Origin of the sequence: Nonomuraea roseola (assembly GCF_039535395.1) — a bacterium.
In the GTDB taxonomy this organism is placed as follows: domain Bacteria; phylum Actinomycetota; class Actinomycetes; order Streptosporangiales; family Streptosporangiaceae; genus Nonomuraea; species Nonomuraea roseola.
In genome coordinates this window covers 1,181,889-1,294,028 of record NZ_BAAAXC010000015.1, presented here as the reverse complement: position 1 = coordinate 1,294,028, position 112,140 = coordinate 1,181,889, and the positions used below count along the sequence as shown (strand labels likewise).

Sequence of the window (112,140 nt, the reverse complement as noted above, 5' to 3'; positions counted from 1 at the left end):
CCAGCTCATGGTGGTCAGCGTGTTCGTGCTCGGCATCGTCGCCGTGGCCACCAGCGTGGTGAAGGCCGAGCGCGGGGACCGATGGGCGCTGGCGATCCTGCTGGGCGTGCTGTGCGCCTTCACCCTGGTCATCCTGGTCTCGGCGATGCACCGCCTCGACCTCTACACCGACGCCTACGGCCTGTCGCGCCTGCGCGCCTCGGTCGCCGCGACCGTCTGGTGGCTCGGCGCGGTGTTCGCCACGGTCCTGGTGGCGGGCGCCGTACGGCTGGCGGGGTTCGGCTCGGCCTGGCTGCCGAGGACGGTCGTCCTGCTGACGGGCGCGGGCCTGCTGTCGTTCGCCGTGTGGAACCCCGACCTCCAGGTCGCGAGAACGCAGGTCGACATCAGGGGTGTGGAGCGCATCGACCAGGACTACGTCGGCGACCTCGGCGCGGAGGCCGTTCCCGAGCTGGACAGGCTGCCCGAGCCGCTGCGCAGCTGCGTCCTGGCCGACGTGGTCAAGAACAACGGCCTGGCCGAGGCCGACTCGTGGAACGGCTGGAACCTGGCCAGGGCGCAGGCCCGCGACCTGCTCGCCCTGCACCCCGTCGTGCCGCAGCCGGCCTGCGAGGGGCGCTCCAGGCAGGAGTGAGCGCCTACGGCACCCAGTGGTCGGCGAGAGCGGCGACGGCGAAGGGCGCGACGAAGGCCGGCCCGCGCCGGGGGCGGCGTCGGCGGAGCGCACCAGTGGTTGAATCTTCGTGTGACGTTCGACGTGGTCATCAGTGGCGGGCGGGTGCTCGACGGCACCGGGGCTCCGGCGTTCAGGGCGGACATCGGGATCACCGGGGAGCGGATCACCGCGGTCGGGCGGCTCGAGGGGGCCGACGCGGCGCAGGTGATCGACGCGTCGGGGCGCTTCGTCGCGCCGGGATTCATCGACTGCCACGCCCACGGCGACGCCCTGGTCTTCGACCCCGAGGTGCAGCTGGCGGCGCTGCGCCAGGGGGTGACCACGTTCGTCCTCGGTCAGGACGGCCTGTCCTACGCGCCGGGCTCGGCGGCCACCGTGAACTACGCCACCCGCTACTTCGCCGCGGTCAACGGCGTGCACCCCCTTCTCGACGGGGCGGCGAGCGTCGCCGACCTGCTGGCCGGATACGACAGGGCGACCGCGCTCAACACCGCCTACCTGCTCCCGCACGGCACCATCCGCTACGACGTGATGGGCGCCTCGCCCGACGCCGCCTCGGCGAGCGAGCTGACCCAGATGCTCGCCCACGTGGAGAAGGGCCTGGCCGACGGCGCGGTCGGGCTGTCGAGCGGGCTGGAGTACCTCCCGGGGCGCAACGCCTCCTCCGCCGAGCTCGCGGCGCTGTGCCGGCCGCTGGGCGCGCTGCCGTACGTCACGCACATGCGCGCCTACGGCACCGGCGCGGGGGTCGGGATGGCCGAGGTGGTGGAGATCGCCAGGTCGTCGGGGGCCGCGATGCACGTCTCCCACCTGCACGGGCCCGCGGACGTCCTGCTCCCGCTGGTGGAGTCGGCGCTCGCCCACGGCGTCGACCTGAGCTTCGACACCTATCCCTACCTGCGCGGCAGCACCATCCTCGCGATGATCGTGCTGCCGCCGCAGGTGCCCGCCGCCGAGGTCGACAGGGCGCTCGACGTCCTCGAGTCCTCCTCCCTGGCCGACTGGTGGCCCACGCTGGACGGCCTGTGGCCCCGCCTGACCGTCTCGCACGCGCCAGGCGAGGAGTGGGCCGAGGGGCTGACCATCGTGGAGGCCGCGGGGCGCAAGGGCGTCTCGCCGTCGGAGTTCTGCCGCAGGCTGCTGGTGGACACCAGGCTGGAGGCCGGCTGCGTGGTCGGCCGTCCTGACGAGGGGCCCGAGGGCGAGGAGTCGGTGCGGCGCGTGCTGCGCCACCCCGCGCACACCGGCGGCTCCGACGGCATCTACGTGGGCGGGCACCCGCACCCCCGCGGCTGGGGCGCCTTCGCCAGGTTCCTCGGCACCCACGTGCGCGAGCTGGGGGACTGGACCTGGGAGGAGGCGGTCGTACATCTCGCCTCGCACCCGGCCAGGCGCTTCGGGCTGGGCGACCGCGGCCTCCTGCGCCAGGGGCTCGCCGCGGACGTGGTCGTGATCGACCCCGTGAAGGTGGCCGACCTGGCCACCTACGCCGCGCCGCGCACCCCCGCGACCGGGATCTCCGAGGTGCTGGTGTCGGGGGTGCGCGTGCTGTCGGACGGCGCGCTGACCGGCCGTACGCCAGGGCGAGCCCTGCGCCCCACCTCCTGAGCGCGCGCCCGGTAGGGTCGGTGCGGTGAAAGGGATTCGGTCAGGGGCGAAAGTCCTCGGACAGCACGTGTTCGGCGGGGCGTTCAGCTTCCCGTTGATGGTCGTGAAGCGCGACGCGCTCGAGCACAACATCGCCACGATGGCCGCCTTCACCCGCGACCACGGCATGCTCTTCGCGCCCCACGCCAAGACCCACATGTCCCCCGAGATCGCCGGAATGCAGCTCGACGCGGGCGCATGGGGGATGACGGTCGCCACGCCGAGCCAGGCGATGATCGTGCGCGGCTTCGGGGTCTCCAGGATCATCGTCGCCAACCAGGTCGTCGACCCCGCCGGCCTCGACTGGGCCGCGGCGGAGCTGGCGGCCGACCCCTCCTTCGAGTTCCTCAGCTTCGTCGACTCGCGCGCGGGCGTGGACCTGCTCGCGAAGCACGCGGGCGCGCGGCCCTTCAGGGTGCTGGTGGAGATGGGTCACGAAGGCGGCAGGGCCGGGTGCAGGACCTTCCAGGACCTGCTCGACCTGGCCGACCACGTGCGGCAGGTCGAGGGCGTCGAGCCTGCCGGGGTGGCGGGCTACGAGGGCTCGCTGAAGACGGCCCAGGACGTCAGGAAGTACCTGGCGATCCTGCAGAACGCGGCCGAGCACCTGCGCGCCCCCATCCTGAGCGTCGGCGGCAGCCAGTGGTTCGACGTGATCGGCCGTGAGCTGGTCACCACCCAGGCCCAGGTCATCCTGCGCAGCGGCGCCTACGTCTCCCACGACGACGGCTACTACCGCGAGCGCACGCCCTTCAACCGCATCCAGGGCTCGCTCGAGCCCGCCTTCGAGATCTGGGCGCACGTGCTGTCGACGCCCGAGCCTGGGCTGGCGATCGTCGGCATGGGCAAGCGCGACGCCCCCTTCGACGAGGGCCTGCCGATCCCCAGGCGCGAGGGTCTGACGGTGGTGAGGATGCAGGACCAGCACACGATCGTGCGCGGCTCGCTCGAGGTGGGCGAGCTGGTCGCCTTCGGCATCTCGCACCCGTGCACCGCCTTCGACAAGTGGCGCGTGCTGCCGCTGGTCGACGCTGACTACACCGTTGTCGGAACGATCAACACCCACTTCTAGGAGATCCGGTGAAGAAGGAACTCAGGACCACCGAAGGCGCCGCTCCCGTCGGCGCCTACTCGCAGGGCCTCGTGGTCGGCGACTTCGTCTACACCTCGGGCATGGGGCCGCTCGACCCCGAGACCGGCGAGATCGTCGGCGACGACATCGAGACCCAGACCCACCAGGTCATGCGCAACCTCGGCGCGATCCTGGCCGCCCACGGGCTCGGCTTCGACGACGTGGTCAAGTCGACCGTCCACCTGCAGCACCTCAAGCGCGACTTCCCGGCCTACAACGAGGTCTACAAGTCGTACTTCAGCCAGCCGTACCCCGTCAGGACCACGGTCGGCTCCGAGCTGATGAACATCCTCGTGGAGATCGACTTCGTGGCTCACAAGAGCGTCTAGGGTTCCGTTGTGGACAGCTCCGTGTACGTCTTCGCCGAGGATCTCCGCAGCGAGGGCAGGGAAAAGGTACTCGACAGGCTTCGCGGCTACGGCGTGGGCGGCGTGACCGTCGGCGTCGTGCACCACCGCACCCGCGACGTCACCCCCCACGGGCTGTCCAGGCTCACCCTGAGGCACGACGGAGCGCACTTCCCCCTGCCCGAGGACCTGTTCGGCGAGCTGCGCCTGCAGCCCGCCCCCGGCTACCTCGACGTGCTCGACGGCATGCGCGAGGCCTGCTCCTCGCGCGGCATGAAGTTCCACGGCTGGACGGTGTTCCTGCGCAACGAGGCGATCGGCGTCGCCCATCCCGACGTGACCGTGCGCAACTGCTTCGGCGACAGGGGCTACCCCACCGACCTGTGCCCCGCCCACCCCGACGTACGGCTCTACGCCGTCGCGCTGGCCAGGGCGGTGGCCAGGCTGGGCGTCGACAGCGTCGTGGCCGAGTCGCTGCACTACCGCCCGCTCAAGGCCGAGCGCTCGTTCGTCCCGCTCGGCCCCATGGACGCCTACCTCATGGCGCTGTGCTTCTGCGACTACTGCATGCGCAGGGCCGACGACCTGGGCGTCAACGCCGAGGTGGCCCGCGACGAGTGCTCGCGCATTGTCGGGGCCGTGCTCGACGGCGAGCAGCCCGCCCAGGGCGAGGTCACCAGGGCGGCGCTGACCGCCTACGCGGGCCCCGACGTCGTCAACTACGCCCGCGCCCGCTCCGAGACCGTCACCTCGCTGGTCTCGGAGGTGTCGGCCGCGGTCGCGGCCGAGGGCTCGCAGCTCACCTTCATCGACGCCACCGGCGCGGTCAAGGGCTACAAGCACGGCCTGCCCTCTCCGGGGCTGGCCGCGCACGACGCCTGGCAGCTCGGCGTCGACCTGGTCGCGCTGGGCGACCTCGTGCCCTCCTTCGGCGTCCTCGCCTACGCCCGCGACGCGGCGAGGGTCGCCGACGACGTGGCCGCCTACCTGCGCTCGGTCGGCAAGGACCGCGAGGTGCGGGCCGTCGTGCGGCCAGGCCACCCCGACAGCGACACCGCCGACAGGCTCATCGCGAAGGTCCGCGGCGCCAAGGCCGCCGGTGCCGCCGCCGTCGACTTCTACGCCTACGGCCTGGTGCCGTACCTGACGCTGGACCGCATCCCCTCCGCGCTCAGCTGAGGCTCCCGAGCAGCATCGGCAGCGCGCGCTCCAGCTCCCTCGTCCAGTACGGCCAGCGGTGCGTGCCAGGTCCGTAGAGGTTCGCGGTGACCTTCACCCCCGCCGCCTCGGCGGCCCTGACGAACGCGCGGTTCTCGGCCTCGATGAACGCCTCGCCGCCGTCCCTGGGAGTGTTCCTGGCGTCGAGCGGGCCTGGCTCGCCGTTGCCGCACGAGACGTGGACGGGGATGTCCCTGAGCTGTCGCACCAGCGCGGTGGGGTTGTGCTCGGCGATGCGGTCGCCCCAGAGTTTCCGGGGGTCGTCGCCCGACTGGTCAGTGAGGTACTCGACGTCCTCCCTGCTCACGTTGACCAGGCCGGAGAAGGAGGCGGCGGCCCTGAACATGCCGGGGTGGCGCGCGGCGTAGGAGAGCGCGCCGAACCCGCCCATCGACAGGCCCGCGATGGCCCGCCTGCCGGTGCCGCCGTAGCGCCGCTCGACGAGATGGCGCAGCTCGGTCAGGTGAAAGGTCTCCCACTGCGGGCCGTCCAGCCAGTCGCTGTAGAAGCCCGCGTATCCCGCCTCCGGCATGACGACGATGGCCTGGGCGTCCCTGGTGACCTCGTCGGCTCGGCCGTCGCTCACCCAGGCGGGGCCCCCGCGCCTGCAGCAGCCGTCCAGGAGGTAGAGGACGGGCCAGCGGGTGCCGGGCCGCCAGGCGGTGGGCAGCAGGAGCTCGACCTTGGCGGCGGCCTTGAGCGCGGGGGAGTCGACGGTCAGCCTGACCAGCCGCCCTGCCCGTTCCTCGTCGAGGACGGCGAGCCCTCCTGGCTGTGTGCTAGCAACCCCGGCGCTCGGCTCGGCGGCGGTCGCGGTCGCGTCCGGCCGTTGCGACTGGGACTGGGCGGTCGCCGTCGGCCGCTCCGACTGCGGCTGGGCGCTCGCCGTCGTCTGTTGCGACCGCGGCTGGGCGGTCGCCGTCGGCCGCTCCGACTGCGCCTGGGTGGTCGCGCAGGAGGTGGCGGTGAGTGCGGCCAGGAGCAGGGCGGCGAGCAGACTACGGGTCACCGCGCCAGGGTGTCACCCCTCTCCTCCGCTGCCCACCCCTCCTACGCCGCGTCTCCGCCTTCGCTGCCCACCCCGTCGAGGACGGCGGAGACGGCCCGCCTGGCGAAGCCCGCCTCCACCGGCAGCCCCCTGAAGATCGCCCGTACCCACACCGCCCCCGCCAGCAGGTCGAGCACCATCAGGGGGTCGGCCGTCGCGGCTGGCTCGCCCCTCACCCGCGCCCGCTCGAAGATCTCCTGCTCGCGCGCGAACCTGTCGGCGAAGAAGGCGCCGATGTTCAGCTCGGGATGGTGGACCGCGGCGCCCAGCGCGGCCACCGCGATGTCACTGGACGGCGGGCTGGTCAGCAGCGCGATCACCCCCTCCACCAGCGCCTCGAGGTCGCCACGCAGCGTGCCGGTGTCGGGCGGGTCGAAGGCCAGCGCGTCGGCCTCCATCAGGGCGGCCGCCAGCAGCGCGGGCTTGGAAGGCCACCAGCGGTAGATGGTGGTCTTGTTGACGCCGGAGAGTTCGGCGACCCCCTCGATGGTCAGGCTCTCGTAGCCGCGCCGAGCCAGCAGGGCGAGGGTGGCGTCGAAGATCTCCTGCTGCTTGCGAGGTGCCATGCGGGCGATGCTAGCAACGCACCGTTGCGTGGCACCCGTACGGTCAGACGGCGCGGCGCCCGGTGAAGGCGGTGGCGATGCCGAGCCCGATGTAGACGATCCCGCTGAAGTAGCGCAACTGCTTGGCGCGCTTGGCCAGCCGTCCGCTCAGCGCTCCCGCCGTGAACGCGTACACGATGTCCGACAGCAGCCCCAGCACCAGCAGCGTCGCGCCGAACAGCACGATCTGCGTCGTGGGCGAGCCCGCCTTCGGATCGACGAACTGCGGCAGCAGCGCGAGGAAGAACAGGATGACCTTCGGGTTCAGCACGTTCACCAGCACGCCTTCGAGGAAGACCTTCCCCAGCGGCTGCGGCACGGCCGTACGGGTGGTGAGCTCGTCCTTGCTGGTCAGCGTGCGCACCCCGAGATACACCAGGTACGCCACCCCCGCCCACTTCACCACCCCGAACAGCGTGGCCGACTGGGCGATCAGGAACGACAGCCCGCCCGCCGCCGCGACGATGTGCACGAGGGTCCCCGCCTCCACCCCGAACGCGCTGGCCAGCCCCGCTGCCCTGCCCTGGGCCAGCCCGCGCGCGGCGATGTAGAGGTGGTTGGGCCCCGGGATGAGGACCAGCGTGAGCGTGGCGGCGAGGAAGAGGAGCATGGGGGCAACGGTAGGCAGGGTTTGGTCCTGGTATGGAGTCCAATGCGTGGCGACTTTCCCGGTCCAATCGGAATGTCGCCCGGTCATGGCATAGTGGCCGACGTGAACGGGCTACTGATCGGGAGATCCGCTGAGCTGGGCGGCCTCGTTCGCGTGCTAGAAAGCGCCACCGAGGGAAGGGCGGGCGTGGCGCTCGTCGGCGGCGACGCGGGCATCGGCAAGACCCGCCTGGCCACCGAGCTGCTCGCGGAGGCGAGGAAGCGCGGCTTCCAGGTCATGGTCGGGCAGTGCGCCGAGCTCGGCGACGCCCTGCCGTACCTTCCGCTGGCCGACGCGCTGCGCGACTCCGAGCTCGCCGCCGCCGTCGCGGCGCGGCCGATCCTCGGCAGCCTGCTCGGCGACGGCAGCGCCGCGGCGACGTCCTCGGGGCTGACCCAGCAGCGACTGTTCGGGTCGCTGCTCGGCCTGCTGGCCGACATCCAGCCCGTGGTCTTCGTGATCGAGGATCTCCACTGGGCCGACCGCTCCACCCGCGACCTGCTCGTCTTCCTCAGCCGCATGCTGCAGTCCGAGCGGGTCTGCGTCGTGGGCACCTACCGCACCGACGACCTCCACCGCCGCCATCCCCTCCGTCCCGTGCTGGCCGAGCTCAAGCGCCTGCCCGTGGTCACCTCGGTGGAGTTGCGTCCGCTCAGCCCGCACGAGATGTCCGACTACGTCGCCTCACTCGGCGACACCGACGCCCGCGAGCTGGGCGAGATCGTCACCCGCGCCGACGGCAACCCCTTCTACGCCGAGGAGCTCTTCGCCGCCGTGGCCGAGGGCGACACCCTGCCCGACGGCCTGGCCAGCCTGCTGATGTCCCGCGTAGAGGTGCTCTCGGAGCCTGGCCAGCGCGTGCTGCGCGCCGCGGCCGTGGCGGGGCGCCGCGTCGAGGACTCCCTGCTGCGCGAGGTCTCCGGCCTGCCCGTGGGCGAGTTCGAGGAGGCCGTCCGCGAGATCGTCTCCCGCGGCCTGCTCCTCGTCGACGGCTACGGCTACGCCTTCCGCCACGCGCTCCTGCAGGAGGCCGTCTACACCGACCTGCTGCCGGGCGAGCGCACCCGCCTCCACGCCGCCTTCGCCGCCAGGCTCACCTCACCCGCCGAGCTCGCCCACCACCACCTCGCAGGCCACGACCTCGTGGGAGCCCTCACCGCCTCTGCCGAGGCGGGCAGGATCGCCGAGCGCCTGGGCGCGCCCGCCGAGGCGCACCGCCACTACGACCAGGTCCTCGAGCTGTGGGAGCGGGTCGACGACGCCGAGCGCCTCGCGGGCGAGACCCGCGTCGCCATCGCCATGCGCAGCGCCCTCACCGCCGCCGACAGTGGCGACAACCACGGCGCCATCGTCCGCCTGCGCGCCGTCCCGCCCTCCGCCGAGGCCTACGAGCGCCTGGCCAACTACCTGTGGGAGATGTACCAGCCCGACGAGGCGATCGCCACCGCCGAGTCGGCCGTCTCCATGGCCACCGAGCCCGCCGTCCTGGCCCGCGCCCTGGCCACCCTCGCCCGCTGCCTGGCCTGGACCCACCGCCACGCCGAGGTCGAGCCCATGGGCCTGCGCGCCCTGGAGGCCGCCCGCTCCGCCGGGGCGGTCGACGCCGAGGCCAGCGCCCTGGTCACCCTCGCCTCCGCCGCCGAGCTGCGCGGCGACTGGTCGCGCGCCGAAGAGCTGTTCGCCACGGCCGCCGCCCGCCCCTCGGGCCATCTCGCGATCGACCTGCGCGCCCAGTTCAACCTCACTCGCGTCCACTACGACCTCGGCCGCCTCGAAGAAGCCGCCGAAGTCGCCGACCGCGGCATCGCCCTGGCCGCCGAGACGGGCCTCAGCTGGAGCACCTACGGCACCGACCTGCGATTCATGCGCTTCCTCATCCACTACGTCTCAGGCGAATGGGACGCCGCCGAGGCCATGGCGGCCCGCTTCCCCATCCGCGTCGGCACCATCCCCGAGTCCGTCCTCTCGTCCTTCGCCCTGTTCATCGAGGTCGCCCGCGGACGGCCCGGCGTGGGCGAGCGGCTGACCTGGCTCCAGCCGTTCTGGAGCGACGCCCTCGTCACCTACATGTCACGCGGCCTGGCCGCCGAGCACGCCCTGTGGAACGGCGACCCCGCCACCGCCCTCGAACACGTCGAGGCCGTCCTCGACATGCTCGAGCCCAACGACGCCGGCACCCTGCGCATCGCAGGAACAGGGCTGTGGGCCATGGCCGAACTCGGCGTCACCGACGGCGCCGACGACCTGATCGCCAGGGCCCGCTACGCCGCGGTCCACGGACCCGACGGCGAACGCGGTGAGATGGGCCTCGAAGGCAGGGCCTGGCGCCTGCGCGCCGAGGCCGAATGGGCACGCGCGCACGGGCGGTCCGACCCTGGCCAGTGGAGGGAGGTCGTCTCGGCCTTCTCCTACGGGTTCGTCTACGAGGTGGCCAGGTCGCGGTGGCGGCTGTCGGAGGCGCTGCTGGCGGCCGGTGACCGTACCGGCGCGCAGGAGGAGTGGACGCTGGCCAAGGAGAGCGCGGAGCAACTGGGCGCCACGCCGTTCATCGCGGCGCTGGCGGAGTTCGGACGCAGGGCGCGCTTCACCGGCGCCGCGTCCACCGGCGGGCTGACCGCCCGCGAGGTCGAGGTTCTGGCACTGGTGGCGGAGGGGCTGGGCAACCGCGAGATCGGCGAGCGGCTGTTCATCGCGCAGAAGACGGTGAGCGTGCACGTCTCCAACATCCTGGGCAAGCTCGACGCCTCCACCCGCACGCAGGCAGCCGCCATCGCCCGCCGTAGGGGTCTGCTTCCCTGACGCCTGTCTCAGGCCCTGGCCGTCGCGGCCAGTTCCCGCACCACCTGGATGAGCTCGGCGGGATCGAACGGCTTGGTGAGGTAGGCGTCCACACCGATGCCGAACCCGCGCCGCTTGTCGTCCTCCTGCGCCCTTGCGGTGATCAGGACCACCTTGATGTGCGTGGTCCCCTCCTCGGTGCGCAGCCTCGACGCGGTCTCCCAGCCGTCGAGCCTCGGCATCATCACGTCGAGGGTGATGACGTCGGGCCGCACGTCCAGAACCCGGTCGAGACAGTCCTGCCCATCGGTCGCCGTCGCCACCTCGAACCCCTCCAGGGTGAGATTGACCGCGATGAGCTGCCGAATGACCTCGTCGTCGTCTACTACCAGTACCCTGCCCAGATCCTCGCCCACGGCCGCAAAGCTAACCCTTGGAAGGGGGGTCACGTGCGGTTTTCGATGGATGTGTGCCAGGAGGTTTATCGTGGTGACGAGTGGTGGCCGGATACTGGTAACGTTGTCACTCGTTGAGCCCCCTTAGCTCAGGGGATAGAGCACCGGCCTCCGGAGCCGGGTGCGTAGGTTCGAATCCTACAGGGGGCACACCCGATCTACCTTGTGAAGTGCGCGCTGACCTGCAGAGATGCAGGTCTTTTGCGTTTCTGGGGTGTGCCACTGGATGCGGCCGATGGCAAGCGTATGCCCATGATCACGCACCAGCCGCTTATCGATCTTGGCCGCGATTTGGTGGCCGTAGAGCAGCACGTGCCTCAGCGGTGCCGTGCTCGGCGTGGAGCCAGCGCAGATGGGTGCGGCTCCCATTGAGGGACTGGATTGATCAAGCGGCCGGTGCGTCTTGTGGGTGAGATCGGATAGCCTGACCGGCGCATATCTCCGGAAAGGCTGCATGGTGGACGACTGGACTCTCTTCGAAGGCCCGTTTGACAGCGATGAGGCGTCCGATGCCATCGCCGATCTCGAAGAGCAGGAGGATGTCGCTGCCGCGATGGCGGAGGCACTTACCGAGTTCCTAAAAGACAGCCAGGAGTACGCAGAGGAAGGCTACGTCGAATCGTCGTTGGCGATCAGTTGCCTGATCGCTGCTCGGATCTCGGGCATCGCGCCGGACGAGGTCGCCCATCACTGGCTCGACCGTAACCGGTTCACCGTCGATGACGATCTGCGCGATCTGGCTGCTGCCGCGTTCGCCCTGGCCACCCGGTCCCAGAAGAACTACCTCGCCGAATGTTACGACCCCGAGCCCTGGAGAGAGTTCATCGCTCACCTCGAGCCCTACCGCAAGGCTCTGCACAGCGAGCGCCAAGACCTGCCGGAGCCTTTCGTCCCGGACTACTCCGACCCACAGCGACCATGGCTGCAGGTCTACTGGAGCCATGAACGCGGCAGCCTGCCCCGCGATAGCGCCTACCAGCGCAGATCAGACCACCTTGCCCAGGCCGTCAACGAATCCCGCCAATGGCGGGCCTGGTGGCAGCGCTCGGGCCTGCAAGAACTGATCCTCTTTGGACATCTCGGGCCGGGTCCGCGCACCGAGCAAACTTCCCGAGGACGAACGACAGCCGAGGCCTGGTTCGGTTTCGACCACACCCACGATCTCGGCGACGCCACACCAGAGCAGGTCGTGTCCGACCTGCGCACCGGCCTGTCCCGCAGCGCCGATTACCTTCGGCTTGGTCCGCTACCCGAGCTCAGCGACCTCGAGGTCTAGCACCTGACGAAAGAATCGGCCGATAGGGTGCCGGCTCCTGGTTCGGGTCTGTCCAGTTCTTCTTACAGCCCCTGGCTCGGTGTGGTCGCGCGGCGTCCCACCATGATCGCCGGTAGGCGGGGCGAATGCGGGCCTATGGCATGATCGCCTCCCATGAGCTGGATAGTGACGATGGCGGGTGTGGTAGGGCTGGCGGCCGTGCCAGCTTCTGCCCAGGCCGCGGCGGCCGTCGATGTGGTCGCGGCGGTGCAGCGGCTGCAGGCCCAGAGTCAGTCGGTGAAGGTCGTGCAGCACACCGCGGCTGACTGGCCGTACGATCCCCGGTTCGGCGAGATGCCGCGCGGCGCGTGCCGTGGCGGCAGCAGTGACCCCCGGCTGACGGGGGTGGTGCGGCTGGGCCAGGGCGGGGTGGTCACCGCCGACGTGACGCGGTCGATGCCACTCGGCAAGTGCCACCTGCAGTTCCTGCGGGAGGACGCCGCGGGTGGTGACCGCCGGGCGGCCGACCTCGCTAAAGTCGGCTCGGCGGCCCACAAGGTACGCGGCGTCGGCGGCGTGCTGTACGGCGCGGGGCCAGCCTACGGAGGGAAGTCGTGGGTGCGGCTCGGCAGCGCCCCCGGTGGCGCGGCACTGTACGGCGACCAGATCATCGACGTCTTCGACCTCGGCACGCTCAAAGCTTTGGTCGCCTCGGCGTCCAGCAGCAAGCCGGGCCCGAGCATCCACGACGCCGACAACCGTGCCGTCAAGACCTGGGGTTACCGCGGCACGACCACGTTCGGGCAGCTGTTCAAGGTGTCGAAGCCGTTCAAGCAGATGCTTGGCGGGCGGCTGAACCCCAAGTACAGCCGGATCACCCTCCACTGGGGGATCTCGACCGACCTGTCCGGCAGGCCCGTCATCGTGCAGGCGATCTGGCGGCCGGGCGAGGGTTATCCGATGCAGTCGGTGGCGGTGGCCACCCGGTTCAGCTGGAACGTCAAGGCCACCGACATCAAGGCTCCGCGTGCCGGTGGGACGGCGCGGGACCCGTACGGGGACGACGTCATCGACGTCTTCAGGACCTGACCGGCGGACCCCTCAGGAGCGATCGCAATCCGAGCGGGTCAGAAGGGCGAGGAGGTGGGTCCGTTGGCGGCCAGGGCCTCATGCCGCTCTCCTGCCGGTCGATGATGTACAAGGCGTGGCCGATCCGGGCGCTCAGCTCCCGCAACTGACCGGTGGGTTCACCTCGGCGCCCTCGGCCAGCCGGGCGGTAGCGTAGGATTTCGCCGCCTCGTGGACGAACGCGCACGGCAGCCCGGTGTGCCAGCCCAGCGCCGTGACCACCGCGATGTCGCCCATCTCCAGGCCGACCAGCACCTCGGTCCCATCGGGGACTACAGAGGTTGAAAGGTTCAGGCGCCGCGGCGTGCCGTGCCTTTCTCCTGATCGGTGACTATGCCGGTGGGACGCGGTATCCGGATGGTCTGTAGCGACACGACCCACGTCATGCAGCCCGACCCTCTCTCACAGCTGTCCGCGCCAGAAAGTGAGTGACAGCGTCCGATGAGAACTCTTTCCGCGTCTGATGTGCGCGTGCCGCCTACGACGTCTTGCACACATAGGGTGGTCGCTGGCGGAGCTATGGCTCGCCGGCCGTCGTGGGCTAACGCCACCCACACGCTGGGCAGCGCGCCAGGCAAGCCTGTGACTTACTCAATAACACGGATCAGCTTCGTATGCGGCGGTACGGAAACCAGCCTATGAGGCAGATCACGAAGCATCTCGACCAGAGTGGCTTCTTCTTCACTCGTCGCGAAGATGATTTGTGCACCCGCAACTCCGTCGACTGAGGCACGCGTAAGCAGAGCAGCAAAGCTGACTCTGTTCGTTTCCTGCTGGCGAGGCTCGTCAAATATCAACAAACGAGGGTGGCTCGTGTCATATCTTAAACTTGTCTCCAAAAGGGCGATCAGATACGCCCAGATCACCCGAATCATGTCACTAGCCGACAAATCGAACCCCAAGTCGAAGCCCTCATGTACTGGCCGATATGTATCTCTCGCTATCTCAATCGAGTCAGGCGAGACGGAATTGAAGCCGTACTTCTGCAGTTGATCCACCAGGACGGACTCAAGAAAAGTCACCTTTTCGGCATCCAACGGCGATGATGCTCTTTCTGCAACGGCTCGCAGGCTTTGCCTATTGGCCCGCCATGCAGTAGCCCGAAGTTCTAGCTCGGAAGCTGTGTGGAAAAGTTCCTCCTCGGCGCGTCGGAGGCTCTCTATCCTTTCTGATATCTGAAGCCTTTCCGCGACTACTGCCACCGAAGGCGTCGCGTCAGGAGATGTAAGGCTGTCCTTTATCGCTCGAATGCGGCGGCGAAGTTCTGTGCTTTCAGATCGTGATCGGCGGAGCTTGGCCTGTTGCACTTCCAAAATACGCTGCTGATCTTCAGAAATGGCTCGAAAGGTTCGGAGTTGTTGCTCAATATGCGCAATGTTCTCATCCGGAGTCATGGGATGGACGGTCACTTCAAAACCGTCCGGCAGATGTTGTTGGCAAGTTGGGCAATTGGAGTCGCCACTAATCAGTTCCGCATGCCGCGACCCGAGGCTACGAAGTACCACAGCGTCTTTGTGTCTCTGGAGACTGTGGCCAAGTCCGATAAAAGGGGCAAGTGGAGCGATGCAGACCTTCATAACAACGGCATCGGTCGAACACTTGGACTGCGTTTCGTGGACTCCGGGGGCGCTGACAAGCCCTGGGGCCCCTATGATATGGGTCGGTATGTCGCTAGGTATCAGGGCACGACAAAGGAGTTGACATGGGTGTGTACGGACGGCAAAAAAGTACGGCACTGTTGAGGAAATAGCATCGGGGCGCGGGCGGTTAAACTGCCTGCGCCCGTATCTCGACGTGAGATTTTTTCATCTGCGCTGAGAAACACTGGAGTTCATGTAGGTATGCTCAACACTTGCAAATCCGCCAAGCTAAGGCGATGGACTGCAATATTCCTGGCTGCACTCATCGGTGCGTGCAGCTCATGTGGGCGTGCGGATACTTCATTGCCCAGCGACACTCAATGGTTGCTCGCCGTACAGGACCAGTCTCTCGTGTACGGCGGCGGCTCCTATTTGTTGTCTAGTGATGGGTCCGCCCGAGAGGAGCTAGATGACTGCGGCGTGGATTCCGGGTCTGCGGAACCGCTTCTCAGTGGCGAAGGGCGGGCCCTATTGCTTCTCGGGTGTAGCAATACCGACGGCTATGGAGAGTTTGTCACCAAGGCTTTTGTGAATAGCAGGACAGTGACGACTGATATTGATGTATCTCACGCCACATGGATAGATCAAGAGCGCGTACTTTTTGCCGATGAGCGCGGAATTCTCCGGATTGTCAATTTCTCAAACGAAAAACCAAGTGCCTTCGTGATTGGCGACCTCGGGCGCCCTGTCAAGGCGATCGACTTCGATGCAGGCGAGAGTCGACTTGCTATCCTGCAAAGCAATGACGACAAGGCTGCATCTAGTACGATCAAACTAGTGGACTTGAAGGGTAAAGTTCTCAAGGAAATAAATATTTCGGAGAACGTGTCCACAATATTCTGGCACGGCAATAGCTGGATTGAGGCGGAAGTGCAGCACGAGTGGCTGACTGTGGACGTGGGATCGGGAAAAGTCGCAAACCGGCGCGACAGGCGGGGATGCAGCATGGTTGCTGCGACAGCAGACAGCTATGTCTCCTGGTGTCCGCAGAACGGAGAATTGGTTCAGCACAGGGATGGCGGCACAAAGAAGAAGATCACTACAATTCCCGGCGATAATCTCGATAACTATTTTATCAGCGTCGCCGAAGCTGTCCTCGGCCGCTCATAGGCGGAGCCTCAGCGGGCGCGAGAGGACACCGGGAACAGAGGATGGCCGCACGACCCGCTAATCGGCTCGAGCCGAAGGTCGGGCAGCTCGGCGTGGGGCCCGTCTCGGCCTCGCTCCGGGCGGCGCCCCGCGCTCAGTCTCGACCCCTGCCGGTGTTCTACTCGGGCCGCTTTCTGGCGAACTTGAATCAGTTGGTCGCACTCCTGCTCCTGCTCGTAGTCGGCGGCGGACGACGGCGAGCTCACCCCGCCATGCGGAAGATGCCAAACATATGCGACTGGCGCAGGCAGGTCTTCGGTATGAGGCGTTGCGGCCAGTCATCAGCCGTGAAGACGCGAACGGCGTGAGGGATGGAGCATGATCACGTACTGTCTCCGTACCAATAGCAGTTCGTACAGCTAGTTTCGCCTGGTCGACGCCATGATTGTGGCCGGTCTCCGGAGCCGGGTGCGTAGGTTCGAATCCTACAGGGGGCACCCTCGACCAGCCAGGCCAGACATCGTCTGACCTGGCTTCTTGCTTCTCTCGGCGAGTATGCGATCTTGCCGTCTGATGACAGCTCAAGACGCCCGATGTCATTCGCTGCGGGCAGGACGCGGGCAGAGATCATCAATGCGCCCATGTCATCCTGGCGAGCCAGTCCCGGCTGCATACTCAACGCCGAATATTCTCCTTCGGCCGATACTCCCGCGAGACGGGCGCTCGCGCTCATGCCGATAAGGCAGGCTCTCGGCAGCTGTCAGCGAGTGATCCCTGCTGAAATCCTTCGATCATTGGTGTCCGCTCGTGAAAGTGAGCCGCTGGAGGTCGACGGCCCCGATGGTCAGCCAAGATTTCAGCTCGGAAGGAGTTACCGATCCGCTATGGAGATCCTCCATGATTGCCCTGCTTCACGGATGGTCGATCAGCAGCGGGGGCTAGAAGGTGATGAGGCGGCGTTCAACGATACTTCTGGCTTCTCTGGCGCTAGCGTCGCTGACGCTGGCCGGCGACGCTGAACGACAGGGCATGAACTGCACGATGGAGCCTCTCAGTGACGCACAGATCGCTGCCATAGAGCAGGACTTACTCGACTCATGGAACGAGAAGTACCCTTCAGCGCGGCCAGAGCCAACCCCCACGTTGATCCCTAACGGCGGTTACAGCGCTGATATCAAAACTGGTCTAAGAGCTCCGATCGGCATCGAGCGCGTAGAGCCGCCAGGCTGTCCCGAGCTCAACGGTCAGTGATCCACTGCCATGCCGTGGCAGGCGAACCAGCCTGCCTGGTGATATGGGAAGCGCCCGCTCTCCTTTGGGGAGGGCGGGCGCTCTTTTCATGTCTGAGGTCAGCAGTTCTTGTAGTCGGCCCGCCAGAAGGTCAACATATAGGGTTGGATCTTGTGCAAGCCCTCACACCGGGAGATCCCGGACAACTTGGCGAGTATCGGTTGACGGGTGTGCTGGGCCGGGGTGGCCAGGGCACTGTCTATCTCGGACAGGGGCCTACTGGGCAGCAGGTGGCGGTTAAGGCCTTACATATTGAGGCGCTGGCTGATGACAACGCGCGCCAGCGGTTTCTGCAGGAGGCCGAGTCGGCGCGACGGGTGGCTCCGTTCTGTACGGCGCGGGTGTTGGATGTCGGGATCGCGGATGAGCGGCCGTACATCGTCAGTGAGCACATTCCGGGGCCTTCGCTGGATGAGCTGGTCCGGAAGGAGGGGCCGCGGTCGGGGAGTGGGTTGGAGCGGCTTGCCGTGACGACGTTGACCGCGTTGGCGGCGATTCATCGGGCTGGGATCGTGCATCGGGACTTCAAGCCGAGCAATGTGATCTTGGGTCCCGAGGGGCCGGTGGTGATCGATTTCGGGATCGCTCGGGCGTTGGATCGTAGTGCCACGCACAGCGTTATGGGGACTCCTGCGTTCATGGCGCCGGAGCAGTTCGAGGGGAGTTCGCCCACTTCGGCGATGGACATGTTCAGCTGGGCCACGACGATGATCTACGCGGCCAGTGGGCAACAGGCGTTTCGTGGGGATACTTTTCCGGCGGTTATGCATGCGATTATGACTCGGGAGCCGGATCTGTCCGCTGTGCCCGATGAACTGCGGCCGATGCTGGCTGCCTGTCTGGCCAAGAACCCCGCGTCCCGACCTAGTGCCGCTAACCTGCTGCGGCGGACTACCGGGGAGGAGCTTCCGGCTGCGTTGGCCGAACAGCCCACCCTGGTGTCAGGGCCACCGCCCGCGACCCTGCTTCTGCCCGACTCCGACCAGCACACCGTTCGTCCCGCCGTGGCCGTGCATGGGGTCGGGGCCCACTGGGGTCCGCCTGGCCATTCCGGGGGGCAGCAGCCAGGCTGGGGTTCTGGTGGGCAGCAGGCCGGCTGGGGTCAGCCCATGCCTGGAGCCCAGCAGCCGGGTTGGGGGGCACCGCCTATGCACCCGCACGCTCGCCCAGCCAAGCCGAAGACGGGAGTGCCACAGGCGACCACCGCGCTAGTCCTGACCATCTTGTCCGGTTTCTTCATCCTGATCCTGACCATCATCGTCCTCATCTGGGGCAGGAAGGAGCTGCGGGAGATCATGCAGGCGGTGTGGGTGGTCAGCGACGTCACTCTGGTAGCAGCATTGGTCGCCCTCGCCGTCGCCCTCCGGCGAACAAGCCTCGCCGCCACCATCACCATCCTGCCGACAGCTCTCGTGAGCGTGACGGTGTCGATCACCATGGTGGCTGGATTCAACCAGCAGGCAGTGATCGCCGTCTCCGCAGTCCAGGGGCTGCTGGTCGTGCTCACGGCATTGCTGGCCTGGCGAGCGGGCTGGGTCCCCGCGGTGCTGGGCACCTTGACCGGGCTAGTCTCAACGGCGACGTATGTGCTCTGGTTCGCGATAGAAAACCGCGGTGTCAGCTGGACCGACATTACCCATTGGGACGCCATCAGCGCACTGGGCTACGCGCTGTGGCACGTCGCCCTCGCAGTGAGCTTGCTCGTGCGTGCCGTACGGGCTAGGAAAGGACCTTCACCGGCAGGCGGCGCTGCCTGATCGCGGTGCGGACCGCGCTCGCAAGCTGCGCATGCCCGCCCAACATCGTCGTGTCGCACGTCATTCCAACTGCCGCCACAAAATCTCGACAGAATCCGGGTCAAACCGTCGACCCCGCCCAACCGGATGCACCACCACGGCAGAAATCGACTCCCGAACCAATGCCCGTTTACGCTCAATCGGCAGCGTCTCCCATTCCTCCACCACCTCCACGCTCATCTCCTCCCGCTTCACCACCTGAGCAGAATGGCGACGCCGATCAGCCATCAACACGTCGCGTTCCTCCTCCAACGGCCCCAGCAGCGCAATCAGCGATCTCGGCGAGATCTCGTTGTTCCTCCGCGCCTGCATGTAGGTAGCGATCTCCTCATCGATCTCCGCCAGACGCGCTTCCCCCCGTCCACGCGGACGCAACGTTCTGGAACGCACCACCAAGATGCCGTCGATGCTCGGCGAGGAGCGCGGCTGTCACCATCTCATCGATCAACGGCCCCACCCGCGCCACCCCGCCGCAGCCCCCCGAAGTCCTGATGTATTGGTAGCGGCACCGGTCAAACGAGCAATGATCGAAACCTGTGGATCTGACGGGAAGGGGTGTCATTCCCGAATCTGATCAAGGTTTCGAGACAAGGCCGACGCGGCAACGTCGGTCGGAAGGCACACCCGTGTCGCTCACCGTAGTACCCGAGCTGCCCGCTGACGACAACGCCTCGGGGTCATCCTCGTCGCTGATCGACCAGATCGTCCGTGAGGGCGCCCGCAAGATGCTCGCCGCCGCCCTGCAGGCCGAGGTGGACGCCTACATCGTCGCCTTCGCCGGCGAGCGCGACGAGGCCGGTCGCCGCCTGGTCGTACGCAACGGCTACCACCAGCCGCGCGAGATCCTCACCGCGGCTGGCGCTATCCCGGCAGTCTCACGCCGACCACTCCTCACGCCATCCGGGCCTGCCGGTAGGAGGGACGATCCGCAGCGTCCGGAACGGGTAGCGGTCGCCGCCGCACTCACGGCACTGACGCGGAAGGCGACCGGACGGTGCGTTCGGTATGGCGGGCGGCCCCTACCTCGTACCCCCACCGGGCCGCGATCGGGTGACAGGTAGCCGCTACCCGGACGCTACTACCTCGCCGGCCGTGACCTGAGGAGGGTTCGGAAGCAGGGAGGCAAGATTCTCCCGCACGAAGTCCGCAGCTCTTTTGGTGGATTCTTCGGCCCCAGCTTGATCTTCGAAGACGCTGGTGGAAACCATCACCCCATCCCCGGCATCGACCCAGTAGTAAGCCACGAACCCGGGTACCTGGCCGAGGAGCGGCACGAACCCCTCACCCACTCGGCGCGCCGCCTCGGCGGGATCGGTTACCCCTTCGTATCGCCGTACCGTTGCGTACATTGCTGATCCCCCTCCCTGGGCCCAAGAGGCCCATGTGGGGCGACATACCCCCGCCATTCGTCCTCAGAGACCAAGGGTCTGCAAACGCATGCTCGGGATCACATGGCTGTGGGCGTGACGTGGTTACACTCCGGGTGCCAGCCGCGGCGGCGGAGGCGGGCTCGCGCTTTACGCCTCGAGCGCGGGGATGACCACGACGACCGTGTTGATGCCAGTGGCCGGGGCGAACGAGCCAGCGGGAAGCGGCTCGAACTCGCCGCCGTGTTACTCGCACCTGGCATGTGCCCGAGAAGGCGCAGGGTCCCGAGGCGATGCTGCGGGAAGTGGTCACCTACCACCCGACCCGCTTCCGACTGGTCAACCGCTCGCCGGTCGAGATGTTGTTCGATGACGGGTGCCGGCGCCTCGGCGAGGTGGATGCCGAGCAACTCGGGCCGTACGGGTGGGAGGTGCACGCCTAACGCGGCCGCGATGGTGGCCAGCTCGTCACGGAGGATGACCGTGTCGGCGGTCTCCAGGGCCAGGTCAGACCCGGCCCTGCCCATGGCGATGCCGGTGTGGGCGGCGGCCAGCGCGGGGGCGTCGTTGACGCCGTCGCCTACCACCGGCACCCGACGTCCGGCCTGCTCCACTTCCCGCACGGCCGCCACCTTGTCCTGCGGGAGCAGGCCGGCGCGCACGGCGAGGATGCCGACCTGGTCGGCCAGGCGCGCGCACGGGTTGTCCCCGGTCAGCAGCACGGGGGCGCTGCTGCTCAGGGCGGTGAGGGAGGTGATGGTGGCGGCGGCGTCCGGGCGCAGCCGGTCGGCGATGGCCTGGAGTAGAGGCGAAACCCTCTGCGGCGGCCAGGCTCAGGCCGCGTTCGCGAGCGGCATCGACGGTGGCTCTGGCCAGAGGGTGTTCGCTGGGGTGCTCGGCGGCTGCGGCCAAGACCAGCAGGGCGACCTCGTCCAGATCTGAGCAGGCCAAGGGGTGGATGTCGGTCAGCCGCGGAGTGCCCTCGGCCAGGGTGCCGGTCTTGTCCAGGGCGACCGCGTCGACCTGCCCGAGGCGTTCCATCACCACGGCGGACTTGACCAGCACGCCGTGGCGTCCGGCGTTGGCCATCGCCGACAGCAGCGGCGGCATGGTGGCCAGCACCATCGCGCACGGCGAGGCGACGATCATGATGCGCGCCCGTCGGCTTGTCCCCGTGCGATCGAAGAGCTTGATCCTCGCATGGCCAAGTGGGGCGCTATGCCTGATCAACTTCCCGGCAAGTCGGGATGAACTGGCGTTTTGTAGCGGCCGAGCATTCGCAAGGGATGTTACGTTCTGCAACTGATCATGTTCCCTGTGTGTGCTGCCTGGCTGTTGCCACGTCGGTTGACGTGGCTCGTACTGCTGCTCGGATTCCTGTTCGTGGCGCATCTCTGGGCGCACGCCGTGGCCTCGCAACATGAGGTGGCCGGTTCGATCGCGGCATCTACCTGGTGCGAGCAGGTCTCCGAGCACCATGATCACCATCACGATCACGAACAGATCCACGGAGACACGTTCGCCCTGCCCTCGCTTGATTGTCAGGCGGTCAAGTCGCCGGTCCAACGAGTGATCGCGTACGCCGATCTCAGCGCACCGGTGATCCGGCCACCGCCCAGGCCACCTGAACACCTCTATGGCAGCGATCACCAGAGCCGGTCCGTCCGGACGCACTCGCTCGAAGTCCGCCGACCCTGACGCACGCCTGTTTCAGGCGTCCATGTCGGTAGATCCGCAAGAGAGTGTGTCTCATCATGTCTTCGTTTTCCATGCTCGCCTGCTTGGTGGGCAGCACCCCCGTGTGCTGGGTCGGGGAACCGTTCGTTTCCGGAGGTCAAGGCTTCTGGGCGAAGCTGGAGGGAGCCAATCCGGGAGGGATGAAGGACCGGGCGGCCCTCCACATCGTGCAGCAGGCCAGAAACCGGGGTGACCTTGTCGATGGGGCGAGGCTCATCGAATCCACGTCTGGAACCTTCGGCCTCGGGTTGGCGCTGGCCGGGATCGTCTACGACCATCCGGTCACGGTAGTGACCGATCCAGGCATGGAGAAGCTCGTCCATCGGCTGCTCGTCGCCTATGGCGCACAGATCGAGATCGTCACCCACCCTCACACGTCGGGTGGCTGGCAGCGCGCGCGGCTCGATCGCGTCACCGAGCTGCTGACGCGCGAACCGAACGCGTACTGCCCGGAGCAGTACGACAATCCCGACAACGTCGACGCCTACGCGAGTCTCGGCCGGGAGCTGGTCGAGCAACTCGCGATCGTCGACGTGCTGGTCTGTAGCGTGGGAACCGGCGGCCACTCGGCAGGAGTCGCCAGAGAGGTACGCCGCCACAACCCGGCGATGCGCCTGATCGGCGTGGACGCCGTCGGCTCCACGATCTTCGGCCAACCGGCGCGGCCACGACTCATGCGCGGACTCGGCAGCAGCATCCGCCCTCGCAATGTGGCCTACGAGGAGTTCGACGAGGTGCACTGGGTGGCGCCGCACGAGGCCGTCTGGGCCTGCAGGACCCTGGCCGCCACCCACTACGTGACCGGGGGATGGAGCGTCGGAGCCGTCACCGTCGTGGCCTCGTGGCTTGCCCGCACGCTCCCGCCAGGGACGCAGATCGCCGCGGTCTTTCCCGACGGGCCCGCTCGTTACCACACCACGATCTACGACGACTCGTACTGCCTCGAACACGACCTGCTCGGCCGTCCGCCCGCGTCCGAGCCGGAGGAGATCAAGCATCCCGACGAGGGCGAGGCCCTGTGCTGGACCCGCATGGTGATGCGCTGATGTGGCGGCGACTGCGCAGTTTCGACCGCAGCGTGCAGCTGCTCATGGCGAACCAGCTGGCCATCAACACCGGCTTCTACATGCTCATGCCGTACCTGGCAGGTCATCTGTCCGGCGGGCTCGGCATGGCGGCCTGGACGGTCGGGCTCGTGCTCGGCGTGCGCAACCTCAGCCAACAGGGACTCTTCCTGCTGGGTGGCACGCTCGCCGATCGGCTCGGGTACCGGCAGGTCATCATCGCCGGTTGCCTGCTGCGGACAGCCGGCTTCGCCCTGCTCGGGTTCGTCGACGCGTTGCCCGCGCTCATCGTGGCGTCTGCCATGACGGGCTTCGCCGGAGCGTTGTTCAATCCCGCGGTGCGCGCCTACGTGGCGCATGACGCGGGGGAGCGGCGGGTGGAGGCGTTCGCGCTGTTCAACGTCTTCTATCAGGCGGGCATCCTGCTCGGTCCACTGATCGGGCTGGCACTCGTGGCCGTCGACTTCCGACTGGTGTGCGCGGTCGCCGCGGCGGTGTTCGCGATGCTCACGGTGCTGCAGCTCTTCGCGCTGCCCCCGTGCCGGGTCGAGACCAGCACGTCCGGGATCCTTGCCGACTGGCGGTCCGTCGTCACGAACCGGCCGTTCGTGCTGTTCGCCTTCGCGATGGCGGGGTCCTACGTGCTGTCCTTCCAGGTCTACCTCGCCCTGCCTCTGGAGCTGGGCAGTGCGGGCGGGGTCGGGCTGATCTTCATGGTGTCTGCTCTCGTCGCCATCGCGGGCCAGTTGCGCATCACCGACTGGGCGCGCCGTCGCTGGACCGGCGAACAGGCGATCACGCGAGGGCTCGCGCTCATGGGGCTCGCGTTCGTTCCCTTGCTCGTGTACGGCTCGGCGGCGCCGAGCACACGCCTGGCCGCGGTGCTGGTGTGCACGGCGCTGCTGGCACTGGGGACGGCGCTGACATACCCGTTCGAGATGGACACCGTGGTCACCCTGTCGGACGATCGCCTGGTCGCCACCCACTACGGGCTCTACAACACGATCGCGGGCATCGCGATAGCCGTCGGAAACGTGGTGATCGGGCGGTTGCTCGATGTCGGCTGGGCGGTCCCTTGGCTGGTCCTGACGGTGGTCGGGTTGGCGAGCGCCCTGGCCGTACGGCTTGTGTCGGTCAGCAGGTCCCGGCCTGCGGAACGTCCTGCCCGTACTCCGTCAGCACGCACAGAGTCTTGAACGACATCTTCCAGACGTCGTCCTGAAGGACCACTGTTCCGCGACCACGGGGCAGCACCGTGGTGCTGTTGCGGAACAGCGAGAACGTGACCTTGGCATCGGTCGCGGACGTGAAGGTCACGTCCGCGACCCGGCTGATCACCCTGCCGGTGCGCTCGTCTTCGGCGAAGGCGCGCACCATGAGCTCGTTCAGCTCTCCGTCCTGGACGAGCTTCACCTTGTCCTGCACCTTGAGGTCCTGGCTGAAGAACCGCTGCCAGTTCTCCTTGATCTCCTTCTCCGCCTGGGCGGGGTCGGCGGGCGCCGGCTTGCAGGCGTGGGCGTAGTGGGAGCCGTGGTCGAGGCGGTCACGGATGCCGTGGGGCTCGGGGAGGGGGTGGTTGTGGCAGTGACGTCGGGAGCCTGGCCGGCTTGTGGCTGGGGGTCGGCCGTACAGGCCGCGCAGAGCAGGACGAGTGTGCTCGCCACCAGCAGGGGGATCCGGGATGCCACGCGCTCACCTCCCAGGAACCTGTACCTCAGCCTATCGACGGCACAGGGACGTGCACAGACCGAGCGCAGCGCACAGGGCCAGGATGCGCGGCATGGGCCGGCGCAGCACAAAGGTCATGACGAGCGCGATCACGGTGATCCCGAGCGCGACCAGATTGACCGAGTGCAGCACCGGGAGCTGCACGGCGAAGGGGCCGGCCTCTCCGCGGAGACGGTGCTGAACAGCGTGTGTTCGGCGAAGTAGAGCGCCAGGTTGGCGATGACGCCGACCACCGCGGCGGTGATGTCTGTGAGCGCGGCGCTGATCGCCGCGTTGTGCCGCAGCCGTTCGACGTACGGCGCGCCGAGGAGGATGAACAGGAAGCACGGCACGAAGGTGACCCATGTGGTCAGCAGGGCCCCGAGCAGCGCGCCCGCCCACGGCGTGAGGACGCCGGGGTCACGGTAGGCGCCGAGGAAGGCGACGAACTGGACACCATGATCAGCGGTCCTGGGGTGCTCTCCGCCAGGGCGAGCCCGCGGACCATCTCGGTCGGTGACAGCCAGGCGTAGGTCTCCACCGCACGTTGGGCGACGAAGGCGAGCACGGCGTAGGCGCCACCGAAGGTGATGAGCGCGGTGCCAGAGAAGAACAGACCGGTGAGCATGGCGACGGCGGCCACCGGCAGCCACCAGACGGCCACCGCGTCCAGGTCCATGGGCAGCGGAGCGTGTACGGCAGGAGGGCACGCTCCGCTGCCAACTACAGCGACGCTCACGCCTCGGTCACCACGACGTCCTCGCTCTTGACGAACATGACGCGGTGGCCGAACTGGATCTGGTGGTACTTCTGGGTTCCGCGGACCACGCGATGCAGCGTGGTGTCGAAGGTCGTCGCCTTGTAGAACTCGCCGGTCGTGGTCAGGCCGACCGTATACGACTGTCCGGCAGGGAACGTGTACTGCAGCGGGATCAGCGGCTGCACCTCCACGTCCGCCGGGTACGCCGCCGGTTCCGGGTACGCGCGGCCGTACACGGGAACCGACGTCAGGCCCGGCCGGGGCGTCGCGATCAGGGTACGGCTGGGTACGGCCACGGGATCGGAACCCGGGTTGTGGAACCATGCCTTCTGGCCCAGGTACCAGATGGCCGTCCAGTCGCCCCGTCGCTCGGCGACAACGTAGCGCTGGCCGGTGACGGCGCGGGCGGAGTGATCGTACACGCTGAAGGTGGACTCACCCGTCGGGTGCTTGCCGATGTCCTTCACGAGGGGCGACTCCTCGCGCGGCTCGGTGTGCAGCCAGACCGAGGCCGACCCGTGCGGTGGGCAGGTGGCGTCAGGGTGGTCTTCGTCGCAGCCGATGTAGTGCGGACGGTTGCGGTCGTAGTCGGGCAGGATCATGACCGTGGCCGTGCCGGAATCGCCGTCGGGGCGCAGGGGGGCACCCATCAGGTCGAAGAAGTGGGCCCAGTCCCAGTACGGGCCCGGGTCCTCGTGCATCTTCTCCACCTTGGCCGGCACCAAGCCGGGCACGTTGTCATGGCCGATGACATGGGCGCGGTCCAGCGGGACGCCGAACCTGTCGGCCAGGTAACGCACCAGCTTGGCGGACGTGCGGTACATCGCCTCGGTGTACCAGGTGCCGCCGGCGGCGAGGAAGCCCTCGTGCTCCAGGCCGATCGCCTTGGTGTTGACGTACCAGTTGCCGGCGTGCCAGGCCACGTCCTTGGTGAGCACATGCTGGGCGAGGTGACCGTCGCGCGAGCGCAGCGTGTAGTGCCAGCTCATCTCCGACGGGTCCTGTACGAGGTCGAGCGTCTTGTCGTACAGCTCCTCGGTGTCGTGGATGACGATGTACTGGATCGTCTGGGTGGTGGGGCGGTCGGCGACGTCGTGGTTGCCGTACTTGCCCTCTGGCAGTCTCCTGTAGAGCGCCGGGATCCATTCGCAGCAGATCGAGTCGGGGCACTCCACGGCGTCGGCGCCAGCCAGGTGGGGCAGGTCCAGCCGGGTCAGCCAGGAGCGGGACGGGTGCACCTCGGGAGAAGGCGACAGGGTCACCTCCACACCGGTGTCGGTCATTCGGGTGGCGCCCTCGTGGATGACGTCGTACACCATGTCGGCGAAGTCCGCCGCGATCTCCTCGGCCGAAGCGCCCGAGTAGCGCGCCACCGCGCCGTACCAGTCGGCGGGGTCGGCGCTCGGCGGGGCGCCCAGGGCCTGCTGGTAGTCGGCGAGCAGCGCCGCGCCGCCGTCGATGTTGGCCGCCGGGTCCTTACGCAGGCGCTCGAGGCTCTCCCCGGTCAGTTCGGCGGCACGCTCCAGGGTGTGCAGGGACGCGGGAAAGCGGTTTTGCCACTCCGTCGGCTCGGTGGGATGCAGCGGGGGGCGGGAGTCGTCGCCGCGCGGGTCCTCGCCCTCGTCGATGTGGTGGTGCCGCGACTTGCTCAGCGCGACGCCGTCGGTCAGGTGCATGGGGCCGAATCCGGCGGCCGTGCTGGGCCTGCCACCGTTGCAGTCCCAGCGCGACTCCATGTAGGACACGGCGAGCAGGATGCTCTCGGGTACGCCGTGTCTCTTCGCGGCCTGCGCGAACGCTTTCGGCATCGTGGTCATCACAACCACCTCCACCTGCACCGTCGCATGGACGCCTTCTCCACCGGAGGCGAAATGGCATGATTTTCCGCTCTCTTGTGGCAACGCGAAGAGATCCTTCGCGGATGCGATTGCGCGCCTGTCGCCGGGAGTCACACATGCGATTCCAGACGGCCGCGACGAGCGCGCCGTCCCCTCACGTACGTGGTAAATCGCTCAGGGGCCAACTGTTGCCGGAGGCTTTTCACGGGCGCAGGTTTCAAGCCTTGCGAGCCCGTTGCGGGCCAGGCCCCAGGCTTGCAATCTTGATCGTGGAGAGGCCTCCGGAGCCGGGCGCGCAGGTTCGAATCCTGCAGGGGGTATATTCGCAGGTCAGAGGCATCTGACCTGGCTTTTTGTTTGATCGAATGCCCGCGCGATCTTCCCATTCAGGACACGTGGAGACGCCATACGACGGGATGTGCGATCCGTTCGCAGTTCATGATCGTCTGATCTTTTGACGGGCGTGATCCATGCGGTCGATCCATACGTCGTCGTAGCCGAACATGCATCGGTGGTGGATCCGTCGCACGACTTCGACGCTGTGCCCAGCCCGCTCGGCGACTGTGCCGCCGGGACACCGGCGCCCCGTGACGCCCGCGTGACGCAGGTCGTAGTGCCTGACCATCAGGGGCGAGGCCGGCTGCTCGGGAGTGAGTGCGAGCGCTCGTGTCTTGGCCCACAGGCGGGAGTAGGCGGACTTGGGGACGGGCTTGCCGCTTTTCGGAGCGAAACAGGCGGCCGTCGAGGTGGTGCCCCGATCCCTCTAGATATTTTTTAGACATCTAGAGGGATCCACTCTTCTATGCGGTGATAGCCGTCTCGCTACTAGTGGGCCTATTTGAACGACTATGTCGCTCCGTCAGCTGGAGAAAGCGCATAGGACGCTGAACTCCACATCGAAAGCCAGGTTGCTGTCGTTCGCGAATCCGAAGCTCCAACTTGTAGGGGTTTCCCGGCGAGAAGAGAATATTCTGGCTTGCGGGGAGTTCGTCACGAGCCAACTGCCCGAGACCGCCACCTTGCCGGCCGGGCACTGGACGGTGAAGCCTCTGATGGCTCCCGCCGGGATCGACTCTGTCTGCCTGGGAGTGACTTCCAAACCGGATAGGCCCGCCGGGCCTCTGGGGCCCGGCGCCCCTGGCGTTCCCGGGGCCCCTGGCGTTCCCGGCGTTCCTGGCGTTCCTCTATCCCCCTGAGGGCCTCTGTCGCCCTTGTCGCCCTTGTCGCCCTTCGGTCCTCGCGCGCCCGGCGGGCAGTGGGTGCAGCCATGGTGGTGGCGGCGGTGCCTACTGCAGCAGGGCCCTCCGCGAAGGAGGAGCTGTTCGTGCAGCCCGGCTGCTTGTGTCCGTCCTGCGGCGACGTCGGCTGACGCCTGGTGCGATGAGGCCAGAACGAGCCCCGCCATGGAGGTGATAACCGCCAGCACCAGGGTTAGCGTTCGAGCGAAGGGCCTATATATGCCCCTTTGAGAAGCCATCGAATTGTCCTACATTCTCTCTGTGAATACCGCGATAGTGCGGCATGCGACAGATACCCATAGCGCAGTTTTAGGATGTTGATCTCCTAGTAAACAAACGTTATGGAGTTGAGCGTCATGCTCGACATCGCTCACAGAACGGCTTCGGCCGTTGGGTGGAGAGGTCGCCAGCCGACGGGGTGGCCGCAGTCGGTCCTGGCCTCCGGAGCACCAGATGCGTGAACACCAGCTACAGCATCGCCGCCCGGGCCTCGGTCCCCAGCCCTCTGCCCTGGTGCCGACGGGTGATCCACGATTCGGTCTCGACCGTCCGTACGGTCGCGAAGTCAGCCGCCCACATGTTCTGCAGGCCAAGGTACGTGCCACCAGACGCCGGCTCGTGATGGCCGGCGCTTCCTGAAGGCCTTGTGCTCCGAAATCAGTGCCAGGGGTACACACCGGGGCGACACACTTGTCAGCGTGACCGAACCGGAGATGACCGCAGACGATGTCCAGGGGCTGCTGGCCCTGATGGACAGCTTGGGCGTCCGCGCATGGCTGGACGGCGGTTGGGCGGTGGACGCGTGTCTCGGTTCCCAGACACGGCCGCATGCCGATCTGGACGTCGTCGTACAGGAGCACGATGTGCCGGCGGTCACCGTCGCTCTGCGAGAGCGCGGATACCGGCCGGTTCCCCGTGACGACACCAGAGCGTGGAACTTCGTGTTCGGCGATGACGAGGGGCACCAGATCGACTTCCACGTCATCGCCCTCGACGAGGACGGCCATGGTGTCTATGGCCCGCCCGAGAACGGCGAGAGCTATCCGGCGCCGGCCCTGGCCGGCGTCGGCCGGATCGGCGGCCGCGATGTGGCCTGCATCAGTCCGGAATGGCTGGTCAGGTTCCATACGGGTTATGCCGTCGACGCCGAGGACTGGGCCGATGTCTCAGCACTGTGCGAGAGGTTCGGCATTCCCATCCCTGACGACTATCAGCGGTTCCGGTAGCGGCGCGGGGCGTGGCCGAGTGCGCCTACTCGACCCGGGTTCGGCCTGGCCCTGACTCGCCCAAGACCGGCGGGCCACTGCGCCGCGCCTTCCTGGGGAAGGTGGCGCCAGGCGCGTCTGCGGGCGTAGAGCGCGATTCCCGCCAGAACCAGGGGCCTCCGTGATGAGCGGAGCAACTGCACTGAGATCGGCTCGCTGTTGAGCGCGCGGAGAAGATGGGCTCTGGCTCACTTTCGATGATCTCGGTGACAGAGCGTGGTTCCGTTAGATGTAGCGCAGGACGCGAGCCCGGAGAAGGTCGAAGTCGGCGCGGAGCGACGAACTATGTAGTTGACCATTACGGAGGCCGTAAATGACACCCTTTGTCGTGGAACCGCCGTTGGCCCGCCCGAACCGATCCGGGCGGCTGAAGGGCCTCGGGCTGGTCGTTCTTGGCATCGCGTTGGGTGTGGCGCTGTCCGTCGCGGCGCAGTGGCCGCAGCCCGAGGTGGTATACCGCAGCGATCAGCCAGCCACGGTGGCGTACGTCGACGATTCCAAGCATCTGCTGGCCTTGGTTCGCCAGAGTGCCCTTCTCGGGGAGTCACACCAGATCGTCGTCGGCCGGGATCCCAGCTCTTCCTACGGCCACCGGGTGGACATCGAAACGTCCGCCGACTCTGTGAAGACGACCGAGTGGACGACCGCCGGGGTGCGGGTGCTTTTCGACACCGGGCACGAGCTGTTCATCCCTGCCAGGTACTTCATCGGCGGCCGGTGACCTGGGCTGGGCGAACGCTCAGCGATGCGTGACACCTGCGACCAGGTCGAAGCTGCGTTCCCACATGCGGTCGACTGAGATCCCTCTGCCACGCGAGGCGCGGAGGCCGGCCGGGGCCCTCGCCAACGAGGTGGGCCGAGCCGTCAAAGGGCGCCGGGACCAGGTGGTGCCGGCGACGAAGTTCGGCGGCACCTCCTCCACCGGCCGTGGAGGGCAGCTGGACAGCAGCCGCATCGCCGTCACCCCTGGTATGCGCCGCCGGCAGGGCCGAGTTGCCTGAAGGCGTTGCTGCAGTACACCGAGGAGGACGGCGCCGAAGCTCACTGTCAGTCAGGCGGGCACTGGCTGGGCCACGTACCTGCCTCACTTGTCATGGGCAATCAGCGCAACACGGTCGCGCGAGCCAGGCGGCACAGGTCGGCCGGGCGTAGGCCGTCGGAGCGGCGCCAGAGCACGGGGGCGATGCTGTCAGCCTGCCGTACGTGCTCGGTCGCCCTGAGGCCGTGCTGAACGAGGAGGGCGGACAGGTCGTCTGGGGCGAGAAAGGTCAGCCAGGGCTCGCCGCGCTCAGCGGCGGCGGGGAGGGCGAAGTCCGCGAACGCGGCGCCCCGCTCGTCGCGGAACGCGGACGGCAGGGCGTACTCCATCACCAGCTCCGTGCCTGGGGCGAAGCGACCTACGGTGGACAGGGTGGCGGCGACCGCGTCCCGTGTGAGGTACATGGAGACGCCGAGCCAGCTCACCAGGGCCGGTTTGGACGGATCGAACCCGGCGGCGCGCAGGCTGGCCATCAGGTCGTCGGTCTCGAGGTCCACGGGGGCGAAGGCCAGGCCGCGCGAGGGCGTGACGCCTGCGGCCGCGAACAGGTCGCGCTTCCACCGCTGGGTGGCGGGATGGTCGACCTCGAAGATCTTGACCTGCGGGCCGGGACGGCAGGCGAAGGTGTCGAGTCCCGCGCCGAGCACCACGTACTGTTCCAGCCCGTCGCGGGCCAGCTCGGCGAGGCGGCGCTCGGTGTAGTGACTGCGGGCCGTCACCTGGGCTCGGGTGCCCGACAGGACGACGTGGTCGCCGTGGGACCGGTGGTAGCCGATGAACTGCTCGGCGAGCTCGCCGAGCAGAGAGGCGGCCACGGTGTCACGGAAGATGAAGGGCTCTTGGTCCACCACGAGGTGGGCCGCACGGGAGGCTGCCGTGATGAGCGCGGTCTGGCTGGGCTGCGCTGCGTGCATATGTCGCCGTTCCTTTTTCTGGTGCTTGGAACGACGATGCTAAATGCCTATTCATAATGCCCGCGCTTATCATAGCGTATGAAGATTAATTTCGAGTCACTCGCTAATAAATGCACTATTACAGTCGGCTTAATCGACCGGAGACGTCGCGTCCGGGACGAGGTCGGGCTGAGCGTGCTGCACGTTGTGGTCCGGCGTGGCCGCGATCGCCGGCCGCCCGCGCCTCTGGTCGGTACGGAAGCGCCGGCCGTGCCGGCTGGTGCCGGACCGTGCGATGTTCGCCGATCCGCTTGTCGTCCGTTCGGCCCGCGCCTCGGGCCCCTGCGGCTTCGATGGGACGCCATCAGGCATGATGACTGCAAGTCAGGATTCGCGTGCGAAGAGTGAGGCGTTTCGATGGGCGATGAGGTGCAGGCCAGGTCCGTGATGCTCACCAGCGACTGGATGGCCGTGATCAGGTCCAGGGAGCGCGCTCAGGCGGACGCCTACCTGGACGATCCCTGCGCCGCCGCCTTCGTCACCTCGGAGTCCGAGGCGAGCTATGACGAGATCCGCAGCAAGGGGCTGCCGTCGGAGGTGGTGCCGATCAGAGGGCGGCTCGGCGATCTGACGCTGCTCGACTCAGGCGTACGGCAGGCCGTGTGCCTGGGCTCGGGCACCGATTCCCGCGCCTACCGGCTGCCACTCGACCAGGGCTTCAGCTACTACGAAGTCGACCTGCCAGGCCAGCTCGCCGGCAAGGCGGAGCTGCTCGGCGCGGCCGGGTTCACCGCCAGATGCCGGGTCGAGGTCGTGGAGGCGGACCTGCGCGAGGACGGCTGGACGGTCGCGCTGCTCGCCGCGGGCTTCGACCCCGAGCAGCCGGTGCACTGGATCGCGGAGGGTCTGTTCTACTACCTCACGAAGCCGCAGGGGCGGGCGCTGGCCGAGGCCATGACCGTGCTGTCGGCGCCGGGCTCGTGGCTGACGTTCGACGGGCCGCACGACCGGTTCCTCACCGATCCCGCCCGGCAGGACTTCCTGCGGGAGATGAGCGAGCGCGGCTCGCCGTTCGTCGGCTCGTTCCGCGATCCGGTGGAGTGGCTGGGGCCGTACGGCTGGTCGGCGCAGGCGGCGCTGCACGGCGACATCGCCGAGGGCCGCTGCGACTGGCTGCCGCCGCTGCCCGAGCGTTTGGTGACCACCATCCAGGACGTCTGGTTCGTCCGCGCCCGCCAGGCCTGACGGTATTCGTGTCGGGACCAGGTCGCCCCCTGAGCTACTTCTTGCGCCCGCGTAGACCTGGCTCGCTGGCGGCGGCGTGATCGTGTGCTTCATCGGGAACGGACGGGACAAGATGTCGCCCATTCGCGAGGCCGGCGCGAGTGTTCTGAGCTTCCTGCGCAGGCAGAGCGTCCTGCTGACCGGGTCGCCGCTCTGGTGTCGTCGTTACGGCAGCGACGTCGCCGTCTCGAGGTGCCGAGCCACTGTGAGCAGATCCCGAGTGCGGAAGTAGTCCGTGCTGTTGTCGTTCCACCGCACAGGCTTCAGACGGGTCGCGAGTTGGTCGATGCAGCTGATCAGGAGCCGGCGTTGGACGAGTGTCAGATGACCGTCCGCGTCGAGACAGGCCTGCACGCACTCCGCCAGACTCTGCGAAGTCGGGTCATCGTCATCGATCAGGGCGGCGAGTCGTCGTCGGTGCCAAAAGCGTACGGCGTGGAGCGCCGCCTGCCGGCGGGCACCGTACCAGTGTGCGGGAGTGTTCGGATTGGCGTCGGTGGGGTGCGGGGATCGCCGGCCCCGTTTCTTCGCGTGTCTGCGGGCGGCTGCGTACGTGCGAAGTTCTGCTTGCCAGGCGGCGCGGCTGGCCTCGAGCGTGCTGAGGGCCCGCAGCAGGGCGGCCTCATCCGTTCGGAACCGCCCGGCCTCAGCCTCCAGGAAGCTCAGCGTCGCCTTGAAACCGATCGGCCGGTAGAGCTGTACGCATGAGCGAAGCGAGGATACCCGATGCCGGTACGGCAAGGTCGTGTCGCGCACCTTACGGGCGAAGTTGCCAAAACTCATCTGGCAGTCCGGCGCTGAACATGCACCTCACCCGCCGGGTGGCCTCCGCCGAGCCGCTCCCTCGGATGATGATCAGGCTGCAGGACGGCGTCCAGTGGCGGACCATGATCGGGCGCTCGTCCCTCCTCGATCTGGCCTTCCTGGCCTCCTGCACCACCCTGCACCGGGCGGGCGACCGGCACCGGGTGACCGCTCAGCCCATCCAGGCCGGAAGGACTGAACCCGGGCCGGCCGGCCGGGCTGGGCTTCGGCGTGGGCAGGATGCTCGTGCGGCTCCCTTGCCGCGCGGCCCCGCCCAGCGACCGGTATTCGTGTCGTGACACGGCCGCCCCCGGCTACTTCTTGCCCGCGTAGACCTGGCTCGCTGGCGGAGGCGTGATCGTGTAGCGGCCGCCCCAACCCTTGTAGGCGGTCTCGTTGTGGATCTCGTCGCCCGCCGTGCCCCTCCCGGGCCAATGTCCGTCCGTCAGGTAGGTCGTCACCAGCTTCCTGGGCAGGTTGTCGGGGCCCAGCGTGAGCGTGTAGTGGATGAGCTCGTCGTTCTCCTTGCGCACCAGGCTCGCCCGTGCCCAAGGGGAGATCTTCCAGAGCTGCCTGAAGGTGACGTTCCCCGTGTACGTCCGGCCCGACCGCTTCCCTGCGGATGTCAGCGCCTTGAGCGTTTCGGGCTCGGTGGCGTTGACGGGCTGGCTGAACGCGCCGCTCAACCCGACCGGCAGCCACTTGTCGATCCTGACCCAGGGCTTGCCCTTGGGCCCCCTCTGGGCGAACAGTCCGCCCTTCCTGTAGGAGACCTTTCCCACGGTGATGACGTGTTCGTCGACGAAGACGTCGGACCTCCCGTTCCCGCTGGCGGCCTTGACGGAGACGTCGGAGGCGGTGATCCCCGACTTGCCGTACTGGAGCGTTCCCCTGCGGCTCATGACCCTGGTCCTGCCCGAAAGCTCCACGTAGGAGGTGACGTCGGCGAACGTCACGCCCTTGCCTGCGGTCATCCGGCTCTTCAGCGCCGAGACCGGGTCGGAGGGGGTGACGGCGGCCTGGACGGGGGTGGCGATGGAGACGCCGGCCAGGAGCACGGCGACAACCTGCTTCATCAAGGGATCCTTCGATCGGCGGCAGTGCCAGTCGATTCTGCCGAGCAGTGATCACGATGCCGTCTCGGCGGCGCGCAGCGGGAGGCCGCCACAGCCTTGATCACGACAGCGTCCTGGGCGGACCGGGACTGGTGTCATCCGATCCTGACGATGCTCTTGCCGCGGGTCGCTCCGCCGGCGAGGTCGGCGATGGCGCTCTCGACGTCGGCCGGCTCGTGTTCGGCGGCGATGTCGATGCCGATCTTGCCGTCCGCGACCAGTTCCAGCGCGCGGCGTGCGCTGTCGGCGAGCCGCTCGGGATGGGTCTGGCTGAGCAGGCTGCTGTTGTAGGTCAGCATCGACGTGCCCGCATCAGTAGATCAGGGCACCGCACGACCGCGCGGCGGGATTTCGTTGTGCGGACGCGCAAGACCCCCTGGGCGTGCGTTCGGATAGGCCCCGCGTATGCGATCAGCGCATATTCCCCATGCGGAAAGCCCAGGGAGTGTGAATGGCAGGATACCGACGGTCAATGGCGCTGTTCATTCTTGGCCGGGCCGCGATACATGGCGACAATCGCTGCTACGCGCACGGACAGAAAAGGGGAGGCATGAGCCTGTTCACCACCATGTCCAGGATCGCCCTGGCCACCGCGGCCGTGGGAAGCATCGCCGTGGCCGCACCCGCCGCGCAGGCGTCCAACGGCCACGCTCCACGCACCGCCTCCAATGGCGTCAGTGTTTTCGAGGCCCCTGTGGGCGTGCGGTGTGGCGCCTATCGCGTCAGTACCGCCTGGAATGCGGACCTCCGTTACTGGCACTGCGGAAGCAGTAAGGTCGAGGTCGAAGTCGACTACCGTAATTGGCCCAACAACTACGCCTGTATGCAGCCATGGCAGGACAGAGTCCTCGAGACCTTTGATCGGGCCTCCCATGCCTGGTACACGGGTTACTTGTGCTAGCGAATTGTCCGGACACATGTGGTCCTCTATTTCCTGTAGAGGCCGACCGACCAGCGCACCGGCCGGTTCGTGTGCTCCCCCCGCAGGTCGAGCGAGATCGTGATGGTGACGCCCCGGCCCGCGGGGGCCTCGATCTCGTTCATCGCTGAGGGGAACTCGTCGTCCTCCCAGACTCCGCAGCTGCTGGATCCCGTGTCCTCACCGTTCACCTTGAGGTTGAACCACAGCCGCCTGGCCAGGTCGCCGGTGCAGATCTGATCTACGCCCAGCTTGCCGCCGTCGCCTGTGACGTCGAAGGTGACCGAGTCACCGTCCTCCGGCCAGCTGCCGGATCTGGTCTCCTCCAGCTTCCAGCCGTCGAGTCTGGACGGCAGGTCGCGCGGCCGGTCGGGAACGACAGGCTGGGGTGGCGGCGTCCATTCGTAGACCGCCAGCGACCATTCGGCGGGCTTGTCCTGCTGCGGCACGCACGCGGCGTGCGCGTTGCTCCTCGTGCAGGCCGTGCCGGAGGTTCTGGCATCGAAGACGACCTCCACCGGGGAGCCGCTTGCGGGCACGTGGAGGGGCTGCAGTTGCCTCTGCCGCGAGCAGCGGCTGAAGAACCCGGCCTGCTTCGGACCACCGGCGACGTAGAACCGGGGCGCGTGGTTGCCTTCTCCTGCGCAAACGCCCGCAACGTCGAGAGGCCTGCCCGTGTACGGGACCTTGATCGTGATTCTCTCCTTGCCGGAGGCGCGCATGCTGGTCGCGCCCACTCGGCGGTAGGCGGTGCCGTCCGGCGCGGTGAAGCTCTCCGGCAGCGAAGGCGGCGGCTGGACGGCGACCGCGGTGTGGTCGGGCGGTCGCTGGGCCGTACCGGGGAAGAGGACGGATCCGGCGGACGCCAGCGCCGCGACCGCGACGCCCGCCACCGCGCTCCTGCGCAGCCGCCGGCGGCGGATGCGGGCCCGCACCTGCGCCGGGCGGGCCGGGTTGGCCGGAGGCACGGACTCGGCCCGCCCGCGCAGCACGTCACGCAACTCCTGCACGGTCATCGGTGCAGCTCCTTCACGATCGACTCGTCCACCCGCAACTTGGCCAGCGCCTTGGCCGTCTGGCTCTTGACCGTGCCTGGATCACAGCCCAGTACGGCCGCCGCCTCGGCGACCGACAGATCCTCATAGAAGCGCAGCACGATCACCGCCCGCTGCCTCGCGGGCAGCTGCCCCACCACCCGCCACAGCGAGTCGCGAGCGTCGAACCCGCGCGTGGCGTCGCAGGCCGCCGGTTCGGGCAGCTCGTCGCTCGGCAGTTCACGCCGCCATCGGCGCCGCCACCAGGAGGTGTACGTGGTCACGATGACCTTGCGCAGGTACGGCTCGGGGTCGTCCACCCTGGACCAGGCGAACCAGGCTTTGGCCAGGGCTTCCTGGAGGAGGTCCTCGGCCGTGGCCCAGTTGTGCGTCAACAGGTAGGCCGTTCGTAACAGCCGGTCGGAGCGTGTCGCCACGAACTCCGGAAATATCGATCTGTCCGCCACCTGCGGGCCTCCCGTTGTCGCCTGTCGACGGTACTGACGCATCGAGTGGCGGGACGGGTTGCCCCGGTACGTGACGGTCTTCACCGCCGTTTCCTGACGGGGGAGCGGATCCTCGGAAGGGGAGACGAGATCGGCAAAGGGGCCGAAGCCGGGCGGCTCCTACCCGAGCGAGGAGCCGGAAGGGCCGGAGCGGTTCACGATGTCCAGGCCGGATCCCGGCCGATGACGCCGAGCAGGCGGTGGAACTCCGGGGCGTCGTCCGGCACCGCCACCTGTGGCCCGAAGACGCCGCGCTGCCTGCCCGTCCCCGCCATCTGCTCGGAGAAGGCCAGCGCGCGCGAGACGGCCTCGGGCTCCGGCTCGTACGGCTGACCGGTGGCTCTGGCCAGGTCCCAGCCGTGCACGACCAGGTCGACGAGGTACATGTGGGCCAGCGCGGTCATCGGCAGGCCCATGACGGGGTCGGTCCCGTCCCATGCCTCGCGCTGTGACCAGGAGGAGAGCGTGCGCTCCGCTCGCTCGGGGAAGTCGCCCGCGTAAGGTCCCTGCTCGACGTAGGGTCCCCTGCGGCCCAGCGACTCGAACAGCTCCGCCACCCACTCCATGTGGGTGATCAGGTCTTTGACGTCGAACTGCGCGCAGGGCGTAGGCGACCCGAACTGCTCCTGCGGCACCGCGCGCACCAATCCCGAGGTCCGTTCCGTGGCGCGCGTCAGCAGCGGCATCATGTCGTCCATGGCAGCCATGGTGCCTCGCCCGTCTCGCAGGCGGCTTGTAGAAACGCGACAGCGCGGCTGGGTCGACCCGCGGGCGGGGCTCAACGCCTTCGATTTCGCCCGATACGCGCCGTCGCCGGAGATGTCGGCGTATGTGGAGCACTTCTGGGTCGTCACCTGGGCCGACCTCGCCGAGCCGTACGAACAGCGCATAGTCTCCCACCCCACGGTGAACATGATCATCGCTCAGGACTTCGACCGGATCGCGGGAGTGATCAAGGGCGGGTTCTCCCACACGATGCGGGACAGCGGCCGCGTGCTCGGTACACGCTTCCGTCCCGGCGGCTTCCGGCCGTTCCTCGGCGGCCCGGTCTCCGAGCTGACCGGCCGCTTCGTGGAGATCGGCGAGATGTACGGCGCAGCGGGCGCGACCCTGGTCGAGCAGGTCCTGGCCGAACCCGACCCCCTGGCCGCCGTCGCGCTCACCGAGACGTTCCTGCTGGGTCTGGGTCCTGAGGAGGATCCGGTGGCCGGGGAGGTGGCGGCGCTGGTCGCGATGGTGGAGGGCGACGTGTCGATGACCAGGGTCGACGAGTTGGCGGCCCGATCGGGGCGGTCGGTGCGCTCGCTGCAGCGGCTGTTCCACGACTATGTCGGCATCGGACCCAAGTGGGTGATCCGCCGCTTCCGGCTGCACGAGGCCGCGGAGCGGGTCTGCCAGGGCCTCGACCTCGCCACGCTGGCCGCCGAACTCGGCTACACCGACCAGGCCCACCTGACCCGCGACTTCACCGCCGCGGTGGGCATGCCGCCCGCGGCCTACGCCCGGCTCAGCGGCCGGCCCTGATCCTCAGCGAGGCGGCCGGCGGTCGCTACCGGCCTGGCCGCGCTGGTCGCCGGATCATCAGCCGCGCGACGCCGTCTCGCCGCACATCCGGTGCTCGGGGGGACAGGGTCGTTCGTCATCCTGATGGAGGAGGAAAGGGCGGCCGTGGGGGCGCTGGTCCTGATCCGGTGCCATCCGGGCGGAGGATGAAACGGGCCGACCCCAAACCTAGATTCAAGGCATGACGCAGGGAAATGCGCGGCCAGGCGGATGGCTGCGGCGGCTGTTGCGGCGGGTCGCCGTCTGGGGCGCGGGCCTGCTCGTGCTGGCGGCGGGCGCCGGGTTCGGCTACGAGACGATCGCCCGGCAGAGCGACCCCGAACACCACAAGGCACCTGGGCGGCTGGTCGATGTGGGCGGTCACCGCCTGCACCTGCACTGCACCGGGGCCGGCGCCCCCACGGTCGTGCTGGAAGCGGGGCTGGCGGAATCGAGCGCGAGCTGGGAGGTGATCCAGTGGCGGCTCTCCGCGGGCAACCGGGTGTGCTCCTACGACCGGGCCGGATACGCCTGGAGCGATGACGGCCCCTCGCAGGGTACGGCGGAGCGCGCCGCGGGCGAACTGCGCACGATGCTGGCCGCCGCAGGGGAGGCGGGGCCGTACGTCCTCGTCGGGCACTCCTACGGCGGCAACGCCATACGCGTGTTCGCCGATCGCTGGCGGGACCTGACCGCCGGACTGGTGCTGATCGACGTGACCGACGAGACGGCAGTCGAGGCGCTTCAGATCTCCCGGCCACTGATGGCCGTTCATTTCACCGCCTACCAGGTCGCCGCCCGCCTCGGCCTTCTCCGGCTGATGGGCGACGCCTTCGTGCCTGCCGAGGCCACCGCGGCGGCTCGCCGCCATGCCGTCGTCGTCTACGGGTCCGGCAGCATGGCGGCCGCACGGGCCGAGGCCTGGGCAGGAGTGGACAGCGCCGCCCAGGTCCGCGCGACGGTCCGACCGCGAGCGTGGGGTGACCTGCCTGTCGTGGTGATCTCCGCTGCCGGCCAGCCTGCGGCCGTCACGGAGCAGGCCAGGACTCTGGCCGCGCTGTCGACCCGCGGTCGCCTGGTGGTCGCGACCACGACGGACCACTACGTGCAGCACGGTCAGCCCGACCTCGTCCTCGACGCGATCCAGGAGGTCGCTTCCGCGCACGGACGGCGGTGACCGTGCGCGGCGATCGCGCCGCGCGGGCATGACGCCGAGCGACAGACTTGGCGCAACGGTGAGCCGCTGGCCGCTCCGGTACGTCAGAGAGACATGAAGATCTGGCGAATCGTGCTCCTACCGGCACTGCTCCTGACTCTGGGCGCGGGCGTCGCGCCGCCGGCCCAGGCGTTCACCGCGAAGACGACGCTGGTCGCGCTCCACAAGCAGGGCGGGTTCGCGGGCCTCGCCGATCGCGTGATCGTGTACACCGACGGGTGCGCGCGGCTGAGCCGCAGGACGGGGCCGACCGTGGACAAGTGCCTGACCAAGAAGGAGATGCGGACGCTGCGCGGACACCTGAAGCTCCTGCGCCTCGGGCGCTCCGAGGCCCAGCCCCAGGGGGCCGACTTCATCAAGTACACGATCACCTACCGGGGTCACCGCATCAGCCGCTACACGCTGCCCGCCTCCTGGAGCCCGGTGGTGCGGGACCTGGAGAAGACCCTGGAGAAGTACTGGGCACCGGACTGACCCCTTCAAACGAACGCAGCCGACGGGAGCGCCGCGCCGCGACGGTGCGGGCTCCTGGACGCGCGAGACGTGCCAGAGCGCCTCGATCGACGGCGGCTCTGAGGGGCGGGGATGTCTGAGGGGCGGGGATGTTCGAGTATCACGGGTGGGTGACCATCCGCGAGACGGCCGGCGTCGAGGACGACCGTGGTGGCCGGCTGGAGCGGCAGGTGGAGGAGGTCCGCGCCTGCCTGGCCGAACTCCGCGGCTACGGCCTGGTCGACCTGCGGTGGATGAACGGCACACCCTTCATCCATCTGGCCGGTCAGCCCAACCGCGACGGCGGATGGGGCGAGGCTCTCATCGCGCTGTTCGAGCGGGTCGGGCGGATCGCGCCAGGCTCCTACGGGCTGCTCCACGTATGGGATGACGAGGGCTCCCACCCGAACGAGTTCCGGGTGTTCCGGCTGGTGCGCGGCGAGGTGAGCGAGCACGCCGACCCGCTGCTGTCCCCGGTGATCCCCACGGTGGAGGACCTCTCGCCGGAGCGCTAGCCCCTCTGGCACGGCCACCTGCTGAGGTCCCGCTACCGTCACCCCGCTTTACGTACAGACATGTACGTAGGTTAGGTTGCGGGAGACGCCATGATCGGCGCCTTCACCGAACATGAGGAGGAGTCTGATGCGCCTGACGAAGAGGGTCGGACCGATGGCTGGTGCCGTCGCACTGGTCGGAGCGGTCGTCCTCGGCGTGGCACCCGCTCATGCCGACTCGAACACCGGGCCGGTCAAGGGCCCGTCCTGCGGTGCGGGGTACTACCTGCAGGAGTCCCACGCGATCCGGGGCAAGGCGGGCTTGGTGGCCGGAGTCGTCTACCTCTACTACAACAGGTCGACCGGCAATAACTGCGCGATCACCCGTCGTGACAGGAGTTTCACGACGACCCGCATCGCCGCGGGGGTTCAGCGGAAGGGTGACGACAAGCTCTCCCAGGACAAGGGCGCGTATCACAGCTACGCGGGTCCCACCTATCTCTACGCCAAGGGCCAGTGCGTCAGGTTCGGCGGTCAGCTGGTCGGTCGTTTCTCCACGACCACGGAGACCGCCGAATGGATCAGTGACTGGGGTCATTGCGGCTGACCCGCGCCCCGCGAGGTGGCCCCGCAGGAAACACCGGCGGTTCGCCTCGGCAGCCTTCATCAGCTGAAAGGAATCAAGGAATGAACGTCGAACCAGGACGTCTCCACGTGGTTCGGTCCGAGAACGCGTCCACGCTGACCGTCTTCCAGCAGCACGACGTCCCCGAGGAGGTTCGCGCGCTCAGCACGCTCGCCGACCCCGACTACGTCGACCTCTTCACGATCGTGACAGGTGCCGCCGCACCCAGGTCGCCCGAGCAGTGGGCCCGTGCGGCGTTCGAAGACGTCGCGGGCCTGAAGGGACAGTTCATCTGGCGGGTGCTGCTCGGCCTGCGTCTCCAGCGGCGCACGTCCCCCACCTGCGTGGCGGGATGGAAGATCGCTGAGCGTGGTGACCGCTGGCTCAGGCTCGAGGCCCGCTCCTGGATGCTCACCGGGCATCTCGTCATCATCGTCGAGGACGAGGAGGTGTCGTTGGGCACGTTCCTGCGCTACGACCGGCCGATGGCGAGACGCGTCTGGACACCGCTGTCCGCCGTCCACCGGCATGAGGCGCCGGGCCTGCTACGCGAAGCCTACGAGGTGCAGCATGAGGGACCCCGCTGACCGTTCCCACGCGACTGGACGAACGGCTCGGCGGAAATGGTGCGGGCGGACGAAGCCCACCGCTCCCGCCGTCAGCAGGATGAACGAATGGCTGACCTCAACCCCCTGCAGAGCCTGCTCGACAGCGAGGCGAAGTCCCTCCACGTCCCCGGCGCCGCCGTCGGCGTGCTGATCGACGGCGTGGAGCACGTCCTCACCACCGGCGTCACCAGCGTCGACGCGCCGGTTCCCGTGACGGGCGACACGCTGTTCCAGATCGGGTCGACCACCAAGACGGTCACCGCGACAGCGGTCATGCACCTCGTCGAGCGTGGCCGGCTCGACCTGGACGGGCGGGTGCGCCAGTACCTGCCCGGCTTCCGGCTCGCCGACGAACGGGCCGCGGACGAGCTGACCATCCGGCACCTGCTCACCCACACCGGCGGGTTCCTCGGCGACATCGACGACGGCGAGAGCTGGGACGGCACGGCGCTGGCCGACTCCATCGGCACCTACGACCAGCTGCCCCAGCTCTTCCCGCCCGGAGCGCTCGCCTCCTACAACAACGCCGGCTTCCGGCTGCTCGGCAGGGTCATCGAGGTCGTGTGCGGCGAGCCGTACGAGGACGTGGTCAGGCGCGTCGTGCTCGAGCCCCTGGGCATGAGCTCCAGCTTCTTCTTCCCCTGGGAGGCCGCGACGCGATCGCACGCCGTCGGGCACGCCGTACGAGAGGACGGCCCGCGGGTCGCGCACACGTGGGGGCTGTTCCGCGACTGCATGGCCGAGGGCGGGCTGGTGTCGTCGGTGCGCGACCAGCTTCGCTACGCCGCCTTCCACCTGGGCGCGAGCGGCGAGGAACCGGTCGGAGCGGCCACCAGGGAGCTGATGCAGGCCGAGCACGTCCGGATCGGGGTGCCGTGGACCGGCATCGGACTGCCCTGGCTGCTGGAGGAGGAGGCGGGCGTGCGGCTGGTCACGCATGGCGGCAACGTCGGCAACCTGCAGCTGTCCACGTTCGTGCTGGCGCCCGAGCGCGGCTTCGCCGTCACCACGCTCACCAACTCCGCCCCCGGCAAGGCGCTGGGCAAGCTCGTGACCGACTGGTGCCTGGAGCACCTGCTCGACGCCGAACCGCAGGCCGTACGGCTGGCGCTGCGCGAACCCTCGCCGGAGTACGCGGGCAGCTACGACGCGGGGCAGTGGACCTTCGAGGTCGACGAGGGTCTGACAGCGCGATTCGTCCTGCGACCCGAACTGACGGCCGCAGGGGTGGAGGGCATGCCCGATATGCCGCTCGCGCTGGTCGAGGGCAATGACGACGTGACGATCGCCGCCGACCCGCAGCGCGCCGTCGGCCGCTTCCTGCGAGACGATGCGGGTGAGGTCGCATTCCTGCACCTGGGCGGCAGGGCGGCCAGGCGGATCCGCTGACCGTCGGTGCGCTCTGGTCGTGAGGGGGGCGGCCTGACCGCTCACCGATCACGCACGTGACCCGGGCGCCGCGTCGACGGCCGTGACAGGCCGAAAGGGGCCGGGCGGACGTGTGTCCGCTCGGCCCCTCAGGGTTCATCGCGACGCTCTCACTTGGCGGCGGCTGCTCCTGAACTTCCTCCGGCGGCGGCTTCCACCTGCCGGTGCTCTTCCAGCCTTGACAGTGGGGCAGACCATCAAAAACAGGCTGGACGCTGATCAGAAGGTCAGCCCCCGCTGTCGCACAGCAGGTGGCTACCTTGTCGCCGGTTTCGGATCAGGACCAGGCTGCCTCGCCGGCGCGCTCGGCCTCGAGCTTCTGCCTGAGCTCGGCCTCGAGCTTCTGCCTGAGCTCGGCCTCGAGCTTGTTGCGCATCTCCTGCTCGTACTTGTTCTTGAGCTCGGACTCGACCTGCTTCCTGGCCTCGCCGTTCGCCGAGTTGCCCTTGTCGGCCGCGCCGTCGTGCATGCTCACGTTCGCCCAGTCGTGCGTGTCGTTCTTGACGTGGTGGTGCTTGCCGTTCGCGTCCTCCCAGCGGTGGTCGGTCTTGGCGTGGTGCTTGCCGTCCGCGTGGTTGTGCATGTCGGCGTCGGCGTGCTGCTTCGACGCGGCGTCGGCGCGGTTGCGGGCGTCGGCGTCGGCGCGCTGCCTGGCGTCGGCGTCCGCGCGGTTGCGAGCGTCCGCGTCCGCGCGGTTTCGGGCTTCCGCGTCCGCGTCCGCGCGGTTGCGGGCGTCGGCGTCGGCCTCGTTGCGGTTACGGGCGTCGGCGTCGGCCACATTGCGGTTGCGGGCGTCGGCGTCGGCCTCGTTGCGGTTACGCGCGTCGGCCTCGGCGCGCTGCTTGGCCTCAGCCTCGGCCTTCTGCCTGGCGTCCGCCTCAGCGTCGGCGCGGTTGCGCGCTTCCGCGTCCGCGTCGACCTCGGTACGGTTGCGCGCGTCGGCGTCGGCGCGCTGCCTGGCGTCGGCGTCCGCGTCTGCGTCGACCTCGTTGCGGTTACGGGCGTCGGCGTCGGCGCGCTGCCTGGCGTCGGCGTCCGCGTCTGCGTCGACCTCGTTGCGGTTACGGGCGTCGGCGTCGGCGCGCTGCCTGGCGTCGGCGTCCGCGTCTGCGTCGACCTCGTTGCGGTTACGCGCGTCGGCGTCGGCGCGCTGCTTGGCCTCCGCCTCGGCGCGCTGCCTGGCGACGGCGTCGGCGGTGCTGCCCGCGTCGGCAGTCGTGTTCAGGTGGAAGTTGACGTTCTGGTGCAGGTTCTGCTGCTGGCTCTGCATCTGCCGCTGGAGCTGCTTCTGCCACTGACGCTGCCTGTGGAACTGCCTGTTGAACCGGTGGAACAGGTGCCTGCCCCAGCCGTGACCGCAGCCGCCGCCCCAGCGGTCACCGCAGCCGCCGCCCCAGCTGGTGCTGGAAGCGGTGCTGGCGCTGGAAGCGGTGCTCGCGCTGGCAGCGGTGGCGGCCGTCGCGGCGCCCAGGCCCACAGTGCCGGCGCTCATAACGCAGCACACGGCGGCCGCTGTGACGACACCCTTGAGCTTGTTCATTGAGTGATTCCCCCTGAAAAGACTGAATTTGCCCCAGCATGGCTAGTCGCCAAATCGCTGGAAAACGCCCCTCGTAACCCTGAAGGATTATCTGCGCGGAACGTAGATATCCCGGCCGATCAGCGGATAAACGGACATTACCCGCTTCTTTGTGCAACCAGCTCCTTGCTTGACTAAGTCGGATTTTCCCGCCGCGTGCGCGTTCCCGCTCCATGCGGGGCGCCACTGCGCTCGCCGCCGTCCGCCTGGGCGCGCCACCGCGTCAAGCACCCACTCTCCGCTACGGAGAATCATGAGAAGCGCTTGATCGGCTCTTTTCCCGTCCCGTCTCGCGGACTTTAAGGACGGTGCGGCATGGCATGGCGAGGCAAGCGTCGCACAAAAAGGACAATTGCCCATTTAGGGATATCCAGGGGTGTAGTCCTCCCAAAAAGGCCAACCGGCTGTTTATTGCACTCTTTGGGTCGAAGCTCGCGTAAGGTGCGGGCCGTCTGGCGGTGGGCATCGGCGCGGGAAGGGGTACGGGAAACCGATGCTCGTTGACCGCGATCGCGGCGGGGCGAGGGTCGCCCCCCTGTTGACGTGCGGCGGAACCGGCAGGGCTCGTCACCTGACCGGCATCCGCTGCCCGTGGTCGAAGGATTGGTGACGCCCAAGCCGAACGGCATGCCGGTCGCGGTCCCGGGGCCGGCCTCGGGACGCCTGGGCCGGACGGGAGAAGCCGTCGAGCCTGCGGAGGCGACGGCGCTCAGCGGGCTGGAACGAGAAAGAAGTGCCGCGCTCCTGAAAAGGGGGAGCGAATGGTCTGTACGTCAACTCGAATGCCGCAAACAGGATTTGCTCGGCATGTTGTGTCTGTCTCGCTCGAAGAAAGCACATGCAAAGGCCGGCCGGACCTTGCCGGGCGACGGATCGGCCCTGAAAGGCGGGGCGCGGCATTGTCGTTCTCCGAAGCCCTCGGCGAGACCGTGAACCCCTGCGGCTACGCGCCGGCCGATTGTCGGCGCCCTTTCATCGCATTGCCGAGAAAGCCACGGATGGCCTCACCTGCCGGTCCCGGCCAAACGTTTCGACACCTTCAACCGGGTTATCGCGGCGTTATGACGGTGTGAATCGCGGCGAGCAGGTCGAGCAGGTCTTCTCGGCTCTGCCTGGCGAACGCGGCCTCCACCGCCGTCGCGGCGGGGCCGCCGGTGAGCCAGGTGAGGGCCTGCTCGTAGGCGGGGCTGTCGCGGTTCCAGAAGGCGTTGGTCAGGCGCCTGCCCGACCAGCCGGTCATGACGAAGTCGTGCAGGTGCCTGATCGAGGCGTCGGTGTCGAGCCCGCTCCAGGTGTCGAGGCAGGACGTCAGATCCATGCCGGTGGCGGCCAGGGCGCACAGCACCGTGTCGATCGGTGGCCTGGCCGGATGGTGGCGCAGCGTTTCGTCCCACCACTCGCTCAGGAAATCCGCCACGGCATCCCGCTCCTCTTCCGGCCAGGCGCGCCAGTCGGCGGAGGCGAGTTTGCCGAGGACGATCTCGGGGTCGGGGTAGGAGAAGGCGTCCGCTGCCGCGCATTCGAGCAGGCGCGGCAGGAAGTAGCGGAGCTCGGTGACGCCGCCCCACGTGGTGAGGGCCTTGGCGGCGTAGCGGGCCAGCGACTCGGCCTCCACCGAGCCGACGGGCCCGGCCAGGAGGCAGCGCTCCTCGCCTGGCTCGACGCAGTGCGGGCAGCCGGCCACGCGCTCGGGCCTCGGGAGGTGTCCGAACACGTCGTACATGCGGGCCTTGGCGGCTTCCCATCCGGACATCGGCTCATTATCGGCGCTCCAAGCCTCACCCGCGTGGGTCACGCCGACCGAACGCGCCGCCCGGGCGGCCAGGTGGCCGTGGGGCGGGTGTTGTGCCACCGTGGGGCGGGTGGATTTCGGGGTGTTAGGGCGGCTGTCAATCAGTCGTGACGGGGAAGCGGTCGAGGTGACCTCCGCCAAACAGCGCACGCTGTTGGCCGTGCTGCTGACCGAGGCGAACAGGCCCATGCCCTCCGACAGGCTGGCCGAGGCCGCCTGGGGCGAGGCCCCTCCCGCGCCCGCGACGCTGCGCTGGCACGTCCACCACGTACGGCAGGCGCTCGGCGGCGACCGCCTCACCCGCCAGCCGGAGGGCTACCTCCTCACCGTCCACCCCGGCGAGCTCGACGCCGAGCGCTTCGAGCGGCTGTGCGCCTCGGCCGCCGGCCTCGACGACCCGCCCGGATCGCCGAGGTCCTGGGAAGGGCGCTCGCGCTGTGGCGCGGCCCCGCCTACGCCGACCTGGCCGACGCGGCGCCCGTCGGCGTCGAGGCGTCGAGACTGGAGGAGCTGCGGCTGGCCGCCGTCGAGCGGCGGGCGCTGGCCCTGCTCGACCTCGGACGCGACGGCGAGGCCGCGGCCGAGCTGCACCCCCACCTCCTCGCGCATCCGCTGCGCGAACGGCTCAGGGAGCTGCTCATGCGCGCCCTGCACCAGGCGGGCAGGCGCGCCGACGCGCTGCGCCTGTACCGCGACGGACGCGAGCTGCTGACCGGCGAGCTGGGCATCGAGCCTGGCGGCGCCCTTCGCGAGCTGCACGCCGAGATCCTGAGGGAGGAGCCGCCTACGGTCTCGGTGCGCCCCGCCCAGCTGCCGCCCGACGTGTTCGCGTTCACCGGCAGGCAGGCCGAGCTGGCCGTCCTCGACGACCTTCTCGAGTCGGAGGGCAGCGCGCGGGTGGCGGCCATCAGCGGGGTGGGCGGTGTCGGGAAGACGGGTCTCGCCGTGCGCTGGGCCCACCGCGTCGCCCACCGCTTCCCTGACGGTCAGCTCTACGCCGACCTGGGCGGCAGGGACCCGGGGGAGGTGCTCGAACGCTTCCTCGCCGCGCTCGGTGTCATGCGAGTGCCCGACGGGCTCGACCAGCGCGCCGCCCTCTACCGTGGCCTGGCCAGCAGCAGGCGCCTGCTCGTGCTGCTCGACAACGCGGCCGACTCGGCCCAGGTCAGGCTCCTGCTGCCCGCCTCGCCCTGCTGCTTCGCGGTGGTCACGGGACGCAGCAGGTTCGAGGGGCTGGTCGCGGGGGTGGGAGCCAGACCTGTGCCGCTGGAGGTGCTGTCGAGCGGGCAGGCCGCGACGCTGCTCGGCCGTGTGGCGCGGGTCGACCCCGACGAGGCCTTCGCCCTGGCTGAGCTGTGCGACCGGCTGCCGCTGGCCCTGCGCATCGCGGGGGCGAGGCTGGTGACCAGGCCTGGCTGGACGCCACGGAGGCTGGCCGACCGTCTGGAGCAGGAGCGGCGTCGCCTCGACGAGCTGCGCGCGGGAGAGCTCGACGTCAGGGCGAGCTTCGAGGTCAGCCATCGCGACCTTCCCCCGCCCGAGCGCGCGCTGTTCGAACTCCTCGGACTGGTCGAGGCGCCCGACTTCGCGCCGTGGACCGCCGCGGCGCTGATGGACCTCCCGCTGGCGGAGGCGGCGGAGCTGCTGGAGCAGCTGGCCGAGGCCCAGCTGGTGCAGCAGCTCGGCTTCGACGAGGCGGGACAGGAACGCTACCGCTTCCACGACCTCGTCCGGATCTTCGCGAGGGAACGGGCGCTGGAGTCGATGGCGCGGGCCGGGCGCGAGGCCGCGCTCGACCGGGTGCTCGGCTGCCTGCTGGCGCTGGGGGAGGAGGCCTACCTGCGGGAGTACGCGGGCGGCTTCAAGCTCGCGCGCGGCGACGCGCCTCGCTGGCGGCTCGAAGGCGAGGTGCTGCCGGCGCACCCGATGGGCTGGCTGGCGGCCGAACGGGCCACGCTGATGGCCTGGGTGCGCCAGGCGGCCGCCATGGGCAGGGTCGCCGCCTGCTGGGACCTCGCGCTGTTCAGCGTCAGGTTGTACGAGCTGACAGGCAACATGTCCGACTGGCGGGAGAGCTCGACGATCGCGCTCGAGCTATGCCGCGAGCACGGTGACTCCTACGGCGCGGCGGTGATGCTGGTCTCCCTTGGCTCGCTCGAGCTGTTCGAGAAGCGTTACGAGCCGGCGCGCGACCTGCTCGTCCAGGCCATGCCCGAGATCGAGGGCCCCTACAGGGCGCTGGCGCTCGGCAACCTCGGCCTCATCGAACGCTCGCTGGGAGCGGCGGAGACGGCGCTGGCCCACATGACGGAGGCCAGGGAGATCGCCCTCCACGAGGGGGACAGGGCGACGGAGTCCCTGATGCTCAGTCACATGGCCGCCGTTCACCACGGGGCCGGTAGATGGGACACCGCTCAGGCGATACTCGGCTGGGCGGCCGCGGTGGCCGAGGGGATCAGGAGGCCGCAGGCCGTGATCAGCTTCATCGCTGCTCGCATGGCCAACGACCGCGGTGAGCACGAACGGGCCGAGCGGCTCAGCACAGAGGTGCTGGCAGAGCTGGCCGTGATCGGGGACCGCCGGCTGGAGCCCTCGGTGATGGCCGTGAGGGCGAGGAGCCTGCGCGGCCAGGGCAGGATCGAGGAGGCCGCCGCCTGCGCGCGCGAGGCGCTGGCCATGGCGCGCGCGCTCGGCGACGCCAACGCCGAGCAGGAGTACGAGCGGCTGCTGGACTCCCTGTCAGGAGAGCCTGCGGGCCAGGACGACATCCCCTGACCTACAGGCGAACGGTGGCACGCTCTCAGAAACTCTGTCTTCGCGGACAATTGACGGTCGCGCGGCTGGGCGTTCACCCTCGGGGCTACCGGAAAGACGGCGGCCTGCCGGGAGGCGAGGGACGGCCGCTGCACCGGACACGCGGTTCGCCTACGTACGGAGAACCAGGTCATGACGGTGTACATGCCGATCGTCAAAGCCAAAGAGGGCGAGTTCCGCGCCCTGGAGAACATCCCGGCCCATGACCACTCGAACACAAGGCCGATCATCGAAGCGCTGCCAGGCGAGGGTCACCACGAGCGCACGCTGTACGGGGACGCGTTGAACCTGGCCAAGAACGTCGTCCATCGGATTCCCGATGATCTGCGGTTCGCGATCGACTGCCGGTATCTCGTCACGCAGTACGGCCGCCCTGACGTCGGCGGCGCCGTGCGGCTCGTCTTCGAGGCGATCGGGCAGTTCCACTACGCCGCGACACCGGTGTTCCGCCTCACCGACGACCCCGACGATCTCGATGATGTGGCGCAGGCCGTACAGGAGCACCAAAGGGGCGCCTGCCTGCGCCTGCCATGGACCGGTCCCCGGCACGGCAGCAAGGACGCGAAACTGTCCGGCCTGTTACGCAGGATGGGGCTCGCCTTCCGCGACGTCGATCTCCTGGTGGACCTGTGGGCCATCGAATCCGACCATGCCGCGGCCCAACAGGTTCGCTGCGCCCGCGAGGCGCTGGCCTGGGCGGAGGGTATCCCATGGCGCTCGGTGACCCTGGCAGGCGGCGCCTTCCCACCGCCTGGCGGCGTGTCGGCCGCTCCCATGGACGCCCCCGTGGAGGCGCCGCGCCGCGACGCGGGGGTGTGGCTGGCCGCGGTGTCGCACGCCGGTCGCCACAGGAGGATCGGGTACGCCGACTACGGGGTGGCCAGCCCGCGCAAGCCGTCCGGCAGACAGCTGTCCCGCCACCCGAAGCTGTGTTACACGGTCGACGACCACTGGAAGATCTACCGGTGCTCGGCGGGCGAGGGCGAGGGCGCGTTCGACTGTTTCCGCAAGGTGTGCCAGGCGGTGGTCAACTCGGACGGCTGGCCTGCGCAGGGCGCGGCGTTCTCCTGGGGCGACCGGCACATCGAACAGTTCGCGGCGGGCGCCTCCACGCTTCCGAACACGCGCGCGTCGTGGCGGGCCTGCGGGCAGTCGCACCATCTCGCCATGGTCCGTCACCGCCTGGACCACCTGCGGCGGCCGTAGCCGCTACGCGCCGTTCGTCCCGGCGTCTGGGTCCGGGGTGCGCTCGGACAGGACGGCCTCCATCCACGCCACCGTGGTGGCGGCCACCTGGGCCAGCTGGCCGTACAGCCTGTCCTGGTGGGCGCCCCGCTCGTCGCGGGGAACCACCCGGCTGACCTCGTGGGCCAGGCCGCCGACCGCGTCCACCAGGTGGGCGAGCTTGGTCACGTCCGGCAGGCTCGGGTTGGAGGGGGCCCGCTCGTCGTCGGCCGGCTGCCGGTCGCGCACGTGGGCGACATCGGCGAGCGCGCCTCTCAGCCGGAGGCCGCGAGCGTGCCGGGTGACGGCCTCGAGGACGAACCGGGCGACCTCCCTCGGCCGGTCGGCCTCGCGGACTTCGAGGTACAGGTCGTATTCGTCGCTGTCGCCGCCGGCGATCGCCCAGGCGCCGTGCTCGTCCTTGTCGGGATTGCCGTCGGCGGGGACGACCCGCCAGGTGGCGAGGTCCACGGATCCGATCTGCTCGCGCTCGGGAATCACGGGTTCTCCTTCGTGGCCGCGGATGGAGCCGGGGGATGCGTTGGGCGGTGGTGCCCCATCGTGCCGCGACGAGTGATCGGTAGGGCGGAAACGGCGCGGAATCAGCGCTCCGCCTCGTCGTGGGAGACGAGCCGCCCACGACGAGGCGCAGCGCCGGCGCGTCAGCCGACAGCCGCGGCGGCGGGGAAGCGGTCCCAGACGCGGTGCTGGCCGAGGAGCCTGACGATCTCCGTCAGCACCTCGTCGCCACGGTCGCCGAGCAGCACGCCGGCGGCTCCCGTGGGGATGGCCGCCAGCGCCAGGGCCTCCATGGCGCCGTCCCAGCCGCCGATCGGCTTCCCGTGGCGGTAGGCCTCGGCCAGCATGAGCAGCACCCGCGGGTCGATCGCGCCGCCGGCGTCACCGGCCTTGGCGTCCCGCGCGCCATAGGCGTCGGCGCCCGGCGCCGGGGCGCCCGCGACGAGCAGTGCGTCGAACTCGACGGACCTGGCCGTGGCGAACGTGCGCTGCGCGACGAGCGGCTCGCCGCCGCCGGTGAGCGCGTCGAGCGCGCCGCGCACGCCGTCTCGCGACGCGCCGTCGAGAGGGCCGCCGGTGGGCGCGATGATCAGCGGCACCATGCCGCCGTCGAGGATCGCCTGCCGTACGGACCTGACCGTGCTCAGGTCGGCGCCCTCGCCCGTGATGATGCCGATGATCCGGCCTGTCGTCGGCCAGGCCTTGCCGACCTGCGAGAGCGCGGGGCTCGGCGTGACGGACGGCAGCGGCTCGGCCGCCTTGGGCGCGGGCAGCCCGAGCCCGGCGGCGACCTGCTCGCACAGGACCGGATCGATCTCGGCGAGCACCTGCAGCGTGCGCTCCTTGATCGCCTGCTCGTAGACCTTGCCGAGCTCGAAGGTGTAGGCGGCGATCACGTGCTCGCGCTCCACCGGGCTCAGGCTCAGCCAGAACAGCCGGGGCTGGCTGAAGTGGTCGGCGAACGTCGCGGGCGCCTCGCGCACCCGCGGCGCCGACGCCACCTCCACCGGCACCTCGACGTAGCCGCCCTCCTGCTGCCCGGCGAAGAACGGGCAGCCGCCGTCCAGGGAGTTCGGCTTGTACGGCGCGGCCCCGCTGTGCACGGCCGTCTGGTGCATGCCGTCCCGCAGCATGTCGTTGACCACCGCGTGCGACCTGTTGATCGGCAGCTGGGTGAAGTTCGGGCCGCCCAGCCTGGTGATCTGGGTGTCGAGGTAGGAGAACAGCCGTCCGGCCAGCAGCGGGTCGTCGGTGACGTCGATGCCGGGCACGAGATGGCCGACGTGGAAGGCGACCTGTTCGGTCTCGGCGAAGAAGTTCGACGGGTTGGCGTTGAGCGTGAGCAGGCCGATCGGCTGGACCGGCGCCAGCTCCTCGGGAACGATCTTCGTCGGGTCGAGCAGGTCGATGCCCTCGAACATCTGCTCAGGGGTGTCGGGGAAGGCCTGGATGCCCAGCTCCCACTGGGGGAAGGCGCCCGCCTCGATCGCGTCGGCGAGGTCGCGCCGGTGGAAGTCCGGGTCCATCCCGTTGATCAGCTGCGCCTCCTCCCACACCAGGGAGTGCACGCCCGCCTTGGGCTTCCAGTGGAACTTCACCAGCGTGGTCGCGCCGGCGGCGTCGACCAGCCTGAACGTGTGGACGCCGAAGCCCTCCATCGTCCGGAACGAGCGCGGGATGCCGCGGTCGGACATGTTCCACAACGTGTGGTGGGTCGCCTCGGTGTGCAGGGAGACGAAGTCCCAGAACGTGTCGTGCGCGCTCTGCGCCTGCGGGATCTCCCTGTCGGGATGCGGCTTGCCCGCGTGGATGATGTCGGGGAACTTGATGGCGTCCTGGATGAAGAAGACCGGGATGTTGTTGCCCACCAGGTCGAAGACGCCTTCGCTGGTGTAGAACTTCGTCGCGAAGCCGCGAGTGTCGCGGACGGTGTCCGCCGAGCCCCTCGAGCCCAGCACCGTCGAGAAGCGGACGAAGACCGGCGTCTCGGCGCCCTCCGCGAGGAAGGCCGCCTTCGTCACCGTGGTGGCCGTGCCGTACGAACGGAAGATCCCGTGCGCGGCGGCGCCGCGGGCGTGCACGACGCGCTCGGGAATGCGCTCGTGGTCGAAGTGGGTGATCTTCTCCCTCAGGTGGTGGTCGCGCAGCAGCACGGGTCCGCGAGGCCCGGCCTTCAGCGAGTGGTCGCTGTCGGGCAGCCGCGTGCCCAGCGCCGTCGTCAGGTACGCCCCGCCCTGCGCCAGCGCCTCCTGGGGAACGCCCTCCGGCCGGCCCGTGGGGGTGAAGGGCTCCGGGCCCCGCTGATCCTGCTTGGGCGGGAGCGGTCCTCTCGGCTCGGTGGGCTCGGCGACCGGCGGCGGCTCGCTGCCGGGACGGCCGGGGATGGCCCCGGACGCGTTCGTCGGGTGAGACTCTTCCATTCGTTTACCCCCAGAGAAGGGCGCCGCGCCCTCGTTCGACACGGCGCAAATCCATGGGCGGGCCCTACCCGGATTGCCCGTGTCAAAGCGAGCGTTTCCGGAGATCAGGGGAAAACGGGGCTGGAGCGCGACCATCGGCCCCCTGGCGCTAGCTCACTCGCTCGAACGGCGTCGGCGCCTGGCCCGTCCAGCGGTACAGCTGCGAGTGACTGGTCTGCTTGGTCACGCCGCCCTCGGTGAGGGTGCCGGCCTTGGAGACGTAGAACCGGCCGTCGCCCAGCGAGATCAGGCCGTACTCGCCGCCGAACTCCCAGCCGCGCACTCCTGAGGGTGCGTGCTCGAGGCCGCCTGGCGCCAGGGAGAGCAGCTGTCCCCGCTCCGGCTGGGGCTGCCCCACGATGGCGGCCTCGCGCGGCTCGGCGCTGCCGTCGACCATGAAGAAGGAGTAGTTGGGGAACTGCGGCTTGGCGCCCTTGTAGACCGCCATCATCCAGTTGCCCGTGTGGTCGTCGTACTCCAGGTTCTGCACGCCGTACCTGGTGTTGCCGGTGTGGACGAAGTACTTGCCGTCGACCGACTCGGGGCCGCTGGTGTGCGGCGCGCTCTCCGTGAGCGGCTTCTCGTACTTCTTCCACTGCTGGATGTCGTACTGCAGCAGCACCTGGTGGTCGTTGTCCTGCCTGGAGACGTTGGAGTAGACGCCGTACGCCACGGTGAGCTTCTGCTTGCCGTGCTTCTTGCCGAACTCGGGCCCGAAGGACACGCCGTCGATGCCGCTGCAGCCGTACCGGTGGTCGGGGGTGTTGGCGACGTTGCCGTCGAACGTGCCGTCGCCGTTCATGTCGGCCACGTAGTCGGCCACGACCTCCTTCAGGTACACCGTCTTCACCACGTCGCTGGTCTGCGCGTCCATGCCCATGCTGGTGATCCGGTCGACGTCGAAGATGGCGATGTAGAACGACTCCTGGGCCTTGTACTCCAGGGAACCGTAGACCCTGCCGTCCTTGGTGTTGAAGTCCAGGTCGCCCAGGTGCCCGGTGAACCCGGTCACCGACCCCACGGGATTGCCCCGCAGGTCGGTCTTCACCAGGAGGTTGGTGAAGGAGAAGTACATGAAGCCCTTGCGCTGGTCGACGGCGATGCCCTGCACGTGGCCTGCGCTCCACGCCCCGCCGTAGACCTCGGTCGGCAGCTGCGCGGGGCTTCCTCCATCCGCCGCCGCTGGGGAGGACAGGGCGCCGAGGGAGAAGGTGGCCACCGCCGCGAGGGACAACAGCTTGCGCATGTTCACACCCGTCTTTCGTTAACGATCAAAACCGAAACTAGACGCTATAGGGACGAAATGGCGACACTTCCCACAAAGTCATGAACGGTAGGTGAAGCGCTCGGGACACCTGCGGCGTTCGATATAGTAAACGCATGGTTCATCAGACTGAATGCCAGAGCGCTGCCTACCTGGACGACACCTACCTCACCGCTGTCACCACCACCGTGGCCGCTACGGGACGGCAGGACGACGGCGCGGCATGGGTCGCGGTGCGGCGGAACGTCTTCCACCCGCAGGGCAGGCAGGAGGCCGCCGCCCACCTTCTCCAGTGGGTGACGGCCAAGGTGGCCGACGACCTGCCGGTCACCGTGGACCATGACGCCGAGGGCCTGCGCATCGTGCGGCTGGGAGACGTGCACGCCGCGCCCTGCGGCGGCACGCACGTGCGGGGCCTGGCAGATCTCGTGGAGGTCGCGATCTCGGCCGTCAAGGTGAAGAAGGGCCGCGTCAGGGTGTCCTACTCCGCCGCGCACGGGCCGCTGCGGTGAACGCCCCCGACAGGGAGCGCAGGCCGGCCAGTAGCGCGGCGGCCGCGGCCGGGGCCCAGATCCAGCGCCGCCGACTGCAGCGCGGGATGAGCCAGGCCGAGCTGGCCCGCCGTACCGGGCTCAGCAAGGGAACGCTGTCGCAGCTGGAAGCGGGGGCGGGCAATCCCACCATCGACACGCTGGACGCCATCGCCGTCGCGCTGGGCATCCCGCTCACCGACCTGCTGACCCGGCAGGCCGGCACGGGCACCCATCACGTCCCCGCCACCCCCACGGGTCAGGACGGCCCGACGCGCGAGCTGCTGCGGCGGATCAGCGGCGGGCACAGCCTCGAACTGTGGCGGCTGCGTCTGCCCCCGCAGACCTCCGTGGACGGCGTCCCGCACGCGCCAGGCACGGTGGAGCACCTCCTGGTCGCCTCGGGACGGCTGACCGCCGGCCCCGCCGACGACCTGCGCCTGCTGCAGGCCGGTGATCTGCTGGCCTTCGCGGGGGACGCCCCCCACGCCTACCGCACCGACGCGACGCCCGCCGACGTCACCGTCGTCATCGCCTCCCCGTCCTTCACCTAGGTCGTGTCTCGAAGTCCGGTGTGTTGGTGTTCGTGAAGTAGATGAGGTCTCCGGTAGATGGGTTGATCGACCAAGAAAAACCTGAAAACCGGAGACCTCGTGGCCACCCTAGCTGTGTCGCGGCGGTTCGATCTGACCGATGCGCGGGGATCATCACCAAGCTGCAGGCCCGGGCTGACGCGGTCGGCCGGATCAGCTGGGAGATCAGTGTGGACTCCACAACAGCCCGCGCCCACCAGTACGCCGCCGGCGCACGATCTGCCCCGCAGAAAGAGCCGCCGGTGGCGTCACGACCGAGCCCGCCGACCACGCTCTGGGACGTTCCCGAGGCGGGTTCACCACCAAGATCCACCTCGCCTGTGAGCAAGGCCAGAAGGTGATGTCGCAAAACTCGCCGTCCGCCATGAGGCCAGCCTCCACATCGCCATCATCAACGACTGGCTGCTGACCTCGCGTTGAGTCAGGTCCTAGTCGTGCTTGGGCCAGATCGGGCCCTGGTCGGTCCAGATGACACCCTTGTTGCGGCACAGGCAGAAGGGGTGGCCGATCGGGTCGGTATAGATCCGCCAGCCGTAGCCTTCGGGGCCGATGAAGTCCTGCTGCAGCGTCGCGCCGAGTTCGAGGACGCGGCGCTGCTCGGATTCGATGTCGTCCACTTCGAAGTCGAGGTGGAACTGCTTGGGGTGCTCGCTGTCGGGCCACTGCGGGGCGCGGTAACCGTCCACCCGGATGAAGGCCAGCTCGATCTCACCAAATTGGATACCGGCCCAGTTCTCGTGGCTGCCTTCCTTGATCGGGCGGCCTGTCACCTCGGAGTAGAAAGCCGCCAGCTTCATGGTGTCCGGGCAGTCGATGATGAAATCGGTGAGTTTGAGCATCCCGCGAGCTTGCCAGAAGATCACGGGAGCCTGAGAGTTGCCCCGAACACGAGGCCAGGCTCGGTAGTCCTCGAGCTTGGCAACGTTGGCACCGACCGCGCCATTGCTCATCAACAGACTTCGAAACAGGCCCTAGGCACGGTGCCCGTGCCGGGCTCAGAGCCTGGCGTGCGAGGTGATGTCCGCGGTGAACTCGTCGATCATCGCGGGGGTGATGGTCGGCCTGCACTGCCCGATCGCGGCCAGGTAGTCGGCTGTGTCCGCGCCCGCGGGAGTCTCCACGGCCCGGTCGGCGGTGAGATCCCTTTCGAAGGCCGTCTGCGCGGCCGTCCTTGCGGCGTGCTCGATGTCGGCGGGCGTGAACAGCTCGCTCGCCGCGACCAGCGTGTCCAGGTCCACGTCCGGCCGCCCGCCTGAGTACCGCGCCCAGATCGCCGAGCGGGCGACCGCGTCCGGGGTGCCGATCGGCACCAGGTAGTCGAAGCGGCCTGGCCGCAGGAACGCGGGGTCCAGCGAGCGGATGGAGTTGGTGGCGCAGACCAGCAGCCGCTCGTCCCGCTCCCTGAAACCGGGGATGAGCTTGAGCAGCTCGTTGGTGATGCCGTGGCTGCCGGCCTCGGGACGCTCGGCGCGTACGGCGGCGATCTCCTCGACCTCGTCGATGAAGACCAGCACCCGCTCGAGCTCGGCGATCCGCGAGAACGCGGTGCGCAGCGCCTCGGCCAGGTTGCCGTCACCTGCCAGCCTGGACGGCAGCAGCTCCACGAACGGCCAGCCCAGCCTGGAGGCGATCGCGCGAGCGAAGGTGGTCTTGCCCGTGCCGGGCGGGCCGAACAGGGCGATCGCCCTCGGCGGACGCACGCCGTGCCTGGCGGCGCGCTCGGGCTCGGCGAGCGGCAGCACGACGCGCCGCTCGATCAGCTCCTTCTCCACCTCCATGCCGGCCACCTTGTCCCACAGATCGCCGGGCAGGAGCCGGCCGCCCAGCTCGGCCAGCAGGTCGGCGCCGAGGCCGACGGCGGGCTCGGCCTTCTCGAAGTAGGCCACGGCGGGCCGCCTGGCGTAACCGGCGTTCACCAGCCCCTCGCCGATCAGCTCCTCCTCCGGCAGCACGTACGCGATCCGCCGTACCCTCGTCTCGATCAGCCGCCGCTCCAGCTCCCTCAGCAGCGCGCTGGCCAGCCCGCGACCCCGCCACGCGGAGGCGATCGCGATCCGCATCACCCACGCCCGCTCGCCCGCCACGTGGGAGAGCGCCGCCCCGATGGGCACGCCCCTGTGAACCGCCACGACGGCCGGCTGGCGCGAGGTCAGGGCCCCGATGCACTCGGCGAGGGAGAACACCGACTCCTGGCCGAGCCCGGCCGTGCTGTCGATCAGATGGACCACGGCCGCGAGATCGTCCTCGCGGTAGTCATGGATGTGCCAGTTCACCGGTGTGCCTCCTCAGTGGGGGGTTACCGACGTTAGGGCAGCTCGGGGGCCTGGTCCCTCGCCAAGCTGGACAACAGGACGGCGAAAGATGTACCGAGTGGAAGATGTGCCGTAGTTTCCCTCCCGAGGGCCGGATTCGAGGGCGGTTGAGAGCCCAGACGGACCGGCACGAGCAGGGGGTCGCCCGCCGCCTCCCCGCACACCTAGGATGCGTCCCGCTTCAGCTTCCGCCAGCCGCCTGCGCGGTTGTTGGCGATGATCTGCCTGAACATGGCGGTCAGCGCGGGTGCGTTGACGGCCTCGCCCTGGCGGAAGGCCACGGTGCGGGCGGTCTTGTTATCGTGCCCCGCCGTGATGATCCCCTCGGGGTCAGGGACGATCGCGCCGTCATAGAGGAAGACGTTGACGTGGTCCTTGGCCGCGAGCAGGGCGCAGATGTTGCCCTGCAGGACGAAGTACGGCTGGCGGGTGCGCTTGATGGTCTCGGCGACCTCGGGGTCGGCGGCGTGCACCAGATCGCGCACCTCGCGGCAGATGTCCTGCTGCCAGCCCGGCAGGCCGTCGATGTAGGCGTCGACGCGAGGGTCCTTGGTGTAGGTCATGACATTACTCCCACTCGTTCGGGACGGGCCGGATCACCGGCTCACGGTGCCGGCCGGCGAGTTCATCTTCGCGGTCAGCAGGGTGGCGGCGCAGTGGCCCATGTGACCCATGCCGGACACCTGCCCCTGGACCTCGCCGCTCACGACCCCGCGGTCGGGGGGCGTCGCCGTCCGGCGTGCAGGCCCGCGTGCCCTCCGGCGCCTCCACCAGACCGCCGCCCCGCTCGCGACCGAGCGGAGGGCGGTCCAGGTCGGAGGTGGTTCAGCCGTGAATGGCGAGGTCAGGCAGTGGCAGAGCGGCATGGGACTGGACCCGTCGGAGGTGCTCGGCTCCCGGTAGGGTCGCCAGGCGTGACGACCGAACTGGACAGGCTGGCCGTACGGCTGCGCGAGTTCGCGCGGGCCCGGGACTGGGATCAGTTCCACACCCCGAAGAACCTGGCCATGGCTCTGGCGGGCGAGGTGGGCGAGCTGGTGGCGGAGTTCCAGTGGCTCACCCCTGCGCAGGCGGACGACCTCGACCCCGAGACGCTGGCCAGAGTGCGGGCCGAGCTCGGCGACGTGCTGCTGTACCTGGTCAGACTGGCCGACACGGTCGGCGTCGACCTGTCAGAGGCCGCCAACGCCAAGCTGGACGAGAACGAACGCCGCTACGACCCCGCCTCCTACCGCGGTTCCACCCGAAAGGCACCACCGCTGACCTCCTGAGGGCCCCTACACCAGGGAGGCCGCGTGGGTGGTGACGTGGGTGGCGTCGGTGAGGTAGAGGGTGTGGTGGCCTTCGGACAGGTGCTGGGCGAAGGCGGCGTTGCCTGCGGCGGCCTGGGTGCGCATGAGGTCGACCAGGGCGTGCAGGCGCTCGCGCACCATGGCGGGAAGCGCCGCCCTCTCGGCGGGCGGCAGGCCGTACGCGTCGCAGAACAGGCGCAGTCGCCGTGCCTGCTCGGCGACGGTCATGACGGCCTCGCCGTTTCCCGGGGCGCTGAGCGGGACGAACCGGTAGGCGGCGTAGGCGACGTCCGACAGACGCGGCCCGGGGTGGGCGGTGTCGAAGTCGATGAACGCCACAGGGAGCCCGTCGCGGAAGACCGTGTTGTACGGCGCGACGTCGCCGTGGCAGATGACCTCGACGGGCTCGCGGGCAGGCAGATACCAGGGCCCTTCGGTGGGGAAGCCGGCCGTGGCGTCATGGAAGGCGCGTAGCAGCCTGCCGACCTCCCTCAGGGTGGCGTCGCTCCAGGCGTGGTCGGGCAGCGGGTAGTGGGCCACCTCTCCCTGGACGAAGTCGAGGATTTCCCTGCCCTCGGCGTCCAGCCCATGCGCGCGGGGCGCGCCGCGGAAACCGGCGGCGGCGACGTGGGCGAGCAGGCGGTGGACGGCGGGGGTCCACGGGCCCGCGGGCCGCCTGACGGTGTCGCCCGCCCTGACCACCTGGTTGACCCCGCCTCCCTGGAGAGGCCGCTCGATCCAGCCGGTGAGGTCGGCGATCTCGACGGCGTCGCCGCCGGCGGTGGGGAGGCTGAGGCGGCGGCCGGCCTCCAGCAGGACGGCGGTGACGGCGCCGCTCGGCGAGACGTCGGCGCGGACCGACCGCCGGTGACGCGGGTCGGCAGGGGAGTCGCCTTCGAGCAGCGCGTGCGCCACCCCGGCGTCCCGCAGCAGCCGCGAGACCTCGCGCGCCACCGCGACCGCGCCCTGCCCGCTGATGAGGAGAACTTCGTGCATCCGCCTCATTGTGCGCCCATCCGGCGCGGCACGCAGGGTGGCCGGCTCAGGGCGCGGTGGCGGGATGACGGCGGGGCGCCGATTGTCGGTGGTCTCCTATAGGAATGCCCCATGGGTACATGGGATGTGGGTCCTTTCGACAACGACAGCGCCGCCGACTGGTGCGGCGCCCTCAACGACGCCTCCGACGAGCGGCGCGTGGAGCTCATCAGGCAGGCGCTGGCCACGGCGGCCGGCAGCGACGACTACCTCGACGGCGACGACGCCAACAGCGCGATCGCGGCGGCGGCCATCGTCGCGGCGCAGCGCGGAGGGCAGCCGATCACCTCGGCCTACGCGCCGAGCTTCCTGGTGAAGGGCGGCGGGGTGGAGCTCCCCTCCGACTCCGACCTGGCGGCGCTGGCGCTGCGCGCCCTCGACCGTGTGGCGGCCGAGAGGTCGGAGTGGCGTGACCTCTGGGAGGAGGCGGGCGCCCTCCCTCAGGCGACGGCCGTCCTGGCCTCCATCCGGGAGGGTCTCAGCCGTTAGCTCTCCCGGCGGCGCCTGCTTGATCGGCGGGCGTCCGCTCGGGAGGATGCCAGATGCCGTCGCCGACCCCGTGGAGGAAACAGATGCTGTCGCCGGATGTTCGCGCGCTCTTCGAAGGCCCCAACTACGCGCACGTCGCCACGGTGGGGCCCGACGGCTCGCCGCACAGCGTGCCGCTGTGGGTCGGCGTCGAGGGCGACAGGATCGCCTTTCTCACCGGGCCTGGCTCACGCAAGGCGCGCAACCTCGCGCGAGACCCACGGGTGGCGCTGTCCATCACCGCCCACGACAACCCGTTCACGATGGCCACCGTGCGCGGCACCGTCGAACTCCTCGACGGCGAGGCGGCCTGGGAGATCATCGACAGGATCTCCCGCAAGTACACCGGCGAGCCGTACCCGAGGGGTGAGGAGCGGGTGGTGTTCCTGGTCGAGCCCTCCCACGCCCTCGCGGTGAACTTCGGCTGACCGGTCCTCACCCGGTGATCGCGAACCCCTCGTAGCCCTTGGCCGCCACCTCGTCGCAGAGCTGGCGGTAGAGAGCCACCCCTCCTGCGTACGGCATGAACACGCGCGGCTTGCCCGGCACGTTGGCGCCCATGTACCACGAGTCGGCGGCCGGATACAGGGTGGCCGCGCCGACGTCGCGCACGTGCGCCGTCCAGGCCTCCTGCGCCGCCTCCGTGGCCTCGATCGTGCGGCCCTCGAGGAAGGCCAGGCAGTCGGCGATCCAGTCGACGTGCTGCTCGATGGAGACGACCATGTTGCTGAGCACCGAAGGGCTGCCCGGTCCCGTGACGGTGAACAGGTTGGGGAAGCCCGCGGCGGCGAGCCCGAGGTAGGTGCGCGGGCCCGCCTCCCAGGTCTCCCGCAGCGACCTGCCGTGCGCGCCGCGGATGTCGACGGCGGTCAGCGCGCCCGTCATCGCGTCGAAGCCGGTGGCGAAGACCAGGGTGTCGAGCTCGTACTCGGAGCCACCCGTCGTTCTGAGGCCGTTCGCGGTGATCTCGGCGATCGGGTCCTCGCGCACGTCGACGAGGGTGACGTCGTCGCGGTTGAAGGTCTCGAAGTAGCCGGAGTCGAGGCAGGGCCGCTTGGTGCCGAACGGGTGGTCCCTCGGCGAGAGCAACTCGGCGTCGGCCGGGTCCTCGACCAGCTCGCGGATCTTCGATCGGACGAACTCCGCGGCGGTGTCGTTGGCGGCCCTGTCGATGAGCAGGTCGGTGTAGGCGCCGAGGATGCCCACCAGCGAGCCGCGCTCCCACCCCGTCTGGTAGCGGGCCAGCCGTTCCTCGTGACCGACCTCGAGCGCCGACTGGACGGCCGGCTCGGCGGGGATGCCGGAGTGCGTCTGCCTGGCCAGGCTGCGGCGCAGGCCGTACGCGGCCTTCACCGCGCGCCGCGTCTCCGGCGCGAGCGGCCCGTTGTAGGCGGGCAGGCTGAAGTTGGGCGTGCGCTGGAAGACCGTCAGGTGCCCGGCCTGCTCGGCGATGACCGGGATCGACTGGATGCCCGAGGAGCCGGTGCCGACCACGCCGACCCGCCTGCCGGTGAAGTCGACGCCCTCGTGCGGCCAGCGGCCGGTGTGGTGCCACTCGCCGCGGAAGCTCGCCAGGCCGTCGACTTCGACGGGCTTGGGCACCGACAGGCAGCCCGTCGCCATCACGAGATAGCGCGCGCTGACCCGCTCGCCCGTCTCCGTCGTGACGTGCCAGCCGCCGTCGAAGCGGGCGGCGACCACGCGCGTGCCGAGCAGGATGTCGCGGCGCAGGTCGAAGCGGTCGGCGACGTGCTCGAGGTAGGCCAGGATCTCGGGCTGTCCGGGAAACTTCTCCGTCCAGTCCCACTCCTGCTCCAGCTCGGGGGAGAAGGAGTAGGAGTAGTCGACGCTCTCGACGTCGCAGCGGGCGCCAGGGTAGCGGTTCCAGTGCCACGTGCCGCCGACGCCTCCGGCCGCCTCGAAGACCTTCGCCCGTAGGCCGAGGCCGCGCAGCCGGTGCAGTGCGTACAACCCGGACAGGCCCGCGCCGACGATGATCGCGTCATACATGCCGGTCGACGCTCTCGGCGAGGTGGTCGAAGGCCGCGCCGCTGCCGGGCAGTAACCCGATCATGGTGAAGAAGCCGTGCATCTGGCCGTCGAAGCGGCGCGACGAGACCGGCACGCCGGCCTCCCGCAGCCGCTCGGCGTAGGACTCGCCCTCGTCGAGCAGCACGTCGTGCTCGGCGGTGAGCACGACCGCGGGAGCGAGCCCCGACAGGTCCTTGGCGCGCAGGGGAGAGGCGTCCGCGTCCTCGCGTGAGGACAGGTCGGGCAGGTAGTGGTTCCAGAACCAGGCCATGCCCTCCCTCGTCAGCATGAGCTGGTTGGCGGGGTCGCGGTAGGAGGCGGTCTCGAGGTCGCAGTCGGTCACCGGGTAGATGAGGATCTGCAGCGCGAGCGAAGGCCCCCCGTGGTCGCGGGCTCGCCTGGCCATGATCGCCGCCAGGTTGCCGCCCGCGCTGTCCCCTGCCACGATCAGCGGGACGGGCGCGCCCGCGATCTCCTCGAGGTGGCCGGCCGCCCACCGCAGGGCCGCCCACGAGTCCTCGACGGCGGCGGGGTACGGATGCTCGGGGGCCTTGCGGTAGCCGACCAGCACGACCGCGCAGCCGGTGCGCGCCGCGAGAAGCCTGCCGACGGCGTCGTACTGGTCGATGTCGCCGAGCACCCAGCCGCCGCCGTGGTAGTAGACGATGACCGCGGGCGGCGCCTCGCCGGGTACCAGGAACCTGACAGGAACGCCGGGCGCGTCGGTCTCGCTCGTCGTGAGCATCTCGGGGCCCGTCTCCGCGCTCTCGGCGGCCATCGCCTTGGAGAAGGCGCGGGCCTGCTGGGGCGTCATCTGCTCCAGGGGCGGCACCTCGGCCTGCGCCATCCGGGTCAGCAGGGCGGTCGTCGCTTCGTCCAGGGCCATGCGGCTCTCCTCCGTAGAACGACGTTCTAGAACTTGACCGTAAGATGGCCCGCCGGAGAGGTCAACGGGCCATCGTGCGGTCGTGCGGCCGACATTCCCGCTTTGCCGTACGGCCAGCGGGAGGCTGGAAGGTACGTCGCATGACACACATCGACCGGCGCGGCTTCCTCCGCGCCGCCGCGATCGGCATGGTGGCGGGCGGCCCGCTGGCGGCGTTGTCCGCACGTACGGCCGACGCCTCGACCATGGTGAAGCGCGCCTTCAGCCCCGACTACGGTCCGCTGTCGCCGGTGAAGGACCACACCACCGGCCTCGAACTGCTCAAGCTGCCCCGCGGCTTCGAGTACCTGACGCACGGCTGGACCGGCGATCTGATGTCCGACGGGCGGCCGACGCCCTCCATGCACGACGGCATGGCCGCCTTCCAGCCGAGCGGCAAGCTGAAGAGCCAGGTCAAGGGCTCGGGCAAGGGCCACTGGACGGCGCTGGTCCGCAACCACGAGGTGGGCGCCTACTCCGGCGCGTTCGTCGAGCCCGCCTACAACCCGGCCGCCGGCGGCGGCACGACCACGCTGGTCTTCGACACCCGCAGGGGCGAGTTCGTCCACAGCTACGCCAGCCTGTCGGGGACCATCCGCAACTGCGCGGGCGGTCCGACGCCGTGGGGGAGCTGGCTGTCGTGCGAGGAGACGACCGAGATCAACGGCTCGGTACGGCACGGCTACGTCTTCGAGGTCCCCCACGACGGGATCGGCGACGCCAGGCCGTACAGGGAGATGGGCAGGTTCTCGCACGAGGCCGTCGCCGTGGACCCCGCCACCGGCTACGTGTACGAGACCGAGGACGCCACGCCGAGCGGCCTGTACAGGTTCCGCCCCACCGTGCGCGGCGACCTCGCCCAGGGTGGCGTCCTGGAGATGATGAAGATCGGCGGCGGCGCCTACACGACCTACGCCGACGGCACCGGCACCGTCTACCCCGAGATCGACTGGGTCGTGATCGACGAGCCCGATCCCGGCGCGGGCGAGACCAGCGTCGTCCAGCAGGGCATCGCCAAGGGCGGCGCGTCCTTCCGCCGTCTCGAGGGCGCCTGGTACCACGAGGGCAGGATCTACATCGTGAGCACCAGCGGCGGCCCCACCGGGCAGGGCCAGGTCTTCGAGTACGACCTCGCGGGCGACACGATGCGGGTGCTGTTCGCCTCGCCGAGCGCGACCGTCCTGAACAACCCCGACAACATCTGTGTCAGCCCCCGCGGCGGCATCGTGCTGTGCGAGGACGGCTCGGGCGTGGAGTACCTGCACGGCCTCACCACGGACGGGGAGATCTTCCCCTTCGCGGAGAACGCGGTGGTCATCCCCTCAGGCGGGGTACGGGGCAAGTCGGTCGCGCCTGGCGACTACACGAGCTCGGAGTGGTGCGGATCCACCTTCGACAGCAAGGACGGCGGCTGGCTGTTCGCCAACATCCAGACGCCGGGCATCACCTTCGCGATCACCGGGCCGTGGGAGAACGGCTCGCTGTGAGCGCGTCGCGGAGGGCCTGGATCTCCTCCGGTGTGCTCTCTCGGGCGATGTAGGGGATGTCCAGCACGTACCTGGTGCCGGAGATCCGGTCGCTGACGACGGCGGCGTCCTCGAGGATCTGGGCGTAGAGGGCGGCGCCGTCCATGCAGAACACGTCGATGAGCACGACCCTGCCGTCCAGCGCCCTCCGCACGTTGCCGGGGTTGAGGTCGACGCCGTCCCACCAGGGCACGGTGGCGCGGCACTCGGCGTCCACCTCGGCGGCGGCCCGCCGTACCTCGGCCAGCGCGGCCTCGCCGCCGCCCTCGCGCCACTGGCGCGCGACCTCCTCCGCCCGCGCCTGCTCCAGCGGGGCGAGGAACTCCAGGACAGCCAGCGTGCCGCCGCCCTCCAGCGGCGTGTCGAGGACGACGCGCGGCAGGTAGGGATTGTCAGGAAGGCGCCTGCACAGCTCGGTGAAGGCGGCGTAGGCCGGGTCGAAGGGGCACACTCTGGCGGCCATGGCGCCGTCGGGGGAGCGCAGCGCCGTGGCCCAGTCGCCGAGGCCGCAGGGGACCCATCCCTCCAGCACCAGCTCGGCCGTGACCTCTCGGTGGTTCATCGACGGCCAGGGCCGCCGCGTCAACTCTGGACGTAGTCGCACCGAACGAGACTACGTCCGACCATGGACGGCACAGCACCAGGAATGCCGCCGGCCGGGGTGGCCTAGGGTGGCGGAAGAGGCCGCAGGGAGCGAGGATCGATGGACATCCTGACCAGCGAACGGGAGATCACCGAGCCCGTCGATCTGTGCCTGCCCGACGGCAGGCTCAACCCCGAGGCGGTCGGGTGGACGCGCAGGCCGCTCCACCGAGGGAACCTGAGGGGCTGGGGGCGCGGCAAGCGCTGGGAGTACTGGGGCATCGTCACCCCCTCGCACGTGATCGGCCTGGTCGCCTCCTCCCTCGACTACGCGGGGGTGCACGGGCTCTACGTGCTCGACAGGGCCACCGGCGAGGAGACCGCCAAGGACGTGGTGGTGCCGCTGGCACGCGGCGCGCGCTTCCCCGACCGCAGCGGGAGCGGGACGGTGTCGGCCGCGGGCGCCGGCCTGCGGATCGAGATCGACCAGCGGCCCGAGGGCACGTGGCTTCGCGCGCAGGCGCCTGGCGTCCTCGTCGACCTGGAAGTGCCGATGCCCGAGGGGCACGAGTCGCTGGGCGTGGTGGTGCCGTGGGGGCCGCGCAGGTTCCAGTACACGGTGAAGGACCTGGCCCGCCCGGTGCGCGGGCGGCTGAGGCTGGGGACGGCGGAGCACGAGGTGAGCGAGGCGGACTCCTTCGCGGTGCTCGACCACGGCAGGGGCCGCTGGCCGTACTCGATCACCTGGAACTGGGCGGCGGGCAGCGGCAGGGGGCTGGCCGTCCAACTGGGCGGCAGGTGGACCGACGGCACGGGGATGACGGAGAACGCGCTGTTCGTCGAGGGACGGCTGCACAAGATCGGCGAGGAGCTGGCCTGGGAGTACGACAGGTCCGACTGGCTGCGGCCGTGGCGGATCAGCGGCGCGAGGGTGGAGGCGCGGTTCCACCCCTTCCACGAGAAGGTGGCGCGCACCGAGCTCGGCGTGGTGGGCAGCGAGACGCACCAGTGCTTCGGGCACTTCAGCGGCAGGGCGCGCGCCGACGACGGCGCGTGGATCGACCTGGACGGCCTGGTCGGCTGGGCCGAGGAGGCCCGCCAGCGCTGGTGACCAACCGGCATGCTTCTCAGACGAGGGTCGCCTTCGGAAGAGGGGCCGCGCCGCAGGCGGCCGATCAGAGCGTGAGACCCGTCAGCCGGCAGAGGGCGGCGAAACCCTCGGGGGTGCCCCGCCACCTGGCCCGTACGGCAGGCAGCCCCGCGCGCCGCACCACCGCGCGCAGCACCAGCGTCACCACGATGGCGTCGTCGGCGTAGCCGAGCACGGGGACGAAGTCGGGGATCAGGTCGAAGGGCATGGCCAGGTAGGCCAGCAGCAGCCCGAGCCACACCCGCACGCCGCGCGGCAGGCTGGGGTCGGCGGCCAGGTCTCGTAGCAGCCGGATCAGGTCGGGCAGGATCCGCAACGCCTCACGCAGCAGCCCGTGCCTGGGCGTGGCCAGGGCGAGGGCGGCCACGAGCAGCAGCCAGGCGGCGACGAGCCCGACGACGATCCCCAGCACGGTGCCCATGCACCTCACGATAGTCGCGGGCCGTCGTCGTGAGCCCTTCCGCTAGGCGGGCCTCGAGTAACAGCACCGCCCGCAGGGCGTCGCCGAGGGCGCGATCAGCGCGGAGACCGCCGTCAGGGGGTCGAACCCCGCGTCGGCAAGGTCGAGGGAGGGGAGGATGCACGGTGACTGATCGGGGAGCGCGCGATAGAGTCCACCACCCCCTCATCCCCCTAGCCCGCCATGGACCTCCGATGACCGTCGCCGTTCTGGGTGAGTGCGTCGCCGACGCCTTCACCGATCCCGATCACGCCCGCCACGGCGAGCTCGCCCTACGGGTGATCCCTGGAGGCGGCCCGGCCAACGCCGCCGTCGCGCTCGCCAGGCTCGGCACCGGCGCCCGCTACCTCGGGCGCGTCTCGACCGATCCGTTCGGGAGGCTGTTCACCGAACGGCTGACCGCCTCGGGCGTCGACCTGTCGTGGGTGGTGACCGCCGCCGAGCCCAGCACCCTGGCCGTGGCGACGCTGGACGGCGAGGGCAGGGCCAGCTACTCCTTCCACGCCGAGGGCACCGCCGACTGGCAGTGGACGGCGGAGGAGCTGGCCGCGGTCGACCTCGGAGGGGTCGCCGCCGTGCACACGGGCTCGCTGGCTCTGGTCCGCGAGCCCGGCGCCGCGCGGATCGAGGAGTTCCTCGCCCGCGCCCGCCCTTCGGCCACCATCTCGATGGATCCGAACATCCGTCCGCTCCTGGTCGATCCGGGCGTCTACCGGGCGGCGATGCCCCGTTGGGCGGCCCTGGCCGACATCGTCAAGGTGAGCGAGGAGGACCTGGCCCATCTCGGCTCCCTGGACGGCTTCTGCGCCGGCCTGCACGCCGCGGGCGTCAGGCTGGTGCTGGTGACCAGGGGCGCGGACGGTGTGACCGCCTCACTGGACGGCGAGCGGATGGACGTCGCCGCCCCCGTGGTGGAGGTGGCCGACACGGTGGGCGCCGGTGACGCCTTCACCGCGGGCCTGCTGCACAGGCTTGACTCGCTGGGACGTCTCGGCGGGCGGCTCTCCACACTCGGGGCGGCCGAGCTGCGCGACGCCCTGGCTTTCGCCGTCCGTGTCGCCGCGCTGACGTGCACGGTGGCGGGCGCCAACCCCCCGTGGGCAGCCGCCCTGACCTCCGCCGTCACCACCGGAGCGAACGGCGAGGCCTGACGCGGACCACCTCCTGCCCCACGTCGACGGTCCGGTTGCGCCGCCGACACCCTCCGCGTGGAGAACCTCGAGCCCACCAGGCAACTGGCAGGGCAGCTGGCCGGGCACGGCTACCGCAGCCACGTCTTCCTCGGCGCGCCCTTCGTCGAGGGCGACGACATCTCCGAGCGCTGAGCGGGCCTGTCGGAGGTGCTGGGCGAGGCGATAGAGCCGGTGCTGACGACCTCCTGGGCTCGCACGGTCAGCCCAGGTAGCGCAGGAGCAGCATGGCGGCGTCGTCGTGCAGGGGGCCGTCGACGTGGGTGACGAGATCGCGTCTGAGCGCCTCGAGCGCGGCCTCGGGGTCGTCCTCCCTGAGCAGGGAGACGCGGTCGGCGAGGGGATAGAACGCGCCGCGCCTGTCGCGGGCCTCGGTGACGCCGTCGGTGTAGAGCAGCATCTGGTCGCCCGGCGCCAGCGTCACCCGGTGACCGACGGGTCCCTCGGGGCCGAGCGAGGCCAGGCCCAGCGGCGGTACGGGCTCGGCGGGCTCGACGAAGAGCGCGCTGCCGTCCGCCCGCACCAGCAGAGGGGCGGGATGGCCGTAGTTCAGCAGCGTGACGGTGCGGTCGGGGTTGATCTCGGCGAGCACGGCGGTGACGAACTCCTCGCCCGACAGGTGCCTGTTGAGCGCCTTCTCCAGGCGGGAGCTGACCCCCGCCAGGTCGGCCTCGTCGTGCGCGGCCTCGCGGAAGGCGCCCAGCACGACCGCGGCGGTCTCGACCGCCTCGAGGCCCTTGCCCTGGACGTCGCCGACGATCACCCTGGCCCCGCCCGGCGCGGTGACCACCTCGTAGAGGTCGCCGCCGATGCGCGCCTCGGCCACGGCGGAGGTGTAGGAGACCGCCGCCCGCAGATGTCCCGCCCTGCGCGGCACGGGGCGCAGCAGCACCCGCTGGGCCACCTCGGCGATCGAGCGGACGTCGGCCAGCTCCTTCTCGCGGCGCTGCCGTCCGGCCGCGGCCACCATGCCCGCCGCCGTGACGCCGAGGATGCTGGCCAGGCTGGTGAAGCCGCGGGTGGTCCCCAGCACGTTGTTGTAGGCGGACAGCAGGACGCAGAGCATCAGGGCGACGAGCCCGATCAGCACCGTCCGCCGTACACCGCCGGCCAGGCTGGCGAACGCGGGCCCGAGCGCCACCAGAGGAAGAAAGCCGACCTCGGGCCCCGACAGCAGGTCGAGCGCGGCCACCACGGCCATCATCAGGTACGGCAGGGCGACGACTCGCCGCTGGTTGGAAGGCTTCATGCTCGCTTTCGGCCAGGATTGGACGAACTCGTGGCGTTACTCTTGCACCGTGCAACGGTGAGCGCAACGATGTTGTTCACGCCTCGGGCCAGCCCAGCGGATGGGAGGCGCTGGCGGGCGGCTCGCCACCCGCCTCGGTGAAGGCGGCCATCGCCGAGACCAGCGCGAGGCGCTGGTCGGCCGACAGGCGCGAGACGATGGCGGCGATCTCGTCGCGGCGCCGTCCCGTGACCTCGTCCACGATGCGCAGGCCGTCGGTGGTGAGGCTGATCAGCGTCTCCCTCCTGTTCCTCGGGTTGACCTCCCGCACGATGAAGCCCGAGGACGTCAGGCGGTCGGCCATGCGCATCGCGGTGGAGGGATTGACGTCGAGCCGTTCGGCCAGGGTGACCAGCTTGGTCTGGCCCTTGCCCGCCAGCACGACCAGCATGCGGAACTGGGGCAGCGTGATCCTGTCCTCGACCGCCGTCAGCGACCTGGCGGCTATGGCGACCAGCAGCCGCGAACCGGTCAGCACCGCGGAGGTGACCGCGGACAGATCCTCTTGCTCGCCCATGGACAGGTTTCTACACGCATCTCTCCCCGGAGACCCTCCTTCTTTGCAGTGTGCAAGGATTGAGGGGACCGAGCGCTCAGGACGCGGGACTTCCCCGGCAATCCACAGCTACCGGAGGGACGGCACATGCCAGCCACATTCGTCCTCAACGCGATGACGAGCGACGAAGTGGCCACCGTCGGGCTGGCGGGCGACATTGACCTGACCGTCGAGCCGCTGCTGCAGGCCTGGCTGGCCAGGGCGCTGGCCGCGCACCAGCCGCCGAGGGTGGACGTCGACCTCACCGGCCTGCGCTCGATCGACTCCTTCGCCCTCTCCGTGCTCATGGCGGCCGACAGGTACGCCCGCGACACCGGCGGCTGGATGAGCGTCACGGGGGTGGACGCGCCCGTGCGCGCGCTGCTGGCCGAACGCGGGCTGGACAGGGTCCTCGACCTGCGGCCGAGCGGCGTCCTGCTCTTCCCCTGCTGACCGTTGACGTCCGGGTCGGGCGCGGTCGCGCGTCCTGGCGGCGGCCATGCCGTCCGGCGCGTGGCCGGTCGAAAACCGCTTCGGGGGGAGGCCGGCGGTGTGCCAGGATCGGCCGGTGTCTGTTTCCCGACGTGATCTGTTGCGCTGGCAGTTCGACCTGACCTGGTCGCTGTTCGAGCTCCATCTCGAGCAGTTGAAGCCCGAGGACTTCCTGTGGGAGCCCGCCCCGCTCCACTGGACGGTACGGCCGGGCGGCGAAGGAGCGTGGCTGCCCGACTGGGACGAAGCCGAGCTCGACCCCGTCCCCGTCCCCACCGTCGGCTGGCTCAGCTGGCACATCGGCTGGTGGTGGAGCGTCACCATCGACCACGCGCGGGGCCGCACGCCGCGCGAGCGCGTCGAGATCACCTGGCCGGGCGACGGCGAGGCGGCCGTCGCGTGGCTGCGCGGCCTGCGCGAAGAGTGGCTGGCGGTGCTGGACAGGCTCAGCGACACCGACCTGGACGCCGTCGCGCCCTTCCCCTGGCCCGCCGACTCCGGCATGACCGTGGCCCACATGCTCGCCTGGGTGAACGCCGAGCTGATGAAGAACGCCGCCGAGATCGGCCAGCTCCGGCTGGTGCGCGCCGCGTCGGCGGCGTGAGAACCCGATCGGCCGGACGAGGCCGTGGCCGTCGTCCGGCCGGTCCCGCCGGCTCGCGTGTCAGGCGATCCCAGAGCCTCCGGCTCACAGCCCCCTGGCGAGCCGGTAGTAGGCCTGGTTCCAGCGCAGTTCCTTGGTGAACTGCCGCATCGTGGTGTCGGCGTCGATCACCACCAGCTCCACCTCCAGCATGTCGGCCAGGTCGTTCAGCTCCTCCACGCCGACCGCCGTGGACAGCACCGTGTGGTGCGGGGCGCCCGCCGTCAGCCACGCCTCGGCCGAGGTGCGCAGGTTCGGCCTTGGCTGCCAGACCGCGCGCGCCACGGGCAGCGACGGCAGCGGCTCCAGCGGGGCGGCCAGGTCGATCTCGTTGGCCACCAGCCTGAAGCGGTCGCCCAGGTCGGCCAGCCCGACCACGAGGCCGGGGCCCGGTGTGGCGTCGAAGACCAGGCGGACGGGGTCCTCCCTGCCGCCGATGGACAGCGGGTGGATCTCGCACGACGGGGTGCCCGAGGCGATCGAGGGGCAGACCTCGAGCATGTGCGCGCCGAGGATGAGCTCCTCGCCCGGGGTCAGGTGGTAGGTGTAGTCCTCCATGAAGGAGGTGCCCCCGTCGGGGGCCATCGCCTTCATGGTGCGCAGCAGCACGGAGGTCTTCCAGTCGCCCTCGCCGCCGAAGCCGTACCCGTCGGCCATCAACCGCTGGACGGCGAGGCCCGGCAGCTGGCGCAGCCCGCCGAGATCCTCGAAGTTCGTGGTGAACGCCCTGAACCCGCCCGCCTCCAGGAAGTGGCGCAGGCCGAGCTCGATACGGGCCGCGTAGCGCAGTGACTCGTGCCGCTCGCCGAGGAGCGAAGGAGCGATCTTGTAGAGGTCCTGGTATTCCAGCACCAGGGCGTTGACGTCGGTCTCCGCGGCGGCGTCCACGGCCTCCACGAGGTCGTTGACCCCGTAGGTGTTGACGGACACGCCGAACCGCAGCTGCGCCTCCACCTTGTCGCCCTCGGTGACGGCGACGTCGCGCATGTTGTCGCCGAACCTGGCCAGTCTGAGCGTGCGCAGCTCACGCAGGCCGGTCGCCGCCCGGCTCCAGGCCAGGATGCGGGAGGCCACCGCCGGATCGCTCACGTGCCCCGCCACGGTCTTGCGCGGGACGCCCAGCCTGGTCTGGATGAAGCCGAACTCTCTGTCGCCGTGCGCGGCCTGGTTGAGGTTCATGAAGTCCATGTCGATGGAGCTCCACGGCAAGGCCACGTTGGCCTGCGTGTGCAGGTGCAGCAAGGGCTTGCGCAGCGCGTCCAGCCCGGCGATCCACATCTTGGCGGGGGAGAAGGTGTGCATCCACGCGATCACGCCCGCGCAGTCGTCGTCGGCGTTGGCCTCCAGCATCACCCGCCTGATGGCGGCCGCGTCGGTCAGGACCGGCTTCCACTCCACCTCGACAGGCAGCTGCACGGCGATCTGCCGGGACTGCTCGGCCACCTGGCGCAGGGTGTCCTCGCCGTACAACCCTTGGCTGCCGGTCAGAAACCAGATGCTCAACGGGGGCTCCTCTGTCCATAGACGTTCTGGTAGCGGTCGTACAAACGGTCGATGTCGGCCTGCGGGATGGGCAGCGGGTCGCCCAGCTGGCGGGCGATGTGCACGGTGCGGGCCACGTCCTCGCACATCACCGCGGCCTTGACGGCCGCCCTGGGGTCCTTGCCGATGGTGAACACGCCGTGGTTGCGCATGAGGACGGCAGGCGAGCGGTGGTCCTTGAGCGTGCGCACGATGCCCTGCCCGATGGAGTCGTCGCCGATCAGCGCGAAGGGGCCGATCGGGATCTCGCCGCCGAACTCGTCGGCCATGGCCGTCAGCACGCAGGGGATCGCCTCGTTGCGCGAGGCCCAGGCGGAGGCGTAGGTGGAGTGAGTGTGGACCACCCCGCCGACCTCGGGCATGTGGCGGTAGACGTAGGCGTGGGCGGCGGTGTCGCTGGAGGGGGCGTGCTCGCCCTCGACCAGGTTGCCGTCGAGATCGCAGACGACCATGGCGGCGGGGGTCAGCTCGTCGTAGGAGACCCCTGAGGGCTTGATGACGAACAGGTCCTCGCCGGGGATGCGGCCGGAGACGTTGCCGGCGGTCCAGGCGACGAGGTTGTTGCGGACCAGCTCGGCGTGCAGCTCACAAACGATCTCCCTCATGCTCCTGCCTCGCTTCCCTGGCTAGCGGGCCGTCCCGGCCCGGTGGCGGCGTTTCGCAGACGGCGGAGGGTGTGCAGGATGCCGCCGTCGGCGAAGAGGTCGTGCAGCCTGCGGTATTCGGCGTACAGGAGGTCGTAGGCGTCGGCCGCCTTGTCGTCGGGCACGTACGCGGCCACGGTGCGCTTGCCCATCGCGGCCGACGCCTGCTCGATGTCCTCGTACGCCCCCGCGGCCACGGCGGCGTGGACGGCCGAGCCGAGGGCGGGCCCCTGCTCGGAGCCGATCACCGACAGCGGACGGCGCAGCACGTCGGCGTAGACCTGCATGAGGAAGCGGTTCTTCAGCAGGCCGCCCGCGACCACGAACTCCTCCACGGGCACGCCCGACCTCTCGAAGGTCTCGACGATGAGGCGGGCGCCGAAGGCCGTCGCCTCGATGAGCGCCCGGTAGACGTCCTCTGGCCTGGTGGCGAGGGTCTGCCCGACGATCACACCGGAGAGGTGGTGGTCGACGAGGATGGAGCGGTTGCCGTTGTGCCAGTCGAGGGCGAGCAGCCCGTGCTCGCCGACCGCCTGGGCGGCGGCCAGCCCGGTCAGGTGCTCGTGGACCGACAGGCCGCGCGCCTTCGCCTCCTCCGCGTAGGAGGAGGGCACGGCGTTGTCGACGAACCAGGCGAAGATGTCGCCCACGCCCGACTGGCCCGCTTCGTAACCCCAGAGGCCTGGCACGATGCCGTCGCGCACGACGCCGCACATGCCCGGCACCTCGGCCAGCCGGTCGGAGGGCATCACGTGGCAGGTGGACGTGCCCATGATCGCCACCATCTGGCCGGGCCGCACCGCGTCGGCGGCGGCCGCCGTGACGTGGGCGTCGACGTTGCCGACGGCGACGGCGATGCCCTCGGGCAGCCCCGTCCACCCGGCCGCCCGCGCGGTGAGCCGCCCGGCCAGCCCTCCGAGCGGCGCCAACACGGGAGCCCCCGGCGTGGACGGCTCCGTCACGGTGAGTTTGTGGACGAAGTCCGCGAAATCGGGGTTCAGCGCGCTCAGGAACTCCGCCGACGGGTACCCGCCATCCTGGTAGATCCCCTTGTAGCCGGCGGTGCAGACGTTGCGGGTCTCCACGCCCGTCAGCTGCCAGACGATCCAGTCGGCCGCCTCGATCCACCGCTGCGCCCGCTCGTAGACCGAGGGGTCCTCCTCCAGGACCTGCAGCCCCTTCGCGAACTCCCACTCCGAGGAGATCTTCCCGCCGTACCTCGGCAGCCACGACTCGCCGCGTGAGGCCGCCAGCGCGTTGATCCGGTCCGCGTGCGCCTGGGCGGCGTGGTGCTTCCACAGCTTCGGCCACGCGTGCGGCAGCGAAGGCGTCTCCGAACACAGCGGTGTGCCGTCGGCGGTGGTGGGCAGCACGGTGCAGGCGGTGAAGTCGGTTCCGACGCCGACGACCTGTGAAGGCGAGACGCCCGCCGCCGAGATCGCCGCAGGAACGGCGAAGCGCAGCACGTCGAGCCAGTCCTGGGGCGACTGGAGCGCCCAGTCGGGCCCCAGACGGACGGAGCTATCGGGCAGGTGCTCCTCGATGACCCCGTGGGCGTACTCGTGCACGGCGCTGCCCACCTCGGCGCCGTCGGAGACGCGTACGACCACGGCGCGTCCCGAGAGCGTCCCGAAGTCCACGCCGACCACGTAGTTGTTAGCGTTCACATATAGCTCCATGCAGCTGACCGAAAGGAGGGGAGAGAAGGGTTAGGGGGCAGGGGCCGTGCTGGCCCTGATCACGAAGCCGGGCGGCACGATGAGGCGCTCCGTCGAGATGGGGCCCTGTGCCTGGATCTGCCTGAGCAGCACCTCGATGCAGTGCCTGCCGACCGCGTCGAAGTCCTGCCTGACCGTGGTGAGCGGAGGCGAGAAGAACTCCGACTCGGGGATGTCGTCGAAGCCCACGATGCTGATCTCGTCGGGAACCTTCACCCCTTCCTCGGTGAAGGCGCGCAGCACGCCGAGCGCCATCTGGTCGTTGGCCGCGAAGACCGCGGTCACCCCGTCCATCGAGGCCAGGCGCTTGCCGGCGGCATAGCCCGCGCGCGGGCTCCAGTCGCCCGCCAGCGGCTCAGGCACGGGACGGCCCGCCTCCTCCAGCGCCGAGCGCCAGCCCTCGAGCCTGCCCTCGGCCTCCAGCCAGTCGGAGGGGCCGCTGACGTGCCAGACCGTGGAGTGGCCGAGGTCGAGCAGGTGCCTGGTGGCCAGCCTCGCGCCCTCGATCTGGTCGATGCACACCGCTGACACCTCTGACCTGTGCGTGCCCTCGACGGCCACCGCGGGCATGCCCACCGGCAGGGTCTCCAGGGCGCGAGCCGCCGAACGCTGCGGCGCCACCACGACGACCCCGTCGACGCCCTGCTCGGCGAGGTACTCGATGGCGTCGCGCACGCTGGAGGCGTCGAGCGACTTGAGGCTCACGATGCTCACGAAGTAGCCGGCGGTCCTGGCGGCCTGCTCGATGCCGTAGATCGTGCTGGCGGGGCCGTACAGGGTGGTGTCGAAGCTCACCACGCCGAGTGTGTTCGAGCGGCTCGTGACCAGGGCGCGGGCGACGAGGTTGCGCCGATAGCCCAGCTCGTCGATCGCGGCCATGACCCTGGCGCGCGTCTCGACGCGCACGTTGGGGTGGTCGTTCAGCACCCGCGAGACCGTCTGGTGCGACACTCCAGCGAGTTTGGCAACGTCGGACATCACTGGGGGGCGACGCCTGGTCACGATGACTCCTTTCGCTGGCCTGCCCAGAATAGATCAGCGCGAGACGCCCGCGCGGCGCTTGGTCCACACGTCGAAGGCGACGGCGGCCAGCAGGACGGCCCCCTTCACCAACATGACGCGCTCGCTCGGTGAGCCGATCAGGGACATGCCATTGTTGATCACCGCCATGATGAGGCCGCCGGTGATCGCGCCCACCACCTTACCGACGCCGCCCTGGACGGCCGCGCCGCCGATGAAGGCAGCGGCGATGGCGTCGAGCTCGAAGCTGTTTCCCGCCGTGGGGCCGGCCTGGTTGAGCCTGCCCGCGAAGATGATGCCGGCGATCGCCGAGAGCACGCCCATGTTGACGAAGATCCAGAAGACGACCTGCTTGACCTTGACGCCGGACAGCACCGCCGCCTGCAGGTTGCCGCCGATGGCGTAGATGCGGCGGCCGAAGACCGTGCGGTTGGCCATCAGGGAGTAGCCCAGCACCAGGAAGGCGAGCAGGACCAGCACCCACGGCAGGTTCTTGAACCTGGCCAGCTGCACCACGAGGAAGAGGATGAGCGCGGCGCCCGCGGCCATCTTCAGTACGAACAGCGGCATGGCGTCGACGGCCTGGCCGTACCCGCTGCGGGCCGAGCGGGTGCGCCACTGGGCCGCGACCATGCCGGCGATCGCCATCAGACCGATCAGCAGGCTGAACAGGTCGGCGCCGCCGAGGGGGCCGAGGCCGATGTTGCCGAGGTAGCCGTCGGTGAAGCCGTTGGCCAGCGTGCGGACCGCGTCGGGGAAGGGGCCGATGCCCTGGTTGCCCAGCACGGTGAGCGTGAGCGCGCGGAACAGCAGCATGCCGGCCAGCGTCACGATGAACGCGGGGATGCCGAAGTAGGCGACCCAGAAGCCCTGCCACGCGCCGATGAGCCCGCCCGCGAGGATCGTGAGCAGCAGGGCGAGCGGCCATGGCAGGCCCATGTTCACCATGAGGACGGCCGACAGCGCTCCCGTGACCGCCACCACCGAGCCGACCGACAGGTCGATGTGCCCCGCGATGATGATCAGGATCATCCCGATCGCCAGGATCAGGACGTAGGAGTTCTGGACGATGATGTTGGAGATGTTCTGCGGCGTGAGCAGGGCGCCGTCGGTCAGCACCGAGAAGAGCGCGACGATCAGCGCGAAGGCCACGTAGATGCCGCTGGAGCGCAGGTTGATCCTGAAGGGCCGCTTCGCCTCGACCCCCGTCTCGGCGGTGCGCGGAGTGGTCATGGTCATCGAGGGGTTCCCTTGGTCATGAGGTGCATGAGGCTCTCCTGGGTGGCTTCACCCCTGGGCAGCTCTCCGGTGATGCGGCCCTCGGAGAGGGTGTAGATGCGGTCGCACAGACCCAGCAGCTCGGGCAGCTCCGACGAGATCACCAGCACCGCCCTGCCCTCGCCTGCGAGCCGGTTGATGATCGTGTAGATCTCGTACTTCGCGCCGACGTCGATGCCCCTGGTGGGCTCGTCGAGGATCAGCACGTCGGGCTCCGTCAGAATCCACTTCGACAGCACGACCTTCTGCTGGTTGCCGCCGCTGAGCTTGCCGACGACGCTCGACACGCCCGGAGCCTTGATGTTCATGCTCCGGTGGAAGCCCTCGGCGACCCTGTACTCCTCCCGCTCGTCGACCCACACGCCCTTCAGCGCGGCCGCGGAGATGTTGCGCTTGATGTCGTCGATCAGGTTGAGCCCGTAGCGCTTGCGGTCCTCGGTGGCGTAGGCCAGGCCGTGCCTGATCGCGTCCTCGACGCTGCGCAGCTCGACCTGCTTGCCGTTCTTGAGGATCCGTCCCGAGATGCCGGTGCCGTAGGCGCGGCCGAACACGCTCATCGCCAGCTCGGTACGGCCCGCGCCCATCAGCCCCGCGAGCCCGACGATCTCGCCGCGCCGCAGTGTCAGCGTCGCGCTGTCGACCACCTTCCTGCCCGGCTGGCTGGGGCTGTGGACCGTCCAGTCCTCGATCCGCAGCACCTCCTCGCCGATGGAGGGCTCGTGGGGAGGGAAGCGGTTGTCCAGCGCCCTGCCGACCATCCCGGCGATGATGCGCTCCTCGGTGACCTCGCCCGCGGCCAGCGTCTCGATCGTCTGGCCGTCACGCAGGATCGTGACGGTGTCGGCGATCGCGATCACCTCGTTCAGCTTGTGGGAGATGATCACGCAGGTGATGCCGTCGTCCCGCAGCCCGCGCAGCAGGTCGAGCAGGTGGGCGGAGTCGTCGTCGTTCAGCGCGGCGGTCGGCTCGTCCAGGATGAGCAGTTTCACGTCCTTCGACAGCGCCTTGGCGATCTCGACGAGCTGCTGCTTGCCCACGCCGATGTCCGACACCGCCGTCACCGGGTTCTCCCGCAGGCCGACGCGCTTCATCAGCTCGCCTGCCTCGAAGTTGGTGCGGTTCCAGTCGATGAAGCCGCGCCTGGCCCGCTCGTTGCCGAGGAAGATGTTCTCCGCGATCGACAGCTGAGGGCTGAGCGCCAGCTCCTGGTGGATGATGACGATGCCGGCCCGCTCGCTGTCGCGGATGCCGCCGAAGGCGCAGCGCCGCCCTTCGAAGAGGATCTCGCCGTCGTAGTCGCCGTGCGGGTGGACGCCCGACAGCACCTTCATTAGCGTCGACTTGCCCGCGCCGTTCTCGCCGCAGATGGCGTGGATCTCGCCGCGCCGTACGGTGAGGTTGACGTCTTTGAGCGCCTTCACCCCTGGAAAGGTCTTGGTGATGCCGCTCATCTGGAGGATGCTCACTTGAGCTGGTCCGCCGTGTAGTAGTTGCCGCCGATGATGATCTGCTCGTAGTTGCTCTTGTCCACGATCACCGGGTCAAGCAGGTACGAGGGGACGACCTTGGTGCCGTTGTCGTAGTCCTTGGTGTTGTTCACCTCGGGCTTGCCGCCCTTGAGCACGGCGTCGGCCATCTTCACGGTCGTCTCGGCGAGCTTGCGGGTGTCCTTGAAGATCGTGGAGTACTGCTCGCCCGCCACGATGGACTTCACCGAGGCCAGCTCCGCGTCCTGTCCCGTGACCACGGGGTAGGGGTTGTAGCCGTTGCTCTTCAGCGCCGACAGGATGCCGATCGACAGCCCGTCGTACGGCGAGAGCACGCCGTCGACCTTCTCGCCGCCTGTGTAGGTCTTGGTGAGGATGTCCTCCATGCGCTTCTGTGCGGTGGCGGGGTCCCAGCGCAGGATGGCGGCGGTCTTGAAGTCGGTCTGACCGCTCTTGACCTTGATCGTGCCGTCCTTGATCTTGGGCTCGAGCACCGACATCGCGCCGTTCCAGAAGAAGGTGGCGTTGTTGTCGTCGGGAGAGCCGCCGAACAGCTCGACGTTGTACGGAGGCTTCTTGGCCTCCAGGCCCTTCATCAGGGAGGTCGCCTGCTGCACGCCGACCTTGAAGTTGTCGAAGGTGGCGTAGTAGTCGACGTTGGGGCTGTTGCGGATCAGCCGGTCGTAGGCGATGACCGGGATCTTGTTGTCCGCGGCCTGCTGGAGCTGCGAGGTGAGCGCGGTGCCGTCGATCGAGGCCACGATCAGGAGCTTGGCGCCCTTGGTGATCTGGTTCTCGATCTGGTTGGCCTGGGTGGGGATGTCGTTCTCCGCGTACTGCAGGTCGACCTTGTAGCCGAGCTTCTCCAGCTGCGTCTTGACGTTGTCGCCGTCGTGGATCCAGCGCTCGGACGACTTCGTCGGCATGGTCACGCCGATGAGGGCTCCCGCGTTGCCGCTGGCGCTGCCGCTCGGGGCGGCCTGCGCGTCGACGGTCTTCTGGCTGGAGCCGCACGCCGTCAGGGTGGCGGCGAGGGCGAGTGCGGAGACAATGCCCCAGGTCCGTCCCATCGTGGCTCTCCTTATGAAGGGGATGAATCAGACATGAACGCGTGGCGTTTGGCTGATTGTTATCGTTAACACTTGGGTGTGTCAACGATACGGAGGAAACACGGAGGTAACGTCCGAGGAGGTCGGAGGGCGGTCGAGCGTGCCCCGAGCGCGTCTCCGCCGGAGGGTGACGTCGCCGGAATCCTGGCGCATCATCAGCATATGTCGGCCCTCGCCGTGGGCGACCCGCGCCAGCTCGGTGAGTACTGGCTGGCGGGCAGGCTCGGTCAGGGCGGACAGGGCGTCGTCTACGACGCCTACGGACCCGAGGGGGAGCGGGTCGCGATCAAGGTGCTGCATCCGGGCTCGGGCGCCGAGCTGCGCAGACGCTTCGCCAAGGAGGCGGCGGCCACCAGGAGCGTCGCGCAGTTCTGCACGGCCAGGGTGCTGGCGGTCGAGCTGGACGGGCCGCGGCCGTACATCGTCAGTGAGTACGTGGGAGGGCCGAGCCTGCGCGCAGCCGTCGACAGCGGCGGCCCCTACCGGCCCGACGAACTGTACCGGCTGGCCACGGGGGTGGCGACGGCGCTGACGGCGATCCACGAGGCCGGGGTGATCCACCGCGACCTCAAGCCCGACAACGTGCTCATCGGCCCCGACGGCCCCAGGGTGATCGACTTCGGGATCGCCCGCACGTCGGAGATGTCGCTGACGCCGACGGGCCAGGTGGCGGGGACGCCCGCGTTCATGGCGCCGGAGAGCGTCATCGGGCAGCGCGGGGGGCCTGCCGTCGACGTGTGGGCGTGGGGCGCGGTCACGCTGTTCGCCGCGACGGGGCGCGCGCCGTTCGACGGGGAGAACCTGGTCGCCCTCTACCACCAGATCCTCGCCGTCGACCCTGACGTGTCCGTGCTGGAGGAGCCGCTGCGGACGCTGGTGTCGGCGGCGATGGCGAAGGACGAGGCCGCCAGGCCCGCCGCCCGCTCGATCCTGCTCGCGCTGCTGGGCGGCAGGGAGGAGACGGGGGAGCTGCTCGCCGAGGGGTGCAGGGCCGCCGAGCCGGTGGGGAGCCGCGCCGAGCCCGCGCCGCCGCCGTTGGAGACGGTCGCCGAGCAGGTCTACCAGCGCCTCTCGGCCGACGACAGGGCGGTGGTGCCGCAGATCATGCTGCGCATGGTCATGCCGGGCGAGGGCGCGGAGGACATGCTGAGGCGGATGTCCAGGCAGGAGCTGGACGACCAGCCACAGGCCGACAGGGTCCTGTCCGGATTCGCCCGCGCGGAGCTGGTGGTCGGCGACGAGGAGACCATCTCGCTGGCCAACGCGGCGCTGCTGCGCGCATGGCCGAGGATGCGCGAGTGGATCGAGGCCGACAGGGCGGGCCTGCGCGTCCACAGGCAGCTCGGCGAGGCCGCCGCGCGATGGGAGGCGGGCGGGCGCAGGCCCGCCGACCTCTTCCAGGGCAGCGCGCTGGAGGCGGCGCTCGGGTGGGCGGCGACGGGGCGGCAGCACGTGACGCTCAACCTGGTCGAGAACGCCTTCCTCACCGCGAGCGCCGCGCTGGCCAGGGTGCGGGCCAGGCGCAGGGGGCAGGTGTCGGCGGTGCTGGCCGTCCTGCTCGTCGTCGCGCTGGCGGCGACGGGGCTGGCCGTCCAGCAGCGAGGAGTGGCGGAGAGCCAGCGCGACATCGCCGCGGCCAGGCAGACCGCCGCCAGAGCCGAGCAGCTCAGGGCGGCGGACCCGGTGACGGCGATGCTGCTCAGCGTGGCCGCGTGGCGGCTCGCGCCGGTCAGGGAGGCTCGGGCGGCGGTCCACAGCTCGCTCGCCCAGCGCGAGCTCACGGTCAGGCCGCCGCCCAGGGTGACGGCCGACGCCAAGTTCGCCCTCGGGGCCTCGTTGCTGGTCGTCGACTCAGGGGTGGCGACGCTGTGGGACGGCTCCCGCCGTACGGGGAGGATCGAGGAAGTGGGCACGGATGTCAGGGCCGTCGCCCTGAGCCCCGACGGCCGGACGGTGGCCGTCGCGTCGAGCGGGCGGGTGCGGTTGTGGGACGCGGTCACGGGGCGGCCCCTCGGCGAGGCGTTCGGGGAGGGCGCGACCTGGATGGAGTTCGGAGCGCGGGGCGCGCTGCTCGCGGTCGTCACCTCTGTGCCCTCGGGCCAGGTATGGCGGGTGCCCTCCCGCGAGAAGGTCGTCGAATGGCGGCGCGAGGGGCTGGAGCGCATCGCGCTGTCACAGGGCCTGTTCGCGCCGATGTTCCGAGGCGACCGCTTCGAAGTGTGGGACCTGGACGGCAGGCGGTGGAAGGGCAGGGGCGGCGCCGTCGCCTTCGACCGGACGGGGAGGACGCTGGCCGTGAGCACCGGCGGTGACGTGCTCTTCCACGACGCGGCCGGCGGGCGGGGGCTGCGGCGGGCGCCGCTCGAAGGGGCGGCCGCGCAGTGGGTGGGCTTCGCGGGCGACGAGGTGCTCACCTACGACGGCGACGACCAGGTCGCGCTGTGGGACGAGGACGGCGCCGCCCGCTTCTCCTACCGGCTCGCCGACGCCTCGCTCATGCCGAACCTGCGGCTGGACGGCGCCAGGCTGAGCTACCTGCTCGGCGGCGGCGCGGTGGCCGTCCTGGACGTCGGCGAGCGTGCCGCGCCGATCGCGAGAGAGGTGGAGTCGGCCAGGTTCGGACCCGGAGCGCGGGTGGTCGCCGCGCAGGCGGGCGACGGCCTGCACGTGGGGGACGGGCTCGGCGGCATGGAGGTGGTCGCCATGGACAGCGACGCGCTGGCTGTCAGCCCCGACGGACGCACGCTCGCCGCAGGGCTGCGCGACCCCGCCCGCGTCGTGCTGCTCGACACCGCCACCAGGCGGATCACCGGACGGCTGGCCCTGCCTGGCGCGGTTTCCGTGGCGGGGCTCGCCTTCGCGCCCGGAGGGCGGACGCTCGCGGTGGTCCCGTGGTCGGGAGGGTTCGGCCAGGTGCGGCTCTGGGACGGGAAGGGCCCCGCGCGAACGCTGCCGAGGGTGGGCGGCGACGTGCTGGCCTTCAGCCCCGACGGCAGGGCGCTGGCGGTGGGCGGCAGGGACAACGCGCTCATCCCGCTGCCCTCGGGGCCCCTGGTGGCGCAGCCGTTCAGCCCGAGTGTTGACGGGGTGTCGGCGGTGGCGTTCAGTGAGGACAGCAGGATCGTCGCGACGGGGTCCTTCGAGTCGGGCATCGACCTGTGGGACGCGCGCACCCTCGTCAGGATCAGGCACCTGGCCACAGGGGGAGACGATGTCACGGCGCTGGCCTTCTCGCCGAGTGAAGGGGTCCTGGCGGTCGGCGGCGGCAGCGGGCGGGTCCAGCTGTGGGATGTCGACAGGGGCGTGCCGTACGGCCTGCCGTACCCGCTGCACACGGGTGCCGTCCTCGCGGTGGCCTTCGGCGCGGGAGGCGACGAGCTGTTCAGCATCGGGGAGGACGGCGGGGTCAGACGGCACGCCGTCGATGTGGACCTGGCCGCGGCGGGCGTGTGCGCCCGCACGGGGCGAGGGCTGTCGGAGGAGGAATGGCGGCGCCTCATTCCGGAGGCGCCCTATCGCGAGGTGTGCTGATGATCTTATGGGGGGCTCCGGCCGAGATCGTGTCCGTGGAGGTCGAGCCGAACCCGGCCTCGCCGGGCGCGCGGGTGAGCGTGGTCGTGGTGACCACCGACGCCCGCGCCGTGACAGGGCGGCTCGGGCAGGAGGAGCTGCGCTTCGACCAGGAGGAGTCGTCGCCGAACGAGCAGGCGTGGCGCGCCGTCCATCAGGTGCCCCGTGACGCGGAGAGGGGCGAGCGGACGGTCACGATCACAGCGGACAGGGCCGTCGCCGAGGAGCCCTTCACGGTCGGGGAGGCGAGGGAGGGCCGGATCCTCGACTTCACCGTCTCGCCCACCTCGGTGGAGGACGGATCGGAGATCCTCACTTTCACCGGACGGCTGGCGGCGGAGTCCGAGGAACGGGTCGTGGTCGTGCAGTTCAGGCCGGAGGCCGACCTGGCCTGGCGGGACGTCGCCTTCGCCGAGGCGGGAGAGCGCGGTCTGTTCGCCGTCGAGGCGCAGGCCATGGAGACGGGTCGCTGGCGGGCCAGGCTGCGCGGCGCGGCGCCCGCGACCAGCGAGGAGAGCCGGGTGTTCGTGGCGCGGGCGCTCAAGCGCTCGAGGATCGTGGGTTACTCCGTGACGCCCAGCACGGTGAGCGAGGGACGCTCGGTCACGCACAAGGGGCGGTTGCAGTGGGAGAAGAGCAGGAACGCGGCAGGAAAGATCACCAAGTGGCGGAGCCCGGGGACGCAGCCCGTCAGCTCGGAGTACGGGGTGAGCACCTCGAACTACGGCAAGAGGGGGAGCGGGACGACCCAGAGCAACGGCAGGTTCGTGATCTCGACGCCGGTGCCGGGGAGCGGCTACTGGAAGGTGACCTTCGGCGGCGCGGGCGGCTTCGGCGGCAGCGCGAGCGGCGGCAGGAGGGTCATCGCGAACTGAATGTCGCAGCCGCGTGATTGGATCCTCTGCGTGGAGGCATCCGTCGAGCAGCTGGTGTACGTCAGAGAGGACGAATACACCGTCGCCCGCCTGAGCAGCGAGTCCATGGCGGGCTTCGTCGCCTCGGGCAGGGCGCTCGCCGGCGTGCAGCCCGGCGAGACGCTGCGCCTGACGGGCGAGTGGGCCGAGCACCCCACCTACGGCAAGCGCTTCGCGGTCACCGCCTGCGAGCGCGTCGTGCCCGCCACGGTCCACGCCATCCAGCTCTATCTCGGCTCGGGCCTGATCCGCGGCATCGGCCCCCGGCTGGCGCAGGCGATCGTCGGCCACTTCGGCGAGGCCACGCTGACCGTGATCGACACCGCGCCCGAGCGGCTCACCGAGGTCATCAACATCGGCCCTGGCCGCCAGGCCCAGATCGTCGAGGCGTGGCGCGACCAGAAGGCGGTCGCCGCGCTGATGGTGGTGCTGCAGGGCTTCGGGGTCAGCCCGCTGCTGGCCACCAAGATCTACCAGGTCTACGGCCCCGCCTCCGCCGAGATCCTGGCCTCCGACCCCTACCAGCTCATCGGCCAGGTCAGGGGCATCGCCTTCGGCACGGCCGACAAGATAGCCCTGCAGTCGGGCGTGCCCGAGCGCAGCCCCCAGCGCATCAAGGCGGCGCTCATGGACGGCCTCGAGGCGGCCGCCGCCCGCGACGGCCACTGCTTCCTGCCGCTGCACGCCCTGGTGAGGCGTACCGCCGCCAGGCTGGAGCTGGAGGAGGAGCTGGTCGGCCAGCTGGTCGACGCGCTGCTGGCCGAGCGCAGGGTGGTCGTCGAGGAAAGCGACGACGACCTGGTCGTCTACGCCAAGGAGCACCACAGCCGCGAGGCCAGGCTGGCCGCGCTGCTGGCCAGGCTCCTCACCGCCCGCTCGACGCTGCCGCTGCGCGCCTTCAGCGACGACCCCGGGCTCCACGACGACCAGCGGGCGGCGGTGACCATGGCGCTGACCAGCACGGTCTCGGTCCTCACCGGCGGTCCAGGATGCGGCAAGAGCCACACTGTGAAGGTGATCGCGGCGACCGTCAGGGCGATGGGCGGCACCGTCACCCTCTGCGCGCCCACCGGCAAGGCGGCCAAGCGGCTGTCGGAGCTGACCGGGCTGCCCGCGACCACCGTGCACCGCATGCTGGCCGTCCAGCCCGACCCCGACAAGCTCTTCGACCAGACCCCGGCCCAGGCCGACCTCATCGTGGTCGACGAGGCCTCCATGCTCGACCTGCACCTGGCCACGCGGCTGTGCTCGGCGATCACGTCGGGCAGCCACCTGCTGCTGGTCGGCGACAGCGACCAGCTGCCCAGCATCGGGCCCGGCAGCGTGCTCGCCGACCTGCTGCGCGTCGAGGCGGTTCCCCGCATGCGGCTGACCCACGTCTTCCGCCAGGCCGAGGGCAGCGGCATCATCCAGGCCGCCCACCAGATCAGGGGCGGCGCCCTCCCCTTCACGCCGGGTGGCGGCGGCTTCTGGTTCGAGGAGCTCGACGATCCCACGGCGGTGGCCTCGCGCGTCGTCCACCTGGCGACCGAGGCGATCCCCGCCAAGCAGAAGGTCGGGTCCGGCCAGGTCCAGGTGCTCTGCCCGATGCGCAAGGGCTCGGCGGGCACGGCCGAGATCGGGCGGATGATCCAGGAGCGGCTCAACCCCGCTCGCGAGGGCACGGCTGAGCACTGGTCGGGGGCCTCGGTCTTCAGGGTGGGCGACAGGGTCATGCCGATCCGCAACAACTACGACAAGGGCGTCTTCAACGGCGAGACGGGCACGGTGGTCGCGCTCAAGCAGGAGGAGCGCGTGGTCGAGGTGCTCATCGACGACGGCGACACCGTCTCCTACGCCTTCGACGAGCTCGACGATCTCACCCATGCCTACGCGATCAGCGTGCACAGGTCCCAGGGCAGCGAATACCCGTTCGTGGTCGCGCCGCTCGTCGTGGAGGCGGGCGGGGTGATGCTGCGCCGCCGGCTGCTCTACACCCTGGTCACCAGGGCGAAGGCGTGGGTCGTGCTGGTCGGGCAGCGAGAGGCGCTCGAACTGGCCGTCGCCAGGCTCGGGCAGCGCCGCAACACCGGCCTGTCGCGCCGCCTCACCGCCGCCCTCGGCTGAGAGGCGAGGTGAAAGGGCGGCAGTACCGGGCACCCCGCCGGGGTTTCTACGATGGTGCGGTGAGGATCCTCGACGAGCCGGAGTGGCGGGCCAGGGCCGAGTCGCATCAGCGACGGGTCGACGCCTGGATCGGGCCGCACCTCGAGCGCCGCCAGGCGGGCACGCCCCACCCGGTGGAGGACTTCCTCTTCGACTACTACGGCTACCGTCCAGGACGGCTGCGCAGGTGGCACCCCGGCGCGGGCGTCGTGCTGGCGGGGGCGAGCGGCTACGGCGCCGACTACGTCGACACCGCCGAGGGCGCCACCCTCGACGTGGAGCGGCTGCTGGCCAAGCGTGGGGCGATGGTCGAGTGGACCGCCACGCTGCTGTCGGCGACCGCGTCCCGGCAGGGCCATTTCGGGTGTTTCGGCATGCACGAATGGGCGATGGTCTACAAGCTGCCCGCCGACGAGGTACGGCACGCGGCCCAGCCCCTGCGCATGCCTCCGGAGGAGATCGCCGCCGTCGTGGAGCGCAGGGGAGCGCGCTGCAGCCACTTCGACGCCTTCAGGTTCTTCACCGAGTCGGCCAGGCCGCTCAACACGCTGCACCCGACCCGCGAGCGGCAGGCCGAGCTCGAGCAGCCCGGCTGCCTGCACGCCAACATGGACCTCTACAAGTGGGCCTACAAGCTCTCCCCTCTCGTGCCGAGCGAGCTGGTCGCCGACTGCTTCGAGCTGGCGCGCGACATCAGGACCCTCGACATGCGGGCCAGCCCCTACGACCTGGGCGTCCTCGGCTACGAGCCCGTGCCGATCGAGACCCCCGAAGGCCGGGTGACGTACGCGGCGGCGCAGCGGGGCTTCGCCGAGCGGGCGGCGCCGCTGCGCCGTACGCTCCTGGAGCTGTGCGAGCGGCTCCTCGACGGCATGCGCGTCCCGGCGGGCTGACCTCAGCCAGCCGCCTCGGCCGGGCCCCGCAGGCGGAAGGTGGCGTGGAAGCGGGCGCGGTCGTCGTGGCCGCGTAGGAGCAGCACGCCGAGAGGACGGCCGTTCGGGTTGCCCTCGGCGAGCGCCGTGAAGGCCTCGAACCCCTCGGGTACGGCGAGCGAGAGCTCGGGGGCGCCGTCGACCTCCCACGAGCCGCGCAGCACCCTGTCGTGCGGCACCTCGATCCGCCTGACCTCTCGCAGCCACGCGTGCCCCGCCTCGCCGTCCAGCCTGGGCGCGGGGAGAGCGCGGGCCGAGGGGAGGAAGGTGCCGTCCCCGTGGAAGACCCACTCGATGCGCAGGCGCGCGGCCAGCGTGACCGTGCACAGGTCGCTCCAGCCGTCGTCGGAGACGGTGACGGTGCGGCGCATGACCTGCCCTTCCCATGCCGACTCGGCCACCAGCCGCCGAGCCGACGACTCCAGCAGCCGTCCCGCGTGCTCGGGCTGGCGCGCCCCGTCGACGACCACCAGGTTGTGAGCCAGGGGCGAGCGCATCCACGCCGTGAAGTCCGACCCGTAACCGCTGGTCCCGAGGTCGAGGCTGGACCACCCGGTGGCCGTCTCGAGGTCGACGCCGAGCTTGTCGCGGTGGTCGTGCCAGCCGGCGTCCGGCCCGAACCGCATGGCCAGCCGTACGGCGGGCGAGCGCAGCAACCCGATCCCCGCGTGCGGCCAGACGAAGGAGCCCGGACGGCCGGGCGAGGCGGCCTGGACGTCGTCAGGCCCGAAGACGAGGGCGGCGACCGACGAGCGGCCCTCCAGCTCCACGCAGCCCGGCGCCGGTGAGGTGTTGCCGAACCACAGCGGGACCGGGGCGCGGCGCGTCCTGGCGTAGTAGGGGGCGAGATCGATCGGCTCCTCGGGCAGGATCGCGCAGGCCGCCTCGGCCTGTGGGGCGAAGTCGCCGACGTGGCACTCGGCCCATCCGTCGCCGTAGGCCGGCAGGCGGGTGTCGGAGTAGGCGAGGGCGGGCGGGGCGGTGATCGCCCGCGACAGTCGCAGCGCCGCCTCCTCGGACAGGCCCTCGGGCCCTGCGGCCTCGCGGTAGGACAGCAGGGCGGCGACGGTGTAGTAGTGGTAGTGGGGGTTGATCTCGTACCAGAGGCCCTCGGGGTAGAAGCCCTCGCTGACCTGCGCCTGCGCGCCGAAGGGGGAGTCGCGGCACCATCGGAGCAGTTCGTGGTCGCGCAGGCGTACGGCGCACTCGGCCAGCGCCGCCAGCAGCCAGCAGTGGATGTTGTGCACCATGCCGACCTGCGGGCGCAACAGGTCGGCGATAGCGCGGGCCATGGCGTCGGCGGCGGCGCAGGTGGCGGGGGTGAGCGCGTCGCCCGCCCAGCGCAGCGCCCGCAGCAGGCCGACGGCCCAGACGGCCTCGTCGAGCGACTGGGGGTGGACCCTGCCCCTGCCGGCGTTGACGCCGTGGATGTCGTAGGAGAGGTAGTCGCGGGCGTAGGCGGCGGCGATCCGTTCGAGCTCGCCCGCGGCTCGGTGGTCGTCGGCCAGCCTGACCAGGAGGGCGGCGCGCTGGGCCTGGGCCGCGGCGGCGTTGTGCATCGCGGTGCGCCACGCGCCGTCCCACGGCTCGCCGGTGTAGGTGCAGCCGCACCGCGTGCAGGCGTGGCTCGCGGGGGCCGCCGGATCGAAGCGCAGGGGCGCGCCGTCGGCGTCGCAGAAGTAGTGGTGCGTCCACGCCGACGGCCGGTCGGGTCCTGGTATGACGAGGTCGTCCGTCCAGCGGGTGAAGTCGGAGCCGATCGCGGCGAGCACGTTGGCCGCCCACGGCCTGGTCGCGACCCTGCGGCGGATCCCCTGCCAGTCGGGCGTGTACGCGGCGTCCATCGAACCTCCTCGGCAACGCTAGGGAAAACCGCTTCACCCGGTCAAGGAGGCCGAGCGCGTGGCTGTTGACGGTCCGTGACGGACGTGCCTACGTTCTCAGAGATGTGAACTGCGCCACACTGGCCGGGGCAGAGTGGCCTGACGGTGTGGAGGAGCGAACCAGATGACATCGCGACTCGTCCGATGGTGCGTCGTGTCGATGTCCCTGGCCATGGCGCTGAGCGCGTGTGCCAGAGGCACCGGTGGCGACGCGGCACCCAAGGCGACGGGCACGTACGACCCGCGGGCCACCTTCCAGGGAACGCTCACTGTGATGGGCATCGCGGGCATCGACGAGATCGCGACGACGCGCATCGAGAAGGCCGAGGCCTCGCTCGGTGGCGCGAAAGTCAGGCTGATCGAGGGCGACCTCGACATCCAGCAGTTCCTGTCGTCGGTGGCCTCGGGCTCCCCTCCCGACATCGTCTACGCCAACAGGGACCAGATCGGCACCTTCGCCTCGCGCGGCGCGATCATCCCGCTCACGGCATGCGTCCAGGGCGAGCGGATCGACACCTCGATGTACGACAAGCCCGCCCTCGGCCAGGTGACGTTCGGCGGCGAGCTCTGGGCCGTTCCCGAGTTCAACCAGGTGCAGATCACCATGGCCAACGCCGCGTTGCTGGAGAAGGCCGGCCTGACGGTCGAGGACGTCAACGGCACCGACTGGACGAAGATCACTGCGGCGACGCCGAAGCTGCTCAAGGCGTCGGGGAAGATCGGCTTCGACAGCAAGCTGCCGGAGTTCCTGCCGCTGTGGGCCAAGGCCAACGGCGCGGACCTGCTGTCGGCCGACGGAAGGAAGGCGCAGCTCAACAGCCCCCAGGTGGTCGAGGCGCTGGAGTTCGCCGTCGGCGTCTACGACGCGCAGGGCGGCTTCGCGAAGGTGAAGGCGATCAGGGACTCGGCCGACTTCTTCGGCAAGGGCAACCAGTTCGCCAAGGGCGAGCTCGGCGCGATGCCGATGGAGCAGTGGTACGTCAACGTGCTCAACAACGTCTCGCCGAAGACGCCGATGGCCTTCGACACCTTCCATGACAAGCGGGGCAACGCCATCGCCTACTCCTCGGGCTCGGCATGGGCCATCCCGAAGGGCTCGAAGAATCCCCAGGCCGCCTGCAGGTTCGCCCAGACCATGACGCTGGTCGAGACCTGGAAGGCGGCGGCCCAGGCGCGACTGGCCAAGCGGAAGGCGGAGGGCAAGCCGTTCACCGGGGTCCTGACCGGCAACACCAGAGCCGACGAGGAGATCAGGAAGATGGTGACCTCAGGCGGCCGGCCGTGGGACGACGGCGTGAAGGCCGTCTACGAGGCGAGCGCGCACACCTTCACCCTTCCGGCCAACCCGGCCGACACCGAGTTCAAGAAGGCGTGGCAGGACGCCGTCAACCGGGTGCTCAACGGCCAGCAGGAGCCGAAGGCCGCGCTCGACCAGGCCCAGCAGGAGGCTCAGGCCGCCCTCGACAAAGCGTGGGGATGATGCGCGTCCGCGCCGCTGAGACCAGGGCCGCGCTGCTGTTCATCAGCCCCTGGATCATCGGGTTCCTCGTCTTCACCGCCTGGCCTGTCATCAACAGCGCCTACCTGTCGCTGACCGACTACGACGTCATCAACGACCCGAACTTCATCGGCTTCGACAACTATGTGACGCTGTTCCAGGACCCCAAGGTGGGGCTGGCCCTCAGGAACACCTTCGTGTTCACGGTGATGTCGGTGCCGGTCCAGCTGGTCGTCTCGCTCGGCCTGGCGCTGCTGCTCAACAGCGCGGCCAGGGCCACGGGCTTCTTCAGGACCGTCTTCTTCCTGCCGAAGATGACGCCGCCCGTGGCGATCGGCATCCTCCTGCTGCTGCTCTTCAACGGGCAGAGCGGGCTGATCAACAGCGCGCTCGGCCTGTTCGGGATCGAGGGGCCCTCGTGGACCACCGACCCCGCCTGGATCAAGCCGGGGCTGGTGCTGATGAGCCTGTGGACCGTGGGCGCCTCGGTCATCATCATCCTGGCGGCGCTGCGGGCCGTCCCCCAGCAGCTGTACGACTCGGCGCTGGTCGACGGGGCCGGATGGTGGCGCAGGACGCTGCGGATCACCGTGCCGATGATCAGCCCGACGTTGTTCTTCCTGTTCGTCGTCGACAGCATCAACGCCCTGCAGTCGTTCACCGAGGCGTACACCGCCTTCTTCGGATCGGGCAACACGACCTACAGCAACGACGCGGCGCTGTTCTACGTGATCTATCTGTTCCAGCAGGCCTTCGAGTTCCTGCACATGGGCTACGCCTCGGCGCTGGCCTGGGTGCTGTTCGTCGTGATCATGATGATCACCGCCGTCCAGATCCTGCTCACGCGGCGGTATGTCTACTACGAGGGGGATCGGCCGTGAAGAGGATCCTCGTCTGGGCCGCGCTCGGCGTGATCTCGGTGCTGTTCGCCTATCCGTTCGTCTGGCTGCTGAGTGCCTCCTTCAAGCCGCGCGGCGAGGTGTTCGACCACCGGCTGATCCCCGAGACCTTCACCTTCGACAACTACATCAAGGTGTGGCAGGAGGCGCCGATGGCGCTGTGGCTGCTCAACACCGCCTTCGTCACCGTCATGGCGGCGATCGCCGTGACGGTCACCAGCGCCATGGTGGCGTGGGGCTTCGCCTACTTCCGCTTCCCCGGCAGGGGGCCGCTGTTCGGGCTGGTCCTGGCGACGATGATGCTGCCGGGGGCCGTCACCATGATCCCGACCTACCTCATCTGGAACTCCCTCGGCATGGTCGGCACGCTGACGCCGCTGTGGGCGCAGAACCTGTTCGGCAGCGCCTTCTACATCTTCCTGCTGCGGCAGTTCTTCCTCGGCCTGCCGCGCGAGCCGTTCGAGGCGGCCAGGGTCGACGGGGCGGACAACTGGCAGATCTTCACCAGGATCGCGCTGCCGCTGTGCAGACCGGCGATCGTGGTGACCTGGCTGTTCGAGTTCCAGGCCGCGTGGACCGACCTCATGCGGCCGCTGATCTACCTGCGCGACTCCACCACCTTCACGGTGCCGCGTGGGCTCAAGGCCCTGCTCGACCAGTACGGCTTCGGCGGCGAGTGGCACTGGGAGATCGTCATGACTGCCAGCGTCATCACCACCGTGCCGATGATCGTGCTCTTCTTCGTCGGCCAGCGCCACTTCGTCAGGGGCATCGCGACCACGGGAAGCAAGGGCTGAGCGCCTCTCCCCAGGCGCCAGCCCCGCGGCGCCTCCCGCGGCGCCTCCCGCGGCGCCTCTCGCGGTCAGGCGATGACGGCCTGGTCCACGGTCCACTTCACGGCCTGCTCGCTGAGCGTCAGGCCGAGCCCCGGCCTGGAGGGCACCGCCATCCGGCCTGCCACGATCTCGATGCGCTCGTCGAACAGCGGCTCGAGCCACTCGAAGTGCTCCACCCACGGCTCCTGGTCGTAGGCGGCGGCGAGGTGGAGGTGGATCTCCATGGCGAAGTGCGGAGCGAGCTGGAGGCGGTGGTGCTCGGCCAGTGCGGTCAGGCGCAGGAACGGGGTGATGCCGCCGATGCGCGGGGCGTCGGGCTGCAGGATGTCGGCGGCGCCCGCGCGGATGAGCGCGGCGTGCTCGGCCACGCTGGTGAGCATCTCGCCGGTGGCCACGGGGGTGTCGAGGCAGGAGACCAGCGCGGCGTGCCCCTCGTGGTCGTAGGCGTCGAGCGGCTCCTCGATCCAGGTCAGGCCGTACTCCTCCATGGCCCTTCCCATCCGCCGCGCCGTGGGCCTGTCCCACTGCTGGTTGGCGTCGACCATCAGCGGCACGGCGTCGCCCAGGTGCGCCCTGACCGCCTCGACCCTGGCGAGGTCGGCGCGCGTGTCGGGCTGCCCCACCTTGATCTTGATGCCGCCGATCCCGCGCTCCAGCGCCGCCGAGGCGTTCTCCAGCACCTGCTCGATCGGGGCGTGCAGGAAACCGCCCGAGGTGTTGTAGCAGCGCACCGAGTCGCGGTGCGCGCCCAGGAGCTTGGCCAGCGGCAACCCGGCCCTCCTGGCCTTCAGGTCCCACAGCGCGATGTCCATGGCGGCGATCGCCTGGATCGAGAGCCCGCTGCGGCCCACCGACGCGCCCGACCAGACGAGCTTCTCCCACAGGCGGGGGATGTCGCTCGGGTCCTCGCCGAGCAGGTCAGGGGCGATCTCCACGGCGTGCGCGAACTGGCCAGGGCCGCCCGCGCGCTTGGAGTAGCCGAAACCCAGGCCCTCGTGGCCCTGCGCGGTGGCGATCTCGGCGAACAGCATGGCGACCTCGGTCATCGGCCGCTGCCTGCCGGTGAGCACCTTGGCGTCGCTGATGGGCACGTCGAGGGGGAGGCGAACGGACGAGAGACGCACCGAGGTGATGCGGTCGTTCATGGCGGGGGCTCCAACTCGTGGTGACGCGGCCGGGGGAGATCCCCGGCCGCGGAACCCCTAGTCTTGCGCCCTGCCCTCGGCCGCGTGCAGGCGGCGCCGGTGGTCGGCGAAGACCTCGTCGTTGGAGGAGACAGAGGCGCCCGGCACGGTCGGCGAGACGAACGTGGGGATCACCACGCCGCGCCCCGCCAGCACCCCCGCCGTCCTGGTGACGATCTCGTGGCTGACCACGCAGGCCACGACCGTCGAGGCGCCGCCCACCGGGCGGTCCCAGCCGTCCACCTCGACGATCGCGTCCTGCACGGGCACGCCGGTGTCCACCGTGACGTCGCAGACCTCGGCGATGCGCTTGCCGCTGGAGTGCTCGGCGGGGCGTTCCAGGTTGGCCACCGAGGTGACGGCGACGGTGAACAGGCCGTGCTTGGCGCCGTACATGGCCGCCTCGACGGGGGCGGCGTTGCGCCCGCCGTGCGAGTAGACGATCAGCACGTCACCGGCGTTGAGCGGCTCGTGGTCGAGGTACTGCGGCACGTAGCCCTCGGTCCGCTCCAGCCACAGCAGCTCGCGCACGCCGCCGGGGCCGAGCACGTTGTGCCACATCAGCCGGGGGTCGGTCAGCGGGTGCAGCCCGGCGAAGCTGCCGTAGCGGGGAAAGGCGTCCATGGTGGGGATCACCGAGTGGCCGCTGCCGTACAGGTGGATCAGGCCGCCGTTCTGCACGGCGTCGGCGCAGCGCTCGGCGACGGTGTCGAGCACCTCGCCCTGGGTGGAGTCGAGGCGGTCCAGCAGGTCGATCATCAGGCGGGTGTAGGTCACGGGGATTCCTCTCATCGGAGGGCGAGGCGGATCTGGTAGCGGTCGCCGCGCATCACGCTGCGGACGTATTCGAAGGGGCCGTGCGCGTCGAAGGTGAGGCGCTCGACGTAGAAGGCGTGCGCGCCGGGCGCGACGCCGAGGGTGGGGGCGTCCTCGTCGAGCACGCCCCCGACGGTGAAGGTCTCGATGGCCTCGCGCGGCACGAGGCCGTAGGTCTCGCGCAGCGTCTGGTAGAGCGAGCGGTCGGTGAAGTCGAGCCGGTCGAGCCCGGGGAAGCGCTCGAGCGGCAGCAGCGCCGTCTGCACGCCGACGGGTCTGGCGGTGTCGGTCCTGAGCCTGCGCAGCCTCAGCAGCAGGTCGCCTGGGCCGAGGCCCATCTCCTTGGGAAGGTCGCAGTCGGCGGCGGGCAGCACGCTCTGCTCCAGCACCCTGGCGCCCGACGGATGTCCGAGCCCCGCCAGTTCGGCGGTGAAGGAGGTGACGCCGCGCGCTCCCGCGGTCAGGCTGGTGTCGCGGACGAACGTCCCCCTGCCCTGCTCGCGCACCAGCACCCCGCGGTCGACCAGCCTGGCCAGCGCCTGGCGGATGGTCACCCTGCTCACGCCGTACGCCTTGCCCAGCTCGTCCTCCGTGGGCAGCTGGGCGCCGGGCAGCCACTCCTCCGCGTCGATGCGATGCCGCAGAGACCGCTCCACCTGCAGGTAGAGCGGCACGCCCGACGTGGGGTCGAGCCCTCTCATGTTCACCAGTCCTCCCCGATCTCAGCCGCGAGCAGGGCGCCCACGACTCCCGCGCCCGACCCGAGCGCCGCCGCCACCACCGGCACCCGCCGCCCGTCGGGGGAGGCGAACCGCTCGATGTGGACGGCCAGCATGGGTCCGAGCACGTCCATCGCGTCGGCCATGCCGCCGCCCACCAGGACGATCTCCGGGTCGAGCGTGCTGGCCAGCGCGGCGATGCCGCGTGCCAGCCGTACGGCATAGGCCTCGAGTTCGGGGGGCACGCGGCCCTCGCGGGCGGCGGCGACCAGCTCGGGGCCCCGCCCGCCGAGCGCGGAGCCGGAGGCGGCCCGCTCGAACCCGCCGTGCGCGGGGTACCCGGCGGCGAGGGGAGCGGGTTCGGGCTCGCCCTGCAGCCAGCCCCACGAGCCCGCGCTGCCGTGCGCGCCCCGCCAGATCCTGCCGTCGACGAGCAGCGCGCCGCCGATGCCGGTGCCGACCGCGACCAGGACGGCCGAGCGCCTGCCGCTGGCCGCGCCCTCCACCGACTCGGCCAGCAGGGTGAGGTGGCCGTCGAGGCCGAGTCGCACAGGGGCGCCGAGCCGTGCCTCCAGGTCGCGGGCGAGCGGCCGGCCCTCCAGCCACGGCAGCGCCGGCACGAACACCGGCGTTCCCTCCGCCGACGTGCCGGGCAGCCCGATGCCCACCGCGTCCGCGCCAGGGCCGGTGAGCTCGGCGAGCAGGTCGAGCAGCGCCTCGTAGGAGCGGGGGACCTCGTGCCTGGCGACCGGGCCGCGCACGCCGTCGCTCCCGGCCAGCACCCGCAGCAGGGTGCCGCCCACGTCGAAGCCGACGTGTCTCATCCCTTCACCCCCGTCCTGGACAGCGAGGCCACGAAGACGCGCTGGGCCAGCAGGAACACCACGATCGTGGGCAGCGAGGCGATCAGCGCGCCCGCCATGACCACGTTCTGGTACTGCACCGAGGTGCTGTAGCTCAGCAGCTGGCTCAGGGCCAGCACGACGGGGAACTTCGCGTCGTCCTGCAGGATCGACAGCGGCCAGATGAAGTTGTTCCAGTAGAAGACGAAGGAGAAGATCGCCAGGCTCACCACGGCCGGCCGCAGCAGCGGCGTGACCACCCGCCACACGATGCGCAGCTCACCCGCGCCGTCGATGCGCGCGGCGTCCAGCAGCTCGTCGGGCACGTCGGAGACGAACTGCCGCATGAGGAAGATGCCGAACGCGTTGGCCAGCCACGGCAGCAGCACGCCCAGATAGGTGTCGGCCAGGTCCATCGACGAGACGAGCCAGTAGAGCGGCACGAGCGTCACGACCGGCGGCAGGAACATGGTCGCGACCACGCCCCAGAACAGCACCTCGCGCCCTCTGAAGTGGTGCTTGGCGAAGACGTACCCTGCCAGCACGCTGGTGACCAGCACCGAGAGCGTCGCGACGCCCGCCAGCAGCAGGCTGTTGAGGAAGGCCGTGCCGAACGGCACCGCCTCGAACACCTCGGTGAACGCGCCGAACGACGGCTCGCCAGGCCACCAGGTCGGCGGGATGGACTGCAGCTCCTCGGGCCCCTTGAGGCTGGAGATCACCATCCAGTACAGCGGGAACAGCGCGGGCAGCATGACCAGCGCGATCGCCGCCGCGGCGAGCGCACGCCTCATGACCGCCTCCTGACCGCGGCGAGGAACACGCCGCCGAGAGCCACCAGGAGCACCAGCAGCGTGAACGCCATCGCGCTGGCCTGCCCCGCCATGCCGTGCTGGAAGGCGGCGCGCTGGACCGCGAACGACAGCACGGCCGTGCTCTCCGCTGGCCCTCCCTGGGTGAGGATGTAGACGGGGTCGAACACCTGGATCGCGTTGATGATCGCGACCAGGCCGATGAAGACGGTGGTACGGCGCAGCAGCGGCAGCGTGACGTGCCTGGTCTGCCGCCAGAACCCCGCGCCGTCGATGCGGGCCGCCTCGTAGAGGTCGGAGGGGATCTGGGTGAGCCCCGCGATCACCAGCACCGTGTAGTAGCCGGTCATCTGCCAGACATGGAAGACCACCAGCGAGACCAGCGCGGTGTCGGGAGCGCTGAGCCAGGTGGGCTCCCACGCGGCGAACAGCTGCGACAGCGGGCCGTAGTCGGGCGCGTAGAGCGCGCCCCAGACGATCGAGATGGCCACCGTCGGCACCACGTACGCCGAGAACAGCACCGCCCTTGCCACGGCCTTGCCCATGACCCTCGGGAAGTAGAGCAGCATCCCCAGCGCCACCGAGAGCGGCAGCGTCACGGCCACGACGAGCGCCACGTACGCGGCGGTGTTGACCAGCGCGGTGAAGAAGCCCTCGTCGCCGAGCAGGTCGGTGTAGTTGGCGAGCCCGCGCCACGACATCTCGCCCAGCGGGGTGTACATCGACCACTCGTGCAGGCTGATCCAGAACGTCAGCCCGATCGGCACCACCGTGAAGAGGCCGATGACCAGCATGGCGGGTGACAGGAACGCCACGGCCGCCATGCTCCTGGCGTGCCGCGTCACGTGCCTGCCTTGGTCAGGATGTCGGCGACCTCCCGCTGCGCCGCGCCCATGGCCGCCTCGGGCGTCTCCTTGCCGAAGACGACGTTCTCGACGTGCTTCTGCACGGCCTGGCTCATCGCCTCGCCGCCCAGCACCGAGGGGAAGGGCACGGCGTTGGCCAGCTCGGCCACGTACACCGACAGGAACGGGTCCGACAGCTCGGCCTGGTGCGCCTTCAGATCACTGATGCTGCTCGGCAGGATGCCCATGGAGGTGAGGATGTCGCCCATGGCCGAGGAGCCGTTCCTGCCGCTGTCCTTGCCGTTGAGGAAGGTCAGGAACTTCCACGCGGCCTGCTGCCTGGCCTGGTCGGCCTTGCCGTTCACCACGGTGAGCCAGGAGTAGGAGACCGAGGCGCTGGTGGCGCCGTCGGGGCCGACGGGGATGGGCGCGACGCCGACATCCTGGTAGCGCTCGCCCATCGCCTCCTTCAGCGCGCCCTGCCACCAGTTGGCCATGATGATCATGCCGGTCCTGCCGTTGACGAAGTTGTCGAGGTAGGGGCCCGTGGTGTTGGCGTTGGCGTTGCTCATCTTGGCCTGGGTGGCGCCCGACTTCACCAGCCTGGAGTAGAGCTGGGCGGCGGCGAGGGTCTTGGGGTCGTCGAGCTTGGGGATGGCGCCGTCGAGGAGCCTGCCGCCGTTGGAGTTGACCAGCGACAGCCACGGGTGCACCACGCCCGCGGGCCAGCTGGTGATGACGCCGAAGCCCTGCCTGCCGTCCTTGGTCAGCTTCGCGGCCGCCGCCTCGAGCTCGGCCCACGTCCTGGGCGGCGCGGCGATGCCCGCCTCCTTGAACAGCTTCTTGTTGTAGTTGAGGGCGTAGAGGTCCACCTCGTTGGGGTAGCCGCGCGGGCCGCCCTGCTTGGTGACGCCTTCGACCAGGTTCTCGGGCCAGTTCGCCGCGAGGTCCGCTTCGGCGTCGGCGGGCATGTTACCCGCCAGGCCGTCGCGGACGAGCTCGGGCAGCCACAGGTCGTAGACGCTGGCGATCGTGGGGCCGTTCGGGCTGGAGCCCTGGGTGCGCAGCGTGGACAGCAGGTTGCCGAACGGGACGGCCCTGATGTCGACGGTGACGCCCGGGTTGCGCTTCTGGAACGCCTGGGCGGCCGCTTCCAGGGCTTTGACCTGGTCAGGGCCCCAGTGCGTGAGGAAAGAGATCTTCGTGGCCGCAGGGGTGCCGTCGTCGCCACCGCCGCCGCACCCTGCCGCCACCATCGCCAAGGCCGCGCTCACCGCGACCGTCCGCATCGTCGAGGTCTTCATGGGGGGTCTCCTGATTCATCAGGTCGTTAGGTTGTTATAACGAATTTCCCGCCCGGTGGGAAGACCTCGCCGGGGTGAACTCGAGGCCGAGATCCGGGGTCTCGGCGAGCACGTAGTCGTGGAAGGCCTGGGCCAGCGGGGTGAGCTGGGCAGGCCTGACGACGCCGATCGTGCGGAACAGCGGGGGAGACAGCGGGATCTCGACGGCGCCGGGCAGCGGCGCGGCGCCGTACCTCGGCAGCAGCGCCACCCCGAGCCCGGCGGTGACCAGGCCGCGCACCGTGTCGGACTCCTGTCCCTCGAAGGCGATCCTGGGCTGGAAGCCGGCCGCCGCGCACAGGTCGTCGGTGATCTGGCGCACGCCGTAGCCCTGTTCCAGGGTGACGAAGTCCTCGTCGGCCAGCTCGGCGGCGCGCACCCTCCTGCGCCTGGACAGCCGGTGCGAGGCGGGCACGGTCAGCACGAGCTCCTGGGCGGCGAGCGGGGTGCCGGTCAGGTCCTGGTCGTCCGAGGGGAGGGGCGCGACGAAGGCCAGGTCGATCTCGCCCTCGCGCAGGCGTCGCAGCATCACCTGCCGCGAGCCCTGGACCAGGCTGAAGCGCACGAGCGGATGGCGCTCGCGGAACCCCGAGACCATCGAGGGCACGAGCGAGCGGCCCAGCAGGTGCAGGAAGCCGAGGACGATCCGCCCGCTGCCCGGGTCGATCTCCTCGCGCACCTCGCGGACTCCTGTCGCCATGACGGCCAGCGCGCGGGCGGCCGAGTCGGCCAGCGTGCGGCCCGCCCTGGTCAGCCTGATGCCGCGGCCGTACGGGACGACCAGCGGCGTGCCGACCGCCTCGGACAGCGCGGCGAGCCGCCTGCTGACCGTGGGCTGCGGAACGCCGAGCAACTCGGCGGCCCTCGTGACGTGTTCGGTCTCCCTGATCGCGGCCAGCAACTCGAGGTTCGGCGCCAATTCATGCATCACGGTATGAATTTTGGCATATGACAGTATTAGACGTATTTATTAGCTTTGCTTAGTTTCTTGGGTGTGGTTATCGCACCTCGGGTGACCGTCGGCGTCGCCGCCGCCGGCATCTCGTCCTTCGCCCTCCTGTACGCCCCGCAGTCCGTGCTCCCCCAGCTCGCCGCCGACTTCCACCTCGACCCAGGAGGAGCCTCCCTCGCCATCGGCGTGGCCACGGGCGCGTTGGCCGTCGCCGTCCTGCCGGTGGCCGCGCTGTCGGAGATCGTCGGCAGGCGGCGGATCATCCTCGTCTCCGTGATCGCCTCGGTGGTGCTCGGCCTGCTGCTGCCGCTCGCGCCGACCTTCGAGAGCCTGCTGGTGCTCAGAGCCCTGCAGGGGGTGGCCATCGCCGGCTTTCCCGGCGTCGCCGCGGCGTACCTGATGGAACTGCTCGGCGGCGCGGGCGTGGCCGCCGCGGTGGGCGCGATGATCGCGGGAAACTCGGTCGGCGGCATGGCGGGCAGGCTGGCGACGGGCCTGGTCGCCGAACCGCTCGGCTGGCACGGCGCGCTGGCCTGCGTCGCGGGGCTCTCCGCGGTGTGCGCGGTGGTCACCGTCCTGACGCTGCCCGCCTCACCTCCGCGTCAGGGAGCCACGCGGGGCGGCGGCCTGCGGGCGGCCTTCAACCTGCGGGCCGCCTTCAGCCGCCCCGTGCTCCTCGCCCAGTACGGCGTGGCGGCGGCAGGCGTGGGCTCCTTCGTCGCCGTCTACAACGCCGCGGGGTTCAGGCTCATCCACGAGCTCGGCATCGCGCCCGCCATCGCCTCGCTGGTCTTCCTCGCCTACGCGACGGGCACGCTCTCCTCGGGCACCGCCGGCAGGCTCGTCGGCAGGTACGGCAAGCGCGCCGTCCTGGTCGCCTCGCTCCTGATCACCGTCGTGGGCACGCTGCTGACGATCCCCGACAACCTGGCCATGGTGGTGGCCGGGCTGATCGTGCTGACCGGCGGCTTCTTCGCCGCGCACGCCGTGGCCAACGGGTGGGCCGCGGCCGAGGCGCCGCAGGGCGCCCGCGGCCAGGTCTCGGGCCTCTACACGCTCTTCTTCTACGTCGGCAGCAGCGTCGGCGGCACCGTGGGCGGCATCGTGTACGGCACGGCGGGGTGGAGCTGGCTCGTCGCCTTCACCGCCGCCTGGCTCCTGGCGGCGATGGCTGGCGTGCTGGCGGAGGGCCGTGGGCCGCGCAGGCGCGGGGCCGGGCAGGCGCGGCCCACCTCTCCCGCGCTCACCCTCTGAGGCCGCCGCCCCGCTCGTCGACGAGCTTGGTCAGACGGGCGAAGACCCTGTCGTCGCCGAGGCCGTCGTGCTCGTACTCGTTGGTCACCCACACCTCGGCGTTGCCGATCCGCGCCGCCGTCTCCAGCTGCAGGCCCGAGTCCACGTACATGTCGTCGAAGTAGACCGTGGCGGCCACCGGCACCTCGTTGGCCGCCAGCCGGTCCAGGTCGTAGAGCGCGGGCCACTCCTCGCGCGCCGCCATCGCCTCGACCGCGCCGCGGAAGGGCCGCAGCTCGCGGATCTCCTCGAACATCCAGGGATAGATCATCTCCCCGGTGAACAGCAGCGGCCTGGCCGTCTCGGCGAACGCCGGGTGCGCGGCCCGCTCCCGCTCGGCCGCCCAGGCGGTGGGGCCCTGGCCAGAGCCGTAGATGCTCTCGTGCATCACGGCGTAGAGCGGGTTGTCGCCGAAGGAGGTCCTGGCCAGCACCTGGTGCAGGAAGCCCGTGGTCAGGCCCTCCTCGATCAGCCAGTGCATGCGCTCGTAGCCGGGCTTCATGCCGAAGTCGAGGCCGAGGAACTGCAGCCGCCGCACGGTCAGCGTGTCGCCGTCGGGCAGCAGCACGTCGCCCTCGGCCAGGCGGTCGGCCAGCGCCGCCACGGTCTCCACGTGGTGCGGGTAGCGGCGGTAGAACTCCCTGTTCTTCGCCTCGACCCGCGGATAGGTGCGCCGGTAGACCTCGGTGGCGTCGGCCTCCAGGCCCGCCAGCCCGCCGGTGACGTAGCACGCGCTCAACCCCTCGGGCGCCTGCGACAGGTAGGTCAGGGTGAGGAAGCCGCCGTAGCTCTGCCCCAGCGTCGACCACCGCCCGCCGCCGAAGACGGTCTTCCTCAGGTGCTCGGCGTCGGCCACGATCGAGTCGGCCCTGAAGCACGACAGGTAGGCCGCGCCCTGCTCGGCCGTCTCGAAGCGCGACATGAGCCGGCCGTCCACCCTGGAGCTGCGGCCCGTGCCGCGCTGGTCGAGCAGGATCACCCGGTGCGTCTTCAGCGCATGGCCGACCCAGCCCGAGGGCCCGAGCGGCCTCGGGCCCTTCCCTCCTGGACCGCCCTGGAGGTAGAGCAGGCAGGGCAGGTCGTCGTCCTTACGGGTGGGATCGACCAGCTCCCTGGCGAAGACCTGGATGCTCTCGCCACCGGGCTCGGCCCAGTCGAGCGGAACGTCGGCGACGTGCTCCCGCACGTGCATGCCGGGGATGGTGTACCCGGTCATCGTCGTCGCCAGCGGACTTTGTTACGTAGCTCCATAGAGAGGGCACTTTATCCGTTCGCCCCTGAGGGCGGACTCCAGGGCGGAGGTCACCATGGCGAGGCTGGCGAGGTTGTCGTGACCCTCGCCCTGGGGCGGCCTGCCGGTGCGCAGCGCGCCCACGAACTCCTCCAACGCCCAGGCCAGCCCCTGGAACCTGTCGCGGGCCTGGTGGGGGTCGGGTTCGAGCTCCACTGGGGTCACCCCCTCGGCCCCGATCACCGAGCCGCCGTCCCACACGGCGGTGCCCCGCGCGCCGATCGCCCGCCAGCTGCCCGTCCACGACGTCTGCAGGCCGGGGGCCGACCAGCTGCCGCTGAAGACGTAGCGCAGGCCGCCGGTCATCTCGAAGATCGCCGTGGCCGAGCAGGCGCCGGTGTACCAGCTGGCGGCCGGTCTGAACGACTCGCAGTAGACCGACAGGGGATCGGCCCCCGAGATCGCCCTCGCCGCGTCGAACAGGTGGATGGCCATGTCCTGGATGAGCGGATGCGGCAGATCCTGCAGGAACTTGACGCTCTTGTACGGGATGTAGAACTCCGAGGTCAGGATCGCCAGCTGCCCCAGCTCGGCCACCGTGCGCCGGTAGGCGACCAGGCCGGGCAGGTAGCGGCGGTTCTGGCTGACCATGAACAGGCGGCGCGCCCTGTCGGCGGCGGCGACCATGTCCGCGCCCTCCTCGAAGGTGACCGCCATCGGCTTCTCGCTGAGCACCGACACCCCCCGCTCCAGCGCGGCCAGTGTGACCTCGTGGTGGGCGGCCGGCACCGTGCCGTTGACGAGGAAGTCGGGCCGCACCGCCTCGACCATCTCGGCCACGGATCCGAACGCGGGCACGCCGCGCCCGGCCGGCACCTTCGAGGGGTCGATGTCGGCCCAGCCGACCAGCGAGACATCGGGATGGAGCAGCAGCTCGGTGGCCCACTGCCGGCCGATGAAACCCGCGCCGGCGATGACGGCGCGCAGGGGACGGTCCTCGGTGACGGTGTCGAAGGTCATGGGCTCCCTTACCAGGTGATGGGGGTGTGGGCGTTGCTCAGCGGCACGCCTGGACCGCCGGCGGGGGCGGCCCACAGGACGGCGTTGGCCAGCACCCGCCGCACGCCCTCGTGGTAGTAGACGGGATAGTCCTGGTCGCCGGGGCTGAAGTAGAACACCCTGCCTCTGCCCCTGCGGAAGCAGCAGCCGCTGCGGAAGACGTCGCCCCCGCCGAAGGAGCTGACGAACACCAGCTCGTCGGGGGCCGGGATGCCGAACGGCTCGCCGTAGGTCTCCTGCTCCTCGATGACCAGCGGGTTCGGCACTCCCGCCGCGATCGGATGGCTCGGCTCGATCGTCCAGACCAGCTCGCGCTCGCCCCCGTCACGCCAGTTGAGCGTGCACGTGGTGCCCATGAGCACGCGGAAGATCTTGGAGAAGTGGGCCGAGTGCAGGACGAGCAGGCCCATCCCCCCGAGCACCCGCTCGTGCACGCGGGCCACGACCTCGTCGCTCACCTCCTCGTGCGCCGCGTGGCCCCACCAGGTCAGCACGTCGGTCTCGGCCAGCACCTTCTCGGTCAGCCCGTGCTCCGGCTCCTGCAACGTCGCCGTACGCACCCTGACCCGTTCACCCAGATCGTCGCCGAGGCCCCGCGCGATCTGGCCGTGCATCCCCTCGGGATAGCGCCGCCGTACCTCCTCCTCCCGCTCCTCGTGCACGTTCTCGCCCCAGACGGTGACATTGATGGCCACTCCGGTCTCTCCCTTCGGTCATGCCGATCTCTACCCACATCGCCGGGTCTTGCCTGACCCGTCGTTTCGGCTTTCACTGATCGGCATACGGCTGATCAAGGAGGAAGGCCGATGCGTGGCTTACGAGCTTCCGCAGTTGTCCTCTCGTTAACCATCACCACGTTCCTCGCCGCCTCACCCTCGGCGCCCGCGGCGGCAGGGGCGCCGCCGGAACCCGAGGTGACCTCGCTGGTCACGATCTCGGTCCCGGACACCGCGGCCCTGGAGAAGGTCGTGGCCACCGGCGCCGACCTGACCGAGCGCGTACGGCCGCAGCCGGACGGGAGCATCCAGGTCGACGCCGTCCTGTCGGAAGGCCAGCTGTCCGCGCTCGCCCCCCTCGGCGTGGAGAAGGCAGGCGCCCCCGCCGCCCAGGAGACCCCGAAGACCCCGAAGGCGGCGGCCGCCGCCGACCAGATCGTCATCGAAAGGGCGGTCTGGTTCAGGACCCGCGACGGCTACTTCCTCTCGGTCGAGGCCACCAGCAGCGCCGGTCCGACCGCCACGCTCAGCGCCGCATGGCGGGGCAGGGGCGGCGCCTCGGGCACGGTGCCGATGGTGCCCTACACCGATGCGGGCGCCTACCTCGGACACCAGCTCAGCACCCCCGCGCCGGTCGCCGACAGACCCGCGTGGGTCACCGTGACCTCGGCAGGAGGCGGTAAGGCCCAGGCCAGGGTCAGGGAGTGGCCCGACGGCGAAAGGCCCGACAGGGCGATCCCCGGCTACCGCAAGGACTTCATCACCCAGTACATGCCGCCCGGCCAGCTCAACGAGCGGGTCAAGGCGCTGCACAGGCAGTTCCCCCAGCTGACCGACGTCATCGCGCTGCCGTACCTGACCAACGGCTACCGGCGGCACGCGCAGGCGCAGTTCGGCGCGGTCGTCGTCACCTCGCTCGCCTACGGCTCCGAGGGCGGCAACGACCTGGCGATGGAGCTCGTCGATCCCGGCGCGCAGGGCAGGCCGCTCCAGGTGACGGTGAACGGCAAGCTGATCACCGTCAGCCTGGCCACCGACGCCTCCGGCGCGATCACCAGCACGGCGGCCCAGGTGATCGCCGCCGTCAACGCGGGGGCGGGGTCGCTGGTGAAGGCCACGCCGTACCGCACGGACAGCGGGCAGGGCGTCGTGACGCCCGCGCCCCTCACCCAGCTCAGCGACTTCCTCAAGGCGCCCGCCGACGTCTCGCGCGAGCCCGCGCGGGTGCTGGCGCTGCGCATCGGCGCGCACCGCGACGGCTCGCGCACCGGCGTGCTGGCCTACGCCCAGGAGCACGCCCGCGAGTGGGTGACCCCCCTGGTCACCATCGAGACGGCCGAACGGCTGCTGCGCAACTACGCGCGCGACCCCGCCACCCGCAGGCTGCTGCAGCGCACGGACATCTTCATCGTGCCGACCGTCAACCCCGACGGGGCGAACTACAGCTTCTACGACTACAACTTCCAGCGGAAGAACATGACCAACCACTGCCCTGCCGCCCAGGCCGACCCGGCGGCGCGCAACTCATGGGGAGTGGACGTCAACAGGAACTACGCCGCCGGCTCCCTGTTCGACGGCTACGTCGGCGCCTCTGCCAACTGTCTGAGCGGCACGTACGCGGGGCCGGGCGAGCACTCGGAGCCGGAGAGCAGAAACGTGATCTGGCTGGCTCAGACCTACCGCAACATCAAGTTCGCGATGAACGTGCACAGCTACGGCGGGTACTTCATGTGGCCGCCCGGGGCCTACCAGGCCGCAGGACGTGTCACCCTGCCGCGCCCGACCAAGGCGCAGGAGGCCTACTTCCTGCGCTCGGCCCGCACGATCGAGGAGGCCATCGCCGCCGAACGCGGCACCGTCACCTGGCCGCAGCAGACGGGCCCCGTGACGGACGTGCTGTACTCGGCCGCGGGCAACTCCGCCGACGAGCTCTGGTACGACTTCGGGATCTTCGGCTGGGACTTCGAGGTGGGCAACGACATCTGGAACCCCGCCACCCTCACGTGGGAGGGGGTCGGCTTCCAGCCGCCCTTCGAGGAGGGACACAAGGAGGCGCTGGAGTACGCCTCGGGACTGATCGCCCTGATCGGCCTCGCCGCCGACTACCGAGCCCCCTGACGACACGGACCCACCGGTGTGGGGGAGCCCGGATTCCCCACACCGCCCTTGCCGTCGCGCGGCGGCGAGGCGCGGGAGGATGGTCGTGCGGTGCGGAGGCTCGCGCTCACCAGCGAGGCCGGCGAGCGCTGAACGGACATTTCGCCGAACTGCGCCGCATCGCCGCACTGTCGGACGCCACCAGCGCGTGAGCGGGCGCGCCATCTCGGCCATGCCGAAGCTCCGCGCCGTTGCTCGAGATGCCGGACGCACACCTCCGTCCGCATTACGCTGCGGTAGGTGGCGTTATGGGGCGGAGGAGCTGAGTGATCGAGAACGGGGTGACGAGCCTCACGGCTACGTCTGGGACGGCCGCGTCCGGTGAGGCGGTCGGCAGGGTTCTTGGCACGCAGGCGGCCTCGCCCCTCTCCTTCTGGGTCGGGCTCGAACCCGGCAGCGTGCTCCAGCTCGACGACGTCGTCGTGACCAGGCGAGAGGTGCCCGGCTACGGGCAGGTGCTGGTCGCGGGCGTGGTGACGACCGTGGAGGCCAGGCACGAGGGCGCCACCTACGACTCCGACGTCTTCCTCATCGCCGACGGCGCGCTGCCCGCCGCCGTGGTCGAGGTGGCCGAGGTCAAGGTGACCAGGGTCGAGCCCGAGGTCTTCGTGCCCCCGCTGCCCGGCGCGCCGGTCTACAGGGCGGGGGCGGGCGACAGGGACCAGGCGCTCTACTTCGACGTCATGGACCGGCGCGTTCCCATGGGGACGGGCCGCGACGGCCAGCCGCTCTACGTGAACTTCGACTTCCTCGACGGCACCAGGGGCGCGCACGTCTCCATCTCGGGTGTGTCGGGTGTGGCGACGAAGACCTCGTTCGCCACGTTCCTCATCTACTCGATCTTCAACTCGGGTGTGCTGCAGAACGAGGCGGCCAACACCAAGGCGCTGATCTTCTCGGTGAAGGGCGAGGACCTGCTCTTCCTCGACCATCGCAACTCCCGCCTGGACGCCACGGCCGAGGCCACGTACAGGAGGCTCGGCCTGCCCGCCGAGCCGTTCGGCAGCGTGCACGTCTTCGCCCCACCCCGGCCGAACGACCCCAACGCGGTGCCGCACGTCGCGGCCCGCACGCACGGGGTCAGCGCCTTCTACTGGACGCTCGCCGAGTTCTGCGCCGAGGAGCTGCTGCGGTTCGTCTTCGCCGACGCCGACGACGAGCGGGCCGGATACTCCCTGCTGGTCGGTCAGGTGGCGGCGAGGCTCGCGGCGTGGGCAAGGCCGGTGGGCGACACCGGCGCGATCAGGCTGGACACCGGCGGTGAAGGCGGAGAGGGCAAGGTCTGCCGCACGTTCAGCGATCTGGTGGAGCTGCTCAGCGAGCAGCTCATGGACGAGGCGAGCCGCACGACCTGGACCGGCGCCCAGACCCCGCTCGGCACCGTCAACGCCTTCATGCGCCGCCTGCGCAGCGCGGTCAGGCCGCTGTCGCCGATCATCAGGGGCGACGTGGCAGGGGGGCGTCCGCACTCCATCCGCACCTCCGACGCCCAGGTCTCCATCGTCGACCTGCACAACCTGCCCGAGCGCGCCCAGCGGTTCGTGGTCGGCGTGGTCCTGCGCGGCGAGTTCGCCAGGAAGGAGAGCTCGGGCACGGCCCGCCCGTTGCTGTTCGTCGTGCTGGACGAGCTGAACAAGTACGCCCCTCGCGAGGGCGACTCCCCGATCAAGGAGATCCTGCTCGACGTCGCCGAGCGCGGCAGGAGCCTCGGCGTGATCCTCATCGGCGCCCAGCAGACCGCCTCGGAGGTGGAGCGGCGCATCGTCTCCAACAGCGCGGTGCGGGTGGCGGGACGGCTCGACCCCGCCGAGGCCGCCAGGTCGGAGTACGGCTGGCTGCCGCCGACGGTCAGGGAGCGTGCCACGATCGCCAAGCCAGGCACGATGTTCGTCGCCCAGCCCGAGATCCCCGTGCCGCTGGCCGTGGCCTTCCCCTTCCCCGCGTGGGCCACCAGGCCGTCGGAGGCGGTGCCGATCAAGGCGCCGAGCGCCGACCCCTTCGCCGGACTGCCAGGCGTCGAAGACGACATCCCGCCGTTCTGATGGGAGCTCGATGAAGATCCTGCACACCGCCGACTGGCACGTCGGCAAGGTACTCAAGGGCCGCTCCCGCATCGACGAGCACCGCGCGGTGCTGCGGGAGCTCGTCGCCAAGGCCCGCGAGGAGAACGTCGACGCCGTCATCGTCGCAGGAGACGTCTTCGACACCTCCGCCCCCACGCCCGAGGCGCAGTCGCTGGTGATGCCCGCGCTGATGGCGCTGCGCGAGGACGGGCGCGACGTGGTGGTGCTGGCGGGCAACCACGACAACCCGCAGCTGTTCGAGGTCTACCGCCCGGTGCTCGGCGCGCTGGGCATCCACGTGGTTGGCGCCTTCCGCCGTCCCGACCACGGCGGCACGCTCTCCTTCACGGCCAGGACGGGCGAGCCCGTGCGGCTGGCCGTCCTGCCGTTCCTGTCGCACCGGTACGTGGTGCGCGCCGCCGAGGTGCTGACCGGCACCGCCGCCGAGCACAACCGCGACTACGCCGCCAGGATCGGCGAGCTGATCGGCGCCCTGACCGCGGGCTTCGCCGCCGACACCGTCAACGTCGTCACCACGCACGGCACGCTGCCAGGCGGCGCGTTCGGCGGCGGCGAGCGCGAGGCGCAGTCGATCTTCTCCTACTACTTCGAGGCGACCGCCTTTCCCTCCTCCACGCAGTACGCGGCGCTCGGCCACCTGCATCGCAGGCAGCAGATCCCCGGCCCGTGCCCGATCTGGTACAGCGGCTCGCCTGTGGCGGTCGACTTCGGCGAGGAGGCCAACACGCCGGGCGCGCTGCTGGTCGACGTCTCGCCCGGCCGTCCCGCCGTGGTGCGCGAGGTGACCTTCGCGCAGGCCCGCACCCTGCGTACGGTCACCGGCACCCTCGAGCAGCTCGAGGCCATGGACGTCGGCGACGCGTGGCTCAAGGTGGTCGTGGAGGAGAGAGCGCGCCCCGGCCTGGCCGACACCGTGCGCGAGCTGTTGCCGGGCGCGCTCGACGTCTCCCTCGACGAGCGCTTCCGCCCCGTGCGCGCCGCGACCAAGACGTCGAGCGCGACGCGCAGCCCGCGCGAGCTGTTCCGCGACTACCTGAGCAGCAGCGGCCGCCACGACGACCAGGTGGCGGGGCTGTTCGACCGGCTGTACGACGAGGTGACGAGCTGATGCGCCCTCTGCTGCTGCACCTGGAGAACTTCGGCAGCTTCCGCGAGCCGGTCACCATCGACTTCTCCGACATCGACTACTTCGCGCTGATCGGCCCGACGGGCGCGGGCAAGAGCACGGTGATCGACGCGATCTGCTTCGCCCTGTACGGCACGGTGCCGCGCTGGGGCAAGGAGAACGTCATCTCGCACGCCCTCGCCCCCTCGGCCGCCGCGGGCAAGGTCGCGCTGGTCTTCGACAGCGCGGGACGCCGCCATGGTGTGGTCAGGGCGCTCCAGCGCGACGCGAAGGGCACGGTCCGCACCAAGGAGGCCAGGCTCGACGAGCTCGACCCCGCGGTGGCCGGCGAGCTGGCCGAGGTGCTGGAGGCGGTGCTGCGGCCCGTCGCCGAGGGCGACGCGGTCACGCCCGAGATCCAGCGGGTGACCGGGCTCGAGTACAAGTTCTTCACGCAGTGCGTGGTGCTGCCGCAGGGGCGTTTCGCCGAGTTCCTGCACGCTGCTCCGCGTGAGCGGCAGGACCTGCTCGTCCAACTGCTCGACGCCGACGTCTACGAGCGCATCCGGCAGCGGGCCGTGCGGGAGGAGGAGGCGGCCAAGCAGGCCGCCTCGTTCGCGCGCGACCAGCTCGGCAAGCTCGCCGGGGCCGACGAGGCGGCCGAGCGGGCGGCCTCCGACCAGGTGGCGACGTTGCGCGCGCTGGCCGAGAGCGTCGACCTCGACCTGCTGCGCGCCCGTGACGAACAGATCCGCAGGGCCCGCGCCGACCGTGAGAGCGTGGCCGCCAGGGTCGAGGCGCTGCTCGCGCTCGTCATGCCCGCCGATGTGCCGACGCTGGCAGAGACCGCCAGGCAGGCCGCCGCCGCGGTCACGGCGCTGGCCGAGGAGGCCGCGGCCCTCGAGGCCGACGAGCACCGCGCCCACGACGAGCTGGCCGCGCTCGGTGATCGGCAGGCCCTCGCCCAGAGCCTGGCCGCCCTGGACGAACGGGAGCGGCTGACCACCGCCGCGTCG

At 70.0% G+C, this 112,140-nt stretch carries 102 protein-coding genes, 2 tRNA genes and 5 pseudogenes (2 of these 109 running past the window's edge); 55 read left to right on the top strand and 54 right to left on the bottom strand.

Annotated features, from left to right (window positions below):
• The 5 genes from ABFX55_RS29085 to ABFX55_RS29065 all read left to right on the top strand — a co-directional run.
• A protein-coding gene (locus ABFX55_RS29085; RefSeq protein WP_346125935.1) for a DUF4153 domain-containing protein crosses the window boundary here: on the top strand, positions 1 to 634 show its 3' portion. It extends 2,543 nt beyond the left edge of the window; 634 of the gene's 3,177 nt are visible here — the last part of the coding sequence; its start codon lies beyond the left edge, outside the window; its stop codon occupies positions 632 to 634.
• Positions 635 to 745: 111 nt separating this feature from the next.
• Positions 746 to 2,284, top strand: coding sequence for an N-acyl-D-amino-acid deacylase family protein (locus ABFX55_RS29080; protein ID WP_346125934.1), 1,539 nt, complete (start codon positions 746 to 748; stop codon positions 2,282 to 2,284).
• Positions 2,285 to 2,309: 25 nt separating this feature from the next.
• On the top strand, positions 2,310 to 3,395 hold the full coding sequence (locus tag ABFX55_RS29075) for an alanine racemase (protein ID WP_346125933.1): 1,086 nt from the start codon (positions 2,310 to 2,312) through the stop codon (positions 3,393 to 3,395).
• An 8-nt stretch (positions 3,396 to 3,403) separates the two neighbouring features.
• Positions 3,404 to 3,784, top strand: a complete 381-nt coding sequence (locus ABFX55_RS29070; protein ID WP_183649686.1) for a RidA family protein — start codon at positions 3,404 to 3,406, stop codon at positions 3,782 to 3,784.
• A 9-nt stretch (positions 3,785 to 3,793) separates the two neighbouring features.
• A complete protein-coding gene (locus ABFX55_RS29065) occupies positions 3,794 to 4,981 on the top strand; it encodes a hypothetical protein (RefSeq protein ID WP_346125932.1) in 1,188 nt (395 codons plus the stop codon).
• Here ABFX55_RS29065 and ABFX55_RS29060 read toward each other — a convergent pair.
• From ABFX55_RS29060 to ABFX55_RS29050, 3 genes are read right to left on the bottom strand one after another with little or no spacing between them, the layout of a single operon-like run.
• Entirely contained in the window at positions 4,974 to 6,029 is a 1,056-nt protein-coding gene (locus tag ABFX55_RS29060) for an alpha/beta hydrolase (RefSeq protein WP_346125931.1), read from the bottom strand. The genes ABFX55_RS29065 and ABFX55_RS29060 overlap by 8 nt on opposite strands.
• A 41-nt stretch (positions 6,030 to 6,070) precedes the next feature.
• The gene (locus tag ABFX55_RS29055) at positions 6,071 to 6,634 is read right to left on the bottom strand and encodes a TetR/AcrR family transcriptional regulator (RefSeq protein WP_346125930.1); all 564 of its coding nucleotides are present in this window, start codon (positions 6,632 to 6,634) and stop codon (positions 6,071 to 6,073) included.
• A gap of 43 nt (positions 6,635 to 6,677) precedes the next feature.
• The gene (locus tag ABFX55_RS29050; protein ID WP_346125929.1) at positions 6,678 to 7,283 is read right to left on the bottom strand and encodes a LysE family translocator; all 606 of its coding nucleotides are present in this window, start codon (positions 7,281 to 7,283) and stop codon (positions 6,678 to 6,680) included.
• 102 nt (positions 7,284 to 7,385) lie between these two features.
• On the opposite strand from ABFX55_RS29050, the gene ABFX55_RS29045 reads away from it, so the two are divergent.
• Positions 7,386 to 10,121: a helix-turn-helix transcriptional regulator gene (locus ABFX55_RS29045; protein WP_346125928.1), complete on the top strand. Its 2,736-nt coding sequence runs from the start codon at positions 7,386 to 7,388 to the stop codon at positions 10,119 to 10,121.
• An 8-nt stretch (positions 10,122 to 10,129) separates the two neighbouring features.
• Here the strand turns inward: ABFX55_RS29045 and ABFX55_RS29040 are convergent, their stop codons facing one another.
• Positions 10,130 to 10,516, bottom strand: coding sequence for a response regulator transcription factor (locus ABFX55_RS29040; protein WP_312895617.1), 387 nt, complete (start codon positions 10,514 to 10,516; stop codon positions 10,130 to 10,132).
• Positions 10,517 to 10,633: 117 nt separating this feature from the next.
• On the opposite strand from ABFX55_RS29040, the gene ABFX55_RS29035 reads away from it, so the two are divergent.
• From ABFX55_RS29035 to ABFX55_RS29025, 3 genes are all read left to right on the top strand, one after another.
• Positions 10,634 to 10,705 (top strand) — tRNA-Arg (locus tag ABFX55_RS29035).
• 304 nt (positions 10,706 to 11,009) lie between these two features.
• The gene (locus ABFX55_RS29030) at positions 11,010 to 11,831 is read left to right on the top strand and encodes a DUF4259 domain-containing protein (protein ID WP_346125927.1); all 822 of its coding nucleotides are present in this window, start codon (positions 11,010 to 11,012) and stop codon (positions 11,829 to 11,831) included.
• Between the two features lie 153 nt (positions 11,832 to 11,984).
• Positions 11,985 to 12,899 (top strand): hypothetical protein, encoded by a 915-nt coding sequence (locus ABFX55_RS29025; protein ID WP_346125926.1) that lies wholly within the window; start codon positions 11,985 to 11,987, stop codon positions 12,897 to 12,899.
• A gap of 132 nt (positions 12,900 to 13,031) precedes the next feature.
• On the opposite strand, the gene ABFX55_RS29020 is transcribed toward ABFX55_RS29025, so the two are convergent.
• Together ABFX55_RS29020 and ABFX55_RS29015 are read right to left on the bottom strand one after the other, a co-directional pair.
• The gene (locus tag ABFX55_RS29020; RefSeq protein WP_346125925.1) at positions 13,032 to 13,193 is read right to left on the bottom strand and encodes a hypothetical protein; all 162 of its coding nucleotides are present in this window, start codon (positions 13,191 to 13,193) and stop codon (positions 13,032 to 13,034) included.
• 332 nt (positions 13,194 to 13,525) lie between these two features.
• Positions 13,526 to 14,347 (bottom strand): hypothetical protein, encoded by an 822-nt coding sequence (locus tag ABFX55_RS29015; protein WP_346125924.1) that lies wholly within the window; start codon positions 14,345 to 14,347, stop codon positions 13,526 to 13,528.
• A 555-nt stretch (positions 14,348 to 14,902) separates the two neighbouring features.
• On the opposite strand from ABFX55_RS29015, the gene ABFX55_RS29010 reads away from it, so the two are divergent.
• From ABFX55_RS29010 to ABFX55_RS29000, 3 genes are all read left to right on the top strand, one after another.
• The gene (locus ABFX55_RS29010; RefSeq protein WP_346125923.1) at positions 14,903 to 15,688 is read left to right on the top strand and encodes a hypothetical protein; all 786 of its coding nucleotides are present in this window, start codon (positions 14,903 to 14,905) and stop codon (positions 15,686 to 15,688) included.
• Positions 15,689 to 16,105: 417 nt separating this feature from the next.
• Positions 16,106 to 16,164, top strand: a tRNA-Ser gene (locus ABFX55_RS29005).
• A 906-nt stretch (positions 16,165 to 17,070) separates the two neighbouring features.
• Positions 17,071 to 18,714 (top strand): protein kinase domain-containing protein, encoded by a 1,644-nt coding sequence (locus tag ABFX55_RS29000; protein ID WP_346131290.1) that lies wholly within the window; start codon positions 17,071 to 17,073, stop codon positions 18,712 to 18,714.
• A 60-nt stretch (positions 18,715 to 18,774) separates the two neighbouring features.
• Here ABFX55_RS29000 and ABFX55_RS28995 read toward each other — a convergent pair whose 3' ends face one another.
• Positions 18,775 to 19,149, bottom strand: coding sequence for a hypothetical protein (locus ABFX55_RS28995; protein WP_346125922.1), 375 nt, complete (start codon positions 19,147 to 19,149; stop codon positions 18,775 to 18,777).
• A gap of 254 nt (positions 19,150 to 19,403) precedes the next feature.
• On the opposite strand from ABFX55_RS28995, the pseudogene ABFX55_RS28990 reads away from it, so the two are divergent.
• Positions 19,404 to 19,619, top strand: a pseudogene (locus ABFX55_RS28990) (IS256-like element IS6120 family transposase); the annotation flags it as partial.
• A gap of 581 nt (positions 19,620 to 20,200) precedes the next feature.
• Here the strand turns inward: ABFX55_RS28990 and ABFX55_RS28985 are convergent.
• Positions 20,201 to 20,860: an HAD family hydrolase gene (locus ABFX55_RS28985; protein WP_346131288.1), complete on the bottom strand. Its 660-nt coding sequence runs from the start codon at positions 20,858 to 20,860 to the stop codon at positions 20,201 to 20,203.
• Between ABFX55_RS28985 and ABFX55_RS28980 the strand changes: the two genes are divergently transcribed.
• Positions 20,823 to 21,062: a hypothetical protein gene (locus tag ABFX55_RS28980; protein ID WP_346131502.1), complete on the top strand. Its 240-nt coding sequence runs from the start codon at positions 20,823 to 20,825 to the stop codon at positions 21,060 to 21,062. The genes ABFX55_RS28985 and ABFX55_RS28980 overlap by 38 nt on opposite strands.
• Here the strand turns inward: ABFX55_RS28980 and ABFX55_RS28975 are convergent.
• Positions 20,991 to 21,161 (bottom strand): annotated as a pseudogene (locus tag ABFX55_RS28975) (HAD family hydrolase); the annotation flags it as partial. The gene ABFX55_RS28980 and the pseudogene ABFX55_RS28975 sit on opposite strands and share 72 nt — an antisense overlap.
• A 13-nt stretch (positions 21,162 to 21,174) precedes the next feature.
• On the opposite strand from ABFX55_RS28975, the gene ABFX55_RS28970 reads away from it, so the two are divergent.
• From ABFX55_RS28970 to ABFX55_RS28955, 4 genes are read left to right on the top strand one after another with little or no spacing between them, the layout of a single operon-like run.
• Positions 21,175 to 21,426: a hypothetical protein gene (locus ABFX55_RS28970; RefSeq protein WP_346131500.1), complete on the top strand. Its 252-nt coding sequence runs from the start codon at positions 21,175 to 21,177 to the stop codon at positions 21,424 to 21,426.
• A 41-nt stretch (positions 21,427 to 21,467) separates the two neighbouring features.
• A complete protein-coding gene (locus ABFX55_RS28965; protein WP_346131499.1) occupies positions 21,468 to 21,818 on the top strand; it encodes a hypothetical protein in 351 nt (116 codons plus the stop codon).
• A 56-nt stretch (positions 21,819 to 21,874) separates the two neighbouring features.
• Positions 21,875 to 22,903 (top strand): PLP-dependent cysteine synthase family protein, encoded by a 1,029-nt coding sequence (locus ABFX55_RS28960; protein ID WP_346125921.1) that lies wholly within the window; start codon positions 21,875 to 21,877, stop codon positions 22,901 to 22,903.
• Complete coding sequence (locus ABFX55_RS28955) at positions 22,903 to 24,117, top strand: MDR family MFS transporter (protein ID WP_346125920.1); 1,215 nt, start codon at positions 22,903 to 22,905, stop codon at positions 24,115 to 24,117. The genes ABFX55_RS28960 and ABFX55_RS28955 overlap by 1 nt, the downstream gene beginning before the upstream one ends.
• Here ABFX55_RS28955 and ABFX55_RS28950 read toward each other — a convergent pair.
• The 4 genes and pseudogenes from ABFX55_RS28950 to ABFX55_RS28935 form a co-directional block, all read right to left on the bottom strand.
• The gene (locus ABFX55_RS28950; RefSeq protein ID WP_487047409.1) at positions 24,056 to 24,388 is read right to left on the bottom strand and encodes an MTB12 C-terminal domain-containing protein; all 333 of its coding nucleotides are present in this window, start codon (positions 24,386 to 24,388) and stop codon (positions 24,056 to 24,058) included. The genes ABFX55_RS28955 and ABFX55_RS28950 overlap by 62 nt on opposite strands.
• Before the next feature lie 350 nt (positions 24,389 to 24,738).
• Complete coding sequence (locus ABFX55_RS28945) at positions 24,739 to 25,155, bottom strand: chromate transporter (protein ID WP_346131286.1); 417 nt, start codon at positions 25,153 to 25,155, stop codon at positions 24,739 to 24,741.
• Positions 25,104 to 25,256: pseudogene (locus tag ABFX55_RS28940) on the bottom strand (chromate transporter); the annotation flags it as partial. The pseudogene ABFX55_RS28940 and the gene ABFX55_RS28945, both read right to left, overlap by 52 nt.
• Before the next feature lie 107 nt (positions 25,257 to 25,363).
• The gene (locus tag ABFX55_RS28935; RefSeq protein WP_346125918.1) at positions 25,364 to 27,205 is read right to left on the bottom strand and encodes an N-acetylmuramoyl-L-alanine amidase; all 1,842 of its coding nucleotides are present in this window, start codon (positions 27,203 to 27,205) and stop codon (positions 25,364 to 25,366) included.
• A 1,957-nt stretch (positions 27,206 to 29,162) separates the two neighbouring features.
• On the opposite strand from ABFX55_RS28935, the gene ABFX55_RS28930 reads away from it, so the two are divergent.
• Both ABFX55_RS28930 and ABFX55_RS28925 read left to right on the top strand, forming a co-directional pair.
• Positions 29,163 to 29,690, top strand: a complete 528-nt coding sequence (locus ABFX55_RS28930; RefSeq protein ID WP_346125917.1) for a nucleotidyltransferase domain-containing protein — start codon at positions 29,163 to 29,165, stop codon at positions 29,688 to 29,690.
• 352 nt (positions 29,691 to 30,042) lie between these two features.
• Entirely contained in the window at positions 30,043 to 30,450 is a 408-nt protein-coding gene (locus ABFX55_RS28925) for a hypothetical protein (protein ID WP_346125916.1), read from the top strand.
• A gap of 380 nt (positions 30,451 to 30,830) precedes the next feature.
• Here ABFX55_RS28925 and ABFX55_RS28920 read toward each other — a convergent pair whose 3' ends face one another.
• Positions 30,831 to 31,682, bottom strand: coding sequence for a class I SAM-dependent methyltransferase (locus tag ABFX55_RS28920; RefSeq protein ID WP_346125915.1), 852 nt, complete (start codon positions 31,680 to 31,682; stop codon positions 30,831 to 30,833).
• A 396-nt stretch (positions 31,683 to 32,078) separates the two neighbouring features.
• Here ABFX55_RS28920 and ABFX55_RS28915 point away from each other — a divergent pair, with 396 nt between their 5' ends.
• Complete coding sequence (locus tag ABFX55_RS28915) at positions 32,079 to 32,906, top strand: class I SAM-dependent methyltransferase (protein ID WP_346125914.1); 828 nt, start codon at positions 32,079 to 32,081, stop codon at positions 32,904 to 32,906.
• A 204-nt stretch (positions 32,907 to 33,110) separates the two neighbouring features.
• Here the strand turns inward: ABFX55_RS28915 and ABFX55_RS28910 are convergent, their stop codons facing one another.
• The 3 genes from ABFX55_RS28910 to ABFX55_RS28900 all read right to left on the bottom strand — a co-directional run bounded on the left by ABFX55_RS28910 (position 33,111) and on the right by ABFX55_RS28900 (position 35,163).
• On the bottom strand, positions 33,111 to 33,728 hold the full coding sequence (locus tag ABFX55_RS28910) for a hypothetical protein (protein ID WP_346125913.1): 618 nt from the start codon (positions 33,726 to 33,728) through the stop codon (positions 33,111 to 33,113).
• A gap of 335 nt (positions 33,729 to 34,063) precedes the next feature.
• Positions 34,064 to 34,825 carry a hypothetical protein gene (locus ABFX55_RS28905; protein WP_346125912.1) on the bottom strand — a complete coding sequence of 254 codons (762 nt, stop codon included), beginning with the start codon at positions 34,823 to 34,825 and terminating at the stop codon, positions 34,064 to 34,066.
• Between the two features lie 134 nt (positions 34,826 to 34,959).
• Positions 34,960 to 35,163 (bottom strand): hypothetical protein, encoded by a 204-nt coding sequence (locus ABFX55_RS28900; protein ID WP_346125911.1) that lies wholly within the window; start codon positions 35,161 to 35,163, stop codon positions 34,960 to 34,962.
• Positions 35,164 to 35,336: 173 nt separating this feature from the next.
• On the opposite strand from ABFX55_RS28900, the gene ABFX55_RS28895 reads away from it, so the two are divergent.
• Positions 35,337 to 35,765: a DUF6355 family natural product biosynthesis protein gene (locus tag ABFX55_RS28895; protein ID WP_346125910.1), complete on the top strand. Its 429-nt coding sequence runs from the start codon at positions 35,337 to 35,339 to the stop codon at positions 35,763 to 35,765.
• A gap of 26 nt (positions 35,766 to 35,791) precedes the next feature.
• Here ABFX55_RS28895 and ABFX55_RS28890 read toward each other — a convergent pair whose 3' ends face one another.
• The 3 genes from ABFX55_RS28890 to ABFX55_RS28880 all read right to left on the bottom strand — a co-directional run bounded on the left by ABFX55_RS28890 (position 35,792) and on the right by ABFX55_RS28880 (position 38,021).
• Positions 35,792 to 36,799, bottom strand: a complete 1,008-nt coding sequence (locus tag ABFX55_RS28890) for a hypothetical protein (protein WP_346125909.1) — start codon at positions 36,797 to 36,799, stop codon at positions 35,792 to 35,794.
• Positions 36,796 to 37,326, bottom strand: coding sequence for a SigE family RNA polymerase sigma factor (locus tag ABFX55_RS28885; RefSeq protein WP_346131284.1), 531 nt, complete (start codon positions 37,324 to 37,326; stop codon positions 36,796 to 36,798). Before ABFX55_RS28885 ends, ABFX55_RS28890 begins: the two co-directional genes overlap by 4 nt.
• Positions 37,327 to 37,478: 152 nt before the next feature.
• A complete protein-coding gene (locus ABFX55_RS28880) occupies positions 37,479 to 38,021 on the bottom strand; it encodes a TIGR03086 family metal-binding protein (RefSeq protein WP_346125908.1) in 543 nt (180 codons plus the stop codon).
• On the opposite strand from ABFX55_RS28880, the gene ABFX55_RS28875 reads away from it, so the two are divergent.
• From ABFX55_RS28875 to ABFX55_RS28845, 7 genes are all read left to right on the top strand, one after another.
• Positions 38,020 to 38,847, top strand: coding sequence for a DUF6597 domain-containing transcriptional factor (locus ABFX55_RS28875; protein WP_346125907.1), 828 nt, complete (start codon positions 38,020 to 38,022; stop codon positions 38,845 to 38,847). The genes ABFX55_RS28880 and ABFX55_RS28875 overlap by 2 nt on opposite strands.
• A 220-nt stretch (positions 38,848 to 39,067) precedes the next feature.
• Positions 39,068 to 40,042, top strand: coding sequence for an alpha/beta fold hydrolase (locus ABFX55_RS28870; protein WP_346125906.1), 975 nt, complete (start codon positions 39,068 to 39,070; stop codon positions 40,040 to 40,042).
• Between the two features lie 93 nt (positions 40,043 to 40,135).
• Positions 40,136 to 40,555: a hypothetical protein gene (locus ABFX55_RS28865; protein ID WP_346125905.1), complete on the top strand. Its 420-nt coding sequence runs from the start codon at positions 40,136 to 40,138 to the stop codon at positions 40,553 to 40,555.
• Between the two features lie 128 nt (positions 40,556 to 40,683).
• Complete coding sequence (locus ABFX55_RS28860) at positions 40,684 to 41,088, top strand: Imm7 family immunity protein (RefSeq protein WP_346125904.1); 405 nt, start codon at positions 40,684 to 40,686, stop codon at positions 41,086 to 41,088.
• 127 nt (positions 41,089 to 41,215) lie between these two features.
• A complete protein-coding gene (locus tag ABFX55_RS28855) occupies positions 41,216 to 41,674 on the top strand; it encodes a hypothetical protein (RefSeq protein ID WP_346125903.1) in 459 nt (152 codons plus the stop codon).
• 80 nt (positions 41,675 to 41,754) lie between these two features.
• A complete protein-coding gene (locus ABFX55_RS28850) occupies positions 41,755 to 42,279 on the top strand; it encodes a hypothetical protein (protein WP_346125902.1) in 525 nt (174 codons plus the stop codon).
• An 87-nt stretch (positions 42,280 to 42,366) separates the two neighbouring features.
• The gene (locus ABFX55_RS28845) at positions 42,367 to 43,689 is read left to right on the top strand and encodes a serine hydrolase domain-containing protein (RefSeq protein WP_346125901.1); all 1,323 of its coding nucleotides are present in this window, start codon (positions 42,367 to 42,369) and stop codon (positions 43,687 to 43,689) included.
• Positions 43,690 to 44,005: 316 nt separating this feature from the next.
• Here ABFX55_RS28845 and ABFX55_RS28840 read toward each other — a convergent pair whose 3' ends face one another.
• Positions 44,006 to 45,220 carry a hypothetical protein gene (locus ABFX55_RS28840; protein WP_346125900.1) on the bottom strand — a complete coding sequence of 405 codons (1,215 nt, stop codon included), beginning with the start codon at positions 45,218 to 45,220 and terminating at the stop codon, positions 44,006 to 44,008.
• Positions 45,221 to 46,355: 1,135 nt separating this feature from the next.
• Positions 46,356 to 47,060: a hypothetical protein gene (locus tag ABFX55_RS28835; RefSeq protein WP_346125899.1), complete on the bottom strand. Its 705-nt coding sequence runs from the start codon at positions 47,058 to 47,060 to the stop codon at positions 46,356 to 46,358.
• On the opposite strand from ABFX55_RS28835, the pseudogene ABFX55_RS50010 reads away from it, so the two are divergent.
• The 3 genes and pseudogenes from ABFX55_RS50010 to ABFX55_RS28825 all read left to right on the top strand — a co-directional run.
• Positions 47,029 to 47,388: pseudogene (locus ABFX55_RS50010) on the top strand (AfsR/SARP family transcriptional regulator); the annotation flags it as partial. The gene ABFX55_RS28835 and the pseudogene ABFX55_RS50010 overlap by 32 nt on opposite strands.
• A gap of 80 nt (positions 47,389 to 47,468) precedes the next feature.
• Positions 47,469 to 49,874, top strand: a complete 2,406-nt coding sequence (locus ABFX55_RS28830; RefSeq protein WP_379478941.1) for an ATP-binding protein — start codon at positions 47,469 to 47,471, stop codon at positions 49,872 to 49,874.
• Between the two features lie 171 nt (positions 49,875 to 50,045).
• Complete coding sequence (locus tag ABFX55_RS28825; RefSeq protein ID WP_346125898.1) at positions 50,046 to 51,119, top strand: beta family protein; 1,074 nt, start codon at positions 50,046 to 50,048, stop codon at positions 51,117 to 51,119.
• Positions 51,120 to 51,122: 3 nt separating this feature from the next.
• On the opposite strand, the gene ABFX55_RS28820 is transcribed toward ABFX55_RS28825, so the two are convergent.
• The 3 genes from ABFX55_RS28820 to ABFX55_RS28810 all read right to left on the bottom strand — a co-directional run bounded on the left by ABFX55_RS28820 (position 51,123) and on the right by ABFX55_RS28810 (position 55,361).
• The gene (locus tag ABFX55_RS28820) at positions 51,123 to 51,638 is read right to left on the bottom strand and encodes a hypothetical protein (protein WP_346125897.1); all 516 of its coding nucleotides are present in this window, start codon (positions 51,636 to 51,638) and stop codon (positions 51,123 to 51,125) included.
• Between the two features lie 161 nt (positions 51,639 to 51,799).
• A complete protein-coding gene (locus tag ABFX55_RS28815) occupies positions 51,800 to 54,076 on the bottom strand; it encodes a catalase (protein WP_346125896.1) in 2,277 nt (758 codons plus the stop codon).
• A 148-nt stretch (positions 54,077 to 54,224) separates the two neighbouring features.
• Positions 54,225 to 55,361: a hypothetical protein gene (locus ABFX55_RS28810; RefSeq protein WP_346125895.1), complete on the bottom strand. Its 1,137-nt coding sequence runs from the start codon at positions 55,359 to 55,361 to the stop codon at positions 54,225 to 54,227.
• Positions 55,362 to 55,495: 134 nt separating this feature from the next.
• On the opposite strand from ABFX55_RS28810, the gene ABFX55_RS28805 reads away from it, so the two are divergent.
• The 3 genes and pseudogenes from ABFX55_RS28805 to ABFX55_RS50005 form a co-directional block, all read left to right on the top strand.
• Positions 55,496 to 55,891, top strand: coding sequence for a hypothetical protein (locus ABFX55_RS28805; RefSeq protein WP_346125894.1), 396 nt, complete (start codon positions 55,496 to 55,498; stop codon positions 55,889 to 55,891).
• A complete protein-coding gene (locus ABFX55_RS28800; RefSeq protein WP_346125893.1) occupies positions 55,888 to 56,463 on the top strand; it encodes a helix-turn-helix domain-containing protein in 576 nt (191 codons plus the stop codon). The genes ABFX55_RS28805 and ABFX55_RS28800 overlap by 4 nt, the downstream gene beginning before the upstream one ends.
• Positions 56,464 to 56,716: 253 nt before the next feature.
• A pseudogene (locus tag ABFX55_RS50005) lies at positions 56,717 to 56,827 on the top strand (IS5/IS1182 family transposase); the annotation flags it as partial.
• Between the two features lie 103 nt (positions 56,828 to 56,930).
• Here ABFX55_RS50005 and ABFX55_RS28795 read toward each other — a convergent pair.
• The 3 genes from ABFX55_RS28795 to ABFX55_RS28785 all read right to left on the bottom strand — a co-directional run bounded on the left by ABFX55_RS28795 (position 56,931) and on the right by ABFX55_RS28785 (position 59,377).
• The gene (locus ABFX55_RS28795; protein WP_346125892.1) at positions 56,931 to 57,341 is read right to left on the bottom strand and encodes a VOC family protein; all 411 of its coding nucleotides are present in this window, start codon (positions 57,339 to 57,341) and stop codon (positions 56,931 to 56,933) included.
• A gap of 156 nt (positions 57,342 to 57,497) precedes the next feature.
• Entirely contained in the window at positions 57,498 to 58,775 is a 1,278-nt protein-coding gene (locus ABFX55_RS28790; protein WP_346125891.1) for an ATP-binding protein, read from the bottom strand.
• 203 nt (positions 58,776 to 58,978) lie between these two features.
• The gene (locus ABFX55_RS28785) at positions 58,979 to 59,377 is read right to left on the bottom strand and encodes a DUF1801 domain-containing protein (RefSeq protein ID WP_346125890.1); all 399 of its coding nucleotides are present in this window, start codon (positions 59,375 to 59,377) and stop codon (positions 58,979 to 58,981) included.
• Between the two features lie 351 nt (positions 59,378 to 59,728).
• Between ABFX55_RS28785 and ABFX55_RS28780 the strand changes: the two genes are divergently transcribed.
• Positions 59,729 to 60,085 (top strand): nucleotide pyrophosphohydrolase, encoded by a 357-nt coding sequence (locus tag ABFX55_RS28780; protein ID WP_346125889.1) that lies wholly within the window; start codon positions 59,729 to 59,731, stop codon positions 60,083 to 60,085.
• Between the two features lie 6 nt (positions 60,086 to 60,091).
• Here ABFX55_RS28780 and ABFX55_RS28775 read toward each other — a convergent pair whose 3' ends face one another.
• A complete protein-coding gene (locus tag ABFX55_RS28775) occupies positions 60,092 to 61,102 on the bottom strand; it encodes a phosphotransferase enzyme family protein (RefSeq protein WP_346125888.1) in 1,011 nt (336 codons plus the stop codon).
• Positions 61,103 to 61,213: 111 nt separating this feature from the next.
• On the opposite strand from ABFX55_RS28775, the gene ABFX55_RS28770 reads away from it, so the two are divergent.
• Together ABFX55_RS28770 and ABFX55_RS28765 are read left to right on the top strand one after the other, a co-directional pair.
• Positions 61,214 to 61,630 (top strand): DUF4259 domain-containing protein, encoded by a 417-nt coding sequence (locus tag ABFX55_RS28770; RefSeq protein ID WP_346125887.1) that lies wholly within the window; start codon positions 61,214 to 61,216, stop codon positions 61,628 to 61,630.
• An 83-nt stretch (positions 61,631 to 61,713) separates the two neighbouring features.
• Positions 61,714 to 62,097 carry a PPOX class F420-dependent oxidoreductase gene (locus ABFX55_RS28765; RefSeq protein WP_346125886.1) on the top strand — a complete coding sequence of 128 codons (384 nt, stop codon included), beginning with the start codon at positions 61,714 to 61,716 and terminating at the stop codon, positions 62,095 to 62,097.
• A gap of 7 nt (positions 62,098 to 62,104) precedes the next feature.
• Here the strand turns inward: ABFX55_RS28765 and ABFX55_RS28760 are convergent, their stop codons facing one another.
• Positions 62,105 to 63,679 (bottom strand): flavin-containing monooxygenase, encoded by a 1,575-nt coding sequence (locus tag ABFX55_RS28760; RefSeq protein WP_346125885.1) that lies wholly within the window; start codon positions 63,677 to 63,679, stop codon positions 62,105 to 62,107.
• Positions 63,672 to 64,586: an alpha/beta hydrolase gene (locus ABFX55_RS28755; protein WP_346125884.1), complete on the bottom strand. Its 915-nt coding sequence runs from the start codon at positions 64,584 to 64,586 to the stop codon at positions 63,672 to 63,674. Before ABFX55_RS28755 ends, ABFX55_RS28760 begins: the two co-directional genes overlap by 8 nt.
• Before the next feature lie 140 nt (positions 64,587 to 64,726).
• Between ABFX55_RS28755 and ABFX55_RS28750 the strand changes: the two genes are divergently transcribed.
• Positions 64,727 to 66,112: an alkaline phosphatase PhoX gene (locus ABFX55_RS28750; protein ID WP_346125883.1), complete on the top strand. Its 1,386-nt coding sequence runs from the start codon at positions 64,727 to 64,729 to the stop codon at positions 66,110 to 66,112.
• On the opposite strand, the gene ABFX55_RS28745 is transcribed toward ABFX55_RS28750, so the two are convergent.
• Positions 66,081 to 66,713, bottom strand: coding sequence for a hypothetical protein (locus ABFX55_RS28745; protein WP_346125882.1), 633 nt, complete (start codon positions 66,711 to 66,713; stop codon positions 66,081 to 66,083). The genes ABFX55_RS28750 and ABFX55_RS28745 overlap by 32 nt on opposite strands.
• A gap of 141 nt (positions 66,714 to 66,854) precedes the next feature.
• On the opposite strand from ABFX55_RS28745, the gene ABFX55_RS28740 reads away from it, so the two are divergent.
• Positions 66,855 to 67,844 (top strand): DUF2804 domain-containing protein, encoded by a 990-nt coding sequence (locus tag ABFX55_RS28740; protein ID WP_346125881.1) that lies wholly within the window; start codon positions 66,855 to 66,857, stop codon positions 67,842 to 67,844.
• 64 nt (positions 67,845 to 67,908) lie between these two features.
• On the opposite strand, the gene ABFX55_RS28735 is transcribed toward ABFX55_RS28740, so the two are convergent.
• Positions 67,909 to 68,304 carry a YkvA family protein gene (locus tag ABFX55_RS28735; protein WP_346125880.1) on the bottom strand — a complete coding sequence of 132 codons (396 nt, stop codon included), beginning with the start codon at positions 68,302 to 68,304 and terminating at the stop codon, positions 67,909 to 67,911.
• Between the two features lie 233 nt (positions 68,305 to 68,537).
• Between ABFX55_RS28735 and ABFX55_RS28730 the strand changes: the two genes are divergently transcribed.
• Positions 68,538 to 69,494 (top strand): carbohydrate kinase family protein, encoded by a 957-nt coding sequence (locus tag ABFX55_RS28730; RefSeq protein WP_346125879.1) that lies wholly within the window; start codon positions 68,538 to 68,540, stop codon positions 69,492 to 69,494.
• A gap of 241 nt (positions 69,495 to 69,735) precedes the next feature.
• On the opposite strand, the gene ABFX55_RS28725 is transcribed toward ABFX55_RS28730, so the two are convergent.
• On the bottom strand, positions 69,736 to 70,782 hold the full coding sequence (locus ABFX55_RS28725) for a PP2C family protein-serine/threonine phosphatase (protein WP_346125878.1): 1,047 nt from the start codon (positions 70,780 to 70,782) through the stop codon (positions 69,736 to 69,738).
• Between the two features lie 76 nt (positions 70,783 to 70,858).
• Positions 70,859 to 71,338, bottom strand: a complete 480-nt coding sequence (locus ABFX55_RS28720; protein WP_346125877.1) for a MarR family winged helix-turn-helix transcriptional regulator — start codon at positions 71,336 to 71,338, stop codon at positions 70,859 to 70,861.
• A 126-nt stretch (positions 71,339 to 71,464) separates the two neighbouring features.
• Here ABFX55_RS28720 and ABFX55_RS28715 point away from each other — a divergent pair, with 126 nt between their 5' ends.
• The gene (locus tag ABFX55_RS28715; RefSeq protein ID WP_346125876.1) at positions 71,465 to 71,809 is read left to right on the top strand and encodes an STAS domain-containing protein; all 345 of its coding nucleotides are present in this window, start codon (positions 71,465 to 71,467) and stop codon (positions 71,807 to 71,809) included.
• Between the two features lie 115 nt (positions 71,810 to 71,924).
• On the top strand, positions 71,925 to 72,452 hold the full coding sequence (locus ABFX55_RS28710; protein ID WP_346125875.1) for a DinB family protein: 528 nt from the start codon (positions 71,925 to 71,927) through the stop codon (positions 72,450 to 72,452).
• 84 nt (positions 72,453 to 72,536) lie between these two features.
• Here ABFX55_RS28710 and araA read toward each other — a convergent pair whose 3' ends face one another.
• Genes araA through chvE form a run of 7 tightly spaced genes read right to left on the bottom strand, consistent with a single transcriptional unit; the run spans position 72,537 to position 81,250 of the window.
• Positions 72,537 to 73,994 (bottom strand): L-arabinose isomerase, encoded by a 1,458-nt coding sequence (gene araA / locus ABFX55_RS28705; RefSeq protein WP_346125874.1) that lies wholly within the window; start codon positions 73,992 to 73,994, stop codon positions 72,537 to 72,539.
• Positions 73,991 to 74,638, bottom strand: a complete 648-nt coding sequence (locus ABFX55_RS28700) for an L-ribulose-5-phosphate 4-epimerase (protein ID WP_346125873.1) — start codon at positions 74,636 to 74,638, stop codon at positions 73,991 to 73,993. The genes araA and ABFX55_RS28700 overlap by 4 nt, the downstream gene beginning before the upstream one ends.
• Positions 74,635 to 76,326 (bottom strand): ribulokinase, encoded by a 1,692-nt coding sequence (araB, locus tag ABFX55_RS28695; protein WP_346131280.1) that lies wholly within the window; start codon positions 76,324 to 76,326, stop codon positions 74,635 to 74,637. The genes ABFX55_RS28700 and araB overlap by 4 nt, the downstream gene beginning before the upstream one ends.
• Positions 76,327 to 76,386: 60 nt before the next feature.
• Positions 76,387 to 77,373 carry a LacI family DNA-binding transcriptional regulator gene (locus tag ABFX55_RS28690; protein ID WP_346131278.1) on the bottom strand — a complete coding sequence of 329 codons (987 nt, stop codon included), beginning with the start codon at positions 77,371 to 77,373 and terminating at the stop codon, positions 76,387 to 76,389.
• A gap of 57 nt (positions 77,374 to 77,430) precedes the next feature.
• A complete protein-coding gene (gene mmsB / locus ABFX55_RS28685) occupies positions 77,431 to 78,654 on the bottom strand; it encodes a multiple monosaccharide ABC transporter permease (protein ID WP_183649478.1) in 1,224 nt (407 codons plus the stop codon).
• The gene (gene mmsA, locus ABFX55_RS28680; protein WP_346125872.1) at positions 78,651 to 80,144 is read right to left on the bottom strand and encodes a multiple monosaccharide ABC transporter ATP-binding protein; all 1,494 of its coding nucleotides are present in this window, start codon (positions 80,142 to 80,144) and stop codon (positions 78,651 to 78,653) included. The genes mmsB and mmsA overlap by 4 nt, the downstream gene beginning before the upstream one ends.
• An 11-nt stretch (positions 80,145 to 80,155) precedes the next feature.
• Positions 80,156 to 81,250: a multiple monosaccharide ABC transporter substrate-binding protein gene (gene chvE / locus ABFX55_RS28675; protein ID WP_346125871.1), complete on the bottom strand. Its 1,095-nt coding sequence runs from the start codon at positions 81,248 to 81,250 to the stop codon at positions 80,156 to 80,158.
• A 201-nt stretch (positions 81,251 to 81,451) separates the two neighbouring features.
• Between chvE and ABFX55_RS28670 the strand changes: the two genes are divergently transcribed.
• From ABFX55_RS28670 to ABFX55_RS28655, 4 genes are all read left to right on the top strand, one after another.
• Entirely contained in the window at positions 81,452 to 84,820 is a 3,369-nt protein-coding gene (locus ABFX55_RS28670) for a serine/threonine-protein kinase (protein ID WP_346125870.1), read from the top strand.
• Positions 84,820 to 85,734 carry a hypothetical protein gene (locus tag ABFX55_RS28665; protein WP_346125869.1) on the top strand — a complete coding sequence of 305 codons (915 nt, stop codon included), beginning with the start codon at positions 84,820 to 84,822 and terminating at the stop codon, positions 85,732 to 85,734. The genes ABFX55_RS28670 and ABFX55_RS28665 overlap by 1 nt, the downstream gene beginning before the upstream one ends.
• A gap of 30 nt (positions 85,735 to 85,764) precedes the next feature.
• Positions 85,765 to 87,879, top strand: coding sequence for an SF1B family DNA helicase RecD2 (gene recD2, locus ABFX55_RS28660; RefSeq protein WP_346125868.1), 2,115 nt, complete (start codon positions 85,765 to 85,767; stop codon positions 87,877 to 87,879).
• Between the two features lie 65 nt (positions 87,880 to 87,944).
• On the top strand, positions 87,945 to 88,811 hold the full coding sequence (locus tag ABFX55_RS28655; RefSeq protein ID WP_379478952.1) for a 3-methyladenine DNA glycosylase: 867 nt from the start codon (positions 87,945 to 87,947) through the stop codon (positions 88,809 to 88,811).
• A 2-nt stretch (positions 88,812 to 88,813) separates the two neighbouring features.
• On the opposite strand, the gene ABFX55_RS28650 is transcribed toward ABFX55_RS28655, so the two are convergent.
• The gene (locus tag ABFX55_RS28650) at positions 88,814 to 90,694 is read right to left on the bottom strand and encodes a heparinase II/III domain-containing protein (RefSeq protein ID WP_346125866.1); all 1,881 of its coding nucleotides are present in this window, start codon (positions 90,692 to 90,694) and stop codon (positions 88,814 to 88,816) included.
• A gap of 163 nt (positions 90,695 to 90,857) precedes the next feature.
• Here ABFX55_RS28650 and ABFX55_RS28645 point away from each other — a divergent pair, with 163 nt between their 5' ends.
• The 3 genes from ABFX55_RS28645 to ABFX55_RS28635 are packed head-to-tail and all read left to right on the top strand — an operon-like array spanning position 90,858 to position 93,927.
• Positions 90,858 to 92,213, top strand: a complete 1,356-nt coding sequence (locus tag ABFX55_RS28645) for an ABC transporter substrate-binding protein (protein WP_346125865.1) — start codon at positions 90,858 to 90,860, stop codon at positions 92,211 to 92,213.
• Positions 92,210 to 93,112, top strand: coding sequence for a carbohydrate ABC transporter permease (locus ABFX55_RS28640; RefSeq protein WP_346125864.1), 903 nt, complete (start codon positions 92,210 to 92,212; stop codon positions 93,110 to 93,112). Before ABFX55_RS28645 ends, ABFX55_RS28640 begins: the two co-directional genes overlap by 4 nt.
• Positions 93,109 to 93,927: a carbohydrate ABC transporter permease gene (locus ABFX55_RS28635; RefSeq protein ID WP_346125863.1), complete on the top strand. Its 819-nt coding sequence runs from the start codon at positions 93,109 to 93,111 to the stop codon at positions 93,925 to 93,927. The genes ABFX55_RS28640 and ABFX55_RS28635 overlap by 4 nt, the downstream gene beginning before the upstream one ends.
• Before the next feature lie 65 nt (positions 93,928 to 93,992).
• Here ABFX55_RS28635 and ABFX55_RS28630 read toward each other — a convergent pair whose 3' ends face one another.
• Genes ABFX55_RS28630 through ABFX55_RS28595 form a run of 8 tightly spaced genes read right to left on the bottom strand, consistent with a single transcriptional unit; the run spans position 93,993 to position 101,455 of the window.
• Complete coding sequence (locus ABFX55_RS28630) at positions 93,993 to 95,111, bottom strand: L-talarate/galactarate dehydratase (RefSeq protein ID WP_346125862.1); 1,119 nt, start codon at positions 95,109 to 95,111, stop codon at positions 93,993 to 93,995.
• A 57-nt stretch (positions 95,112 to 95,168) separates the two neighbouring features.
• Entirely contained in the window at positions 95,169 to 95,927 is a 759-nt protein-coding gene (locus ABFX55_RS28625) for a sugar isomerase domain-containing protein (RefSeq protein WP_221241155.1), read from the bottom strand.
• An 11-nt stretch (positions 95,928 to 95,938) separates the two neighbouring features.
• Positions 95,939 to 96,667: a GntR family transcriptional regulator gene (locus tag ABFX55_RS28620; protein ID WP_346131277.1), complete on the bottom strand. Its 729-nt coding sequence runs from the start codon at positions 96,665 to 96,667 to the stop codon at positions 95,939 to 95,941.
• 2 nt (positions 96,668 to 96,669) lie between these two features.
• On the bottom strand, positions 96,670 to 97,509 hold the full coding sequence (locus ABFX55_RS28615) for an ROK family protein (RefSeq protein WP_346125861.1): 840 nt from the start codon (positions 97,507 to 97,509) through the stop codon (positions 96,670 to 96,672).
• A complete protein-coding gene (locus ABFX55_RS28610; RefSeq protein ID WP_346125860.1) occupies positions 97,506 to 98,321 on the bottom strand; it encodes a carbohydrate ABC transporter permease in 816 nt (271 codons plus the stop codon). The genes ABFX55_RS28615 and ABFX55_RS28610 overlap by 4 nt, the downstream gene beginning before the upstream one ends.
• On the bottom strand, positions 98,318 to 99,184 hold the full coding sequence (locus ABFX55_RS28605) for a carbohydrate ABC transporter permease (RefSeq protein WP_346125859.1): 867 nt from the start codon (positions 99,182 to 99,184) through the stop codon (positions 98,318 to 98,320). The genes ABFX55_RS28610 and ABFX55_RS28605 overlap by 4 nt, the downstream gene beginning before the upstream one ends.
• Positions 99,181 to 100,488, bottom strand: a complete 1,308-nt coding sequence (locus ABFX55_RS28600) for an extracellular solute-binding protein (RefSeq protein ID WP_346125858.1) — start codon at positions 100,486 to 100,488, stop codon at positions 99,181 to 99,183. The genes ABFX55_RS28605 and ABFX55_RS28600 overlap by 4 nt, the downstream gene beginning before the upstream one ends.
• A gap of 34 nt (positions 100,489 to 100,522) precedes the next feature.
• Positions 100,523 to 101,455 carry a LysR family transcriptional regulator gene (locus ABFX55_RS28595; RefSeq protein ID WP_346131275.1) on the bottom strand — a complete coding sequence of 311 codons (933 nt, stop codon included), beginning with the start codon at positions 101,453 to 101,455 and terminating at the stop codon, positions 100,523 to 100,525.
• A 66-nt stretch (positions 101,456 to 101,521) separates the two neighbouring features.
• Between ABFX55_RS28595 and ABFX55_RS28590 the strand changes: the two genes are divergently transcribed.
• The gene (locus ABFX55_RS28590) at positions 101,522 to 102,733 is read left to right on the top strand and encodes an MFS transporter (RefSeq protein WP_346125857.1); all 1,212 of its coding nucleotides are present in this window, start codon (positions 101,522 to 101,524) and stop codon (positions 102,731 to 102,733) included.
• Here the strand turns inward: ABFX55_RS28590 and ABFX55_RS28585 are convergent.
• The 3 genes from ABFX55_RS28585 to ABFX55_RS28575 are packed head-to-tail and all read right to left on the bottom strand — an operon-like array spanning position 102,723 to position 105,757.
• Positions 102,723 to 103,988 (bottom strand): alpha/beta fold hydrolase, encoded by a 1,266-nt coding sequence (locus ABFX55_RS28585; protein ID WP_346125856.1) that lies wholly within the window; start codon positions 103,986 to 103,988, stop codon positions 102,723 to 102,725. The two genes, ABFX55_RS28590 and ABFX55_RS28585, sit on opposite strands and share 11 nt — an antisense overlap.
• Before the next feature lie 21 nt (positions 103,989 to 104,009).
• On the bottom strand, positions 104,010 to 105,023 hold the full coding sequence (locus tag ABFX55_RS28580) for a Gfo/Idh/MocA family protein (protein WP_346125855.1): 1,014 nt from the start codon (positions 105,021 to 105,023) through the stop codon (positions 104,010 to 104,012).
• A gap of 8 nt (positions 105,024 to 105,031) precedes the next feature.
• Entirely contained in the window at positions 105,032 to 105,757 is a 726-nt protein-coding gene (locus ABFX55_RS28575; RefSeq protein WP_346125854.1) for a ThuA domain-containing protein, read from the bottom strand.
• 111 nt (positions 105,758 to 105,868) lie between these two features.
• Here ABFX55_RS28575 and ABFX55_RS28570 point away from each other — a divergent pair, with 111 nt between their 5' ends.
• The 4 genes from ABFX55_RS28570 to ABFX55_RS28555 all read left to right on the top strand — a co-directional run.
• Positions 105,869 to 107,896 (top strand): M14 family zinc carboxypeptidase, encoded by a 2,028-nt coding sequence (locus tag ABFX55_RS28570; protein WP_346125853.1) that lies wholly within the window; start codon positions 105,869 to 105,871, stop codon positions 107,894 to 107,896.
• Positions 107,897 to 108,201: 305 nt separating this feature from the next.
• A complete protein-coding gene (locus ABFX55_RS28565; RefSeq protein ID WP_346125852.1) occupies positions 108,202 to 109,977 on the top strand; it encodes an ATP-binding protein in 1,776 nt (591 codons plus the stop codon).
• Positions 109,978 to 109,987: 10 nt separating this feature from the next.
• On the top strand, positions 109,988 to 111,127 hold the full coding sequence (locus ABFX55_RS28560; RefSeq protein ID WP_346125851.1) for an exonuclease SbcCD subunit D: 1,140 nt from the start codon (positions 109,988 to 109,990) through the stop codon (positions 111,125 to 111,127).
• Positions 111,127 to 112,140: the 5' end (the start) of an AAA family ATPase gene (locus ABFX55_RS28555; protein ID WP_346125850.1), read on the top strand. Its footprint extends 1,203 nt past the window's final position; the window shows 1,014 of its 2,217 coding nt (coding positions 1-1,014); the start codon lies at positions 111,127 to 111,129; the stop codon falls past the right edge of the window. Before ABFX55_RS28560 ends, ABFX55_RS28555 begins: the two co-directional genes overlap by 1 nt.

Bases quoted from the DNA above. Each gene is read 5' to 3' on its own strand.
- ABFX55_RS28785 (WP_346125890.1), bottom strand. From the start codon at position 59,377: ATGACCTACACCAAGGACCCTCGCGTCGACGCCTACATCGACGGCCTG.
- ABFX55_RS28905 (WP_346125912.1), bottom strand. From the start codon at position 34,825: ATGAAGCAGGTTGTCGCCGTGCTCCTGGCCGGCGTCTCCATCGCCACC.
- ABFX55_RS28805 (WP_346125894.1), top strand. From the start codon at position 55,496: ATGGTTCATCAGACTGAATGCCAGAGCGCTGCCTACCTGGACGACACC.
- ABFX55_RS28725 (WP_346125878.1), bottom strand. From the start codon at position 70,782: ATGAAGCCTTCCAACCAGCGGCGAGTCGTCGCCCTGCCGTACCTGATG.
- ABFX55_RS28775 (WP_346125888.1), bottom strand. From the start codon at position 61,102: ATGCACGAAGTTCTCCTCATCAGCGGGCAGGGCGCGGTCGCGGTGGCG.
- ABFX55_RS28600 (WP_346125858.1), bottom strand. From the start codon at position 100,488: ATGAAGACCTCGACGATGCGGACGGTCGCGGTGAGCGCGGCCTTGGCG.
- ABFX55_RS28750 (WP_346125883.1), top strand. From the start codon at position 64,727: ATGACACACATCGACCGGCGCGGCTTCCTCCGCGCCGCCGCGATCGGC.
- ABFX55_RS28745 (WP_346125882.1), bottom strand. From the start codon at position 66,713: ATGAACCACCGAGAGGTCACGGCCGAGCTGGTGCTGGAGGGATGGGTC.
- ABFX55_RS28825 (WP_346125898.1), top strand. From the start codon at position 50,046: ATGACGGTGTACATGCCGATCGTCAAAGCCAAAGAGGGCGAGTTCCGC.
- chvE (WP_346125871.1), bottom strand. From the start codon at position 81,250: ATGGGACGGACCTGGGGCATTGTCTCCGCACTCGCCCTCGCCGCCACC.
- ABFX55_RS28815 (WP_346125896.1), bottom strand. From the start codon at position 54,076: ATGGAAGAGTCTCACCCGACGAACGCGTCCGGGGCCATCCCCGGCCGT.
- ABFX55_RS28855 (WP_346125903.1), top strand. From the start codon at position 41,216: ATGCGCCTGACGAAGAGGGTCGGACCGATGGCTGGTGCCGTCGCACTG.
- ABFX55_RS28770 (WP_346125887.1), top strand. From the start codon at position 61,214: ATGGGTACATGGGATGTGGGTCCTTTCGACAACGACAGCGCCGCCGAC.
- ABFX55_RS28585 (WP_346125856.1), bottom strand. From the start codon at position 103,988: ATGACCGGGTACACCATCCCCGGCATGCACGTGCGGGAGCACGTCGCC.
- ABFX55_RS28560 (WP_346125851.1), top strand. From the start codon at position 109,988: ATGAAGATCCTGCACACCGCCGACTGGCACGTCGGCAAGGTACTCAAG.
- mmsA (WP_346125872.1), bottom strand. From the start codon at position 80,144: ATGAGCGGCATCACCAAGACCTTTCCAGGGGTGAAGGCGCTCAAAGAC.
- ABFX55_RS28890 (WP_346125909.1), bottom strand. From the start codon at position 36,799: ATGACCGTGCAGGAGTTGCGTGACGTGCTGCGCGGGCGGGCCGAGTCC.
- ABFX55_RS28925 (WP_346125916.1), top strand. From the start codon at position 30,043: ATGACACCCTTTGTCGTGGAACCGCCGTTGGCCCGCCCGAACCGATCC.
- ABFX55_RS28730 (WP_346125879.1), top strand. From the start codon at position 68,538: ATGACCGTCGCCGTTCTGGGTGAGTGCGTCGCCGACGCCTTCACCGAT.
- ABFX55_RS29025 (WP_346125926.1), top strand. From the start codon at position 11,985: ATGAGCTGGATAGTGACGATGGCGGGTGTGGTAGGGCTGGCGGCCGTG.
- ABFX55_RS28840 (WP_346125900.1), bottom strand. From the start codon at position 45,220: ATGAGCGCCGGCACTGTGGGCCTGGGCGCCGCGACGGCCGCCACCGCT.
- ABFX55_RS28900 (WP_346125911.1), bottom strand. From the start codon at position 35,163: ATGCTGACCTACAACAGCAGCCTGCTCAGCCAGACCCATCCCGAGCGG.
- ABFX55_RS28865 (WP_346125905.1), top strand. From the start codon at position 40,136: ATGAAGATCTGGCGAATCGTGCTCCTACCGGCACTGCTCCTGACTCTG.
- ABFX55_RS28570 (WP_346125853.1), top strand. From the start codon at position 105,869: ATGCGTGGCTTACGAGCTTCCGCAGTTGTCCTCTCGTTAACCATCACC.
- ABFX55_RS28755 (WP_346125884.1), bottom strand. From the start codon at position 64,586: ATGGCCCTGGACGAAGCGACGACCGCCCTGCTGACCCGGATGGCGCAG.
- ABFX55_RS28880 (WP_346125908.1), bottom strand. From the start codon at position 38,021: ATGGACGACATGATGCCGCTGCTGACGCGCGCCACGGAACGGACCTCG.
- ABFX55_RS28935 (WP_346125918.1), bottom strand. From the start codon at position 27,205: ATGACCACGATGCCGAAAGCGTTCGCGCAGGCCGCGAAGAGACACGGC.
- ABFX55_RS28835 (WP_346125899.1), bottom strand. From the start codon at position 47,060: ATGTCCGGATGGGAAGCCGCCAAGGCCCGCATGTACGACGTGTTCGGA.
- ABFX55_RS28910 (WP_346125913.1), bottom strand. From the start codon at position 33,728: ATGAGTTTTGGCAACTTCGCCCGTAAGGTGCGCGACACGACCTTGCCG.
- ABFX55_RS28595 (WP_346131275.1), bottom strand. From the start codon at position 101,455: ATGCATGAATTGGCGCCGAACCTCGAGTTGCTGGCCGCGATCAGGGAG.
- ABFX55_RS28640 (WP_346125864.1), top strand. From the start codon at position 92,210: ATGATGCGCGTCCGCGCCGCTGAGACCAGGGCCGCGCTGCTGTTCATC.
- ABFX55_RS28690 (WP_346131278.1), bottom strand. From the start codon at position 77,373: ATGTCCGACGTTGCCAAACTCGCTGGAGTGTCGCACCAGACGGTCTCG.
- ABFX55_RS28700 (WP_346125873.1), bottom strand. From the start codon at position 74,638: ATGAGGGAGATCGTTTGTGAGCTGCACGCCGAGCTGGTCCGCAACAAC.
- ABFX55_RS28645 (WP_346125865.1), top strand. From the start codon at position 90,858: ATGACATCGCGACTCGTCCGATGGTGCGTCGTGTCGATGTCCCTGGCC.
- ABFX55_RS28850 (WP_346125902.1), top strand. From the start codon at position 41,755: ATGAACGTCGAACCAGGACGTCTCCACGTGGTTCGGTCCGAGAACGCG.
- ABFX55_RS28860 (WP_346125904.1), top strand. From the start codon at position 40,684: ATGTTCGAGTATCACGGGTGGGTGACCATCCGCGAGACGGCCGGCGTC.
- ABFX55_RS28810 (WP_346125895.1), bottom strand. From the start codon at position 55,361: ATGCGCAAGCTGTTGTCCCTCGCGGCGGTGGCCACCTTCTCCCTCGGC.
- ABFX55_RS28765 (WP_346125886.1), top strand. From the start codon at position 61,714: ATGCTGTCGCCGGATGTTCGCGCGCTCTTCGAAGGCCCCAACTACGCG.
- ABFX55_RS28665 (WP_346125869.1), top strand. From the start codon at position 84,820: ATGATCTTATGGGGGGCTCCGGCCGAGATCGTGTCCGTGGAGGTCGAG.
- ABFX55_RS28740 (WP_346125881.1), top strand. From the start codon at position 66,855: ATGGACATCCTGACCAGCGAACGGGAGATCACCGAGCCCGTCGATCTG.
- ABFX55_RS28715 (WP_346125876.1), top strand. From the start codon at position 71,465: ATGCCAGCCACATTCGTCCTCAACGCGATGACGAGCGACGAAGTGGCC.
- ABFX55_RS28960 (WP_346125921.1), top strand. From the start codon at position 21,875: ATGTCTTCGTTTTCCATGCTCGCCTGCTTGGTGGGCAGCACCCCCGTG.
- ABFX55_RS28620 (WP_346131277.1), bottom strand. From the start codon at position 96,667: ATGAGAGGGCTCGACCCCACGTCGGGCGTGCCGCTCTACCTGCAGGTG.
- ABFX55_RS28915 (WP_346125914.1), top strand. From the start codon at position 32,079: ATGGGCGATGAGGTGCAGGCCAGGTCCGTGATGCTCACCAGCGACTGG.
- ABFX55_RS28630 (WP_346125862.1), bottom strand. From the start codon at position 95,111: ATGAACGACCGCATCACCTCGGTGCGTCTCTCGTCCGTTCGCCTCCCC.
- mmsB (WP_183649478.1), bottom strand. From the start codon at position 78,654: ATGACCATGACCACTCCGCGCACCGCCGAGACGGGGGTCGAGGCGAAG.
- ABFX55_RS28735 (WP_346125880.1), bottom strand. From the start codon at position 68,304: ATGGGCACCGTGCTGGGGATCGTCGTCGGGCTCGTCGCCGCCTGGCTG.
- ABFX55_RS28580 (WP_346125855.1), bottom strand. From the start codon at position 105,023: ATGACCTTCGACACCGTCACCGAGGACCGTCCCCTGCGCGCCGTCATC.
- ABFX55_RS28875 (WP_346125907.1), top strand. From the start codon at position 38,020: ATGGCAGCCATGGTGCCTCGCCCGTCTCGCAGGCGGCTTGTAGAAACG.
- ABFX55_RS28760 (WP_346125885.1), bottom strand. From the start codon at position 63,679: ATGTATGACGCGATCATCGTCGGCGCGGGCCTGTCCGGGTTGTACGCA.
- ABFX55_RS28610 (WP_346125860.1), bottom strand. From the start codon at position 98,321: ATGAGGCGTGCGCTCGCCGCGGCGGCGATCGCGCTGGTCATGCTGCCC.
- ABFX55_RS28895 (WP_346125910.1), top strand. From the start codon at position 35,337: ATGGCGCTGTTCATTCTTGGCCGGGCCGCGATACATGGCGACAATCGC.
- ABFX55_RS28720 (WP_346125877.1), bottom strand. From the start codon at position 71,338: ATGGGCGAGCAAGAGGATCTGTCCGCGGTCACCTCCGCGGTGCTGACC.
- ABFX55_RS28615 (WP_346125861.1), bottom strand. From the start codon at position 97,509: ATGAGACACGTCGGCTTCGACGTGGGCGGCACCCTGCTGCGGGTGCTG.
- ABFX55_RS28870 (WP_346125906.1), top strand. From the start codon at position 39,068: ATGACGCAGGGAAATGCGCGGCCAGGCGGATGGCTGCGGCGGCTGTTG.
- ABFX55_RS28795 (WP_346125892.1), bottom strand. From the start codon at position 57,341: ATGCTCAAACTCACCGATTTCATCATCGACTGCCCGGACACCATGAAG.
- ABFX55_RS28955 (WP_346125920.1), top strand. From the start codon at position 22,903: ATGTGGCGGCGACTGCGCAGTTTCGACCGCAGCGTGCAGCTGCTCATG.
- ABFX55_RS28885 (WP_346131284.1), bottom strand. From the start codon at position 37,326: ATGCGTCAGTACCGTCGACAGGCGACAACGGGAGGCCCGCAGGTGGCG.
- ABFX55_RS29050 (WP_346125929.1), bottom strand. From the start codon at position 7,283: ATGCTCCTCTTCCTCGCCGCCACGCTCACGCTGGTCCTCATCCCGGGG.
- ABFX55_RS28920 (WP_346125915.1), bottom strand. From the start codon at position 31,682: ATGCACGCAGCGCAGCCCAGCCAGACCGCGCTCATCACGGCAGCCTCC.
- ABFX55_RS28670 (WP_346125870.1), top strand. From the start codon at position 81,452: ATGTCGGCCCTCGCCGTGGGCGACCCGCGCCAGCTCGGTGAGTACTGG.
- ABFX55_RS28650 (WP_346125866.1), bottom strand. From the start codon at position 90,694: ATGGACGCCGCGTACACGCCCGACTGGCAGGGGATCCGCCGCAGGGTC.
- ABFX55_RS29055 (WP_346125930.1), bottom strand. From the start codon at position 6,634: ATGGCACCTCGCAAGCAGCAGGAGATCTTCGACGCCACCCTCGCCCTG.
- ABFX55_RS29030 (WP_346125927.1), top strand. From the start codon at position 11,010: ATGGTGGACGACTGGACTCTCTTCGAAGGCCCGTTTGACAGCGATGAG.
- ABFX55_RS28845 (WP_346125901.1), top strand. From the start codon at position 42,367: ATGGCTGACCTCAACCCCCTGCAGAGCCTGCTCGACAGCGAGGCGAAG.